At 71.8% G+C, this 109,773-nt stretch carries 117 protein-coding genes, 2 tRNA genes and 1 riboswitch (2 of these 120 running past the window's edge); of the genes, 55 read left to right on the top strand and 64 right to left on the bottom strand.

Annotation, left to right across the window (positions count from 1 at the left end; translation table 11 throughout):
- From M8C11_RS19005 to M8C11_RS18955, 11 genes are all read right to left on the bottom strand, one after another.
- A protein-coding gene (locus M8C11_RS19005; RefSeq protein WP_252451632.1) for a hypothetical protein crosses the window boundary here: on the bottom strand, window positions 1-745 show its 5' portion. 254 nt of this gene lie to the left of the window's left edge; 745 of the gene's 999 nt are visible here — the first part of the coding sequence; the start codon lies at window positions 743-745; its stop codon lies off the left edge, out of view.
- 64 nt (window positions 746-809) lie between these two features.
- Complete coding sequence (locus M8C11_RS19000; protein WP_252451562.1) at window positions 810-2,378, bottom strand: polyamine aminopropyltransferase; 1,569 nt, start codon at window positions 2,376-2,378, stop codon at window positions 810-812.
- Window positions 2,375-3,148: a hypothetical protein gene (locus tag M8C11_RS18995; RefSeq protein WP_252451560.1), complete on the bottom strand. Its 774-nt coding sequence runs from the start codon at window positions 3,146-3,148 to the stop codon at window positions 2,375-2,377. Before M8C11_RS18995 ends, M8C11_RS19000 begins: the two co-directional genes overlap by 4 nt.
- Entirely contained in the window at window positions 3,148-3,570 is a 423-nt protein-coding gene (locus M8C11_RS18990; RefSeq protein WP_030269725.1) for a DUF350 domain-containing protein, read from the bottom strand. Before M8C11_RS18990 ends, M8C11_RS18995 begins: the two co-directional genes overlap by 1 nt.
- A 31-nt stretch (window positions 3,571-3,601) precedes the next feature.
- A complete protein-coding gene (locus tag M8C11_RS18985; protein WP_120572372.1) occupies window positions 3,602-4,027 on the bottom strand; it encodes a DUF4247 domain-containing protein in 426 nt (141 codons plus the stop codon).
- A complete protein-coding gene (locus M8C11_RS18980) occupies window positions 4,024-4,518 on the bottom strand; it encodes a DUF2617 family protein (RefSeq protein ID WP_135242707.1) in 495 nt (164 codons plus the stop codon). The genes M8C11_RS18985 and M8C11_RS18980 overlap by 4 nt, the downstream gene beginning before the upstream one ends.
- Window position 4,519: 1 nt before the next feature.
- Window positions 4,520-5,158 (bottom strand): DUF4178 domain-containing protein, encoded by a 639-nt coding sequence (locus M8C11_RS18975; protein WP_252451558.1) that lies wholly within the window; start codon window positions 5,156-5,158, stop codon window positions 4,520-4,522.
- A gap of 85 nt (window positions 5,159-5,243) precedes the next feature.
- The gene (locus M8C11_RS18970; RefSeq protein ID WP_252451557.1) at window positions 5,244-5,621 is read right to left on the bottom strand and encodes a hypothetical protein; all 378 of its coding nucleotides are present in this window, start codon (window positions 5,619-5,621) and stop codon (window positions 5,244-5,246) included.
- Window positions 5,622-5,859: 238 nt separating this feature from the next.
- Window positions 5,860-8,451, bottom strand: a complete 2,592-nt coding sequence (gene clpB, locus M8C11_RS18965; protein ID WP_252451555.1) for an ATP-dependent chaperone ClpB — start codon at window positions 8,449-8,451, stop codon at window positions 5,860-5,862.
- 108 nt (window positions 8,452-8,559) lie between these two features.
- The gene (locus M8C11_RS18960; protein WP_120572377.1) at window positions 8,560-8,814 is read right to left on the bottom strand and encodes a hypothetical protein; all 255 of its coding nucleotides are present in this window, start codon (window positions 8,812-8,814) and stop codon (window positions 8,560-8,562) included.
- Window positions 8,811-9,128 (bottom strand): DivIVA domain-containing protein, encoded by a 318-nt coding sequence (locus tag M8C11_RS18955; RefSeq protein WP_374668688.1) that lies wholly within the window; start codon window positions 9,126-9,128, stop codon window positions 8,811-8,813. The genes M8C11_RS18960 and M8C11_RS18955 overlap by 4 nt, the downstream gene beginning before the upstream one ends.
- Window positions 9,129-9,333: 205 nt before the next feature.
- Here M8C11_RS18955 and M8C11_RS18950 point away from each other — a divergent pair, with 205 nt between their 5' ends.
- The 4 genes from M8C11_RS18950 (at window position 9,334) to M8C11_RS18935 (ending at window position 11,952) form a co-directional block, all read left to right on the top strand.
- Window positions 9,334-9,552, top strand: a complete 219-nt coding sequence (locus M8C11_RS18950) for a winged helix-turn-helix domain-containing protein (RefSeq protein WP_121685715.1) — start codon at window positions 9,334-9,336, stop codon at window positions 9,550-9,552.
- Between the two features lie 81 nt (window positions 9,553-9,633).
- A complete protein-coding gene (locus M8C11_RS18945) occupies window positions 9,634-10,134 on the top strand; it encodes a cation:proton antiporter regulatory subunit (RefSeq protein ID WP_091416018.1) in 501 nt (166 codons plus the stop codon).
- 5 nt (window positions 10,135-10,139) lie between these two features.
- On the top strand, window positions 10,140-11,357 hold the full coding sequence (locus M8C11_RS18940) for a cation:proton antiporter (RefSeq protein WP_252451541.1): 1,218 nt from the start codon (window positions 10,140-10,142) through the stop codon (window positions 11,355-11,357).
- A gap of 166 nt (window positions 11,358-11,523) precedes the next feature.
- Window positions 11,524-11,952, top strand: coding sequence for a hypothetical protein (locus tag M8C11_RS18935; RefSeq protein ID WP_013473407.1), 429 nt, complete (start codon window positions 11,524-11,526; stop codon window positions 11,950-11,952).
- A 77-nt stretch (window positions 11,953-12,029) separates the two neighbouring features.
- On the opposite strand, the gene M8C11_RS18930 is transcribed toward M8C11_RS18935, so the two are convergent.
- From M8C11_RS18930 to dnaK, 5 genes are all read right to left on the bottom strand, one after another.
- A complete protein-coding gene (locus tag M8C11_RS18930) occupies window positions 12,030-12,236 on the bottom strand; it encodes a hypothetical protein (RefSeq protein ID WP_013283368.1) in 207 nt (68 codons plus the stop codon).
- A gap of 177 nt (window positions 12,237-12,413) precedes the next feature.
- Window positions 12,414-12,854 carry a heat shock protein transcriptional repressor HspR gene (locus M8C11_RS18925; protein ID WP_091413778.1) on the bottom strand — a complete coding sequence of 147 codons (441 nt, stop codon included), beginning with the start codon at window positions 12,852-12,854 and terminating at the stop codon, window positions 12,414-12,416.
- A gap of 24 nt (window positions 12,855-12,878) precedes the next feature.
- Entirely contained in the window at window positions 12,879-14,066 is a 1,188-nt protein-coding gene (dnaJ, locus tag M8C11_RS18920; protein ID WP_120572382.1) for a molecular chaperone DnaJ, read from the bottom strand.
- 79 nt (window positions 14,067-14,145) lie between these two features.
- Window positions 14,146-14,883, bottom strand: a complete 738-nt coding sequence (gene grpE, locus M8C11_RS18915) for a nucleotide exchange factor GrpE (protein ID WP_120572383.1) — start codon at window positions 14,881-14,883, stop codon at window positions 14,146-14,148.
- Window positions 14,884-14,931: 48 nt separating this feature from the next.
- A complete protein-coding gene (gene dnaK / locus M8C11_RS18910; protein WP_071097240.1) occupies window positions 14,932-16,794 on the bottom strand; it encodes a molecular chaperone DnaK in 1,863 nt (620 codons plus the stop codon).
- 210 nt (window positions 16,795-17,004) lie between these two features.
- Between dnaK and M8C11_RS18905 the strand changes: the two genes are divergently transcribed.
- From M8C11_RS18905 to M8C11_RS18895, 3 genes are all read left to right on the top strand, one after another.
- On the top strand, window positions 17,005-18,822 hold the full coding sequence (locus M8C11_RS18905; protein WP_145755014.1) for an ABC transporter: 1,818 nt from the start codon (window positions 17,005-17,007) through the stop codon (window positions 18,820-18,822).
- A 136-nt stretch (window positions 18,823-18,958) separates the two neighbouring features.
- The gene (locus tag M8C11_RS18900) at window positions 18,959-20,617 is read left to right on the top strand and encodes a GTPase (RefSeq protein WP_120572385.1); all 1,659 of its coding nucleotides are present in this window, start codon (window positions 18,959-18,961) and stop codon (window positions 20,615-20,617) included.
- Window positions 20,618-20,669: 52 nt separating this feature from the next.
- Entirely contained in the window at window positions 20,670-21,896 is a 1,227-nt protein-coding gene (locus tag M8C11_RS18895; protein ID WP_120572386.1) for a hypothetical protein, read from the top strand.
- Between the two features lie 69 nt (window positions 21,897-21,965).
- On the opposite strand, the gene M8C11_RS30275 is transcribed toward M8C11_RS18895, so the two are convergent.
- Window positions 21,966-22,100, bottom strand: a complete 135-nt coding sequence (locus M8C11_RS30275; RefSeq protein ID WP_256487032.1) for a hypothetical protein — start codon at window positions 22,098-22,100, stop codon at window positions 21,966-21,968.
- A gap of 224 nt (window positions 22,101-22,324) precedes the next feature.
- On the opposite strand from M8C11_RS30275, the gene M8C11_RS18890 reads away from it, so the two are divergent.
- The 11 genes from M8C11_RS18890 (at window position 22,325) to M8C11_RS18845 (ending at window position 33,269) form a co-directional block, all read left to right on the top strand.
- Window positions 22,325-22,774, top strand: coding sequence for a hypothetical protein (locus M8C11_RS18890; RefSeq protein ID WP_252451538.1), 450 nt, complete (start codon window positions 22,325-22,327; stop codon window positions 22,772-22,774).
- Between the two features lie 610 nt (window positions 22,775-23,384).
- A complete protein-coding gene (gene pdhA / locus M8C11_RS18885; protein ID WP_013283359.1) occupies window positions 23,385-24,563 on the top strand; it encodes a pyruvate dehydrogenase (acetyl-transferring) E1 component subunit alpha in 1,179 nt (392 codons plus the stop codon).
- Window positions 24,563-25,552: an alpha-ketoacid dehydrogenase subunit beta gene (locus tag M8C11_RS18880; protein ID WP_128138856.1), complete on the top strand. Its 990-nt coding sequence runs from the start codon at window positions 24,563-24,565 to the stop codon at window positions 25,550-25,552. Before pdhA ends, M8C11_RS18880 begins: the two co-directional genes overlap by 1 nt.
- Before the next feature lie 5 nt (window positions 25,553-25,557).
- Window positions 25,558-27,021 (top strand): dihydrolipoamide acetyltransferase family protein, encoded by a 1,464-nt coding sequence (locus tag M8C11_RS18875; protein WP_252451619.1) that lies wholly within the window; start codon window positions 25,558-25,560, stop codon window positions 27,019-27,021.
- Between the two features lie 222 nt (window positions 27,022-27,243).
- The gene (locus M8C11_RS18870; protein ID WP_013283356.1) at window positions 27,244-27,381 is read left to right on the top strand and encodes a hypothetical protein; all 138 of its coding nucleotides are present in this window, start codon (window positions 27,244-27,246) and stop codon (window positions 27,379-27,381) included.
- A 337-nt stretch (window positions 27,382-27,718) separates the two neighbouring features.
- A complete protein-coding gene (locus M8C11_RS18865) occupies window positions 27,719-30,499 on the top strand; it encodes a hypothetical protein (protein ID WP_252451535.1) in 2,781 nt (926 codons plus the stop codon).
- 118 nt (window positions 30,500-30,617) lie between these two features.
- The gene (locus M8C11_RS30270) at window positions 30,618-30,740 is read left to right on the top strand and encodes a hypothetical protein (protein ID WP_256487029.1); all 123 of its coding nucleotides are present in this window, start codon (window positions 30,618-30,620) and stop codon (window positions 30,738-30,740) included.
- A 43-nt stretch (window positions 30,741-30,783) separates the two neighbouring features.
- The gene (locus tag M8C11_RS18860; protein WP_252451532.1) at window positions 30,784-32,337 is read left to right on the top strand and encodes a recombinase family protein; all 1,554 of its coding nucleotides are present in this window, start codon (window positions 30,784-30,786) and stop codon (window positions 32,335-32,337) included.
- 87 nt (window positions 32,338-32,424) lie between these two features.
- Complete coding sequence (locus M8C11_RS18855) at window positions 32,425-32,574, top strand: hypothetical protein (protein WP_252451530.1); 150 nt, start codon at window positions 32,425-32,427, stop codon at window positions 32,572-32,574.
- Window positions 32,571-32,855: a hypothetical protein gene (locus tag M8C11_RS18850; protein WP_252451528.1), complete on the top strand. Its 285-nt coding sequence runs from the start codon at window positions 32,571-32,573 to the stop codon at window positions 32,853-32,855. The genes M8C11_RS18855 and M8C11_RS18850 overlap by 4 nt, the downstream gene beginning before the upstream one ends.
- A 66-nt stretch (window positions 32,856-32,921) precedes the next feature.
- Window positions 32,922-33,269: a hypothetical protein gene (locus tag M8C11_RS18845; protein ID WP_252451526.1), complete on the top strand. Its 348-nt coding sequence runs from the start codon at window positions 32,922-32,924 to the stop codon at window positions 33,267-33,269.
- 21 nt (window positions 33,270-33,290) lie between these two features.
- On the opposite strand, the gene M8C11_RS18840 is transcribed toward M8C11_RS18845, so the two are convergent.
- Window positions 33,291-34,574: a hypothetical protein gene (locus M8C11_RS18840; protein ID WP_252451524.1), complete on the bottom strand. Its 1,284-nt coding sequence runs from the start codon at window positions 34,572-34,574 to the stop codon at window positions 33,291-33,293.
- 702 nt (window positions 34,575-35,276) lie between these two features.
- Between M8C11_RS18840 and M8C11_RS18835 the strand changes: the two genes are divergently transcribed.
- The 4 genes from M8C11_RS18835 to M8C11_RS18820 all read left to right on the top strand — a co-directional run bounded on the left by M8C11_RS18835 (window position 35,277) and on the right by M8C11_RS18820 (window position 38,161).
- A complete protein-coding gene (locus M8C11_RS18835; RefSeq protein WP_252451522.1) occupies window positions 35,277-36,161 on the top strand; it encodes a hypothetical protein in 885 nt (294 codons plus the stop codon).
- A gap of 648 nt (window positions 36,162-36,809) precedes the next feature.
- Entirely contained in the window at window positions 36,810-37,076 is a 267-nt protein-coding gene (locus M8C11_RS18830) for a hypothetical protein (protein WP_252451520.1), read from the top strand.
- 27 nt (window positions 37,077-37,103) lie between these two features.
- Entirely contained in the window at window positions 37,104-37,880 is a 777-nt protein-coding gene (locus M8C11_RS18825) for a hypothetical protein (RefSeq protein WP_252451518.1), read from the top strand.
- 2 nt (window positions 37,881-37,882) lie between these two features.
- The gene (locus M8C11_RS18820) at window positions 37,883-38,161 is read left to right on the top strand and encodes a hypothetical protein (RefSeq protein ID WP_252451516.1); all 279 of its coding nucleotides are present in this window, start codon (window positions 37,883-37,885) and stop codon (window positions 38,159-38,161) included.
- A 219-nt stretch (window positions 38,162-38,380) separates the two neighbouring features.
- Here the strand turns inward: M8C11_RS18820 and M8C11_RS18815 are convergent, their stop codons facing one another.
- Complete coding sequence (locus tag M8C11_RS18815; RefSeq protein ID WP_252451514.1) at window positions 38,381-38,629, bottom strand: hypothetical protein; 249 nt, start codon at window positions 38,627-38,629, stop codon at window positions 38,381-38,383.
- Between the two features lie 103 nt (window positions 38,630-38,732).
- On the opposite strand from M8C11_RS18815, the gene M8C11_RS18810 reads away from it, so the two are divergent.
- Window positions 38,733-39,104, top strand: coding sequence for a hypothetical protein (locus tag M8C11_RS18810; RefSeq protein ID WP_252451511.1), 372 nt, complete (start codon window positions 38,733-38,735; stop codon window positions 39,102-39,104).
- Window positions 39,105-39,154: 50 nt separating this feature from the next.
- Here M8C11_RS18810 and M8C11_RS18805 read toward each other — a convergent pair whose 3' ends face one another.
- The gene (locus tag M8C11_RS18805; RefSeq protein WP_252451508.1) at window positions 39,155-39,763 is read right to left on the bottom strand and encodes a hypothetical protein; all 609 of its coding nucleotides are present in this window, start codon (window positions 39,761-39,763) and stop codon (window positions 39,155-39,157) included.
- A 47-nt stretch (window positions 39,764-39,810) separates the two neighbouring features.
- Here M8C11_RS18805 and M8C11_RS18800 point away from each other — a divergent pair, with 47 nt between their 5' ends.
- Window positions 39,811-40,089 (top strand): hypothetical protein, encoded by a 279-nt coding sequence (locus tag M8C11_RS18800; RefSeq protein WP_252451506.1) that lies wholly within the window; start codon window positions 39,811-39,813, stop codon window positions 40,087-40,089.
- A 281-nt stretch (window positions 40,090-40,370) separates the two neighbouring features.
- Window positions 40,371-42,209, top strand: a complete 1,839-nt coding sequence (locus M8C11_RS18795; RefSeq protein WP_252451504.1) for an NHL domain-containing thioredoxin family protein — start codon at window positions 40,371-40,373, stop codon at window positions 42,207-42,209.
- A gap of 9 nt (window positions 42,210-42,218) precedes the next feature.
- On the opposite strand, the gene M8C11_RS18790 is transcribed toward M8C11_RS18795, so the two are convergent.
- Genes M8C11_RS18790 through M8C11_RS18780 form a run of 3 tightly spaced genes read right to left on the bottom strand, consistent with a single transcriptional unit; the run spans window position 42,219 to window position 44,432 of the window.
- Window positions 42,219-42,968, bottom strand: coding sequence for a LamB/YcsF family protein (locus M8C11_RS18790; RefSeq protein WP_252451501.1), 750 nt, complete (start codon window positions 42,966-42,968; stop codon window positions 42,219-42,221).
- A complete protein-coding gene (locus M8C11_RS18785; RefSeq protein WP_252451498.1) occupies window positions 42,952-43,821 on the bottom strand; it encodes a biotin-dependent carboxyltransferase family protein in 870 nt (289 codons plus the stop codon). Before M8C11_RS18785 ends, M8C11_RS18790 begins: the two co-directional genes overlap by 17 nt.
- Window positions 43,818-44,432, bottom strand: a complete 615-nt coding sequence (locus M8C11_RS18780) for an allophanate hydrolase subunit 1 (protein ID WP_252451495.1) — start codon at window positions 44,430-44,432, stop codon at window positions 43,818-43,820. Before M8C11_RS18780 ends, M8C11_RS18785 begins: the two co-directional genes overlap by 4 nt.
- A 75-nt stretch (window positions 44,433-44,507) precedes the next feature.
- Here M8C11_RS18780 and M8C11_RS18775 point away from each other — a divergent pair, with 75 nt between their 5' ends.
- A complete protein-coding gene (locus M8C11_RS18775) occupies window positions 44,508-45,185 on the top strand; it encodes a hemolysin III family protein (RefSeq protein ID WP_120572395.1) in 678 nt (225 codons plus the stop codon).
- A gap of 109 nt (window positions 45,186-45,294) precedes the next feature.
- Here M8C11_RS18775 and M8C11_RS18770 read toward each other — a convergent pair whose 3' ends face one another.
- Window positions 45,295-45,585, bottom strand: coding sequence for a DUF6458 family protein (locus tag M8C11_RS18770; protein WP_120572396.1), 291 nt, complete (start codon window positions 45,583-45,585; stop codon window positions 45,295-45,297).
- 117 nt (window positions 45,586-45,702) lie between these two features.
- Here M8C11_RS18770 and M8C11_RS18765 point away from each other — a divergent pair, with 117 nt between their 5' ends.
- Window positions 45,703-46,239, top strand: a complete 537-nt coding sequence (locus M8C11_RS18765) for a histidine phosphatase family protein (RefSeq protein ID WP_252451492.1) — start codon at window positions 45,703-45,705, stop codon at window positions 46,237-46,239.
- A gap of 9 nt (window positions 46,240-46,248) precedes the next feature.
- On the opposite strand, the gene M8C11_RS18760 is transcribed toward M8C11_RS18765, so the two are convergent.
- Window positions 46,249-46,656: a helix-turn-helix domain-containing protein gene (locus M8C11_RS18760; protein ID WP_252451489.1), complete on the bottom strand. Its 408-nt coding sequence runs from the start codon at window positions 46,654-46,656 to the stop codon at window positions 46,249-46,251.
- A gap of 139 nt (window positions 46,657-46,795) precedes the next feature.
- Here M8C11_RS18760 and M8C11_RS18755 point away from each other — a divergent pair, with 139 nt between their 5' ends.
- On the top strand, window positions 46,796-47,662 hold the full coding sequence (locus M8C11_RS18755) for an aldo/keto reductase family oxidoreductase (protein WP_252451486.1): 867 nt from the start codon (window positions 46,796-46,798) through the stop codon (window positions 47,660-47,662).
- A gap of 9 nt (window positions 47,663-47,671) precedes the next feature.
- On the opposite strand, the gene M8C11_RS18750 is transcribed toward M8C11_RS18755, so the two are convergent.
- From M8C11_RS18750 to M8C11_RS30580, 4 genes are all read right to left on the bottom strand, one after another.
- Window positions 47,672-47,941, bottom strand: coding sequence for a DUF6458 family protein (locus M8C11_RS18750; protein WP_013283345.1), 270 nt, complete (start codon window positions 47,939-47,941; stop codon window positions 47,672-47,674).
- A gap of 184 nt (window positions 47,942-48,125) precedes the next feature.
- Window positions 48,126-49,982, bottom strand: coding sequence for an acyl-CoA dehydrogenase (locus M8C11_RS18745; protein WP_120572400.1), 1,857 nt, complete (start codon window positions 49,980-49,982; stop codon window positions 48,126-48,128).
- Between the two features lie 116 nt (window positions 49,983-50,098).
- Window positions 50,099-51,226, bottom strand: a complete 1,128-nt coding sequence (locus M8C11_RS18740; RefSeq protein WP_120572401.1) for a PP2C family protein-serine/threonine phosphatase — start codon at window positions 51,224-51,226, stop codon at window positions 50,099-50,101.
- A 68-nt stretch (window positions 51,227-51,294) separates the two neighbouring features.
- Entirely contained in the window at window positions 51,295-51,927 is a 633-nt protein-coding gene (locus M8C11_RS30580) for a septal ring lytic transglycosylase RlpA family protein (RefSeq protein ID WP_252451483.1), read from the bottom strand.
- A 160-nt stretch (window positions 51,928-52,087) separates the two neighbouring features.
- On the opposite strand from M8C11_RS30580, the gene M8C11_RS18730 reads away from it, so the two are divergent.
- Both M8C11_RS18730 and M8C11_RS18725 read left to right on the top strand, forming a co-directional pair.
- The gene (locus M8C11_RS18730; RefSeq protein WP_252451480.1) at window positions 52,088-52,636 is read left to right on the top strand and encodes a phosphoribosyltransferase family protein; all 549 of its coding nucleotides are present in this window, start codon (window positions 52,088-52,090) and stop codon (window positions 52,634-52,636) included.
- Between the two features lie 53 nt (window positions 52,637-52,689).
- Window positions 52,690-53,103 carry an ASCH domain-containing protein gene (locus M8C11_RS18725; RefSeq protein ID WP_252451477.1) on the top strand — a complete coding sequence of 138 codons (414 nt, stop codon included), beginning with the start codon at window positions 52,690-52,692 and terminating at the stop codon, window positions 53,101-53,103.
- On the opposite strand, the gene M8C11_RS18720 is transcribed toward M8C11_RS18725, so the two are convergent.
- The 4 genes from M8C11_RS18720 to M8C11_RS18705 all read right to left on the bottom strand — a co-directional run bounded on the left by M8C11_RS18720 (window position 53,100) and on the right by M8C11_RS18705 (window position 56,653).
- Window positions 53,100-54,011, bottom strand: a complete 912-nt coding sequence (locus tag M8C11_RS18720) for an LLM class flavin-dependent oxidoreductase (RefSeq protein ID WP_252451474.1) — start codon at window positions 54,009-54,011, stop codon at window positions 53,100-53,102. The two genes, M8C11_RS18725 and M8C11_RS18720, sit on opposite strands and share 4 nt — an antisense overlap.
- A gap of 21 nt (window positions 54,012-54,032) precedes the next feature.
- The gene (locus M8C11_RS18715; protein ID WP_252451471.1) at window positions 54,033-55,085 is read right to left on the bottom strand and encodes a MerR family transcriptional regulator; all 1,053 of its coding nucleotides are present in this window, start codon (window positions 55,083-55,085) and stop codon (window positions 54,033-54,035) included.
- Between the two features lie 76 nt (window positions 55,086-55,161).
- Window positions 55,162-55,728: an NUDIX hydrolase gene (locus tag M8C11_RS18710; RefSeq protein WP_252451462.1), complete on the bottom strand. Its 567-nt coding sequence runs from the start codon at window positions 55,726-55,728 to the stop codon at window positions 55,162-55,164.
- A 31-nt stretch (window positions 55,729-55,759) separates the two neighbouring features.
- Entirely contained in the window at window positions 55,760-56,653 is an 894-nt protein-coding gene (locus tag M8C11_RS18705) for a LysR family transcriptional regulator (protein ID WP_252451460.1), read from the bottom strand.
- Window positions 56,654-56,741: 88 nt separating this feature from the next.
- On the opposite strand from M8C11_RS18705, the gene M8C11_RS18700 reads away from it, so the two are divergent.
- Window positions 56,742-57,137, top strand: coding sequence for a VOC family protein (locus tag M8C11_RS18700; protein ID WP_120572406.1), 396 nt, complete (start codon window positions 56,742-56,744; stop codon window positions 57,135-57,137).
- A 9-nt stretch (window positions 57,138-57,146) separates the two neighbouring features.
- Window positions 57,147-57,668, top strand: coding sequence for a GNAT family N-acetyltransferase (locus tag M8C11_RS18695; RefSeq protein WP_252451457.1), 522 nt, complete (start codon window positions 57,147-57,149; stop codon window positions 57,666-57,668).
- On the opposite strand, the gene M8C11_RS18690 is transcribed toward M8C11_RS18695, so the two are convergent.
- A complete protein-coding gene (locus M8C11_RS18690; RefSeq protein WP_252451454.1) occupies window positions 57,647-58,258 on the bottom strand; it encodes a dihydrofolate reductase family protein in 612 nt (203 codons plus the stop codon). The two genes, M8C11_RS18695 and M8C11_RS18690, sit on opposite strands and share 22 nt — an antisense overlap.
- A 160-nt stretch (window positions 58,259-58,418) precedes the next feature.
- Between M8C11_RS18690 and M8C11_RS18685 the strand changes: the two genes are divergently transcribed.
- Window positions 58,419-59,195 carry a hypothetical protein gene (locus M8C11_RS18685; protein ID WP_252451451.1) on the top strand — a complete coding sequence of 259 codons (777 nt, stop codon included), beginning with the start codon at window positions 58,419-58,421 and terminating at the stop codon, window positions 59,193-59,195.
- Window positions 59,196-59,247: 52 nt separating this feature from the next.
- Here M8C11_RS18685 and M8C11_RS18680 read toward each other — a convergent pair whose 3' ends face one another.
- From M8C11_RS18680 to M8C11_RS18660, 5 genes are all read right to left on the bottom strand, one after another.
- A complete protein-coding gene (locus M8C11_RS18680) occupies window positions 59,248-59,697 on the bottom strand; it encodes a CPCC family cysteine-rich protein (RefSeq protein ID WP_308212755.1) in 450 nt (149 codons plus the stop codon).
- Between the two features lie 129 nt (window positions 59,698-59,826).
- A complete protein-coding gene (locus M8C11_RS18675) occupies window positions 59,827-60,729 on the bottom strand; it encodes an alpha/beta hydrolase (RefSeq protein ID WP_308212754.1) in 903 nt (300 codons plus the stop codon).
- 158 nt (window positions 60,730-60,887) lie between these two features.
- Window positions 60,888-61,733 (bottom strand): helix-turn-helix domain-containing protein, encoded by an 846-nt coding sequence (locus tag M8C11_RS18670; RefSeq protein WP_252451442.1) that lies wholly within the window; start codon window positions 61,731-61,733, stop codon window positions 60,888-60,890.
- 209 nt (window positions 61,734-61,942) lie between these two features.
- Entirely contained in the window at window positions 61,943-62,335 is a 393-nt protein-coding gene (locus M8C11_RS18665; protein ID WP_252451440.1) for a hypothetical protein, read from the bottom strand.
- 321 nt (window positions 62,336-62,656) lie between these two features.
- Entirely contained in the window at window positions 62,657-62,896 is a 240-nt protein-coding gene (locus tag M8C11_RS18660; protein WP_252451438.1) for a hypothetical protein, read from the bottom strand.
- 814 nt (window positions 62,897-63,710) lie between these two features.
- On the opposite strand from M8C11_RS18660, the gene M8C11_RS18655 reads away from it, so the two are divergent.
- Window positions 63,711-64,553 carry a hypothetical protein gene (locus M8C11_RS18655; protein WP_252451436.1) on the top strand — a complete coding sequence of 281 codons (843 nt, stop codon included), beginning with the start codon at window positions 63,711-63,713 and terminating at the stop codon, window positions 64,551-64,553.
- 114 nt (window positions 64,554-64,667) lie between these two features.
- Here the strand turns inward: M8C11_RS18655 and M8C11_RS18650 are convergent, their stop codons facing one another.
- From M8C11_RS18650 to M8C11_RS18640, 3 genes are all read right to left on the bottom strand, one after another.
- Window positions 64,668-65,384, bottom strand: coding sequence for a hypothetical protein (locus M8C11_RS18650; RefSeq protein ID WP_252451434.1), 717 nt, complete (start codon window positions 65,382-65,384; stop codon window positions 64,668-64,670).
- A 646-nt stretch (window positions 65,385-66,030) separates the two neighbouring features.
- Window positions 66,031-66,615 (bottom strand): GNAT family N-acetyltransferase, encoded by a 585-nt coding sequence (locus M8C11_RS18645; protein WP_252451432.1) that lies wholly within the window; start codon window positions 66,613-66,615, stop codon window positions 66,031-66,033.
- Window positions 66,612-67,385 carry a GntR family transcriptional regulator gene (locus tag M8C11_RS18640; protein ID WP_252451430.1) on the bottom strand — a complete coding sequence of 258 codons (774 nt, stop codon included), beginning with the start codon at window positions 67,383-67,385 and terminating at the stop codon, window positions 66,612-66,614. The genes M8C11_RS18645 and M8C11_RS18640 overlap by 4 nt, the downstream gene beginning before the upstream one ends.
- Window positions 67,386-67,555: 170 nt before the next feature.
- On the opposite strand from M8C11_RS18640, the gene M8C11_RS18635 reads away from it, so the two are divergent.
- The 6 genes from M8C11_RS18635 to M8C11_RS18610 all read left to right on the top strand — a co-directional run bounded on the left by M8C11_RS18635 (window position 67,556) and on the right by M8C11_RS18610 (window position 71,702).
- Window positions 67,556-68,026, top strand: a complete 471-nt coding sequence (locus M8C11_RS18635) for an XRE family transcriptional regulator (RefSeq protein ID WP_252451427.1) — start codon at window positions 67,556-67,558, stop codon at window positions 68,024-68,026.
- A 7-nt stretch (window positions 68,027-68,033) separates the two neighbouring features.
- Window positions 68,034-68,435 carry a hypothetical protein gene (locus tag M8C11_RS18630; protein ID WP_252451424.1) on the top strand — a complete coding sequence of 134 codons (402 nt, stop codon included), beginning with the start codon at window positions 68,034-68,036 and terminating at the stop codon, window positions 68,433-68,435.
- The gene (locus tag M8C11_RS18625; RefSeq protein WP_151013681.1) at window positions 68,432-68,728 is read left to right on the top strand and encodes a hypothetical protein; all 297 of its coding nucleotides are present in this window, start codon (window positions 68,432-68,434) and stop codon (window positions 68,726-68,728) included. The genes M8C11_RS18630 and M8C11_RS18625 overlap by 4 nt, the downstream gene beginning before the upstream one ends.
- Entirely contained in the window at window positions 68,718-70,289 is a 1,572-nt protein-coding gene (locus M8C11_RS18620) for a replication initiator (RefSeq protein WP_252451422.1), read from the top strand. Before M8C11_RS18625 ends, M8C11_RS18620 begins: the two co-directional genes overlap by 11 nt.
- 65 nt (window positions 70,290-70,354) lie before the next feature.
- Entirely contained in the window at window positions 70,355-70,564 is a 210-nt protein-coding gene (locus M8C11_RS18615; RefSeq protein WP_151013685.1) for an excisionase family DNA-binding protein, read from the top strand.
- Window positions 70,557-71,702, top strand: a complete 1,146-nt coding sequence (locus M8C11_RS18610; protein WP_252451420.1) for a site-specific integrase — start codon at window positions 70,557-70,559, stop codon at window positions 71,700-71,702. Before M8C11_RS18615 ends, M8C11_RS18610 begins: the two co-directional genes overlap by 8 nt.
- A 51-nt stretch (window positions 71,703-71,753) precedes the next feature.
- Here M8C11_RS18610 and M8C11_RS18605 read toward each other — a convergent pair.
- A tRNA-Gly gene (locus M8C11_RS18605) sits at window positions 71,754-71,827 on the bottom strand.
- 271 nt (window positions 71,828-72,098) lie between these two features.
- Here M8C11_RS18605 and M8C11_RS18600 point away from each other — a divergent pair.
- Window positions 72,099-73,091, top strand: coding sequence for a zinc metalloprotease (locus M8C11_RS18600; RefSeq protein ID WP_252451417.1), 993 nt, complete (start codon window positions 72,099-72,101; stop codon window positions 73,089-73,091).
- 69 nt (window positions 73,092-73,160) lie between these two features.
- Here M8C11_RS18600 and M8C11_RS18595 read toward each other — a convergent pair whose 3' ends face one another.
- Window positions 73,161-73,706, bottom strand: a complete 546-nt coding sequence (locus tag M8C11_RS18595) for a pyridoxamine 5'-phosphate oxidase family protein (protein ID WP_121686610.1) — start codon at window positions 73,704-73,706, stop codon at window positions 73,161-73,163.
- Between the two features lie 78 nt (window positions 73,707-73,784).
- On the opposite strand from M8C11_RS18595, the gene dcd reads away from it, so the two are divergent.
- Entirely contained in the window at window positions 73,785-74,363 is a 579-nt protein-coding gene (dcd, locus tag M8C11_RS18590; RefSeq protein ID WP_013283324.1) for a dCTP deaminase, read from the top strand.
- A gap of 77 nt (window positions 74,364-74,440) precedes the next feature.
- Here the strand turns inward: dcd and M8C11_RS18585 are convergent, their stop codons facing one another.
- Window positions 74,441-75,475: an NlpC/P60 family protein gene (locus M8C11_RS18585; RefSeq protein WP_252451415.1), complete on the bottom strand. Its 1,035-nt coding sequence runs from the start codon at window positions 75,473-75,475 to the stop codon at window positions 74,441-74,443.
- Window positions 75,476-75,488: 13 nt separating this feature from the next.
- A riboswitch (cyclic di-AMP (ydaO/yuaA leader) is annotated at window positions 75,489-75,623 on the bottom strand.
- Between the two features lie 238 nt (window positions 75,624-75,861).
- Between M8C11_RS18585 and M8C11_RS18580 the strand changes: the two genes are divergently transcribed.
- Window positions 75,862-77,895, top strand: a complete 2,034-nt coding sequence (locus tag M8C11_RS18580; RefSeq protein WP_252451405.1) for an N-acetylmuramoyl-L-alanine amidase — start codon at window positions 75,862-75,864, stop codon at window positions 77,893-77,895.
- 71 nt (window positions 77,896-77,966) lie between these two features.
- On the opposite strand, the gene M8C11_RS18575 is transcribed toward M8C11_RS18580, so the two are convergent.
- The 3 genes from M8C11_RS18575 to M8C11_RS18565 form a co-directional block, all read right to left on the bottom strand.
- Window positions 77,967-78,977, bottom strand: coding sequence for a C40 family peptidase (locus M8C11_RS18575; protein ID WP_120574067.1), 1,011 nt, complete (start codon window positions 78,975-78,977; stop codon window positions 77,967-77,969).
- A gap of 170 nt (window positions 78,978-79,147) precedes the next feature.
- Window positions 79,148-80,152 (bottom strand): hemolysin family protein, encoded by a 1,005-nt coding sequence (locus tag M8C11_RS18570; protein ID WP_120572417.1) that lies wholly within the window; start codon window positions 80,150-80,152, stop codon window positions 79,148-79,150.
- Window positions 80,145-81,452 carry a hemolysin family protein gene (locus M8C11_RS18565; RefSeq protein ID WP_120572418.1) on the bottom strand — a complete coding sequence of 436 codons (1,308 nt, stop codon included), beginning with the start codon at window positions 81,450-81,452 and terminating at the stop codon, window positions 80,145-80,147. The genes M8C11_RS18570 and M8C11_RS18565 overlap by 8 nt, the downstream gene beginning before the upstream one ends.
- Window positions 81,453-81,533: 81 nt before the next feature.
- Between M8C11_RS18565 and M8C11_RS18560 the strand changes: the two genes are divergently transcribed.
- Entirely contained in the window at window positions 81,534-82,211 is a 678-nt protein-coding gene (locus tag M8C11_RS18560) for a GPP34 family phosphoprotein (protein WP_252451402.1), read from the top strand.
- Between the two features lie 66 nt (window positions 82,212-82,277).
- On the opposite strand, the gene M8C11_RS18555 is transcribed toward M8C11_RS18560, so the two are convergent.
- Both M8C11_RS18555 and M8C11_RS18550 read right to left on the bottom strand, forming a co-directional pair.
- Window positions 82,278-84,476 (bottom strand): (Fe-S)-binding protein, encoded by a 2,199-nt coding sequence (locus tag M8C11_RS18555; RefSeq protein ID WP_120572420.1) that lies wholly within the window; start codon window positions 84,474-84,476, stop codon window positions 82,278-82,280.
- A gap of 179 nt (window positions 84,477-84,655) precedes the next feature.
- Window positions 84,656-84,919 carry a cell division protein CrgA gene (locus M8C11_RS18550; RefSeq protein ID WP_018785565.1) on the bottom strand — a complete coding sequence of 88 codons (264 nt, stop codon included), beginning with the start codon at window positions 84,917-84,919 and terminating at the stop codon, window positions 84,656-84,658.
- A 230-nt stretch (window positions 84,920-85,149) separates the two neighbouring features.
- Between M8C11_RS18550 and M8C11_RS18545 the strand changes: the two genes are divergently transcribed.
- The 4 genes from M8C11_RS18545 to M8C11_RS18530 all read left to right on the top strand — a co-directional run bounded on the left by M8C11_RS18545 (window position 85,150) and on the right by M8C11_RS18530 (window position 88,603).
- The gene (locus M8C11_RS18545; RefSeq protein WP_252451399.1) at window positions 85,150-85,956 is read left to right on the top strand and encodes a DUF881 domain-containing protein; all 807 of its coding nucleotides are present in this window, start codon (window positions 85,150-85,152) and stop codon (window positions 85,954-85,956) included.
- Between the two features lie 821 nt (window positions 85,957-86,777).
- Window positions 86,778-87,671, top strand: coding sequence for a class E sortase (locus tag M8C11_RS30575; protein WP_308212753.1), 894 nt, complete (start codon window positions 86,778-86,780; stop codon window positions 87,669-87,671).
- A gap of 3 nt (window positions 87,672-87,674) precedes the next feature.
- Window positions 87,675-87,947: a hypothetical protein gene (locus M8C11_RS18535; RefSeq protein ID WP_091413694.1), complete on the top strand. Its 273-nt coding sequence runs from the start codon at window positions 87,675-87,677 to the stop codon at window positions 87,945-87,947.
- Between the two features lie 5 nt (window positions 87,948-87,952).
- The gene (locus tag M8C11_RS18530) at window positions 87,953-88,603 is read left to right on the top strand and encodes an aminodeoxychorismate/anthranilate synthase component II (protein ID WP_114919202.1); all 651 of its coding nucleotides are present in this window, start codon (window positions 87,953-87,955) and stop codon (window positions 88,601-88,603) included.
- A 178-nt stretch (window positions 88,604-88,781) separates the two neighbouring features.
- On the opposite strand, the gene pknB is transcribed toward M8C11_RS18530, so the two are convergent.
- From pknB to M8C11_RS18495, 7 genes are read right to left on the bottom strand one after another with little or no spacing between them, the layout of a single operon-like run.
- Window positions 88,782-90,623 carry a Stk1 family PASTA domain-containing Ser/Thr kinase gene (gene pknB, locus M8C11_RS18525; RefSeq protein ID WP_252451382.1) on the bottom strand — a complete coding sequence of 614 codons (1,842 nt, stop codon included), beginning with the start codon at window positions 90,621-90,623 and terminating at the stop codon, window positions 88,782-88,784.
- The gene (locus M8C11_RS18520) at window positions 90,620-92,005 is read right to left on the bottom strand and encodes a serine/threonine-protein kinase (RefSeq protein ID WP_120572425.1); all 1,386 of its coding nucleotides are present in this window, start codon (window positions 92,003-92,005) and stop codon (window positions 90,620-90,622) included. The genes pknB and M8C11_RS18520 overlap by 4 nt, the downstream gene beginning before the upstream one ends.
- Window position 92,006: 1 nt before the next feature.
- On the bottom strand, window positions 92,007-93,515 hold the full coding sequence (locus tag M8C11_RS18515; protein ID WP_252451370.1) for a penicillin-binding protein 2: 1,509 nt from the start codon (window positions 93,513-93,515) through the stop codon (window positions 92,007-92,009).
- Window positions 93,512-95,005 carry an FtsW/RodA/SpoVE family cell cycle protein gene (locus M8C11_RS18510; protein WP_120572427.1) on the bottom strand — a complete coding sequence of 498 codons (1,494 nt, stop codon included), beginning with the start codon at window positions 95,003-95,005 and terminating at the stop codon, window positions 93,512-93,514. The genes M8C11_RS18515 and M8C11_RS18510 overlap by 4 nt, the downstream gene beginning before the upstream one ends.
- A gap of 28 nt (window positions 95,006-95,033) precedes the next feature.
- Window positions 95,034-96,476: a PP2C family serine/threonine-protein phosphatase gene (locus tag M8C11_RS18505; RefSeq protein ID WP_252451340.1), complete on the bottom strand. Its 1,443-nt coding sequence runs from the start codon at window positions 96,474-96,476 to the stop codon at window positions 95,034-95,036.
- Window positions 96,473-96,958, bottom strand: coding sequence for an FHA domain-containing protein (locus M8C11_RS18500; protein WP_013283305.1), 486 nt, complete (start codon window positions 96,956-96,958; stop codon window positions 96,473-96,475). Before M8C11_RS18500 ends, M8C11_RS18505 begins: the two co-directional genes overlap by 4 nt.
- Before the next feature lie 6 nt (window positions 96,959-96,964).
- Entirely contained in the window at window positions 96,965-97,753 is a 789-nt protein-coding gene (locus M8C11_RS18495) for a DUF3662 and FHA domain-containing protein (RefSeq protein WP_026267912.1), read from the bottom strand.
- 209 nt (window positions 97,754-97,962) lie between these two features.
- On the opposite strand from M8C11_RS18495, the gene M8C11_RS18490 reads away from it, so the two are divergent.
- The 4 genes from M8C11_RS18490 to M8C11_RS18475 all read left to right on the top strand — a co-directional run bounded on the left by M8C11_RS18490 (window position 97,963) and on the right by M8C11_RS18475 (window position 100,721).
- Window positions 97,963-98,048, top strand: a tRNA-Leu gene (locus M8C11_RS18490).
- Between the two features lie 71 nt (window positions 98,049-98,119).
- Window positions 98,120-99,229: an NAD-dependent epimerase/dehydratase family protein gene (locus tag M8C11_RS18485; protein WP_252451336.1), complete on the top strand. Its 1,110-nt coding sequence runs from the start codon at window positions 98,120-98,122 to the stop codon at window positions 99,227-99,229.
- Entirely contained in the window at window positions 99,226-100,032 is an 807-nt protein-coding gene (locus M8C11_RS18480) for a WecB/TagA/CpsF family glycosyltransferase (protein WP_091413677.1), read from the top strand. Before M8C11_RS18485 ends, M8C11_RS18480 begins: the two co-directional genes overlap by 4 nt.
- 86 nt (window positions 100,033-100,118) lie before the next feature.
- The gene (locus tag M8C11_RS18475) at window positions 100,119-100,721 is read left to right on the top strand and encodes a hypothetical protein (RefSeq protein WP_252451330.1); all 603 of its coding nucleotides are present in this window, start codon (window positions 100,119-100,121) and stop codon (window positions 100,719-100,721) included.
- On the opposite strand, the gene M8C11_RS18470 is transcribed toward M8C11_RS18475, so the two are convergent.
- The 3 genes from M8C11_RS18470 to M8C11_RS18460 all read right to left on the bottom strand — a co-directional run bounded on the left by M8C11_RS18470 (window position 100,689) and on the right by M8C11_RS18460 (window position 102,309).
- On the bottom strand, window positions 100,689-101,087 hold the full coding sequence (locus M8C11_RS18470; protein ID WP_091413673.1) for a hypothetical protein: 399 nt from the start codon (window positions 101,085-101,087) through the stop codon (window positions 100,689-100,691). The two genes, M8C11_RS18475 and M8C11_RS18470, sit on opposite strands and share 33 nt — an antisense overlap.
- Before the next feature lie 149 nt (window positions 101,088-101,236).
- Entirely contained in the window at window positions 101,237-101,458 is a 222-nt protein-coding gene (locus tag M8C11_RS18465; protein ID WP_013283299.1) for a DUF397 domain-containing protein, read from the bottom strand.
- The gene (locus M8C11_RS18460; protein WP_091415989.1) at window positions 101,428-102,309 is read right to left on the bottom strand and encodes a helix-turn-helix transcriptional regulator; all 882 of its coding nucleotides are present in this window, start codon (window positions 102,307-102,309) and stop codon (window positions 101,428-101,430) included. Before M8C11_RS18460 ends, M8C11_RS18465 begins: the two co-directional genes overlap by 31 nt.
- A gap of 791 nt (window positions 102,310-103,100) precedes the next feature.
- Between M8C11_RS18460 and M8C11_RS18455 the strand changes: the two genes are divergently transcribed.
- Together M8C11_RS18455 and M8C11_RS18450 are read left to right on the top strand one after the other, a co-directional pair.
- On the top strand, window positions 103,101-103,388 hold the full coding sequence (locus M8C11_RS18455; RefSeq protein WP_120572432.1) for a hypothetical protein: 288 nt from the start codon (window positions 103,101-103,103) through the stop codon (window positions 103,386-103,388).
- A gap of 98 nt (window positions 103,389-103,486) precedes the next feature.
- Window positions 103,487-103,984, top strand: a complete 498-nt coding sequence (locus M8C11_RS18450) for a hypothetical protein (protein WP_252451616.1) — start codon at window positions 103,487-103,489, stop codon at window positions 103,982-103,984.
- Between the two features lie 12 nt (window positions 103,985-103,996).
- Here M8C11_RS18450 and M8C11_RS18445 read toward each other — a convergent pair whose 3' ends face one another.
- Both M8C11_RS18445 and M8C11_RS18440 read right to left on the bottom strand, forming a co-directional pair.
- Window positions 103,997-105,016 carry a PASTA domain-containing protein gene (locus M8C11_RS18445; protein WP_252451316.1) on the bottom strand — a complete coding sequence of 340 codons (1,020 nt, stop codon included), beginning with the start codon at window positions 105,014-105,016 and terminating at the stop codon, window positions 103,997-103,999.
- A 98-nt stretch (window positions 105,017-105,114) separates the two neighbouring features.
- Window positions 105,115-105,786, bottom strand: a complete 672-nt coding sequence (locus tag M8C11_RS18440; RefSeq protein WP_252451305.1) for a PASTA domain-containing protein — start codon at window positions 105,784-105,786, stop codon at window positions 105,115-105,117.
- A 103-nt stretch (window positions 105,787-105,889) separates the two neighbouring features.
- Here M8C11_RS18440 and M8C11_RS30730 point away from each other — a divergent pair, with 103 nt between their 5' ends.
- Window positions 105,890-107,386 (top strand): hypothetical protein, encoded by a 1,497-nt coding sequence (locus M8C11_RS30730; protein ID WP_374668658.1) that lies wholly within the window; start codon window positions 105,890-105,892, stop codon window positions 107,384-107,386.
- 134 nt (window positions 107,387-107,520) lie between these two features.
- Here the strand turns inward: M8C11_RS30730 and M8C11_RS18430 are convergent, their stop codons facing one another.
- A complete protein-coding gene (locus tag M8C11_RS18430) occupies window positions 107,521-108,999 on the bottom strand; it encodes a glutamate--cysteine ligase (RefSeq protein ID WP_120572437.1) in 1,479 nt (492 codons plus the stop codon).
- Between the two features lie 255 nt (window positions 109,000-109,254).
- Window positions 109,255-109,773: the 3' portion of a YceI family protein gene (locus M8C11_RS18425; RefSeq protein WP_252451289.1), read on the bottom strand. 63 nt of this gene lie beyond the right edge of the window; the window shows 519 of its 582 coding nt (coding positions 64-582); its start codon lies beyond the right edge, outside the window; its stop codon occupies window positions 109,255-109,257.

The following is a 109,773-nucleotide window of genomic DNA, read 5'->3' as shown; positions in this document are numbered from 1 at the left end:
CGCCCCACTCCCGTTCCTGGTCCAGCTTCCCGGTCACGCCGTCGACGAACACCGCCACCACCGTGAGCACCGGCTCCACCACCAGGTAGACCACCACCGGCCAGACCAGCCAGCGGCGTCCGGCCGCCCAGACGGCGAGACGCCGGGCCCGGTCCGCCGCCCGCTGCCAGAGCGGCACCGGCGGCGGCTCCCGATGGGGTACGGCGTCCAGCAGTTGCGCCATCGCCGTCTCGGTGGCCGGTCCGGTGCCCTGTACGAGCCGCAGCACGGCGATGCGGCGGCGATCGGTCAGCCCGCCCGGCAGGCCGCTGAGCACCATGTCCAGCGCGTTCGCGGTGCGCTCGGCCGGGGTCAGCCGGGACCGGCCGGTGCGTCCGCGTACCGCCTGGGTGAGCAGGACCAGCAGCGCGAACGCGACGTAGATGATGGCGGCGGCGGGGGCGTAGAAGTAGTCGGTGCCGGTGGTGACGAACTTGCCCACCTCGTCGATGAACAGCCCGAACCCGATGCCGCCGATCACCGCGCCGCCGGTGCGGGCGCCGCCGCCGAGGAAGACGAGCGGGACGCCCAGGCCGACGGCGAGCAGCAGGCCGCCCCAGAGGACGTGTGCGATGTGCAGCCCGCCGCCACCGAGCTGCGGATAGTCGGTGGCCTTCAGGTACGCCCGCACGGCCAGCACGGTGACCACGCCGGAGAGCACGAACGCCTGGAGGTAGGACGCCGCCTCGACCGCCCGGGTCGGCAGCCGGCGGACCAGCCAGCCGATGCCCGGTCGGTGGCGCGGCGATTCGGGTGGCATGTCCCGAAACCTAGTAGCCCCGCCACTCCTCGCGGGCGTAGTCCAGCACCCTCGGCCGCAACAGCGTGGAGGCCGGCACGTCGAGCCGGGCCCGGTCGGCGGGGAACGTGCCGGCGGCGGCCAGCACCTCCGGGGTGAGGAACCGCAGCGGCGGCGGATCGGCCGGCAGCGCCAGCTCCGGCGCGACGTCACCCGGCGCGGCGAGCACGAACCCCCAGTCGCCGAAGCTCGGCACGTCGACGTGGTACGGCACGGTGGCGAAGCCCGCCTCGCGCACCGACCGCTCGATCGACCAGTACGACCGGGGCGCGAAGTAGGGCGACCCGGACTGCACGACGAGCCGCCCGCCGGGGGCCAGCACCGGCCGGACCAGCGTGTAGAACTCGATCGTGTAGAGCTTCGCGGTGGCCGTCTCGTCCGGGTCGGGCAGGTCGGCGATCACCACGTCGAAGCGGTCGGTGGCGGTACGCAGCCAGGCGAACGCGTCCAGGTTGAGCACGCGTACCCGGGGGTCGGTGAGCGACTCCCGGTTCAGCTCACGCAGCTGCGGCTCGCGGCGGGCCAGCTCGACCACAGCCGGGTCGAGGTCGACGAGCGTCACCGAGCGCACGTCCGGGTACTTGAGGATCTCCCGCGCGGCCAGCCCGTCCCCGGCGCCGAGCACCAGCACGTCGCCGTGCGCCCCGCGCATCGCCGGGTGCACGAGCGCCTCGTGGTAGCGGTACTCGTCGATCGAGCTGAACTGCAGGTCGCCGTTGAGGAACAGCCGCAGGTCGGTGTCGGAGTGGCCGGGCTCGCGCACCGAGCGGGTCAGCACGATCTCCTGGTATCGGCTGCGCTCGGCGTGCACCACCGGATCGCGGTAGAGCTGCTGGCGGGTGGTCACCTCGAAGTCGTGGGCGGTCACCCACGCGTACCCGAGAAGCAGGCCGACCACGATGGTGGCCGCGCCCAGCGCGGCCCGCGCCCGCCGGCTGAGGTCGGCGCGGAACACGGTGAAGACGAGCACCACCCCGGCGACGGCGTTCACCGCGCCCACCACGAGCGCGCCCTTGAGCTGGCCGAAGACCGGGATCAGCAGGAAGGGGAAGGCCAGCCCGCCGAGCAGCGCGCCCACGTAGTCGGCGGCGAACAGGTCGGCCACCGCGCTGCCCGCCGACTGCTCCCGAATGCGTTGCAGCATCACCATGAGCAGCGGGATCTCCGCGCCGATCAGCAGGCCGAGCACGAACGCGGTGCCGACGAGCGCCGGGCCGTACAGGTCGAGCCAGGCGAACGCGGCGTAGAGCCCGAGCACGGACAGACCGCCGAGCAGTGCCAGCGTCAGCTCGATCACCGCGAACGACACCACCGCCCGGGACTGCAACGGCTTCGCCACCAGCGCGCCGACGCCCATCGCGAAGACCATCACGCCGAGCACGATCGACGCCTGACCGACCGTGTCGCCGATCAGGTAGCTGCCGAGCGCGACCAGCGCCAGCTCGTACACCAGGCCGCAGGCCGCGCACACGAAGACCGCGAGCAGGACCGCCGCGCGGGCCAGGCGCCACCGCGGCCGTGCGGCCACGTCGGCGGTCACCGTCTGCTCCGGGTACGTCCGGCGGCTCCCGCCCCGGCGCGCTGCGCGGGCACCCGTACCCGGTGGTTGCGGCGCTGCCGCACGCCCACCGCGAGGAACAGCGCGGCGAGCAGGAACAGGCCGATCGAGCTGAGGACGTAGATCCAGCGGTCCCGCCAGAAGTCGTTTCCGGCGTCCGGCAGCGGGGCGGCGGCTGTCGACGGCGCGGCGGTGGGCGTCGCGGCCGGCTCGGCGAGCCCGCGCTCGGCGGCGAGCAGCGGCAGGATCGTGGCGGCCCGGGTGACGGCCCAGCCCGGATCGTCGACGAACGCGTCCTCGTCCAGCCCGAAGCGGCCCAGCCGGGTCTCGATCGCGGCGAGGTCGGCGAACTCGATGTCGTCCGAGCCCTTGATCCGGATCGTGGCGGAGTCCTCCGACTCGCTGCTCGACGAGGTGTACCTGACGTTGGCGGAGACCGCGAGCCAGCGCGTACAGCCGGGCGCGTCGACGACTGTGGTGCCGTCGCCGAGGTTGGAGCCGACGCTCACCTCGTCGTACACGTCGAGCAGTTCCCAGCCGTAGCAGATGCCCTGGCTGTCGGCGGCGGCGCGGAGGATCGGCACGGTGCCGGAGCGCTCGTCGGCCGCCGGTGCGGGGACGGAGGTGTCCGAGTCGCCGCTGAACGCGCCGATGGCGCAGACGACCACCACGACCCCCACCACCACGGACCAGATCACCGTCTGGGTGCGCTTGTCCTTCCCCACCTGGTGCTTGGCGGGCTTGCCGCTCATCAGATGATCGCGGCCGCGATGATCGCGCCGGTGGCGAGGTGCACGGTGGCGGAGACCCACACCGCCGGGTGCGGCTCCGGGTCCACGAGCAACTCACCGAGCTTGCCCGGGGTGGCCACGTCGAGCAGCACGAACGCCGCCGCCATGATCACCAGACCGAGGATGCCGTACGCGGCGGCGCCGACCAGCCCCAGCGTGAAGTCGTCGTCGCTGGCCACGATCGCGGCGACCACGATCGTGCCCACCCCGAGCAGGTTGGACGAGAGCAGCAGCGCCGCGTTGCGGTTGCGCTCGGTCCAGATCAGCTCGTGGAGCTTGCCGGGGGTGGCCAGGTCGACCAGGACGTAGCCGATCGCCATCAGGACGACGCCGACCGCGCCGTAGGCCAGGGTGACCAGCAGGTCGGTGACGAGATGCTGCACAGAAGACTCCAGGGTGAGGGGGTCGGAGGGGCTACTTGCCGGAACCGGGGCCGCCGCCCCGGACCGTGCTGCCTCGGCCCCAGCCCCAGCTGTTGCCGACGACGCTGTGGTACCGGGGGTAGGCGGTGGTCATCTTCTCCAGCAGGATCACCGAGCCGACGGCGAGCGGGAGGATGACCACCGAGTCGTCGTCGTAGCGCAGGTAGACGCCGCTGCCGTCGACGTACTGGTCGGCCGGCTTCCAGGCGTCGGTGATCTGCTTGGACACGTCGCTCGGCGCCTTGTTCGAGGTGTACGCGATCGCGTTCGAGCCGATGTCCCGCCCGGTGGCGCGGGAGAAGTTGTCCTCCACGTAGCCCCGGGGCGAGAAGTTGCCGTAGAAGATCGTGAAGGCGGCGATGAGCGCGCCGATGACGGCGACCGCCACGCCCACCACGAACCACCGTCGGTACGTCACAGCTCCTCCACCACGGTCTCGGTCAGGACCAGCTCGTTTGTCTGCGGGTAGGCGTGCCAGGTGCGCCAGGCGAGCGCGCCGTCCGGCGGGCGGGGCCGGACTGAGAGCGCGGTGACCGCGTCCTCGTCGCCGGGGAAGACGCCGATCAGCGCGTACGGGTCCTCGGCCAGCTCGGCGCGCAGCGCCGCGACCCGGGTGCGCAGGCCGTCGCCCTCCGGCCGGAGCACTGTGGCGAGGAACCGGTAGCCGGCCGTCTCGTCGTGCAGCGTGCCGGGCAGGTGCGGCGGGCGGCCGGGCAGGCAGGCGACCGTCTCGGTGAGCGTGCCGAGCACGACCTGGTGGGAGGCGCCGAGCAGGCGCAGCCGCAGTCGGGGCAGGCCGGGCAGGTCGATGTCGCGTACGGCGAGCGCCGGCAGTTCCGGGCCGCCCAGGGCCAGGCTCAGGTCGGCGGCGCTGGTGTCGACGTAGGGCGCGTCCAGACAGACGAGCACGTCAGCGCACCGTGTCCGGGCCGCCCTGCGGGTAGATCATCACCTCGGCGCGGCGCAGCTCCTCGCCGAGGTTGACCTCCCAGCCGGCCTCCCCGTACGCCTCGAACGACAGCCGTGCGCCGCCGGGTGCCTGGTAGTCGTAGTAGCGCATGGTGCCGTGCGGGTCGAGGCCGGTGCCCTCGGTAGCGGTGTACCGGGCCTGGCCCGACTCGTCCCAGTTGTAGCGGCGGCCGGCGATCTCCAGCGTCGGGGCGCCCGGCGTGACGGTGGCTCCCGGCTCGCTGGTCCAGAGCACCATCTCCACGTCCGGGTCGGTCTCCACGGAGAGCCAGCGCTTCACGCCGCCCGCGTCGTCGAGCAGGTGCTCCGCCCAGCTCCACCCGCCCTCGACCAGGTGCACCGAGCCGCGCACGGTGTACGGCACCGTGCGGATCTCGACGATGTCGCCGGGCTTGAGCGCGCGCGGGTCACCCCGCAGCGCGTCGGCGTCCCGGTCCCGGAACGGGTCACCCGGCGCCGCCTTCGTCTTCGGGCGCGACGCCGATCGGGACTTCCGTACCGCGATGACGGCGATCACCACACCGGCCACCCCGACGAGGCACCCCAGCGTGGTCACCACGTACGCCAACGAACCGTTCACGACCGCCTCCCCCAACGTGCTCGGCGGGAACGGTAACAACCGCACGCACGCCTGATGAAGTCCTGTTCGCTGAGTGTGCGCTCAGTTACCGTGCGCCGCCGGTGAGCCGCTCGGCGGCGTATTCGCCCAGCGTGGCGCGACCCATGAGGCAACCGGAGAACGTGGTGAATTCACCGTCGTCGCCGCGCAGCCGCGCCCAGGCGTCCCGCCCGGCGGCCGGGTCGACCGCTTCCAGCAGCGTCGCCGCGTACGCCCGGCCGGCCGGTGAGCCCTTGCGGAGCAACCTGTCGATCCGCTTACGGGCCGCCTCCGGGTGCTCCCGCAACCCCTGTTCCAGCGTCCGGTACGCCTCGGTCGCGGGCAGGATCTGCCCCGCCAGCCCCACCCCGCCGAAGGCGAGGGTGTCCGCACCGTCGAGTTCCCGCACGGCCGCGTCCAGTTCCCGTTCCCAGCTCCCGCTCATGCCCCACTATGTGCCCACCCCACCAACCCCTCACCCCTGCCGCCCACCCTGGTTCTCCCCTCGCCCTCCCCGTTGATCAAGGAGTTTGTGTCCCCGCCGGCGCCTCCACAGGGCACAAACTCCTTGATCAACGCAGGTGGAGGTTGAGGCGAGCCCCGGCGGGTGGGGCAGCAGGGCGGAGTGCGGCGGGACGGCGAAGGCCCGGCCGGAGGCCGGGCCTTCGCAAGGGTGGTGCGGGTCAGGCGGCGGTGACCGCCAGGGACTCCTTGGAGTCGGACAGGTCGACGCGAACCGTGTCGCCGTCGCGGATCTCGCCGGCCAGCAGCGCCTTCGCGAGCTGGTCGCCGATCGCCGACTGCACCAGCCGGCGCAGCGGGCGGGCGCCGTAGATCGGGTCGTACCCGTGCTCGGCCAGCCAGGTGCGTGCGGAGTCGCTGACGTCCAGTGCCAACCGGCGGTCCGCAAGACGGGTTCGCATCCGGTCGAGCTGGATGTCCACGATCGACCGCAGGTCCTCGCCCTGGAGCGCGGCGAACACCACGATGTCGTCGAGCCGGTTGAGGAACTCCGGCTTGAAGTGCGACCGGACCACCGCGAGCACACCCTCCCGGCGCTCGTTCTCGGTGAGCGTCAGGTCGCTGATCACCGACGAGCCCAGGTTCGAGGTGAGGATCAGGATCGCGTTGCGGAAGTCCACGGTGCGGCCCTGACCGTCGGTGAGCCGGCCGTCGTCGAGCACCTGGAGCAGCACGTCGAAGACGTCCGGGTGGGCCTTCTCCACCTCGTCCAGCAGGATCACCGAGTACGGCCGGCGGCGTACCGCCTCGGTGAGCTGGCCGCCCTCCTCGTAGCCGACGTACCCGGGCGGGGCACCGACCAGGCGGGCCACGGAGTGCTTCTCGCCGTACTCGCTCATGTCGATGCGGACCATGGCCCGCTCGTCGTCGAAGAGGAACTCGGCGAGCGCCTTGGCCAGCTCGGTCTTGCCGACGCCGGTCGGGCCGAGGAACAGGAAGCTGCCGGTCGGGCGGTCCGGGTCGGCGACGCCGGCCCGGGCACGGCGGACCGCGTCGGAGACCGCGCCGACCGCCTCGGCCTGACCGACGACGCGGCCGCGCAGCGACTCCTCCATCCGGAGCAGCTTGGCGGTCTCGCCTTCGAGCAGCCGTCCGGCGGGGATGCCGGTCCAGGAGGCGACCACGGCGGCGATGTCGTCCGCGCCGACCTCCTCCTTGAGCATCGCGCCGTCGGCCTGGAGCCGGGCCAGCTCCTCCTCGGCCTGCTTCAGCTCGGTCCGCAGCGCGGGGATCCGGCCGTACCGCAGCTCGGCGGCACGTTCCAGCTCGCCGTCGCGCTCGGCCCGCTCGGCCTCGCCGCCGAGGCGCTCCAGCTCCTCCTTGGCGGTGGAGAGCTTGGTGATGTGGCTCTTCTCGGTCTGCCAGCGTTCGGAGAGCGCGGTGAGCTGCTCCCGCTTGTCGGCCAGCTCCTTGCGCAGTCGCTCCAGACGCTCGGCGGACGCGGCGTCCGGCTCCTTGGCCAGCGCCATCTCCTCGATCTCCAGCCGGCGTACCGCCCGCTCGATCTCGTCCACCTCGACCGGGCGCGAGTCGATCTCCATGCGCAGCCGGGACGCGGACTCGTCGACCAGGTCGATCGCCTTGTCCGGCAGGAACCGGTCGGTGATGTAGCGGTCGGAGAGCGCGGCGGCGGCGACCAGCGCAGCGTCGGTGATCCGTACGCCGTGGTGCACCTCGTAGCGCTCCTTGAGCCCGCGCAGGATGCCGATGGTGTCCTCGATGGTCGGCTCGCCGACCAGCACCGGCTGGAAGCGGCGCTCCAGCGCGGGGTCCTTCTCGATGTGCTCGCGGTACTCGTCGAGCGTCGTCGCGCCGACCATCCGCAGCTCGCCGCGCGCCAGCATCGGCTTGAGCATGTTGCCGGCGTCCATCGAGCCCTCGCCCTTGCCCGCGCCGACCACGGTGTGCAGCTCGTCGAGGAAGGTGATGACCTGGCCGTCGGAGTTCTTGATCTCCTCCAGCACGGACTTCAGCCGCTCCTCGAACTGGCCGCGGTAGGACGCGCCGGCGACCATCGCGCCGAGGTCGAGCGAGACCAGCTTCTTGTCCCGCAGCGACTCCGGCACGTCGCCGGCCACGATCCGCTGGGCCAGGCCCTCCACGATCGCGGTCTTGCCGACGCCCGGCTCGCCGATCAGCACCGGGTTGTTCTTGGTACGCCGGGAGAGCACCTGGATCACCCGGCGGATCTCCGAGTCCCGGCCGATCACCGGGTCGATCTTGCCGTCGCGGGCGCTGGCGGTGAGGTCCACGCCGTACTTGGCCAGGGCCTGGTAGGTCTGCTCCGGGTCGGCGGTGGTGACCCGGCGGTCCCCGCCCCGGACGGTCGGGAACGCCGCGACCAGGTTCTCCTCGGTGGCACCGGAGTTCTTCAGCGCGACCGAGACGGCGCCGCCGACCCGGGCGAGCCCGGCCAGCAGGTGCTCGGTGGAGGTGTACTCGTCGCCCAGCGGCCGCGCGATCTGCTCGGCGGCGCCGATGGCGTTGACGAACTCGCGGGCCAGCGTCGGCTCGGCGATGCTCGACCCGCGCGCGGCGGGCAGCGCGTCGACGGAGCGCTGGGCGACGCGGCGCAGCTCGGCGGGGTCGGCCCCGACGGCGCGCAGCAGGCCCGCGGCGGTCGAGCCCTCGGTGTCCAGCAGTGACAGCAGCAGGTGCCAGGGCTCCACGGTGGCGTGACCGCGCTGGTTCGCCAGCGCGACGGCACCGGTGATGGCCTCGCGGCTCTTGGTGGTGAGACGTTCCGTGTTCATGGGCTCCCCCGGATCGGCGTGTCCACTGGACATGACACAACCAGAGTTGAGTCTATTCCGCTCAACTCCACCCGTGTGACCTGAGTCACTGTCCTCCGGCCCGGCCGGTCAGCGACGTGGAAGGCGGGCCAGGCAGGGGGTCTCGTGGTCGGCGCGCAGCACGCAACGCCGGCCGCCGTCCAGCTTGCGGTCGCAGAACACCCAATGGCGTACGGCCTGGTCGTCCTCCGCCGAGACGGTGATCCCGCCCAGCTCCACCACCGCGAGGAAGGCCAACGACCGGCCGGCCGTGCGACCGAGCATCTTCGCCCGGGCCAGGTCCGCCGCGCGCACCGGCAGATGGATCACGTACCGCCCGGTCACGGCCGCCCGGCCAGATCGCGCATCGACGGGGCCTGCCGGGACTGCCACTCGCGCAACGCGCTCTTGATCCGGGCCGTCTCCTCACGGCTCCGGGCGACTTCGGCGTACGCGGCGGCGAGGTCCCCGGCGACGCGATCGAGGAACGCCGCGACCTCGGCCGGGTCCAGCCCTCGACGGCACGTCGCGAAGCGGTGGCCCCGCACCTGCCAGGGCCGGAGCGGAAGGTACGACGCGGAGCGGTAGGCGCCGACCGGCGCGGAGTTGGGCGGGCCCGCCTTCCGCCGCTTCGGACGTATTCGCAGGAGATTGCGCACGACACTGTCCCTTCTCGCGGAGGACGGGGGTCGGGACGAGCCACGGGGGATGCCCGCCCCGACCCGGGAAAGCTCCAGGTGCCATCCGGGAGCGTTCGTCAGCAACCTACAATCGGTACCAGTCGTAGGTCAACGACCGACCCACAATTGCTTGAGGTTGGAGGTGGTTGCATGGTCGAATGGGCGTGCCATCCGGGGAGTGTGTATGCCCAAGCAGCAGTACCAAGTGCTCGCAGACGAACTGAAGAGCAAGATCGATTCGGGAGAGTGGCCACCCGGCACCAAGCTGCCGAGCCGCGCCCAACTGTGCAAGGAATACGGCGTCTCCGACACCGTCGTCGGCAAGGCGATGATGATCCTGCGCGCGACCGGCCTCACCGAAACGCTCGAAGGCGTCGGCGTGTTCGTAGCCGAACGGGACTAGACCAGCCGCCCGAGCCGCATCGACCAGTCTGTGGTTCGGCCCCGGAAACAGCACGTGCGCGCCCGGAGTAGCCTCACCCGCGTGCGAGTACGTGTCGAACAGACCGCCCTGCCCGGGATCGGCGTACGTCATGACCTGATGACGGAGTCCGGCCGCCGGCTCGGCGTGGTCTCCCACCGCAATGGCCGTCGCGACCTGGTCCTCTACGACCCGGACGATCCCGACTCCTGCCAACACGACATACCCCTGACCGACGACGAGGCGGAGGCGCTGGCCGACATCCTCGGCGCGTCGCTGATGCTGGGTCAGCTCTCCGGGCTGCGCGAGCAGGCCGCCGGGCTGCTGACCGAGCAGATCGCCATCCCGGCGGGGTCGAAGTACGTCGGCAAGCGGCTCGCGGACACCAAGGCGCGCACCCGGACCAGCGCGTCAATCGTGGCCGTGCTGCGTCAGGGCGCCGTGAACGTCTCGCCCGATCCCACCTTCCGGTTCGAGGCCGGCGATGTGGTCGTCGTGGTCGGTACCCGTCAGGGGCTCGACGGCGTGACCGCGATCCTCGCCGAGACCGATCCGGACGGCTGACGCGTATGCACGAAACCACAATCCTGCTCATCGAGGTCGGTGCGCTGCTGCTCCTGCTCGGCCTGCTCGGCCGGCTGAGCCGTCGCTTCGGCGTGTCGCCCATCCCGCTGTACCTGCTCGCCGGCCTGGCGTTCGGGCACGGTGGTCTGCTGCCGCTCAACGCCAGCGAGGAGTTCTTCGCCGTCGGCGCGGAGATCGGCGTGATCCTGCTGCTGGTCATGCTCGGCCTGGAGTACAGCGCCAACGAGCTGGTGGGCAACCTCCGGTCCGCCGCGCCGGCCGGCCTGATCGACGCGGTGTTCAACGCGCTGCCCGGGTTCGCCTTCGCGCTCCTGCTCGGCTGGGGCTGGGTGGCGGCGGTGGTGCTCGCGGGCGTCACGTGGGTGTCGTCGTCCGGCGTGATCGCCAAGGTGCTCGGTGACCTGGGCCGGGTCGGTAACCGGGAGACCCCGGTGATCCTCTCCGTCCTGGTGATCGAGGATCTGGCGATGGCCCTCTACCTGCCGCTGGTCACCGCGCTGCTCGCCGGGGTCGGCCTGGTCAAGGGCGGCATCGCGCTCGCCGTCGCGGTGTTCACCGTGGTCGTCGTGCTGGCCGTGGCCATCCGGTACGGCCACCTGATCTCCGCCGCGCTCTCCGCCAAGGATCCGGAGGCACTCCTGCTCGGGGTGCTCGGCCTGACCCTGCTGGTCGCCGGTGTCGCGGCCAAGCTCCAGGTGTCCGCGGCGGTCGGCGCGTTCCTGGTGGGCATCGCGCTGTCCGGGCCGGTGGCGCACCACGCCACCGAGCTGCTCTCCCCGCTGCGTGACCTGTTCGCCGCGGTCTTCTTCGTGTTCTTCGGGCTGGTGACCAACCCGCTGGACATGCCGCCGGTACTGCTGCCCGCGCTGCTGCTCGCAGTGGTGACCATGGCGACGAAGGTGGCCACCGGCTACCTGGCCGCCCGCCGGGCCGGGATCGCCGAGCCCGGCCGCTGGCGGGCCGGCCTGGCGCTGACTCCGCGCGGCGAGTTCTCCATCGTCATCGCCGGGCTGGCCGTCGCGGCCATCTACCCGGTGGAGCCGAAGCTCGCCGCGCTCGCCACCGCGTACGTGTTGATCACGGTGGTGACCGGGCCGCTGCTCGCCCGGCTGCCCGACACCCCATGGTTCAAGCAGTGGCTGCGCAGCCGCGCCGCCGCCGCACGGCCGCCCGCGCCGCTACCCCTGGCCTCCGGCGACTGACACGGTGCCGGGCCGGATCAGCCGTGGGGCAGATCCGGCCCGGCGTTGTCAAATTGATCCCGGGAAGGTCTACCCCTGCTCCGTCCAACCGCGTTAACGTTTCGGCCCAGCAGCCAGGGTCCGCGGGTGGCCTGCGCCCCCGCCAGCGCAAGCGGAAGGTCGGCCGGTGAGCGTGCAGGAAGAGACGTTCCGCGGCTTCGCCAATCCGGTCGATCCCTCGCCCGCCGAGCTTCGGGCGTGGGCCTATCAACCGGATTCGGTGCCGCTGACCTCGATGCCGCCCGACTGGGACCTGCTGGTCGCCGGTGACCACCTGGTGCAGACGCTGTTCGATCTGGCGATGGACCAGGGCTGCCCGGCGCGGCGGTTCACGCTGCACTGCCTCTACATCTACGCCGCCGACGGCATCCGGACGAACTTCCGCGCCCACCCCAAGCGCCGGTTCCGCAAGCTGGTCGAGCAGGCCGAGAAGTCCGGCGACGACCTGATGCGCAACTGGGCGCACAACAGCCGGGTGCTGCTCGCCCGGCCGGATCTCTTCGTCTACCGGGACTGGTGCGAGGGCGGCCTGGTCCGCGAGAACCGCCGCCTCTGACGGCCGCCCTGAACAGCCTCGGCACGGCGAACGGGCCGGGATCCCCCGTGGATCCCGGCCCGCACGTCGGCGGATCGTCAGGTCGACCCGCCCTGCTTCTTGCGCCGCTCGTCGTCCCGTGCCCGGTCCACGCCGTGGTCCGTCTGGTCGGCGAAGCGCCCTTCCTTGACCTTGTCGCTGAAGCGTCCCTCGGTGACCCGGTCGAACCGCTCGCGGACGTTCTCGGCCACCTTCTCCAGCCGTTCCTCCGCGCGCTCGGCCACCTTCTTCGCCGGTTCCGTCATGACTCCCCCCGCCAGCCCGGAATCCGCTTTGGGGCTTTTGCCCCCTGCGGAAAAGCGTAGTTGACCCCACCCTGCCGTACGCCGCTTTCCCCTGACCCGGCCCGCGAACCGCCCGGGGGACGACGAAGGCCGGCGCGGCCCCGGGGGAGCGGGGCGCGCCGGCCTTCAGGTACGAGGTCAGCGGTCGGGAGCGCGGCGCGGACGCCAGACGACGAGCGCGGTGGACGTGCGGTTGGTGGGCACGAGGTCGCCACGGGGGAAGCCGCCGAGCGACTCCAGCTCGGCGATCCGCCGGTACGCGGCGTCGAGTTCCGCCTCCAGCCGGGCCACCCGCTGCTGCGCCTCTTCGAGCAGCCGCTCCAGCGCGATGATCCGCTTGACCCCGGCCAGGTTGATCCCGTCGTCCTGGCTGAGCCGCTGCACCTCGCGGAGCAGCACCACGTCCCGGACGCTGTACCGGCGACCGCCACCGGACGCCCGGCCGGCCTGCACCAGGCCCAGCCGGTCGTACTGGCGCAGCGTCTGGGGGTGCATCCCCGCCATCCGCGCGGCCACCGAGATCATCAAGACCTTGGCCTCGTAGGCCGGGTCACCCGAGCCGACGTACTCCTCCGACATGCCCGCTCACCTCCGCTGCCGACCTCAACTGAATCGACGTACCCGCGCGTCCAGATGTTCCCGCGCGGCGGGCGGAGTCTGCGCCGCGAAGGTCTCCAGCGCCGCCCGCGCCTCGTCCGACACCTTCGCCGGGACCACCACGTCGAGTGTGACCAGCAGGTCACCGGCGCGGCCGTCCTTGCGTACGACGCCCTTGCCGCGGGCGCGCAGCACCCGCCCGCTGGGCGTACCCGGTGGCACCCGCAGGGTCACCGTCCCGTCCAGGGTCGGTACGCGCAGGTCCGTGCCGAGAACCGCCTCGGCGTATGTGATCGGGACGGTCAGGGTCAGGTCGTCCCCGGTACGCCCGAACAGCTCGTCCGGGCGGACCTTCACCTGTACGAACAGGTCACCCGCCGCACCGCCCCGCTCGCCGGGCTCACCCCGGCCGGCCAGGCGGATCCGCTGCCCGTCGGCCACACCGGCCGGGAAGCGCACGTTCAGCGTGCGGGTCTTGGTGACCCCGCCGGTGCCGTGGCACTCCGGGCACTTCTCCTCGACGATCGTGCCGACGCCCTGGCAGTTGCGGCACGGCTCGGAGAAGCTGAACGACCCCTGGTTGCGGGTGGTCACCCCGGCGCCGTGGCAGACCGGGCAGGCCACCGGCTGGGTGCCGGGCTTCGCGCCGTTGCCGTGGCAGGTGTCGCAGACCCCGGGAGCGCGCAGCGTCAGTGGCAGCGTGACGCCGCGTACCGCGTCCTCGAAGTCGAGCGCCACCTCGGTCTCCACGTCCCGGCCACGGGCCGGGCCGCGCGGACGCGCCGGACCACCGCCGCCTCCGCCGCCGGAGAAGATCGAGCTGAACAGGTCGGTGAAGCCGCCGCCGCTGAACCGGTTGTCGCCGGCGCCCGCGCCGCCGCCGAACAGGTCGGAGACGTCGAACGGCATCCCGCCCGGCTGGCCCGCGCCGCGGGCGTTGCGCCGGAAGGCGCCGGAGCCGAACAGCGAGCGCATCTCGTCGTACTCGCGGCGCTTCTTCTCGTCACCGAGCACCGCGTACGCCTCGGAGACGGTCTTGAACCGCTCCTCCGCGCCGGTGTCGCCGGGGTTGTGGTCCGGGTGCGACTCCCGGGCCAACTTGCGGTACGCCTTCTTGATCTCGTCCGAGGAGGCGGACTTGTCCACGCCCAACGCGGCGTAGTAGTCCTTCTCGATCCAGTCCTTGGAACTCACCGGTCCACCCCCTTCCACGGGTCGAATCCCGGTCGTCCCGCCCGCCCGGTGCGGGCGGGCGGGACGTCACGGGTCGGCACTACTCCGGGTCCGCGACCGCGACCATGGCGGGCCGCAGCAGCCGCTCGCCGAGCTGGTAGCCGCGCCGCATGACCTGTACGCAGGTCGGCTCCGTCACGTCGGCGGAGGTCTGGTGCGCCACCGCCTCGTGCCGGGTCGGGTCGAACGGGTCACCCTTCTCGCCGAACGCGGTCAGGCCGAACTTCGTGAGCGCGCCGGTGAGCTGCTCGGCCACGCTGCCGAACGGGCCCACCAGGTCGCCGTGCTCGCGGGCCCGGTCCAGGTCGTCGAGGATCGGCAGCAGTGCGGTGAGCACAGCCCCGGTGGCCTGCTCCTGGACCAGGTTGCGGTCCCGGTCGACCCGCTTGCGGTAGTTGGCGTACTCCGCGGTCACCCGCTGGAGGTCGCGGGTGCGCTCCTCCAGGTCGGTGCGGAGCGACTCCAGCTCGGCGCCGAGCGGCGCGTCCGTGCCGGTCCCGCCCTTCGGCTCGGCGGGCGAGTCGACCACGGTCGGACCGCCGACCTCGGCCTCGCCGCCGATCTCGTCGACCACGACCTCGGCCTCCTCGACCAGCCCTTCGGCGGGCGCGTCGGCGGCCGCGTCGGCCGCCGAGGCGTCGTTCGCCGGCTGCTCGGTCACCTTGCCGAGCTTGCGCTTGTCGCGGATGACGACCCGGGGTTCGTCGCCGGTGTCCTTGCCGGCGCCCGGCGCCGACCCGGTGGCACCCGGGTCGGCCGCTCGTGGCTTGTCCGTCATGCGGTTACCTCATCCCTCTGCCGTGCGAATCGTGTCCGGGACCGGAAGTCACTTCTTGTCCTCGTCCACGATCTCCGCGTCGACCACGTCGTCGTCGCCACCGGCCTTCGGGCCACCGGCCGCACCCGCGCCGGCACCCGGCCCGGCCGCGCCCGGGGCGGTCTGCTCGCCCTCCTGCTGCTGGGCGTAGAGCAGCGAGCCCGCCTGCTGGGAGACCTGCGCCAGCTTCTCGTGGGCGGACTTGATCTTCTCGATGTCCTGCCCGCCGAGGGCGCTGCGCAGCTCGCCGAGCGCCTCGTTGAGCTGGTCACGGTTCTCGCTGGGCAGCTTGTCACCGCTCTCGGCGAGGAACTTCTCGGTCTGCCACTGGAGCGCCTCGGCCACGTTGCGGGTCTCGGCCTCCTCACGGCGACGCTTGTCCTCGTCGGCGTGCTCCTCGGCGTCCCGGCGCATCCGCTCGATGTCGTCCTTCGGCAGCGAGGAGCCGCCGGTGATCGTCATCTTCTGCTCCTTGCCGGTGCCCAGGTCCTTGGCGTGCACGTTCACGATGCCGTTGGCGTCGATGTCGAACGTGACCTCGATCTGGGGCACGCCGCGCGGGGCCGGCGGGAGACCGGTCAGCTCGAAGGTGCCGAGCTTCTTGTTGTAGGCGGCGATGTCCCGCTCGCCCTGGAACACCTGGATCAGCACCGACGGCTGGTTGTCGTCGGCGGTGGTGAACACCTCGGAGCGCTTGGTCGGGATGGTGGTGTTGCGCTCGATGAGCTTGGTGAAGATGCCGCCCTTGGTCTCGATGCCCAGGCTCAGCGGGGTCACGTCGAGCAGCAGGACGTCCTTGACCTCGCCCTTGAGCACACCGGCCTGGAGGGCGGCGCCGACGGCGACGACCTCGTCCGGGTTGACGCCCTTGTTCGGGTCGCGGCCGGTGAGCTGCTTGACCAGGTCGGTCACGGCCGGCATACGGGTCGAGCCGCCGACCAGGATGACGTGGTCGACGTCCGAGATCTTGATGCCGGCGTCCTTGACGGCCTGCTCGAACGGGCCCTTGCAGCGGTCCAGCAGGTCCTGCGTCATGCGCTGGAACTCGGCGCGGCTGAGCGTCACGTCCAGGTGCAGCGGGCCGGCCGAGCCGGCGGTGATGTACGGCAGGTTGATGTTGCTGGTGGTGGCGGCGGACAGCTCGATCTTGGCCTTCTCGGCCGCCTCCTTGAGCCGCTGCATGGCCATCTTGTCCTGCGAGAGGTCGATGCCGTGCTCGCCGCGGAACGTCTTCACCAAGTGGTCGATGATGCGCTGGTCCCAGTCGTCACCACCGAGCTGGTTGTCACCGCTGGTGGACTTGACCTCCACCACGCCCTCGGCCAGCTCCAGCAGCGACACGTCGAAGGTGCCGCCACCGAGGTCGAAGACCAGGACGGTCTGCTCCTTGGAGCCCTTGTCCAGGCCGTACGCCAGGGCCGCCGCGGTCGGCTCGTTCACGATCCGCAGCACGTTGAAGCCGGCGATCTCACCGGCCTCCTTGGTGGCCTGGCGCTGCCCGTCGTTGAAGTAGGCCGGGACGGTGATCACCGCGTCGGTGATCTGCTCGCCCAGGTACGCCTCGGCGTCCCGCTTGAGCTTCATCAGCGTGCGCGCCGAGATCTCCTGCGGGGTGTACTTCTTGCCGTCGATGTCGACGGTCCAGTTGGTGCCGATCTCACGCTTGACCGACCGGATGGTCCGGTCGGGGTTGGTCACCGCCTGGCGCTTGGCGACCTCACCGACGAGCACCTCGCCGTTGCGGGCGAACGCGACGATCGAGGGAGTCGTACGCGAGCCCTCGGCGTTGGCGATGACGGTGGGCTCACCGCCCTCGAGAACGCTGACGCAGGAGTTCGTCGTGCCGAGGTCGATGCCGACCGCACGTGCCATGTTCGCTTCCTCGCTTCGTAACGGGTGAGCAGGTCAGACGGCCTGCTCGGCGGGTCGCCCGGAAGCGACCGCACCATAAGTTGAGTGAACTTGACTCAATAGTGCCACGCGATCGCCAATCCGCAAGTCGAGGTTGAGCCGACCCGGCGCAACCCGACCGTTACTACTGTCTGGTTGTCTTACCTTGCGTCGGTCGGGCACGCTTTAGCGGTGACGACGCATGGCGATTCCGCCACCCGTGCCGGCGCGCCCGCCGTCGCAGCCCGCACCGGAGCCACCACGGGCGACGACCAGCCTGCTCACGCCGCCGACGGCCTGCCCGCCGCGCTCACCGGCCTGCGCGCGGCGATCAGTGCGGCCCGCTTCCCGCTGACCCTGCCCTCCGCCGAGCCGGCCCGGCACGCCGCCGCGAGCCTCACCGACCAGCTCGACGACTACCTGCTGCCCCGGCTGGCCCGGCTCGACGCGCCGCTCCTGGTGGTCGTCGGCGGCTCCACCGGCGCCGGCAAGTCGACGCTCGTCAACAGCCTGGTCAAGGCGCGGGTCAGCGCGGCGGGCGTGCTCCGCCCCACCACCCGCTCCCCGGTGCTGGTGTGCAGCCCGACCGACGCGGCCTGGTTCCGGCAGGGCGAGCTGCTGCCCGGCCTGACCCGGACCACCGAGCCCAGCGAGCAGCCGGGCACCCTGCACCTGGTCACCGCACCGGCGCTGCCGCCCGGCCTGGCGTTCCTCGACGCGCCCGACATCGACTCGGTGGTCGACGCCAACCGGGCGCTCGCCGGTCAACTGCTCGCCGCCGCCGACCTCTGGCTGTTCGTCACCACCGCCGCCCGGTACGCCGACGCCGTCCCCTGGGAGCTGCTCCGCAGCGCCCGCGCCCGGGGCACCGCCGTGGCGATGGTGCTGGACCGGGTTCCCCCGGAGGCCGCCGACGAGGTCGCCACCCACCTGTCCGAGATGCTCGCCGAGCAGGAGCTGGGCGCCTCGCCGCTGTTCGTGCTCCCGGAGACCTGGGTGGACGGGCAGGGGCTGCTGCCGGACCGGATCACCGCGCCGCTGAGCGACTGGTTCGCCCGGCTCGCCGGCGACGCCGAGGCCCGCGCCGTGGTGGTCCGGCAGACGCTCGACGGCGCGCTGGCCGCGCTGCACCCGGTGGTGGAGGCGTTGGCCGAGGCCGCCGACGAGCAGGTCACCGCCGCCGACGCGCTGGACGAGCGGGTCCAGGCCGCGTACCGGAGCGCGGAGCGGAGCGTCGACCAGGGGCTCAAGGACGGCCGGCTGCTGCGCGGCGAGGTACTGGCCCGGTGGCAGGAGTTCATCGGCACCGGCGACTTCTTCCGTGGGCTGGAGGCCCGCATCGGGCGGCTGCGCGACCGGGTGGTCGCGGCGGTCACCGGGCGGCCCGCTCCCGCCTCGGAACTGCGTACCGCGATCGAGTCCCAGCTCGTCACGCTGCTGCGCGGGGTGGCCGCCGAGGCGGCGGAGAACGCGTACACCGGCTGGAAGGCGCACCCGGCGGGCGCGGCGCTGCTGGAGCCGGACCTGGCCCATCCCTCGGCCGACCTGCCGCAGCGGGCCGAGCAGCTGGTCCGCGACTGGCAGCGCGGCGTGCTGGAGCTGGTCCGGGTCGAGGGCGGCGACCGGCGGTTCGTGGCCCGCACGGCCGCGTACGCGGTCAACGCCACCGGCCTCGCCGTCATGATCGGCGTGTTCGCCTCCACCGCGTTCATCCCGACCGGGCTGGAGGTCGCCGCGGGCACCGGCACGGCGGTGGCCGGGCAGACCGTGCTCCAGGCGATCTTCGGCGACCAGGCGGTCCGCAACCTGTCCCGCAAGGCCCGCGTCGACCTGCTCGACCGGGTCGGCAAGCTGCTGGCCGAGGAGGCCGCGCGCTACCTGAGCCGCACCGAGGCCGAGCGCCCGGCCGCCAACGCCGGTGCGGCGCTGCGCTGGGCCGCCGTAGAGGTCGAGCGGGCCCGGCACCGCAGCGGTCTGTTCCCGGCCCCCGAGCAGGACGGTCGCCCGTGAGCGCGAGGAGTGAGCCGGTTTTGCGAGCCCCGCAGTCGCGAACAGAGACCGGCCCCGTGAGCGCGAGGAGTGAGCCGGTTTTGCGAGCCCCGCAGTCGCGAGCAAGGAAGGCACCGTGAGCAACATCGTGGGACGGATGCGCGAGGCGATGCGGGGTGAGCAGCGGGTCGACCCGGACACCCTGATCGAACGGCTGACCGCGATCCAGCGGTTCCTCGCGGCGGTGGACGGCGACGTGCCCGACGCCCAGCTCGTCGCCGCGCACACGGTGGTCGAGCGCGCCGGTGACCGGCTCGCGCTCTCCGGCCGGCACACGGTGGTAGCGCTGGCCGGTGCGACCGGCAGCGGCAAGTCGAGCCTGTTCAACTCGCTGGCGCGGCTCGACCTCTCGCCGGTGGGCGTACGCCGGCCGACGACAGGTGTCGCGCACGCCTGCGTGTGGGGCCCGCTCGACGGCGCGGTCCGGCTGCTCGACTGGGTCGGGGTGCTGCCCCGGCACCGGTTCGTCCGGGAGAGCCCGCTGGACGCCGACGACGAGTCGAACCTGCACGGCCTCGTCCTGCTCGACCTGCCCGACTTCGACTCGGTGCAGCACGGCCACCGGCTGGAGGTCGACCGCCTGCTCGGCCTGGTCGACCTCGTGGTCTGGGTGGTCGACCCGCAGAAGTACGCCGACCGCGTGATCCACACCAGCTACCTGCGCGAGTTCCACAGGCACAAGGACGTCACGGTCGTGGTGCTCAACCAGGCCGACCGGCTGCACCCGACCGAGCTGCCGAAGGTCCTCGACGACCTGCGCCGGCTGCTCGACGCCGACGGGCTGGGCGGGGTGCCGCTGCTGCCGACGGTCGCGGTGGACCCGAACGGGCTGGACGGGCTGCGGGCCGAGCTGGAGCGTACGGTCGCCGAACGGCAGGCCGCGCTGCGCCGGCTCTCCGGCGACGTGGACGCCGTGGTGGCCGATCTCGAACCGCTCGTGGGGCCGGAGCCGCCGCGCACCCGGCCCGGTGACGCGTCGGCACAGGAGCTGACCCGGGCCCTCGCCGGGGCGGCCGGGGTGCCGACGGTGGCGGCGGCGGTCGAGGGCGCGTACCGGCACCGGGCGGTCGGCAACACCGGCTGGCCGATGCTGCGGAGCTGGCGCAAGCTGCGGCCGGATCCGCTGCGCCGGTTGCACCTCTCCGGGCGGGACCCGGACGCGCCGGCGGAGAGCCTGGTCGCGGCGACCTCCGTACCCGATCCGACAGCCGCGCAGCGCTCGGCGCTGACGCTGGCGATCCGCGCGGTGGCCGACCGGTCCGGTGCCGGTCTGCCGGCGCCGTGGCCGGCCGCGGTGACCGCCGCGGCCCGGGCCCGGCAGGCCGACCTGCCGGGCGCGCTCGACCACGCGGTCGCCGCGACCGACCTGGGCATGGACCGGCGGCCCGCCTGGTGGCGGGTGGTGGGCGTGATCCAGTGGGTGGTCACCCTTGCCGCGCTGGCCGGCCTGGCCTGGCTGGTCCTGGGGTACGCGCTGCGCCTGCTCGGCCTGCCGGAGCTGGAACACCCGACGCTCGGCGTGGTGCCCTGGCCCACCGTCCTGCTGCTCGGTGGCCTGCTGGCCGGGCTGCTCGTCGCGGCGGTCACCCGGCCGGTGGTGGGGTGGGCCGCGCGGCGGGCCCGGCGGCGGGCCGAGGAGCGCCTGCTCACCTCGGTGGGCAGCGTCGGGGAGAAGTACGTGCTGGACCCGGTCTGGGCGGTGCTGGCGCGCTACGGCACGGCCCGGGAGGCGCTGCGCGAGGCGGGACCGCGCTGAACCCGGCGTGCTGACCGGTGTGGGGGCGGCCGGTGCGGCGTAGGGTCGATGCATGGCCACGCCACAGACCCCCTACGACGCGGTGCTGCACGCCGCGCGCGACGTGACGAGGCTCGACTCGGCCCTGGACGCGGAGATGCTCGGCGCCGCGTTGCTGGGCAGCGTCTACGCCGTCGCGGAGCACGACCGGGAGCAGGCCGTCCGCGAGTTCGTCACCGGCTTCCTCGCCGCCACGTCCCGGCGCCGCAGCGCCGCCGCGACCACACTGCGGGCCGTCTTCGCCGCCCTGGTGCCCGACGCCGAGGGCGCCGCCCGGGTCCGGCCCGGCGCGTACGCCCCGTCGTGGGCCGGCCAGCTCGGCCGGGTGCGCGTCACCGGCGCCTGGGCCTACGGCGACGTGTACGGCGACCAGACCTCCTACCTCGCCACGTTCGCGTACGACGACGAGGAGGAGGGCGGCCCGGAGCACGCCCTGGTGGCCCTCGTCGACCACAACATCGGCATCACCAAGGACGTCTTCGTCGGCGGCCCGGCCGGACGGATCGTCGAGCAGGCCCGGGAGATCTGCACCGAGGACGAGTTCACCTGGTTCCGCACCGAGGACCCGGCCCGGATGCACGCCGAGGTGAGCCGCCACCTGGCGGTCACCGACGACCTCGCCGAGCTGCCCGCGCAGGGCTCGCTCGCCACCGACCGGGCGCTCGTGGGCGCCCGGCTCGCCGCACTGCCCGGGCCGACCCCGCCGGCCGGTCCGGCGGTCGTGCCGCCGCCCACCGACGAGGAGCGCACCCGCCTGGTCCGCGCCTTCCTCGACTCGCCCGAGGCGACCCGGTTCGGCCTGCCCGAGGTGGCCGACGGCGAGCTGGCCTCGCTGCACTTCTGCCTCGGCCTGCTGCTCGACCACGCGGCCAGCTTCCCGGACGCCGACCCGATGCGGTGGAGCCCGATGGTCGCCGAGCTGTTCCTGCTCGACTGGGTGCACCGCCGGGCCGTGCTGGACATGGACGACGCGGCGATGCTGCCCCGGGTGCTGCGCGCCTGGGCGGCGTACGCGGCCCGGCAGCGCGGGCTGTCGCAGTCGGCGGCCGCCCGGACGGACGAGGCGATCACCGAGATGGTCCCGGAGTTCGCGCGGCTCTACAGCACCGGCGAGCGGCGCAGCCCGGCCACCGCGGCGGTGGCCCAGCTCATGGCGGACGGGGTGGACCCGGACGACCCGGAGGCGCTGAACGCCTGGATCGAGGCGAACCGCCACCGCCTCACCGACGACCCGGCCTAGGCATTCGCGCCCGCATGATCGGCACCACCTCGGCGAGGTGGCGGCATCAGTCCGACCGGAACCACACCATCACGCCGTGGTGGTGTCGATCACGCGCTGCCACGTTCCGACCAGCCCGACCCGCCACGAGTGGGCGTGCCCCCGACCCTCGTTGATCCACACCAGCTCGGCGAAGTGGCTGCATCGGGCGCGTCGGGACTGCACCACTACGCCGGAGTGGTGTCGATCATCAGGTGTGGGAAACCGACCGGCTGGCCGGGCCGGACGGATCGGCGGAACTCGACGGACCGGCGGAACCTGACGGATCGGCGGGACCGGACGGGTCCGGTGGACCGGACGGATCCGGTGGACCGGACGTACCCGATGGGCCGGAGGGCTCGGACGTCGGTTCCGACGAGGGCTCGGAGGTGGCCGTCGGCTCGGCGGTCGTGACGGACGGCTCGGGGCTCGGGCTCGGCTCGGGCGTACTCGGATCCGACGGCGACGGCGACGGCGTCGGCGAGGGCACCGGCGACGGGCGCGGCGGGCGGACCGGGGTGGGCCGGACCGGCGTGGACGGCGGCGGTGGCGCGGCGACCGGGCGGGACCGGTGCCGGGAGCCGAGGTCGCTGTCGTCCGGCAGGGCCGGCGCCGCCGGGAGCACCGGCCGGGCCGGGGGCACCGAGGTCACGTCGACGGCGGGCGTGGGCGTGGACGGCGCCGGCGCCTGGGTGCCCCGGGGCATCGGGATGACCACCGGGCCGACCGAGGGGGTCGGCAGGAACGGGGTGCTGGTGTCGGGGAGGGCGCTGTTGCCGACGCTGGCCGATCCGGTGCTGATCGCGGCGAGGATCGGCATCGACGCGGTGCCGGCGAGCAACGCCACGGTGAGCAGGTAGCCGCGGCTGGGGCCGCCTGTTCCGGGGGCGCGGTGCGCGCCCACGACCCGGCGGTACGGGGAGGCGGGCAGCGCCCGGTGCCGGCCGAGGAAGGGCGTACCGGGCGGACCCTCTGGTTCGGACACCGGCACACTCCTCACGACGGACGGGACGGGAGAGCCCGCGCGGATATTAGGACAAATGCCGCGCGGAGGCTCATCGCCAGCTTGACCCAGTGACGCTCAGTTCACCAGCCGCAACCGCGTGTCGACACACATTTTGTACGTCGGCCGCACCGCCACTGCGGACAAAAGCGCTTATCCGTCATGAACCCGATGGAACCTCACCGGCGAGGGAGGCCATACTGTGGGCCCGCTCACCTCCTCTGCAATCATTCAGACACGACGGCAACGCAGCCGCCACCTCCGCGTACCCCGCGGCTGGTGCGGAACGGCGCCGGCGCTCCCGGGCCTGGGTCTGTCACCGACCGACTCCGGCTCACGCCGCGCGGCAACCCCTACCGGGGTCAGGCGCGGTCGCCAGGGACCGACCCGGCACCAGCCGGGCGGGCGCACGAGGTGCTCGGCTCGGGTAACCCCCGGCGCCGGCGCAGACAGACAGGGAGAGACGGATGGCAAAGGGCGACCCCGGGGCCGCCACCCGCAGCAAGCGGGCCGCACCCCGCACCAGACGCGCCGCCGCGACCGGTGAACCGGAACTCGTACAGCTGCTGACCCCCGAGGGTGAGCGGATCGAGAGCGCGCTCGGCCCGGACGGGACCGAGTACCGCGTCGACTTCACCGACGAGGAGTACCGCGGGCTCTACCGCGACCTCGTGCTGGTCCGCAAGCTGGACGCCGAGGCCACCGCCCTGCAGCGCCAGGGCGAGCTGGGCCTGTGGGCCAGCCTGCTGGGCCAGGAGGCCGCGCAGGTCGGCTCCGGCCGGGCGCTGCGCACCCAGGACATGGCCTTCCCGACCTACCGCGAGCACGGCGTGCTCTACTGCCGCGGCATCGACCCGATCATGCCGCTGGGCCTGTTCCGCGGCGTCGACCAGGGCGGCTGGGACCCGAACGAGTTCAAGTTCAACATGTACACGATCGTCATCGGGGCGCAGACCCTGCACGCGACCGGATACGCCATGGGTGTCGCCATGGACGGCAAGACCGGCGGCGAGGACGGCGAGGCGGTCATCGCCTACTTCGGCGACGGCGCCACCAGCCAGGGCGACGTCAACGAGTCGTTCGTCTGGGCCAGCGTCTTCAACGCCCCGCTGGTGTTCTTCTGCCAGAACAACCAGTACGCCATCTCCGAGCCGCTGGAGCGGCAGACCCGCGTGCCGCTGTACCGGCGGGCCGGCGGGTTCGGCTTCCCCGGCGTCCGGGTGGACGGCAACGACGTGCTCGCGTCGTACGCGGTGACCCGGCACGCGCTGGACAACGCGCGCAACGGCCAGGGCCCGAGCCTGATCGAGGCGTACACCTACCGGATGGGCGCGCACACCACCTCCGACGACCCGACCCGCTACCGCATCGCCAGCGAGGTCGAGGCGTGGCAGGCCAAGGACCCGATCGCCCGGATGAAGGCGTTCCTGACCAAGCAGAAGATCGCCGACGAGTCGTTCTTCACCGAGGTCGACGAGCAGGCCCGCACCGAGTCGGTGCACCTGCGCGAGCGCGTGCTCGCCATGCCCGACCCGCAGCCGGTGACCATGTTCGACCACGTCTACCCCAACGGCTCTCCCGAGCTGGACGAGCAGCGGGCCCGGTTCACGCAGTACATGGAGTCCTTCGAGGGGAGCGCGCACTGATGGCCACGGAGACGCTCACCCTCGGCAAGGCGCTCAACACCGGCCTGCGGCGGGCCCTGGAGAACGACCCCAAGGTCGTCATCATGGGCGAGGACGTCGGCAAGCTCGGCGGCGTGTTCCGGATCACCGACGGCCTCCAGAAGGACTTCGGCGACCAGCGCGTGATCGACACTCCGCTGGCCGAGTCCGGCATCATCGGCACCGCCGTCGGCCTGGCCATCCGCGGCTTCCGGCCGGTCTGCGAGATCCAGTTCGACGGCTTCGTCTACCCCGCGTACGACCAGATCGTGTCGCAGGTGGCGAAGATGCACTACCGCTCGCAGGGCAAGGTGCGGATCCCGATGGTCATCCGCATCCCGTTCGGCGGCGGCATCGGCGCGGTCGAGCACCACTCCGAGTCGCCCGAGGCGTACTTCGCGCACACCGCCGGTCTCAAGGTGGTGAGCTGCGCGAACCCGCAGGACGCGTACGTGATGATCCAGCAGGCGATCGCGTCGGACGACCCGATCGTGTTCCTGGAGCCGAAGCGGCGCTACTGGGAGAAGGGTCCGGTGGACCTGGAGGCGCCGATCGCCGACGCGTACCCGCTGCACTCGGCCCGGGTCGCGCGGCCCGGCACCGACGCGACGGTGCTGGCGTACGGCCCGATGGTGCGTACCGCGCTCGACGCGGCCACCGCCGCCGCCGAGGACGGCCGTGAGCTGGAGGTCATCGACCTGCGCACGATCTCGCCGCTGGACCTGACCGCCGCGTACGAGTCGGTGCGGCGTACCGGCCGCTGCGTGGTCGTGCACGAGGCCCCGGGCAACCTGGGTCTCGGGTCGGAGATCGCGGCCCGGATCACCGAGGAGTGCTTCTACTCCCTGGAGTCCCCGGTGCTGCGGGTGACCGGCTTCGACACCCCCTACCCGGCCGCCCGGGTGGAGGAGGAGTACCTGCCCGACCTGGACCGGGTGCTCGACGCCGTCGACCGCACGTTCGGCTGGTGAGCGGCATGTCCCGGATCAAGGAGTTCAACCTTCCCGACCTGGGCGAGGGCCTGACCGAGGGCGAGATCCTCGCGTGGCTGGTCAAGGTCGGCGACGACATCGAGCTGAACCAGCCGATCGTCGAGGTGGAGACCGCCAAGGCGGCGGTCGAGATCCCGGCGAAGTGGGCCGGCCGGGTGCAGGCGATCTTCCACCCGGAGGGGTCGACGGTCGAGGTCGGCGTGCCGATCATCGCGATCGACACCGACCCGAACGCCGGGCCGATCGAGGAGTCGACCACCGCGACCCCGGCGTCGGAGCTGCCCACCCCGTCGGCCGCGTCGCTGGCCGCGGTCCAGGTCGCACCCGCCGAGGGCATGGTCGAGCCGGGTCTGATCGGCGGTGTCGCCCCGGGTGGGCGTACCGCGGTGCTGGTCGGCTACGGCCCGCGCAACGCCCCGGCCAAGCGCCGCCCGCGCAAGGGTGACGCGCCGGCACCGGCTCAGGCCGCCGCCCCGGTGGCACCCGCGCCTGTGGCTCCCGCCCCGGTGGCGCCCGCTCCCGCGCCGGCGGTCAACGGCAACGGCCGGGTCTCCGGCCCGGTGCTGGCCAAGCCGCCGGTCCGCAAGCTGGCGAAGGATCTCGGCATCGACCTGGCCACGCTCACCGGCTCGGGTCCGCTCGGCTCGATCACCCGTGAGGACGTACAGCGTGCGGCGACCGCGGCCCCGGCGGCGGCCGAGCCGCTGACGGTCGCGGCACCGGCCGCGTCGGCCGCGAGCTTCGGCGCGGACCGCGAGCAGCGCATCCCGGTCAAGGGGGTACGCAAGCTCACCGCGGAGAACATGGCCCGCTCGGCGTTCACCGCCCCGCACGTGACGGAGTTCCTGACCGTCGACGTGACCCGGGCGATGAAGGCGCTGGACCGGCTCCGCGACCGGCGCGAGTGGCGCGACGTGCGGGTCTCGCCGCTGCTGCTGGTCGCCAAGGCGGTGCTGCTGGCGGTCAAGCGGCACCCGATGGTCAACTCGACCTGGGCCGGTGACGAGATCGTGGTGAAGGAGTACGTCAACCTCGGCATCGCGGCGGCCACCGAGCGTGGCCTGATCGTGCCGAACATCAAGGACGCCGGGCGGCTCTCGCTGCGCGAGCTGGCGGACGCGATGACGGATCTGGTGCAGACCGCGAAGTCGGGGAAGACGTCCCCGGCGGACATGTCCGGCGGCACGCTCACCATCACCAACGTCGGCGTCTTCGGCGTGGACACCGGTACGCCGATCCTGCCCCCGGGCGAGTCGGCGATCCTCGCCTTCGGCGCGGTACGGGAGCAGCCGTGGGTGCACAAGGGCAAGGTGAAGCCGCGCCTGGTGACCACGCTGGGCCTGTCCTTCGACCACCGGATCATCGACGGTGAGCTGGGCTCGAAGTTCCTCCGCGACATCGGCGACTTCCTGGCCGACCCGGAGGCGGCGCTGCTCGCCTGGACCTGACGCACCACGCTCCGGTCACGGCCGGTGTGCCAAGGGTGAACGCCCGGCACACCGGCCGTGACTTTTTGGGAACCGATTCGTCGGATCTGAGGGTGTGAACACCTACGATCCGTAGGTGCGTGGTTCAGCTCACCTAATAATCGATGGCGGCGGGCGGTCCGGTGCGCTTAAATAGAGACATCAAGGGGCTGACAACCGAATAGCCAGGAGGAGAGACCCAAGATGAGCATGATCGAGCGAATCCGCACCCGCCGCGACGCCAACCGCCGCGCCCGCGCCATCGAGCACGCGCTGCGCTCCGCCAACTCGCCCGCGGTCCGCGAGGAGCTTCTCGCCATCGCCCAGCGTCACATGAGCTGACGCCACAGACCTTTCTCACCTCCTCCAGTCCGAAGACCCGCCCGGCACCGGGCGGGTCTTCGGCGTATCGGCACCGGGATTCCACCTCGCTCCACCGCCCGGTACGGTTGGCACGGTCGCCAACCGGTTGGTGCCGGGCCGACGCGGGCAAGTGAAACCCATCGACGTCGTCCGGTGACCGACGGTGACCGCTGATGCTCCCCCGGGCGGCTCCGGGCGACCACCGGATACGGTGCGGGGAGCCCGCACGGCCGGTACCCGCCGGCGACGCCGGTAGCCATGCCGACGGTTCCCCGACCGGCATCGGCGGCCGACCTGTGATGGAGGAGGCGCACCCATGACGTCCGAGGCTCCGCACCGCCCCGGCCAGGAGCCGGGCGAGGTGTCGCCGGGCACCGGCGGACCGGTGCCGTACGGCGATCAGCCGGCGCAGCAGGACAACGGGTACAACGGCGCGCCCGACCTCGGCTGGGCACCGCCCCCGCCGGCCGGTCGGCCCGCGCAGCCGGCCCCGGCCTGGGCCGCGAACGACGACCAGCCGCCCGCGTGGGCCTCGCCCGCGGGCCAGCCGGTGACCGGGCGGGCGACCGCCCAGGTCCCGCAGCCCGCCTGGGGCGGCACCGACCAGGGCAGTCCCGCCTGGGCCGGTTCCGGTGGCCCCGCCTGGGGCAACCAGGAGCAGTCCGGCCCGGACCGCGGCGCCGAGCAGGCTCCGCCCGCCTGGGCCGCCACGCCGCCGGGCAGCCCGGCCGAGCCGTCGCAGGCCCCCTGGGCCGCCGAGCAGAACCGTCCCGGATGGAACTCCGGCGAACAGCAGCAGGGCTGGTCTCCGTCCGGTGACCCGGCCGCCCGCGGCACCGGTTACGTGCCCGCCCCGGCCACCGTGCCGAACGAGACCTGGGTCACGCCCGCCCCCGCGGACGACCCGCACCGCTCCGGCGGCTTCGCGTCCACCGGCGGGCAGCACGAGGACGCCTCCGGTCGCGCCGGTGGCTGGGCCGCCGCCCCGCCGCCGGACGACCCGAACCGCTCCGGTGGCTGGACCCCGCGCGACGAGCAGCCCGCCGCGTCCGACGACCCGAACCGCTCGGGCGGCTGGACCCCGCGCGAGAGCCAGCCGGCCTGGTCGCCGGGTCAGCAGACCGGCGCCACCTGGCCGCCGGCCGACCCGCCCGCCCGTGCCGCCGCCGCGGTCTCGGTGCCCGGCACCGCCCGGCCGGACAACGCCTGGTCCACTCCGGAGCAGTCCGATCAGGACAACCGCTCCGCCGAGGACAGCGGTGGCTGGCGGGCGACCGGCGGGCCGCAGCACGACGAGGGACAGCGTTCCGGCGGCTGGCCCGCACCGCAGGCCGAGAACCGGTCCGGCGGCTGGGACGAGCCGGCCCGCACCGAGGACCCGGACCGCTCCGGCGGCTGGGCCGCCGGGCGCGCCGCGAACCCCGCCGAGCCGGCACAGCCGGGCGGCTGGGAGCCGAACCGGCAGTCCGGCGGCTGGGGCGACGGCGCCGCCGTACCGCAGCAGCGTGACTCCGGCGAGCAGGCCGGCGCCTGGAGCGGCGCGGCCTCCGTACCGCAGCAGCACGAGCCCGGGCGGCCGTCGGACGAGCCGGCGCAGCCCGCCTGGGGCGCCGCCGCGCCGGCCGAGGCCCGCGCGAGCGTGTCCGTGCCGTCGCCCGACGCACCCGCCGGCTGGGGCGGCAACCAGGACGAGCGTGCCCCCGAGCCGTGGTCGCCGGCCGAGGCGTGGGGCCGGTCCGAGGACTCCGCCCCGGCCTACCAGCCCGCCCCCGCGCCGGGCATCTCTCCCGGCAACGCCGTGCCGCTTCCGGCGCAGCAGCAGCGGGTGCCGGGCGCCGCGCTCGCCGCGTCGCCGCCCACCGACCACCCGGGCACCGAACCCCAGGGGTACGAGCCGGAGCGCGGCGACGGCGCCTGGGGCGCGTCCCGTGCCGAGGAGCCGCAGTCGCCCGCCGTTCCCGGACCGCGTACCTCCCCGGAGGGCGGCCCGGTCTCGGCGAGCGCGTCGGTCCCGGTGGCCAGCCGGGTCACCCCGCCGTCCGACCAGCCGCTGCCGACCAGCGGCCCCACGCCGCAGCCCCGGGTGTACGGCCGGCCCGCCCGTCCGGAGCCCGAGGACGCCCCCGAGCAGGACGAGCCCGGGTTCCCCGGCCAGGACGGGGCGCCCGGCAACGGCTTCCCCGGTCCGCAGTCGCGCTCCGAGGACGCCGACGGCCCGCACGGGTACGCCGGCGCGTCCTCCTCGCCCGCCGCGCCGCCGTCGTTCCCGGTCGGTGTGCCGTCCTTCGTGGACCCGCCCGGCAACACCCGTCCCGCCAACGGCGTGCACCCGGGCGGCGAGCAGCCCGACGCCGGCCGTGACCCGTTCGGCGGCCAGCAGAGCCCGTACGGCGCTCCCGGCGGCCAGGATCCGTTCGGCGGCCCGGGTGGCCGGCCGGACCCGTTCGGCGCGCCGGGCGGCCAGCCCGAGCCGTTCGGCGGCCCCGGCGGCCAGCAGGACGCGTTCGGCGGCCCGGGCGGGCAGCAGGCGCAGTTCGGCAGCCCGGCCGGCCGGCCGGAGCCGTTCGGCGAGCCGGACCGGTTCGGCCCGTCGGCCGGTGGACGTGCCTCGGTCGCGGTGCCCGGCCAGGGCCCGGCGGGTGGCGCGAACGCCTTCCCGCCGCCGCCCCAGCAGGCGCCGCCGGCCTGGTCGCAGGACGGGCCCGGCGCCGAGCCGGAGCAGGGCCGCTTCGACGCGTTCAAGCCGGATGCCACCGAGTCGCAGACCGAGGCGCCCCCGCCGAAGGTGCGCAACGGCCGGGTGCTCGCCGCCGTGCTGGTGGCGGCGGTTCTCATCCTCGCCGTGCCGCTCGGTCTGCTGACGCTGCTCGGCAAGGTCGGCGACGACAAGCCGGCCGGTTTCGACCCGGCGGTCGGCTCCTGCGTGAAGCAGTCCGGCACGAGCGCGGTGGCCGCCGACTGCGGTGAGCCGGGCGCGTTCAGCGTGGTGTCGAAGGTGGACAACAAGGACAAGTGCGCCGATCTGTCGCAGCCCTCGGTGTCGGTCGAGGGCGGCGGGACCACCCGGGTGCTCTGCCTGAAGCCCGCCGGCCAGTAACCGCACGGACGCGGAGCGCCCATCCCTCACGGGGTGGGCGCTCCGCGCCGTTCCGGTGTGCGTCTGTTCACCCCGGGATCGCCGGGAGCGCGCCCGGCCGGTGCGGCACGATGGGGGCATGAGCGCACGCGTACGGGCACCGGAACTGCGGGGTCGGGCCTGGCTGAACACCGGCGGCAAGGCCGTCACACTGGCCGACCTGCGGGGCAAGATCGTTCTGCTCGACTTCTGGAAGTCCTAGAAGGCTCTTGCAACTACTCGCCAAGGACCCTAACGTCCTCGGCATGTCCCACCACGAACACCTCGCCGACCTGTACCTACGTCTATCCCTCGACCGCGACGGAAAGACCGCCATCGAACGTCAGGAGGCCGACTGTCGAGCCTGGTGCGCCCGCAACGGGCTGGAGGTCCGCACGGTTCATATCGACCGGGGCCGGTCCGGTTACAAGTCGGTAGACCGCGCCGGGTTTGACGCCGCCGTGTCCGCCCTCACGACCGGCACCGTCGGGACCCTGGTCGTCTGGAAGGTCGACCGCCTGTCCCGGCGCGGCATGGGCCAGGTCGGACAAGTCCTGGACCAGGTCGAGAAAGTCGGCGGGCGAATCGTCTTCGTACAGGACGGCCTCGACACGTCGCACCAGCAATCCCGCCTGGTCCTGGCCCTCCTGTCCGAGGTCGCCCGCAGCGAATCCGCGAACATCGGCCTTCGCGTCGCCTCGGCGAAGGCCCACCTACGCAACCTCGGCCGATGGATCGGCGGACAGCCGCCGTACGGCCTCGCCGTCACCGACGACGGACGCCTAGACCACGACCCGCGTACCGCGCCGATTGCCCGGGAGATCGCCGACCGCGCCCTGGCCGGCGAGCCGCTCGTTCACATCGCCCGCGACCTGAACGCCCGGGAGATCCCTGCTGCGCGCGGCGGGAGGTGGGGCGTCGGGTCCCTGTCGATTCTGCTCAAGTCCCCCGCGTTCGCCGGGCTACTGCCTGAGACCGTCAAGCGAGACGGTAAGTACACGGGGAAGGTCGTCCCTTGGCGGGACCCCGAGACGGGCGAGACTGTCGAGATTGGCCGGGGGATCATCACGCCCGCCGAGCAACTACAGGTTGTCCGCCTCCTGGAAGCCCGCACCGTCGCCGACCCGACGGGCCGCGCCCGGGGCGTCCGCGCCCAAACGTCGCACCTCCTGACCGGCTTTCTCCGCTGCGGAGGCTGCGGGCGTCGCATGTCTGCCGCCGGTCAGTCCTACGTCTGCCAGGCCCGCCGCCTCGGCCACCCGTGCCCGGCGCACACGACCGCGATGATCCCCGCCGTAGACCGCGCCGTGGTCGATGCCTTCATTAACCGCCTGGCCGCGACCGAACCCGGCGACCCGTTACTAGACACCGTCGCCGAACGCTGGGTAGCCCAGCACGACCCGGACGTGATCCGGGAGCGGGCGACCATCACGGCCGCGCTGGACGACGCTAACGCCGCCCTGGTCGACCTGGAAGACGCCCGGTACCTGCGCGGGGAGTTCGTCGGCACCGAGGCCGTCCAGCGCTGGACTCGCCTACACGAACGCCTGACCGCCCGCGTCGCCGGACTGCGGCGCAACTTGGCTGACTTCCCGTTGCCCGAGGCCGATATCAGTCCGCTCCTCGACCCGGTACAGGCCCGGGAGGCGTGGGACGCCGCGACCGTGGCCGACCGGCGCGACCTCCTCGCCCTGGCCCTGAACGCCGTAACCGTCGCCCCCGCGAACGGACGCCGGGGCGTGCGGTTCGACCCTCACGCCCGCCTCCGCTTTACATGGGCCCACGAGTCCGACCCCGCGCCGGCCGACGTCGACGCCTGAGGCCTCACCCACAACCAAATACGGCAGGCCCCGGGCCAGCGATTGCAGCGCCGCCCGAGGCCCTAACGGAAGAGGAGACCTTCCGCTGTGAGTCACCCTACCTACCCGCGCCCTGGGCGCCTGGTCGCCGCCTACGCCGGCCCCGCCCGGGGCTCGCCCGCGTACCTGTCCGCGCTCGCCGCCCTCGCCACCCTCGGCGGTGTCGCCGACCGGCGGAACGGGGGCGAGGCCCCATGATCGCCGCACAGTACGCCGACCTTATCCGCGCCACCCTCGCCCGCCTGACCCTCCTGGACGGCGACCGGGCCGCCGACGTCCGGGCGGAACTGTGCCTCGGGGCGTGCCTCGCCGAGGCCGTCAGCCGGGGCCTGGTCCGGGGCGTGACCCACGCCGGACGGGCCGCCCTGGTCTTCACGGTCGCCGCCGAGATTGGCCGTGCGCCGATGACCGCCCGGCGTTATTTGTCGGCCGCCCGCGCCAGAATGGCCGCGACCGGCCCTGCCGTGGCCGCCGCCTAACGTCCCGTCCAGCGGGGCCGGTAGCCCCGGCCGCCGGCCCCGCCCCGCCAACCCGAGGAGTCCCCGATGCCCTGGCGAGACCAACCCGCCGACCTTGTCTACGCCCCGCCCGCCTACCCCTCGCACGACTACCGGGGCGAGGGCGAAATCATCACGATCCGCTGCGTCGGCCAGGTCGTCGGCCACATGACCCGGAAGGACGGCGACTGGACGGCGATCGGCTGGCTTCCCCAGCCGGGGCTCAGCGAAGAGGCCGAGATCGTGCGCGAGATCGTGGAGGACATCCTCCGCCGGTTCGCTCGCGACGGCCGCCCGATGGTCGACGCCCTGGCCGAGGTTCTCAACAAGACCCAGCACGACCGGCCCGTAACCGGCCCGCTGGACGGCTTCCGGCACCCGCTTGCCGACGATTAGCCCCGTGGGGCACGAACCGAGTCAGGAGGACATCAATTCAGCGAGACGCTCTCGAAGCCACTCAACCGACGCGCACTTCTCGATACTGGCGAAGACCTCTTCTGGGTAGTTGCACCGTCGCAAGAGGCAGAACACAAAGAGCCAGTAGGCGCTATCGGCGAGGTAGTACCTGGAAGCGCCGGTTGCCCCGAGAGCGCTGCTCAGGTGGTGGGCGTGGTCGTCGCGCTCGTCGCGGACGAGATCGCGCCACGCGCTCACGTCCCCTACCAATCGCTCGAAGGGCGGCCCGGCCCAGGCGCTCAGTTCGTCGAGCCTGCGCCCGAACTTGGTGTTCTTCGTGCCCTTTACTAGGCGGTGCAAGCCCTCCAGAGCGGCGCACCTGTTGAAGAAGCGGTCGTCCGCGTACATTCTTTTTGGATAGCGCGTGCCCATCACGCGATTCAACAACGGCCGGAGGTCTGCGGTTTGGTTGAGCCATTCGACGACCCCGGCCAGACCACCGATCGCATCAAAGCTGAATGGCATGCGGTGAGGGTTTAGATCCTTCGTGGAGAAGGACCGTGCGCGCCATTCGACGTAGAAGTCCACGTACTGGCGGTAGGTAGTGCCGCTCGGGAGCGAGTCCTCGAAGTCCGGGTGTGAGAGCTGGAACTCGTCGAACTCCGCTACCTCGTCGGTCGCGATGCTAACGAGGTCTTGGACGGCGGTAGCGTAGGCCCCCACTTCCTCCAGTGAGCGGGGTGACCCAAAGTCGAAGGCGACCCTGGCCCCCTGAGTAAGGGACCGCGCCTTCTTCTTTCCCGTGTAGCCAATGCCGTGCGCTATGGTCACCTCGACGCCGTCCGCGAGTTGCGCTTTCAGCGGTTCGAGCTTCGTTACTGAAATCGTCGACTTTGGTAGCGATGTCGACTCATCTTGGCCGTGCTCTTCCTGAAGTCCGCTCCACCCGATCCACTCGAAGAGATAGCGGAGGTCGACGCTCAACCGGTCGAAGACGGTTTCCTCGTCTTTGGCGTACAAGGCGCCGTGGAAGATCTTCCCTACGCGGAACTCCTCTAGTCCGAGTCCACTCCCCATTTGGTGGTAGGTCTGAAAGCAGTTATCGAGCGTCAGGTACTTACTTCCAGACTGGCCAACTATCCGCCCAGAAGTACGAGATTCCGCGCGAGACGACCAAGGCTCTGATAGCTCCCCAATTAGCGAGAGCTTGCCGCCCTCCCCAGGGTGAAACTCCAGGACACCGCCGACTTTCCGGTCCGGCGTCTCAGGGAGCCAAAAATTCCCCCTGGCCGTCAGCTCGCGCATATGTCACACCCTCCTACCGTGTCGACGGTCGGCACGACGCTCTGGCTCGAATTGCACCCACCGTACGTGGAGGAAGCGACGGCGGTCGACCCGATTCTGCCCGTCGCACGGCGCGATTCCGTTGAGCGGGCAGAAAACCAGGGTTAGGCAGGCAAGCGCCTAGGTGGCGATGTTTGCCGCCGTCCTGTCCCTGGCTTGTGGTCGTCCACTTGCCGACGCGTAGGCCCTCGCCGCGTGGGCAAATGGCTGCCTGGACCACGCCGAGGAGGGCGGGGCGCCCCGAGGCCACGCCGAGGACGACGCCGAGTACGAGGCCGAGGAGGGGGCACTTTCGCTCCCGTGACGCTTCAACCTCCCTCCTGATTGTTTGCATGGGAGAGGGAGCAAGCCGCAGAGAGCGAGAGATATAGGGAGAGGTTGGAGCGTCACCGCTCCCCAAAGTGCCCCCTGGCCGCCGCCGAGGCCGCCCGCCGGCCCGCCTCCGCGCGCCCTCCTAGATGTTGCCCGGCTCACGATCACCTCTGCGCCCTGGTGTCCGATCCGTCAAACGGTCGCGGCCGACTTGTCTGGTGAGGGGGTAGGACCGCCCGCCGGCCGAACACACCGCGCCCGCCTGGCCGACTTGCAGGACGTGCCCCCGTCACGAGCCTCACCGGCGCCCCCCGCCCCCGTCGCCCCGCCCGCCGTCGGAAGGAATGAGCCGTGTCATCAGACGCCGGCCCCTCATCAGCCAGCGAGCGCCTCGCCGCGCTCGCCCTGGCCTACTACGCCACCGACCCCCGCGTAGAGGGCGGCTATAGCCGCCTCCTCGGCCGCGAGACTTACGAGCTGGACCGCATCGCCGTCGCGCGTGTCCTGGCGCCTCTCTTCTTCGGCCGCTACTACGTCGAGGAGGACCCAACCACCTACGCGGAAACCGTCGTCCGCCTCCGGCGTGGTGATCTGACCACGGCCGAGCCGGTGCGCGCCCCGGAAGTGCGCGCCCTCATCTGCACGGTCCTCGCCAACCTCCCCGATCCTCCGGCCGACGCCTCGCGCCTCCTCCGGCACGCCGTCGAGGACACCCGCGCCCTCGCTCGCCTGGGCTTCGGCAAGCGCCCGCGTCTGGCGTTCTGGGTACGCGACGTCCTAGACGAAATCGTCGCGTGCATCGACGACGAGCCCCGGCCGGAGACGCCCTACGTTGTCGAGTGGCGCAAGCCGCGGAAGCCGGCGACGCCCCCTCCCGACAAGGTCGACGAGGCCGCCCGCAAGGCCGCCGAGCGCGACGCCCAGGCCGACGCCAGCGCCCGGCGTTTCCTCGGCGCCCTCGCCCCTGGACGGCATGAGGTCCCCGCCGTCTGGACCGCCTACGCCGCAGCGACGCCCGAGGGCGACCGCCTCGGCAAGCACGCCTTTATGGCCCTCGCCCGCCACCTCCTCGGCGAGCCTCGGAAGATCCGAGGCGCCCGGCTCTGGGTAGTGCCCGAGCCTGCCGTCCTCGCCGAGGTCACCGAGCGCGTCGCGCGCCTCGCGTGGGCCGATCAACGCGTGATCCTCGCGCGCTTCCTCGTCCAGCAACGCACCGCGAGAAAGGCCGCAACATGAACGAAGAGGAATCCACGGCGTTTGCCGAGGCCGTCCTAGACCGCGTCGCCGAGCTGGCATATGAAGAGTTGAGGCCCCACCTCAATCGTTGGGCCGTCGCGCTCCAGTCGGACCGCTCGACGACGACGGCGCCCAGGCCCTCGGCGACCCCCTCGGGCGTTGCCTCGCTCGACGCCCGGCGCCGCCGACGCACCGCCTAACACCGCACACCCCACGCACGGCCCGCCTACCGGCGCCCCCCGGTACGCGGGCCGTACGTGTAAACGCCCTCCTCGGCCCTGGGCGGGACCGAGGAGGTAGAGCGCACACCGTCTCCTTTCCGGCCGACGCGCTCCCCGAGGGAACGCCCTACGCCGGGGGTCCCGCGTACGGCGTCCCCTCGGGTCGCCCGCCCCCTCACCGCCACTCTCACGCCGCCCCGATTGCCGAGCCGTACCCGTGACTACCCCCGAGCCGTACGCCGCCGTGTGGCAGGCCCTACGGCATTACCGCTATTGGTGCCGAGGCACCCGCCCCGGCGGCCGGCGTTGCCGCAAGCCAACCCGCAATGTCGCCCGGGACGAGGCCGGCCGCCTCGTTCCGTTCTGCCTCCGGCACGTTCCCAGGAAGGCCGCCTAGATGTCTCGCCCACTCCCGCCCGTCCCTGCCATGACCGACGACGAGCGCGTCGCCCTGGCCGTCGTCCTCGCGCGCCTCTGCGCCGAGGCTGTCGGCGACTGGAGACACAAGCGCGCCGGCCTCCTGGCCGAGCTTTCCGACCGCCTCCCCGCGTCTCACTCCGCGACCACCGGCACCGAGGACGAGGCCGCCGTCGCCGCCCGTTCCGTGAGCGACCTCCTGGAGCCGCACGGCATCCACGTCCTCACCGGCCAGCACGACCGCCGCGTCCGTATCCGCCTCATCCCGACCGACTGACCGACCCCATAAGGAGCCCGCCCAACCATGAGAACGTATGGCGATTTCGTCGACCTGGACGCCACCCTGCCCGCCGCCGTCCTGGCCGATCCCCGATGCCCGTCGCCCGTCCGTGACGCGGTCCGCGCTTTCGACGACGCCCAGGACGCCACCCGCGCAGCGCTCGCCAAGGTCGACGAGATCAACGACGCCGCCGCCGGCAACCGCTCCGCGATCGCCGCTGCGATCCGTGAGGGCAAGAAGCCGCCGGCCCCGATCCCGGCCGAGCACACCGAGGCGCGTATCGCCCACGCGCGCCAGGAGGTCAAGGCGTGCCACCGTCGCGCCCTGGCCGCCGCCCAGGTCGCCGAGCAGAGCATCCCCGCCCACCGCGCCGAGTTGCGCCCCCTCATCCTCGCGCCGCTCACCGAGCTGGCCGCCAAGGCCGAGCGGGCCGCCCAGGAGGCCGCCGACGCCTACGGCCAGGCACGGCGCCTCATGTCGACGGCCGCCGACCTGGACGTCGCCGCCGCGTACGGGGAGCCGGACGAGGATCGGCGCCGCGCCCTGGCCGCGATCGTGAGTGACCACTACTCCAAGATTGCCCGGCGGGACGCGATCACCCACGACGGCCTGAACACGAGGATTGACAAGGCTTTCGCCGACGTCCGCACCGCGACCGCCGGTATCCCGGTAGGCGCCTACACCGTCGACCCCCTCGCCGCGCCGGACAACGAGCACGCCGGCCGCCTCGTCGCCGAGGCCGAGGCCCGCGCGGCCCGATTCGCCATGCCCGGCGACGAGCCCATCAAGGTCGGTCGGTAGCCGTGCCCGAGGTCAACCACCGCACCGAGCGCGTCGGCCAGGCCGTCGCCGAGGCCGCCGAGGTCGCCCGCCGTCGCGAGGCCGAGGAGCGCCTCACGCGTGACGACGTCGTCGCCGAGGCCCTCGCGCACTACGGCCTATCCCCGGCGCTCGCCCAGTACGTCGAGGCCCAGACGCCAACGGCGATCCGCCGCGAGGTCGCACACCTCGTCCTCGCCCAGTCGACCATGGCCGCCGCGGAGGCCGGCGCCGCCCGCGACGCCCAGGCCGCCGACGACTGACGCCCGACCCGACCCCGACGCCGGCCCGGCCCCGCCACCCCTCGGCGAGGTCGGGCCGGTTGCCGTGGTGGGCCGCGACGTCGAGTGAGGCAACGCAACCGCGCGGCCGTCACTCACAGTGCGTGAGGGGTGGGGAGGGACCCCCCTCCCGACCCCCTCCTCACCGAAGCGGCATAGCACCTCGCCCTCCGTACGGGCATAGAGGTCGCGGCCGAAGACCTACGCCACCGGCTCGAACAACTCCCGGAACTGGTCGTCGTTCATGACCGTCAAGGACTTGCCGATCTTGACGAGCCACTGTCCAAGCTCGACGGAAAAGTCCGCGCCACCGTTGTAGGCGCGGAAGTACCCCTTCTTGTAGTTGTCGTAGCTGGCATTCGGATGCGCGCTCTTCACGAGAGCCACGAGAGCCTCGTACGCATCCTCGGTGTACTGCACGGCCTCGGCCGGCTTCCGCAACTGATACATGCCTGCCTCTCGACGCGCCGCCACTTGGGCAGCGCCGGTTGATCAACTAGTGATCGACAACGATAACGGTCGGGGGAGACAATTCACCCTGAATGAGAGCCCCATGATCTCCAGCAGCACCCACCGAACGGCGCCGCCGGCCGCCGTCGCCGGCTCGCCGACCCGCCGCCGATGCCACTCCACCCGCTCCCTGGGCCTCCGCGTCGTCCCGCTCTGGCCGGCGCTCCTCCCCACCGACGACGCCCAGCGCGTCGGCGCCCTGGCCGAGCGTCTACGCCTGGCCTGCGAGGACGCCGGCCGCGAGGCCCTCCTCTGGGAACTACGCCAGGCCATCTACGGCGCCGTCCGCAACCGCGCGAGGGCGCCGGAGGAGCGCCGCGCCCTTATCGCCTGGACGCGCTACACCCTCGCGGACGCCGAGCCCGCCTGGCTCGCGCACGCCGCCGCGCACGGTTGGTCCCGCCCCGGCGCCTAACCACCCTCACGCCCCCGACTGGCACCCCGCCGGTCAGGGGCTTTCGGTGTTTACACGCCCGCCCCGTCGGGCTCATCCGGAGCCGCCGTCCGAGCCTTGACTGGATCGCCGCTAACGCGGCCATCCTGGGCCTGCCGCCGTTGACGCCGAACGTTGACGATCGCGGATACCCCCACGGTGATCGCCCCAACACCACCGAGCGGTGACAACCACCGTTCGACGGGATCTGCGATTAGGAGGTCGCCGAAGAATGGGAAGGTTAGCGCGCCTACTCCCATCGCGATTAGGGCGATACCCAGGAAGTAGAGGCCCACATGGTTTCGCACTACGAGGCCAAGCGCCCCAAGTGCCATACCGATCGAGACGAGGACGACGACGGCTGAGGCGACAATCAGGTAAGGCGACCTGGGAAGAAGACCGCCGACCACAGCCGCGATGTACACCACCGCCGCCGCTACTAGGTTCGCGATCACGTTGACCCCAACGTCCCTGGCGAATTTCGCGACGGCCGAAGGCGGCTGATCATGCCCGGCCGAGGGAGGCTTCCGCCTCACCGGCGTGCCCCGGTGCTGCCGCTCGTACAGAAACAAGACCACGCCGAGGGCCACGACCGACACACTTCCGGCCAACGTGACCCCGGCCAGTTCCCAACCGCCCACGCCGCGACAGTAGCGAGCCAGAGCACCCGTACCGCTACGGTGGCGGCATGGCGCTATCGGAACGCCCCCGGTGCGGACGCTCGCTCACCGTGGACGGGCGCGTTGTGAAGGACGCCGTCCTCGTCAAAGGTCGCGTGGTCGTGGTCGCGCGAGAGCCCGTGCCGCTGGACCGCGACACGCTGCAAGGCTGGGATCGCGCCTGCCTGAACGCCGAGACCGCGCGCGTCAACGACGACCTACGAGAGGCCGCCAGGGCCGCGCGTGAGGCCGTCGTGGCCGAGGCCGAGGCGCTCGTCGCGGAGGACAAGGACAGCCAGGAGCCGTAGCCCCAGCGTCGGTCCCTCGGCGTAATCTCAGGCCCCATGAGCGCCCACGAAGGAGATGACCCGACGCCGCCCCGCTGGCCCGCCGACCTTATCGACGCCCTCGCCGCCTGGGTCGCCGACGAACTGGGCGAGCCGCACCCCGTACGCCGCCCGGCCTGTCGGCCCTTCCCCGGCCGGCGTCGCCGACCCTGACCGCCCCGGCGACCCGCAGCCGTCGTCCGGCTCACCCGCTGCCCCGGTCCCCGGGCCACCCTCAGCGAGGCCATGGCAGGCTGGACGGCATGACCGCATCCCGCGTCCGCGCGCCCGAACTACGGGGCCGCGCCTGGCTGAACACTGGCGGACGAAACCTGACATTGCGGGACCTAGGAGGTCGCTGCGTCATCCTAGATTTCTGGACGTTCTGCTGCATCAACTGCCTGCACGTGCTCGACGAGCTGCGCCCGCTCGAAGAGAAGTACGGCGACGTCCTGGTCGTGATCGGCGTGCACTCGCCGAAGTTCGAGCACGAGAAGGACCCGGCGGCGCTGGCCGCGGCCGTCGAGCGGTACGGCGTGCACCACCCGGTGCTCGACGACGCCGAGATGGACATGTGGCAGCAGTACGCGGCCAAGGCGTGGCCGACGCTCGCCGTGGTGGACCCCGAGGGGTACGTGGTCGCCACCATGGCCGGCGAGGGGCACGCCGAAGGGCTCGCCCGGCTGATCGACGAGCTGATCGCCGGCCACGAGGCGAAGGGCACGCTGCACCGGGGCGAGGGCCCGTACGTGCCGCCGGCCGAGCCGGACACCGTCCTGCGGTTCCCCGGCAAGGCGCTGCCGCTCGACGGCGGGAACCTGCTGGTCAGCGACTCGGCCCGGCACTCTCTGGTCGAGCTGGCCGCCGACGGCGAGACGGTGGTCCGCCGCATCGGCGCCGGTTCCCGGGGCCGGACGGACGGCCCGGCCTCCGCCGCCACGTTCGCCGAGCCGCAGGGGCTCTGCCTGCTGCCGCCGCACGTGGCCGAGGTGGCCGGTTACGACGTGGTCGTCGCGGACACGGTCAACCACCTGCTGCGCGGCGTGCGGCTGTCCTCCGGCGAGGTGGTCACCGTGGCCGGCACCGGGCGGCAGTGGCGTTCGACGGTCGACGACCACGCGCACGACGCCCGCGCGGTCGACCTGTCCTCCCCCTGGGACGTGGCCTGGTACGACGACCGGGTGGTCGTGGCGATGGCCGGCATCCACCAGCTCTGGTGGTTCGACCCGATCAAGCGGACCACCGGCATGTACGCCGGGACGACTGTCGAGGCGCTGCGCGACGGCCCGCTGCCGGACGTGTGGATGGCCCAGCCGTCCGGGTTGTCCGTCTCGGCCGACGGCGCCCGCCTCTGGGTCGCCGACAGCGAGACCAGCGCGGTCCGCTGGGTCGAGAGCGATGAGATGCACACCGCCGTCGGTCAGGGCCTGTTCGACTTCGGGCACGTCGACGGCCCGGCCGACCAGGCGTTGCTCCAGCACCCGCTGGGCGTGTGCGCGCTGCCCGACGGCTCGGTGCTGATCGCCGACACGTACAACGGTGCGGTGCGCCGCTTCGACCCGGAGACCGGGCAGGTGGGCACCGTGGCGGACGGGCTGGCCGAGCCGAGCGACCTGGTGCTCACCGGTGAGGGCGACGTCCTGGTGGTCGAGTCGGCCGCGCACCGGCTGACCCGGCTGGCGCCGGGCGCGCTGACGTCGGCCGGGGCGAACACGGTGGACGGCCCCCGGCACCGGCTGGAGCGCAAGCCCACCGACGTGGCGGCCGGTGAGCTGACGCTCGACGTGATCTTCACGCCGGCGCCGGGGCAGAAGCTCGACGAGACATACGGGCCGTCGACCCGGCTCGTAGTCTCGGCGTCCCCGCCGGAGCTGCTGGTCGAGGGCGCGGGCACGACCACCGACCTGTCCCGCAAGCTGGTGGTCAGCGGCGACGTGGCGCAGGGGGTGCTCCAGGTGACCGCCCAGGCGGCGACCTGCGACGCCGACGTGGAGCACGCGGCCTGCCACCTGACCCGGCAGGACTGGGGCGTCCCGGTGCGGGTGGTCAGCGGCGGCACGACCCGCGTGCCGCTGGTCCTGCGCGGCATGGACGAGTCCTGACCGTCCCGTTCAGGCGAACGGGGTGGGGGTCACCCCGGCGTCGATGAGCGCGGCGCGGACCAGTTCCGCGCAGCGCACCGCGCCGGGGCTGTCGCCGTGCAGGCAGATCGACTCGACCGGGGCGGGGACGACCGTCCCGTCCACGGCGACCAGCGTGCGCTCGACGGCCATCCGTACCGCCCGGACGGCCACCTGCTCCGGGTCGGTCACCAGCGCGTCCGGTGAGCTGCGCGGCACCAGCGTGCCGTTGGGCAGGTAGTTGCGGTCGGCGAAGCCCTCGGCCACCACCCGCAGGCCGGCACCGGCCGCGAGCTGGGCCAGCACGGTGCCGGGCTGGCAGAGCACCGGCAGCTCGTGGTCGTACCCGCTGATCGCCGCCACCAGCGCGGCGGCCTGCGATTCGTCGCGGGCCGCCGCGTGGTAGAGCGCGCCGTGGGGTTTGAGGTAGCGGACCCGGGTGCGGTACAGGCGGCAGAAGGCGTCGAGCGCCCCGAGCTGGTAGATCGTCTCGTCGCGCAGCTCGGCGAAGTCGTACGCGATGTGCCGCCGGCCGAAGCCGGCGAGGTCGCGGTAGCCGACCTGCGCGCCCACCGCGACGCCGCGTTCGGCGGCGCCGGCGCAGACCCGGTGCATGGTGGTCGCGTCACCGGCGTGGAAGCCGCAGGCGACGTTCGCGGAGCTGATCAGGTCGAGCAGCGCGTGGTCGTCGCCCAGCCGCCAGCTTCCGAATCCCTCGCCCAGGTCAGCGTTGAGGTCCATGAAACGTCACCGTAGTGCCTGGCCGGGCCTGGGCGAGCGGGGTCACGTCGTCCACCACCCCGATGACCGGGTACCCGCCGGTGGTCGGGTGGTCGGCCAGGAAGACGAGCGGTTGGCCTGACGGCGGCACCTGCACCGCGCCGAGCACCAGGCCCTCGCTGGGCAGTTCGCCGGCGACCGCGCGGGGCAGGGCGGCGCCGGCCAGCCGCGCGCCGACCCGGTTGCTGTCCGGGCTCACCGTGTACGCGTCGCGGCACAGCAGCTCCAGCGCCTCGGGGGTGAACCAGTCCTGCCGAGGGCCGGGGCGCACGGTGAGCCGCAGTTCGTCCGGGAGCGGCCCGGTGACGGCGAGGTCGACGGGTGCGGGTGGACCGGCCGGGGTGCCGAGGGGCAGCCGGTCCCCGTCGCGCAGCGGCGGCGGCCCCAGGCCGGAGAGCGTGTCGGTGGCGCGGCTGCCGAGCACCGGCTCGACCGCGATCCCGCCGCTGACGGCCAGCCAGGTGCGCACCCCGGCGCTGGCCGGTCCGACGCGCAGCACCGCCCCGGCGGGCAGCGCGAGCGGCCGTCCCATGTCCCCCGGGCGCCGCCGTGCGGCTCCGGCCGGCCACTCGACGACCACGTCGGCCGGGGCCCCGGTGAGGGCGACAGCCACCGCCCGGGTGACGCGCAGCGTGCAGCCGGTCAGGGTGATCTCCAGCCCGGCGGCGTGCTCGTCGTTGCCGACGAGCCGGTTGGCCAGGCGCAGGGCGGCCGGGTCGAGCGCGCCGGAGCGGGGTACGCCGAGGTGCGCCCACCCGGGCCGGCCCTGGTCCTGGACGGTGGTGAGCGCGCCGGCCCGCAGCACCTCGATCACGGTGCGTCGGCCAGCCGGACGCGGGTGCCCGGGGTGAGCCGGGCCGGCGGGTCGGCGTGCACGTCGAACAGCGGCAGGTCGGTGCGGCCGACGAGCAGCCAGCCGCCCGGTGACGCGGCGGGGTAGATGCCCGCGTACGGGCCGGCGAGCGCGACCGAGCCGGCCGGCACCCGGGTACGCGGCGTGGCGAGCCGGGGCACGGCCAGGTCGGGCGGCAGCCCGGTCAGGTACGCGAACCCGGGCGCGAACCCGCAGAACGCGACCCGGAACTCGGTGCGCCGCAGCCGGTCGACGACTGCGGGCACGTCCACCTGCCAGTGGTCAGCGACGCGTGGGAGGTCCTCGCCGTCGTACACGACCGGCACCCGGACCTCGGCGGTGGCCGCGCCGGAGGCGGCGGTCCGGGGCCGCCAGCCGGTGATCCGGGCGGCGGCCGCCTCGGGGTCCGGTACGCCGTCGAGCAGCACGGTGACCGCGCCGGGGACGATCTCGGTGGCGGTCAGCTCGCCGGCCTCGCGGCGGTGCCACAGCTCGGCCTGCCACGCCTGCGCCTGCTCCGCGTCGTCGCAGTCGAGGAGCAGGGCGTACGCCCCGGCCGGCCGGATCCGCATCCGGTCATCCTCCCGTCGGCTGACGTGACGGTCCACACTACTTGCAAGTAACCTACGCCGTCGTAACCTATTGAGGTGACGACCTCCGCACCGTTCCGGCTCCGGCCGGCCGACATCGGGAAGCCGCGCATGCGCGGCTGGCTGCACGCGTACGCGTTCTTCGCCGCTCTCGTCTGCGGCATCGTGCTGTGTTCGATCGCCGCCGGCCGCCCCGGCTGGGCGCCACTGGTGAGCTGCCTGATCTACAGCTTCACCGTGTGCGGGCTGTTCGGCACCAGCGCGCTCTACCACCGGCGGGTCTGGTCCGAACGCGGCTACCAGATCATGCGCCGGATGGACCACTCGATGATCTTCGTGTTCATCGCCGGCACCTACACACCGTTCTGCGCGCTGCTGCTGGACAACCGGCAGGCCACGATCATGCTGAGCCTGGTCTGGGGCGGCGCGATCGCGGGCGTGGCGGTGAAGCTGATCTGGCCGCACGCGCCGCGCTGGGTCTCCGCCCCGCTCTACCTGGCGCTCGGCTGGGTGGCGGTGGCCATGCTGCCGCAGATCCTGCACGCCGGTGGCGTCACCGCGCTGGTGCTGCTGGCCGTGGGCGGCGCGATCTACAGCGTGGGCGCGGTGTTCTACGCGCTGCGCCGGCCGAACCCGTGGCCCACCGTCTTCGGGCACCACGAGTTCTTCCACGCCTGCACGCTCGTCGCCGCGATCTGCCACCACATCGCGATCTACTTCGCGTTGTTCGCCTGAGCCGGACCGCGCCGCGCCGGCACCGCACCTCGGGCCGGACCGGGCCGCGCCGGACTCCGGACATGCGCGAGGGCCCCGCGCCGTTGCGGGGCCCTCGGGTTCTCAGGGGTCAGGCCGGGTAGCCCGAGCCCGGGCGGCGCACCTCGCGGTACTCCTCGCGCACGACGCGGTCGTCACGCACCGGCACCACCGGCTCGGCGACAACCTGCTCGCGTACCGGGGCGGCCACGACCCGGCGGCGGCTGTTCCAGAAGTACAGCGTGGTGAGCAGGCCGGCGACGCCGGCGAGCATGAGCACCCAGCCCACCACGTTGAGGTTCAGCCATCCCAGATTGGCGTCGATGGCGAACGCGAAGATCGCGCCGAGCGCGATGAGGAAGATGCTGGCACCGATGCCCATGACGTCGCCTCCTTGGCGTCCTGCTGGCGTTTCCTGCCCGCCGCGGCCATGGATGAGGTAGCGGCACACATCGACATACCCAGGCGCTTTGATCGTCAATCAGGCAAGCTGGGCGGTATGACGGACGGCAGGAACGGGCAGCGGACGCTGGTGCTGCTGCGGCACGCCAAGGCCGAGCAGTCCGGTGACCTCCCGGACGCGGAACGGTCGCTCACCGCGCGGGGGCACGCCGACGCCGCCACCGCGGGCGCCTGGCTGGCCCGGCACGCGCTGCTCCCCGACGTGGTCCTCTGCTCGCCCGCCCGGCGCACCCGGCAGACCTGGCACGACGTGGCGATGGGCATGAGCGGTTCCCCGCCGGAGGGCGGCCCGGCGGGCTCGGCTCCCGCGGTGCGATACGAGCCGACCGCGTACGACGCGCTTCCGGATCAGCTGCTGGAGCTGCTGTGGACGGTCGAGCCGACCGCCGGGACGGTGCTGCTCGTCGCGCACAACCCGGGGATCTCTCTGCTGTCGGCGTTGCTCGATCCGCAGCGGGCCGACCCGGACGGGCTACGGACCACCGATCTGGTGGTGCACCGGCCGACGACCCGCTGGGCCGACCTCGCGCCGGGAAACGCGCCGATCACCGGCCGCCACACCGCCCGCGCCTGAGCGGACCGCTCAGGCCCGGCTGTCGTAGGTCGCCCGGTTGGCGAGCACGTCGTCCATGTGCGTCTCGGCCCAGGTCTTCAGGCCCCGGATCATCTCGTGCAGGGAGAACCCGAGGTCGGTCAGCTCGTAGGTGACAGTCACCGGCACCGTCGGCTCCACGGTGCGGGTGATCATTCCGTCGCGCTCCAGGGCGCGCAGCGTCTGGGTGAGCATCTTCTGGCTGACCCCGGGCAGCGTGCGGAACAGCTCGGAGTATCGCCTCGGTCGCGGCTCGCCGGCGCAGTCCGCTCCGAACCGGTGCGAGCCGTCGCTGCGCAACGCGGCCAGCACCAACGTGACCCACTTGTCGGTGATCCGGTCGAGCAGTTGCCGGCTGGGGCACTGCGCCAGGAACGCGTCGTACTCGGCCTTGCTCATGCTCTGCTCCTGCCACGCCGGTGAGCTACGCACTTTGAGGTGCCTACTTCCCCCCGGAAAGTTACACGCCGATAGTGGAGGCCGGGCGCTGTGATCCGGCGGCGCCCGTGACGGACGACGAGAGCCAAGAGGTACACGCATGGCCCGCACCACCCTTCCCGGCGGCAACTGGACGCTGGGCGACCTGACCGTCACCCGGTTCGGCTACGGCGCGATGCAGCTCGCCGGCCCCTGGGTCATGGGACCGCCCGCCGACCACGACGGCGCCCTGGCGGTGCTGCGCGAGGCGGTCGCGCTCGGCATCACCCACATCGACACCAGTGCGGCGTACGGGCCGTTCGTCACCAACCGGCTGATCCGGGAGGCGCTGCACCCGTACCCGGATTCGCTGCACGTCGTCACCAAGGTCGGCGCGGACCGGGACGAGCAGGGCGGCTGGCCCACCGCACGGGATCCGGAGAGCCTGCGCCGGCAGGTCCGGGAGAACCTGGAGACGCTCGGCGTGGACGCGCTCGGCCTGGTGAACCTGCGGCTGGGCGACGCCACGGGCCCGCAGCCCGGATCGCTCGCCGAGGCGCTGGACACGCTCGCCACGCTCCAGCAGGAGGGTCTGATCCGCCACCTGGGCCTGAGCAACGTGACGCCGGAACAGGTGGCCGAGGCGCGGTCGATCGCGCCGATCGTCTGCGTGCAGAACCTGTACAACCTGGCCCACCGCCAGGACGACGACCTGATCGACGAGCTGGCCCGGCAGGGCGTCGCCTACGTGCCGTTCTTCCCGCTCGGCGGGTTCACCCCGTTGCAGTCCTCGGCGTTGTCGGCGGTGGCCGAACGCCTGGGGGCGACGCCGATGGGCGTCGCCCTGGCCTGGCTGCTGCGGCGCTCGCCGAACATCCTGCTGATCCCCGGCACCAAGTCCGTCGCGCACCTGCGCGAGAACGTCGCCGGAGCCGGGCTGGCCCTCTCCGGCGACGACCTCGCCGAGCTGGACCGGATCGGCCGTTGAGACGCGGCGTCAGGACGGCGGGGCTGTCGGCGGCGGCGGGTCGGGCGGCGGCGGCATCATCGCGGTCGGATGCGAGAGCCGGTTCTCCTCCACGATGAGCGTGCGGGCCCGCTTGCGGCGGTCCTGCCAGAACCACAGCGTGGTCAGCAGGACGCCCAGCCCGGCCAGGATGAACACCCAGCCGACCGCGCGCAGGTCGATCCACCAGACGTTGGCCCGGATGGCGAAGGTCATGATCGCGCCGAGCGCGATGAGAAAGATGGCGCTACCAATGCCCATGTGCGCTGCACTCCCCCGTGCGATGGCCTTGGGCGTACTCCGGTCGTGGTCCGCGACGGTTACCCGCCACCGGGCCGCCTATCCACCCGGGCACACGCACGACGACGGCCGGCGGGCTGCTGCCCGCCGGCCGTCGTCATGAGGGGGAGAGTGACGTTTCAGGGGTGAAAGCCCCCGGAAGGGCTCAGAAAACCTCCTCCGGGAGGTCCATGATCTCCAGGTCGGTGCCCTCGATGATCCGGCGGTCGGCGCCGATGCGGGGCAGCACCTCGCGGGCGAAGAACCGGGCCGCGGCGACCTTGCCGGTGTAGAAGGACTTGTCGGCCGCCGAGACCTCGCCGGCCAGCGCCTTCAGCGCCACGTCCGCCTGCTTCTGCAGCAGCCAGCCGACCACCAGGTCGCCGATCGCCAGCAGGAACCGGCGGCTGCTCAGGCCCACCTTGTAGAGCGCGCGGGTGTCGCCGCCCTGGGCCTCGCCCAGCCAGCCGGTCATCACGCCGAGGATGTTCTGGATCTCGGCGAGCGCCTTGCCGAGCGCCTGACGCTCCTCCTTGAGCTGGCCGTTGCCGGCCTCGGAGGCGATGTGCTCCTGGATCTCGGCGGCGACCGCCATCAGGGCCTTGCCGTTGTCCCGGACGATCTTCCGGAAGATCAGGTCGAGGCTCTGGATCGCGGTGGTGCCCTCGTACAGGGTGTCGATCTTGGCGTCCCGGACGTACTGCTCCAGCGGGTAGTCCTGGAGGAAGCCGGAACCGCCGTAGGTCTGGAGCGCCTCGTGACCGAGCAGCTCGTACGCCCGCTCCGAGCCGACGCCCTTGACCAGCGGCAGGAGCAGGTCGTTGACCCGCTTCGCCAGCTTGGTGGCCTTCTCGTCACCGGCCGCCTCGGCGATCGTGACCTTGTCCTGCCAGGTCGCGGTGTAGCAGACCAGCGCGCGCAGGCCCTCGGCGTACGACTTCTGCAGCAGCAGCGAGCGGCGCACGTCCGGGTGGTTGGTGATGGTCACCCGCGGGGCGGTCTTGTCGGCCATCTGGGTCAGGTCCGCGCCCTGCACCCGGTTCTTGGCGTACTCCAGCGCGTTCAGGTAGCCGGTGGAGAGCGTGGCGATCGCCTTGGTGCCGACGAGCATCCGGGCGTACTCGATGATCATGAACATCTGGCGGATGCCGTCGTGCTTCTCGCCCAGCAGCCAGCCCTTGGCCGGTACGCCGTGCTCGCCGAAGGTCACCTCGCAGGTGTTCGAGACCTTCAGGCCCATCTTGTGCTCGACGTTCGTCGCGTAGACGCCGTTGCGCTCGCCCAGCTCGCCGGTCTCGGCGTCGAAGTGGTACTTCGGCACGACGAACAGCGACAGGCCCTTGGTGCCCGGGCCGCCGACGCCCTCGACGCCGACCGGACGGGCCAGCACGTAGTGGACGATGTTGTCGCTCAGGTCGTGCTCACCGGAGGTGATGAAGCGCTTCACGCCCTCGATGTGCCACGAGCCGTCCGGCTGCTGGATCGCGCGGGTACGGCCGGCGCCCACGTCCGAGCCGGCGTCCGGCTCGGTGAGGACCATGGTCGAGCCCCACTGCTTGTCGATGAACAGCCGGGCCCACTTCTTCTGCTCCTCGGTGCCCTCGACGTGCAGCACGTGGGCGAAGGACGGGCCGGAGGCGTACATCCAGATCGGAGCGTTGGCGCCGAGCACCAGCTCGGCGAGCGACCACCAGAGGGCGCGCGGGGCGTTGGTGCCGCCCAGGGACTCCGGCAGGTCCAGGCGCCAGAACTCGGAGTCCATGAACGCCTTGTACGACTTCTTGAACGACTCCGGCAGCGGCGCGGTGAACGTCGCCGGGTCGAAGACCGGCGGATTACGGTCGCTGTCCGAGTAGCTGGCGGCCAGATCCTCGCGGGCGAGGCGGTCGACCTCGCCGAGGAAGCTGCGGGCGGTGTCGACGTCCAGGTCCGTGAACGGCGCCTGGCCGAGCGTCCGGTCCGCCCCGAATACCTCGAACAGGTTGAACTCGAGGTCCCGCACATTGCTCTTGTAGTGGGTCATGCTCGCTGGCCCCGCTTCCGGACAGGTGTTACCGATCAGTAACTCCAGACTGTATTACTCGCCGGTAGGCAACGACAAGCGGATCTCGGAAGTGACAGCGATTACACACTTCCCGTTCATCCGTCGGCGGCCCCGACCTCCCAGCTCGGGACCGGGGATGCGGTGGTGCTGCGCGGGCCGACGTACTCCATCAGGACCAGCGCGATGTCGTCGTCGAGCCGGCCGTGCACCCACTCGACCAGGGCGGTCTCCAGCGAGGCCAGCCCGTCCGCGACGGTGCCGTGGCCGAGCAGCCGCCAGGCGCGGTCGGCGGTGGGGAAGAACTCGCCGTCCCGGCGCGCCTCGCCCAGCCCGTCGGTGAACAGCAGCAGCCGGTCACCCGGTTCCAGCCGCTCCACCCGAGGGCGGACCACTGGCATGAAGCCGAGCGGCGGCGCGGGCGCGGGCGGCTCCAGCGGGATCACCGCGCCCCGGCGCAGCAGCAGCGGCGGCGGGTGCCCGCAGTTGACGATGGTGAGCGTGCCGCCGCGCTCCTCGACCAGGGCCGCGGTGACGAAGTCCTCGTCGCCGACGTTGCGGGCCACCGCGCGGTCCAGGTCGGTCACCACCGCGCGCAGGTCGGCCCGCTCGTACGCGACGTGCCGGTAGGAGCCGAGCACGATGCTGGCCAGGCGGACCGCGTCCAGCCCCTTGCCCCGTACGTCGCCGATGATCATGCGCACGCCGTACGGGGTGTCCATCACCTCGTACAGGTCGCCGCCGATCTCCGCCGTGGCGGTGGACGAGATGTACCGGGCGGCCACCGCGAGCGTGCCGACCTGCGGGCCGAGCGGCCGCAGCACCGCCTGCTGGGCGACCGAGGCGAGCCGGGACAGCTCCGCGATCCGGTCCGCCTGGCGCTGGCGTATCGCCGCCGTGGCGGCCGCGATCGCGGTGGCCGCCCCGACAGCCGTCACGTTGACGACGGTCACCAGCGGGCTACCCCGTTCGGCGACGGCGAAGCCGACACCGATGGCGGTGGCCAGGCCGCCGACCACGAGCACCACCCGCCAGGACGCCAGCGCCGCCGCGAGGAACGGCGCGACGACCATCAGCGCGAGGTAGTGCGCCGGACGGCCGTCCGCCAGCTCCACGGCGACCACGATCGCGAGCAGCGCGAGGGCCGCGCCGAGGCCGGCGCGGGATCCGGGACTCAGCGGGCCTCGGCCCGGCTGGAAGGGTTGCGTGCGTACATCGGACAGCATGCCTGATGGACGTGAACGGGAGAATGAACCTGGCCCGTCGGTCGTGGAAGTTCTGCCCGAGTGGCCGGTCAGCCGAGCACCTCGTACCGGACGTTCACGTGGCCGAGGCCGGTGGCGGCGATGGTCGCGAACGCGGCGCGGGACAGGTCCAGGCACCGGCCCTCGATGAACGGGCCGCGGTCGTTGATCCGCACCACCACCGACTTGCCGTTGGCCGGGTTGGTGACCCGGACCTTGGTGTTGAACGGCAGCGTCTTGTGCGCCGCGGTGAGCGCGTTCGGGTTGAACGTCTCGCCGTTCGCCGTCATCTGGCCCTCGGCGTAGAAGGAGGCGCCGCAGGAGCCGCTGTCCACGACCTTCGGGCTGCTCGTCTTCTTCGCCGTCGGGGACGGGGAGGCGGTCCGCGCCTTGCTCCGGGAAGCCGCCTGGGTGCGGCTCGCCTTCGGGCTCGGAGTGGCCTTCGGCGACGGGCTGAGGCTCGCGCTCGGCGAGGCCGACGCGCTCGGCGAGGGGGCGGCCGACGTGGGGGCGGGCGTGCTGGGCAGCGTCTCGACCGCGACCGGTGCGGCGGGCGGCTCGGCGGAGGTGAGCCGCACGGCGCCGACGGTACCGCCGACCGCGAGCGCCACACCGACCGCCGCGGTCGCGGCGATGGCGGCGGGCGAGGAGAACTTGCGGGTACGAAGGTGCCTAGCAGCCACCGGCCCGGTCCTTTCGTCAACTGAACAAACCGGCCCGGACCGTAACGAGAGAAGCACTTCCGAAGTCAACGTGATCATGGTGCTATGGCCGCATTTACCCTGGTACGTGTAGCCGATCACGCCACCGTCGATCGGCCGAACGGCCCACCGATCCGCCAGGATGGAAACCGTGCTGAGTCGTCGCCTGGTCGAGCTGTTCGGATGGATCGACCCCGGCCCGGGCAGCACCCACCTGGTCAGCGACATCTCCGGCTGGTGGCGCGACCCCGACGTGCTCGCCCAGGTCGGTCCGGCACTGGCCGGGCTGTTCCCCGAGGACCGCCCGACCGTCGTGATCGCCCCCGAGGTGACCGGGCTGCTGCTCGGCCCGCTGGTCGCGGTCGCCGCCGGAGCCGGTTTCCTGCCCGCGTACAAGGACGGCGGCGAGCGGCGCCGGGTCGGACCGACGCGCTGGGCGCAGACACCCCCTGACTACCGGGGACGGCAGCTGCGGGTCGGCGTGGACGGCCGGCGGCTGGGCCTCGGCGACCGGGTGCTGCTGGTCGACGACTGGGTCGACACCGGCGCGCAACTGGACGCGCTGGGCCGGGTCGTCCGGGACGCCGGGGCCGACCTGATCGGTGCCGCCGCACTGGTCGCGACCTGCCCGCCCGAGGTCGGCGAGCGGCTGGGTCTGCGCGCCCTGGTCACCGGCGACGAGTTGCCGTGAGACGCCGGCAAACCGGATGAACGACGGCGGTACGGTGCCGTAGCGTCGGCAGCATGTGGCCCCGCATCGGTGGATTGCGCGCACTCGCCCTCGGCACGCCCGGCGAGCTGCGCACCCGGCTCAACACCCTCGTGCTCTCCGGCGTGAAGACCGCCACCGCCGGGCTGGTCCAGGAGTACGACGACGAGAACGAGGAACTGGAGTACGTCGGCGAGCGACTGGCCCTGGTCGACGACAACGACGCGTTCGTCGGCGTCGTGGAGGTCACCGGCGTCGAGGTGGTGCGCTTCGCCGACGTGCCGTGGGACTTCGCCCGCGCCGAGGGCGAGGGCGACCGGTCGATCGAGGAGTGGCGCGAGGGCCACGGCGCCTACTGGGCCCGGCAGGGCACCCCGGTCACCGACGACACCCGGATCGTCTGCCTCCGGTTCCGGCTGGTCTCCACCGAGGGCAGCGTCGGCACCTAGCCGGCCCGGCGCAGCTCCGGCAGCAGCGCCGCCGCCTCCACCAGCACCGCCTCGTCGCCGGCGTACCAGCTGCTGGCCCGGGGCCAGTGCGTCACCACGTCGGTGAAGCCCAGCCGGGCCGCCCGGGCCACCTGCTCGGCGAGGAAGCCGGCGCTGGTCAGCGAGAACACCGGTGCCGAGTCGAGCGACAGGTAGCGGTCCAGCGTCGCCGGGTCGCGGCCGGCCTGCTCCAGCGTGCGGTCCATCCGCTCGGACAGCTCCGCCACCGTGCCCCACCAGGTCTCGACGTCGTCGCCGCCGAGCCCGGTGGTGACCCAGCCCTGCCCGAACCGGGCGACCAGCCGCATCGAGCGGGGACCGTTCGCGGCCAGCACGAACGGCACCCGGGGCTGCTGGACGCACCCGGGGTTGTTGCGCGCGTCCACAGCGGTGAACCACTCCCCGCGCCAGGTCGTGCCGTCCTCCCGCAGGATCGCGTCGAGCAGCTCGGTGAACTCGGCGAACCGGTCCACGCGCTGCCGCGGCGGCAGCGTCTCGCCGCCGAGCACGGCCGAGTCGAAGCCGATGCCGCCCGCACCGAGGCCGAGCAGCACCCGGCCGCCGGACACGTCGTCGAGCGCCGTCACCTGCCGGGCGAACGCCGCCGGGTGCCGGAAGTTCGGCGAGGCCACGAGCGTCCCCAGCTTCACCCGGGACGTCACGCCGGCCGCCGCGGTGAGCGTCGTCCACGAGTCGAACCACGGGCCGTCGACCAGGTCACGCCAGCCCAGGTGGTCGTAGGTCCAGGCGTGGTCGAAGCCCCACTCGTCCACCTGGGCCCACCGCCGGCGGGCTTCCGACCAGCGCTGGTCGGGCAGGATCACGATGCCGATTCGCATGATCGCCAGGGTACGACCCGGGCCGGACATGCCGGCCCGGGTCGCGGGGGATCACGCCGCCAGGTCGGCGACCACGCAGGCGATGTTGTCCGGCGCGCCCGCCGCGTACGCCAGCTCGACCAGGCGCTCGACGGCGGCCTCCGGGTCGTCCGCCTCCGCCAGCGCGGCGTGCAGCGCGCCCGGGTCCACCACTGCGGAGAGGCCGTCGGAGCAGAGCAGGTAGCGGTCGCCGGGCAGCGCGGTCCGCAGCGCCAGATCCGCCTCCACCTCCGCGCCCGCGCCGAGCGCCCGGGCCAGCAGCGCCCGCTGCGGATGCGCCCCTGCCTCGGCCGGCGTGAGCCGCCCCTGGTCGACGAGCGTCTGCACGTACGTGTGGTCCTGGGTGAGCCGGGACAGCTCACCGCCGCGCAGCAGGTACGCCCGGCTGTCCCCGACGTGCACCAGCGCGAGCCGGGTGCCGCGCCGTACGAGCGCGGTGAGCGTGGTGGCGGGCTGGTCGGCGTCGGTGGCGTGCCCGCGTACCGCCCGGTCGGCCCGGGTCACCGCGTCGGCCAGCGCGGCGAGCAGATCGGCCTGCGGCGTGTCCGCCTGCTCCAACGGCCGCAGCGCGTCCACCGCCTCCGCACTGGCGGTGGACCCGGCCGGGCCGCGTACGCCGTCGGCGACCGCGAGCAGCGTGGCACTCGCGTACGCGGTGTCCTCGTTGGAATCGCGGACCGTGCCGGTCTCGCAGCGCGCCGCGTACCGGAAGGTCGTCTCGGACATGGTGGTGCCCCTCTCGCTGAGCCTGTCGACGAGGAGCGCGACGGCCCGGCCGCGCGCCGCGGTGTCCGCGCTGACCCGCCGCCACCAGGCGTCGAGCGCCTCGGCGGCGGCAACGGGCGGCAGGCCGCAGACGGTACGGATCTCCGCCAGCGGCATCCCGGCCCGGCGCAGCCCGGCAATCAGCCGCGCCCGGTCCGCCTGCTCCGGCGCGTAGTAGCGGTAGCCCGAGTGCGGGTCCACAGCAGCAGGGGGCAGCAGCCCGCAGTCGTCGTAGATGCGCAACGCCTTGGCGGTCAGGCCGGTCGCGCGGGCGAACGCGCCGATGGTCAGCAGTCGCACCGTGCCTCCCTCGCGCTCCTCGTGCCGGTCACCGCGACCGGCACTGACCACGCTGGGCCTTGCCGCAGGGGACGGGTCAAGGCGTCGCTGCCGCCAGTTTGGTCAGCATCCGGCCCAGATGCGGCTCGATCGTGCCGGCCGGCGCCCCGGCCACCTCGGCCGTCGTCCACCAGCGGATGCCGGCGAACTCCACCGGATCGGGCGTGAACCGCTGGCCGCGGTGGGCGGACAGCACGTACCAGAGGCTGACGTCGGTGTGCCGCTGCTCGGGCGGGCCGACCGTCTCGGTGACGGTGAGGAACGCCGGGCGCTCACCGAACGGCGGCGCGAAGACCGCCGCCACGCCCAGTTCCTCCCGCAGCTCGCGGCGCACCGTGTCGGCCGGGTGCTCGCCGGGCTCGACGTGCCCGCCGCTGGGCAGCCACATGCCCGCGAGGCGGTGGTCGACCAGCAGCACCGCGCCGTCGGCGGCGTCGCGGAGCAGGAAGTACGCGACCAGGTGCGGCGACGGCGTACGCGGCTTGGCCCGGCGGAAGATGTCCTCCGTGCCGGCCAGCCAGGCCAGTGCGGCCTCCCGGTGCCGCGCCTCCAGATCGTCCCCCGGTGGTAGCTCCTCGACCAGTGCCCGGATCTCGTCCCGCATCCCGCCGATGCTGCCATCCGGGTACGACGGATCAGTCCTCCGGCAGCGGGTTGGCGTCGGCAGCCGCGCGGACGAACTCGCGTACCCGGGACGTGGTGTTCCCGGCCGGCCACACCGGACCGCGACAGATCGGCGGCGCGTCGTGGATCGGCACGTAGGCCACGTCGGGGCGGGCGTAGAACTGGCGGGTCTGCTCGCCCACCGGCAGCACGCCGCGCCCCAGCGCGACGAGCGCCAGCATCTCGGAGAAGCTGCCGCCCACCGGGCCCTTCGGCACCGGGCGGCCCGCCGGGGTGCGGTCCGGCGTGCGGTCCTGCTTGAACGCGGTCGAGGTCACCGCCGGGTACTGCACCACCGGATGGTCGCCCAGCACCTCCAGCGACACCGACTCCTCGGCCGCGAGCGGGTGGCCCGCGGCCACCGCGAGCACCCGGCGCTCGCGCATCAGCACCGGGCCGTTCGCCATGCCGTCGAAGGGGTACGAGGCGATCAGCACGTCGATCGTGCCGTCCAGCAGGCTCGACCGGGTGCTGGCCAGCGGCGCCTCGTGCACGTGCACCTCGCAGTCCGGGTGACGCTCGGTGAACCGGGCCACCGCGCGCAGCAGCACCGGGGCTGTCGACTCACCGACGTACGCCACCCGCAGCTCGCCGGTGAGCCCGCGCCCGGCGTCCACGGCCCGCTGCACCGCCGCCTCGATGCCGGCCACCAGCGGGCGCATCTCCTCGGCCAGGCGGGCACCGATCGGGGTGAGCCGGACGACCCGGCTGGTGCGCTCGAACAACGGCGCGCCGATACGGCGTTCCAGCTTGCGCACCACGTGGCTGACCCGGCCGGTGCTCACCCGCAGCCGCTCGGCGGTCCGCCCGAAGTGCAGTTCCTCGGCCAGGGTCAGGAACGTCTCGATCTCGTACCGCTCCAGCACCGGACCACCTCCGTCGTTGCCTGCGGGTCAACGATCGTAGTCCGGATCGGGCTTGGTCCCGGTGGCGTGCCCGACCAGGGTTGACGGCATGCACAACGATCTCGTGACGGTGACCGGTTTCGACCACCTCGTCCTCGCGGTGAGCGACGTCGAACGCTCACTCGACTTCTACTGCGGCACGCTCGGCCTGGCCCCGGTGCGGGTCGACAGGTGGCGGGCCGGCGAGGTGCCCTTCCCCTCCGTACGCGTCGACGCCGGCACCATCATCGACCTGATCAAGGGCGACCCGTCCGGGTCCAACGTGGACCACTTCTGCCTCGTGGTCGAACCGGTCGACTGGCAGCGGGTGGTCGACTCCGGCGTGTTCACCGTGCTGACCGGCCCGGTCCCGCGCTTCGGCGCGCGCGGCACCGCCACCTCGATCTACGTCAGCGACCCGGACGGCAACACAATCGAACTGCGCTGCTATCCGGCCGACGCCTAACCTGGTTCGATGCCGGAGCTGGAACGACTCGCCGCCCACCACGCACCCGCCGTGCTGCGGTTCGAGCGGGAGAACCGGGCGTACTTCGCCCGGTACGTACCCGACCGGGGCGACGACTTCTTCACCGGGTACGCCGCCCGGCACGCGGCCCTGCTGGACGAGCAGGAACGCGGCACCTGCCACTTCCACGTGCTGGTCGGCGACCACGGCACCGTGCTCGGGCGGTTCAACCTGGTCGACGTCGCAGGCGGCAGCGCCGAGCTGGGCTACCGGGTGGCCGAGCGCGCCGCCGGGCGCGGGCTCGCGAGTGAAGGCGTGCGGCGCGTCTGCGAACTGGCCCGCACCGAGTACGGGCTACGCCGGCTGGTCGCCTCGGCGGCGCTGGCGAACCCGGCCTCGCTGGCGGTGCTCCGGCGTGCCGGTTTCGTGCCGGACGGCTCGGTGCCCGGCTGCGCGGTGGATCTGGACGGGGAGCCCGGCCTGCGGCACACGCTCGACCTCCGCGCACCCTACGCGGCCGCGTCCCCGTAGGCGGGCGCGCCGGCCGGCTCGTACGTCAGTTGCAGCGTGCCGTGGGCGTGGGTGACCGACTCGGTGAGCCGCAGCGCGCTCGGCACCGTTCCCTCGCCGAACAGCCGCTTCCCGGTACCGAGCACCACCGGGTACATCCACAGGTTGAGCCGGTCGACCAGGCCGAGGCGCAGCAGTGACTGCACCAGGTCCAGGCTGCCGATCACGTGGACCTCGGCGTGGCGGGCCTTCATCTCGGTGACGCGCTCGGCCAGGTCACCCTTCACCAGCGACGAGTTCGCCCAGGCCAGCGGTACGGTGAGAGTTCGGCTGGCCACGTACTTGGGCACGCCGTTGAGCAGCCCGGTGAAGGGGATGTCCGCTGGTGCCGTCGGCCAGTAGCCGGCGAAGATGTCGTACGTCTTGCGGCCCAGCAGCAGCGCGTCCATGCTGCTCGCCTGCTGGAACATCACCGCGCCGGACTTCTCGTCGAGCAGCGGCATCTGCCAGCCGCCGTGGCCGAAGCCGCCCTCGCGGTCCTCGTCGGGTTCGCCGGGAGCCTGCGCCACGCCGTCGAGGGTCAGGAACTCTGTCACGATCAGCTTGCCCATGGGTCCGCTCCTCCGGTTTCTGCTCCGTCAACCGGCAGACCCGGCCACGACCCGCAACTCATCGCCGCCGGAATTACCTGTGCCCCGTGTCGCCTCCAGCGTAAGATCATTCTCTTCGGCAGGCGTACGCCTTCCGGAGTCCTCGAAGGCGGATTTCGCCATGATCCCCAATCGGACTGAGACAAGCGTCCTCCTGGACGAGGCACTGGCGGGTGTGGCCGTCGCGTTCCAGGGCATGACGGCCCACGAGCAGGAGTCCAACTGCGAGTGCCACTGGGGCAGCGCGGAGGAACTGGCACTGCTGAAGACGCCGGACGTGCCGCTCGACGATGACCTGTTTCGTCGCACGTACTGGACCATGGACTGGCACTACCCCGGTCTGCTGCTGCGCCGGATCCTGCCCCAGGTGACTGAGCGCCTCGTGGACGGCCGAATAGTGGCGATGGACGGGCTGGACAGTCTGGCGAACTTCTTCGCCGTCTCCCCCTGGCACGAGTGGCCGAGAGAGCAACAGGCTGCCCTGCGGAAGTTCCTGAACGTGTGGTGGGTGCACGTCCTGGTCGAGCCCGACGCGAAGGTGCCCGCCCATGCGGCCCTGTCGTTCCTCGCCGAGGCCACCACAGAGCTCACCCCGTGGCTGGCCGACTGGGCGGAGGCGCTGGCCCACGAGCCGGCCCGGCGACACCTGGTCCAGGCCATGGACGAGTGGATGTACGACCTGCGGGGCGATGCGCTCCCGTGGCCGAGTTGGCACGACATCGACGCGTGGGCCCCCGCGCTGCAACTGTGGGTGATCCGACACGCGCCCACCGTCCTGCGCGAGTACGACGCGTCGGCCGAGCTGCTCGAGGACATCCGCCGGTTCAGCCTTCCCGACTCCGAGCGGTACGACAAACCGCTCTCGCGGTGGCGCTCCAGGCGCCCGTGGCCTGAGTGACGTACGGAAGGCCCTGGCGGGACTCACGTCCTGGCCAGGGCCTTCACTGCGGTCACGCCCCTTGTCGCCCGCGCCGGTCAGCTCTCGAACGGCGATCAGCCCAAGTAGCGCTGCCCTCGATCAGCAGCCTCACCGCGCGAACATCCGGCACCACCAGGTGCCACAGAAGTTTCTTCGACTCCAGCCAGCCCAGGCCGCGCTCGCGCATCAGAGCAACGGCTGCATCGACCGGCATCCCATCAGCGAGCCGGCTCCGCATTTCTTCGAACTGCTCAGGCCAGTCCGGTCGCAGCTCGGCACAGGCACCGAATCGCTCGAAGTTCTCCCGCGCCTCGGTCAGGGTCAGCCCGTTCGGCCCACTCAACTCGTCGGCGCTGAGGTCGTCTGTCCCGTCATCCTGCCAGAAACACACCAGGCAGATCCCGTGCATGCCACGCTCGTCGAGCGTGAGGCACTGGCAGCACGGACACGCATACGGCCCACCCTCCGGCCCACGACGCACGTATCTCGACGCTCGATCAGCCACGCCTTGAATCCTGTCAGACCGGAGACAACCCGTCTGGGGGAGCGGGCCGCAGTGACGTCGAAGACCCTGGTTCCTGACCAGGGCCTTCGTGTCTGTCCTACCGTCTCAGCTTCGCGGCACCGGATGAAGACGGCTGCGCAGGAAGGCGACCATCTCGCGGCGCGCCGGCCGGGCGGCCGGCACCAGACCGGGAGTGCTCAGGAAGGTGTGGGTGGCTCTCGGGTAGCAGGTCAGGTGGGCGTCGGTGCCGTCCTCGCGAAGTCGCTCGACGTAGCGGCTTCCGTGGTCGGCCAGCGGATCCAGTGCGGCGGTGATCACCAGTGTCGGCGGCAGTCCGCTGAGGTCGTCGAACATGAGGGGTGACACGCTGCGCGGGTCGAGCGTGGGCGGCAGGCTCACCTTGCGGGCCGCGCGCAGCCGGGACACCGACAGCGTGGGGTTGTCGGCGTTCTCCGTGATCGAGGGGTACTCGGTCATGCTCTCCGTCCAGTCCGTGCCCGGGTAGAGCAGCGCCTGGGCGCGCAGCGGCGGGCCGTCCTTGCGGGCGCGCAGGGCGATGAGTCCGGCGATCGTGCCACCCGCGCTCTCGCCCATGACCGCGACGGCGGCGGGATCGACGCCCCACTGGGCGGCATCTTCGACGAGCCGGACGACGGTGTCGTAGCCGTCGTCGATCGGCTGGGGCAGCGGGTGCTCCGGGGCGAGGCGGTACTCCACCGAGACGACCACCGCCGGGCACCGGGCCGCGAGGTGGCTGTTGAGCCAGTCGTTCTGGGCAGCCGTCCCCGCGAAGAAGCCTCCGCCGTGGAACGAGACGACCAGGGGCAGCTTCCGGCCGGTGTCATTCGGTCGGTGTACCCGCAGGCCCAGGCGTCGACCTGGAAGATCGATGGAGGCTGCCTCGATGCGTGCGCGGCGGTCCGGGAAGCCGGTGATGATCCGTGCGGCACGAGACGATGCCACACGGTTGGCCTTCTCGCGCGCGGCGATCACCTGATCGTCGGTCAGAGCCTCCCAGTCCAGGGTGTCCCTCAGGAGCCGGGTGCCCAGTGGAGCCTTGCCTCTCATGGTGTCCTCCGGGATGCAGACGCTGTGGACTCACTCTCACAGCCGGTGCATGCCGGTGGATTGAACGAATGTCAGGACGGACTCCCCACCCTCCGGCGTCAGGGCCGGGCGGGCCAGGCGACGTCGTCGACGGCGAGGAACGGTGCGTTCGCCACGGTCGTGGGCGTCGCTCCGGTGAAGGTCATGACGTCTCGGTGGAGGTGCGACTGGTCGGCGTAACCGCTGTCTGCCGCCGCCGCTGCGGCGCTGTGACCCGCGGCGAGGCGATGGGCCGCACGATCGAACCGGATGAGTTGGGCGGCGCGCTTGGGGGTGAGTCCGATCTGGGACCGGAATCGGGCCCACAGCCGTTTGCGGCTCCATCCGACCTCGGCCGCCAACCGCTCGACCCGCACCTGTCCCCCGCCGGCCACCATCCGCCTCCAGCAGTGAGCGACTTCCGCATCGACCGCGCGGCCCACGTCCTGTCGCCGGGCCAGCGCCACCTCGGCCATCGCGAACCGGTCGTCCCAGGATCGGGCGGCGCGCAGTCGCTCCTGGATTCGCGCGGCGTCGCGCCCCCAGAGGTCGCCGAGGGCTGTCACGGTCCCGCTCAGCTCCGATGCGGCACCCAGGACCGCGTGCGCGATCACAGGCGACAGCCGCACCTGAAGGCACGCGAAGCTTCCGGCCTGTCCTCGTCCTTGCGCGCCAGGCGGTGACGCGAGTCCGGCGGTGACGCAGCCTCGCTGTTGCCGGCCAGCACCGTCGTCGACGACGAGCGGCTGATCGCCGAGGTCGAAGATCACCATGAACGCGGGGTGCGGCACGACCTCGACCTCTACCGGGGCGTCAGCCCGATCGCTGAAACCCGCCATGGTGACCCCCGCCAACCGGCCCGGTCGTTGCGGAACCGCGATATCCCAGGCGGGCGAACCGGAGCGCACCGGCTCGGTAGGTCGCACACCACGATGGTACGTGTCACCTCAACCGACTCCGGAGATCCGCCTTGGCCCAGGCGGCGTCCCGGGACACGTGAGCGGCCCAGGCGGCGAGCTGATCAGCCCTCCCTAGCGGGCTCCGCCCGGTGCGAACACCGCGTAGAAGTACCGGAGGCTGTCCTCCGGACCGTTCTCCAGTCGCTTGAAGGCCTTCGCCCTACCTCGTCCGCACGTCAGGTGCGAACCGGCGGCTCGCCGAATCTGCCACCACGGACGACGGAATCGGTCTCGACTTCGTGGGTCGTCCAGACGTGACCGACGAAGTCGTCCACCGCGACACCACCGCGTCCGAGCAGCGTCCGGATCGCTGCCACTGCCTCCTGCCGCCGCGACAACCGGTAGTTCACCTGGACCGCCCACGCCGGCCGCTCGCCGACAGCGCGCTCCAACTCCGCCACCATCTCGGGCTCCCAGTCCAGGTACAGGTCACGGTGTTCCTCCACCAGCCAGAGGAAGACCGAGCCCGGCGCTACCCACTGATCCGGCTGGGTCTCACCGAGGGAACCCAGGAGTCGCAACACGTCCGCCCTGGGCACGGCCGGGAAGACGAACGCATTCTCACTCACGCGCAGAACCATAGGCGCCGGCAAGAAGCCGCGGCCATCGGCCCGTGCAGGCTGGTGAACCGTGGAACATCGAAGGCCCTGACCGGGACTGTCGTCCTGATCAGGGCCTTCACGCTGGAGCGGGTGACGGGAATCGAACCCGCACTGTCAGCTTGGGAATTGGGTTTGATCTACGCAAGGATGACCATCTTGCCTGGGCTAGGAGGGAACTGGGTGGTCAGCGTGTACTGGCCGGTGAACTCCTGAGAGCCAATGTTGACCGCTGGATCGGGCACGTATCGGGCATGGCGAAGGCTGCGGTCCAGGACCGTCAGGGCCCGCTCAACCAGGTGCAAGAACACTTGCCACGGTGGCACAAGGCCAAGGGTCTCTACACGCAGCACACGCCTGGCGGCCGTCGCGCGTCATGTGGTGTTCCTTCACGATCTTCTCGTTGAACCGCGCCAGAACGGCGTAATCCCCACCACGCCTCTTGTCGTCATCGATCCGCGCGTAGAGCTGAAGGACCACCCAGTCCTTCGGCTTGTCCTGCAACGAGGCGTGAAGCCAGTTGGTTCCCATGTCACTCCTGAGGGTCAAATCGACCGGCCATCCTGGACGCTCGCCCACACTATCCGGCGTATCGGTCGGCTCGTCCGTCGCCTCTCAGGTCAGCCCTCGTCATGTGGTGGCTGACCTGCTGCTTCTTCGGGTGCTACTGGTCGTTCACGGTCATCGGCGCTTGACGGCCCAGCGACGGCCCAGAGGCGGCCCAGGTCGATCCCTCGTTTGTAAGTTCTGGGCGCTCTGTCCGGCGAGGTTCGTGCTCGTCTCTGACGTCGGACGGTAGTTCGCAGCCCGCCGTACACGACCTTGAAGGTCCGAGCCCGTTGCTGTCACCGTAGCTGTCTGACTGCGCGATATTCGGCTACGTCGGCCGGTTTCGATTGCGGTGCTCCTGCAGCCATGCAACGGCGCTCCCTGTAGCGACCACCGTGCAGGCACCAAAGGTCACCGGCACCCACCATGCGCCACCTGGGTCTAGCGCTGTGGCCACCGTCAGCCAGAGGCAGACCAGCGCAAGCAGGGACCACGCGATCGGGAACCACGGCACACCTCGTCGAGCTGCCAACGCACGCCCCCCTCATCCGGCCATCCGCCTTGCATCAATCCGCGTAAGTCTATAGAACCAGCCAGCCTGTCCGGCTGGCCGCCTCTCTGCTTCCTCGTGGTCGAGTAGCAGTTGCAGGCATCGGAGTAGCGGCCGCCACCACCGTTGGGTTCTACTTTCGGGGCCGCTGACCCCGCTGTGCCGGGCGCGTCGACCGGCGCGCCCGGCAGTGGGCGGGTGAGCTGAGCGGCCGCCGTAGAACAAACGAGATGGAACGAGGCTCACATGACGGACAAAAGGCTTGAGTTGCGGAAAGCGATAGATGACCTCGTTGAGCGCGGGAATATGATAATGCTTATCGAGCTCACGGAAAAGCATCCGACAGGATTCAAGGAGGCCGCAGCAAGCCCTAAGAAAGCAGCCAAAGCGAAGGCAAGTGAGACGCCGCCGCCGTCAACCGATAGCATCGAAGCGCTGATTAAGCAACTCAAAGACGTACCCCGATCCTACCAGGAATGGTATTCGGAAGCACTTCCCGTAATTCGACAGACATTGCCCGACCGTTACGATGAGTTTCGCTCGCTCTACAAAGTAGAACGACGCAAGGAGCTAAACGTTGAGAACTACGGAATTGCCGACTACTTCGCAGGTCTCTCAATCACGCATCTAGGGCAACCGACCTTCGATATCCTGACAGTGTTCGCCACCAAGTTTCGACGGCAGGTAGCTATACTAGGCTCCGCGCTAGTGCGACTCGACTCCATCTTAAGCGATATCACAGGCGTCCTTGAGGCGGATCTATTTGATACAGAACTTGATGCGGCCGCGAACCTCCTCAAAGCTAAGCATGTTCGCTCGGCAGGAATTGTAGGCGGAGTAATTTTAGAGCGACACCTAAAGCGCCTCATCGCGAATCATGAAATCACCTTTAGGAAGACCGCCACGCTTACTAATCTGAACGACGCCTTGAAGGTGAACGCCGTTTATGATGTACCGCAATGGCGTCGGATACAGTTGCTTGCGGACATTAGAAATCTTTGCGGCCACAGCGGCGACCGAGAGCCCACGGTCGATGAAGTCGAAGACATGCTTCGAGGGGTTACTCACGTCGTTCGCAGCGTCTTCTGACTACTCCTCCGAGCCCTCATGCCCCTTGGAGGTCTAGCTCCGTCGTCATCCCGCCGGGGAGCTGGACTCGTCTCGGAGGAACCACTACTGACGGCTTAGCTGGCGGAGCTGCAATCACTTAAGAAAGAGCCCTTCCCAGAAGCCCAGAATTCCAGCAAGCAGAGCGCCAGCCAAGCCAGCGATTAGTGCCACGACTAGCATCCGTTTTGTTTCGCGGCTGAATCCGCGATTGTCGTGGCTGTAATGTCCTATCACTCGCACCGATCCAAGTCGTCGAACCTGCAAAGGGCCGATGAATGCATTTGACGCAACGACGACGAAGCCGAGCAGCATGAATATAGACATTGCGACAGGCTGAGGCAAGGACATGAGAGTCAGGATCAACATGGCGAGGCTTCCAATCACGCCCAACCAGGTGTAGTGAGGGTGGGCAATGAAGCTCACCGCCGCACTTCTTCGCTTGTCTATGTAACTCTTGATATCTTCGGCAAGCTTTACGCCTTCAGCGTCTGTTGAATCCACCGAAACGTAGGCCTGGCGGCGACTTAGGCGAACGGTTACAGGCTTTCCTGACTTAAAGTTGAGCAAGGAAACGTCGTCGAGCTCACTGCGGCTAGCCTTCGATAAGTCATCGATGCTGTCGGCCTCCGCATCACCGGCTCGAATGGTCAAATTTCCCTGCCAGTCGCGTAGCGGGTCATTCTCGGGAGCTTTCAATGCGCTGACTTCCCGCCATATCTCTTCCAGATCATCGAGATACAGACGAGCAGGGCCAAGTATCAGCGTGTGCTCGGTCCTGCCGCGACGGACGTTCCTTCTGAGGGGACTCATCGCTACCGAACAACCTCTCCGTTGGGAAGTCGACAGGTATCAGCGGCACAGTAGTCGAACACCCCGACACCACACACATCCCACGCTGAGCGCCATCCCGTCTGCCGTCGACCCGCACTCCTGTGGAGCGGGCCGCCGCCCGGCCCGCCACGTCAAGACGGCCTTGACGCACGTTCGGACGCTGGCGGGCCGGGCGGTGGTCTGCTCGGCTTGCCCGGGTCGTCGGCTGGCGGGATGGCCCGCGCAACCACCGATGATCCGCAACGCGCCGACGGGGTTGCAACCATCTCGGAGCCCGAGCGCCCCCGCCGGAGGCGCAGTAACCGCAACCCCGCGACCGTCACCAGCTCGCCGACGCGGCCGGCGTGCGCTCCCCTACGCCCGCGCGGGCTCGTGGCCGCGCGGCCCGGCCGGCTGCCGGCCCACCACCACCCGGTCAACGGCCTGTCGTTCTGCGGCGGCCCCTTGGGCTTCCCGCTTCCGCGCCAGCCGCCGGGCGTGTTGCGTGGCCGGAGTCGGAGCGCCAGCGGAGCGACGGACGCGCGCCCAGGCGGCGGCGCGTGCGGCCCGTTGCGGGCCGCCTTGAAGACGTACAGAAAGTTCTCACCGCCTGGTCGGCAGTCGGCGCTGACCTGGTCTTTTTGGGCTACTGGACTGCTGGTGCAAGCCTGTCGCGGACGGTGGGCCATTCGGAGTCGATGACGCTGTAGTAGACGCTGTCGCGGTATCGGCCGGTGCTGAGTAGACGGTGGTTGCGCCACACGCCTTCCCGGTGTGCTCCGAGCCGTTCGATGGCGCGCTGTGATCTTGTGTTCCGTAGGTCGGTCTTGATCGCTACTCGTCCGACGCCGAGCACCTCGAACGCGTGCCGCATCAGGAGGAACTTGGCCTCGGTGTTGGCACCGGTTCCCCAGGAGATGGGCGTGAGCCAGGTCCAGCCGATCTCTAGCGTGCGATCGTTCGGGCGGATGTCGATGTAGCTCGTGCTTCCGATCGCCTTCTCGTCGTGCAGGTCCACCACGGCGAATGGGAGTCGTTGCCCGCTTTCCTGATCCCGTAGCGCGTCGCTGATGAAGGCGTTGATCGCCTCGCTGGTGCGAGGCGTGGGCTCGTCGAGGTACGTCCAGATTTCGTCGTGCGCTGCGGCTGCCAGCAGATCGGCGGCGTGCTGCGGTCCGAGCGGTTCGAGTCGGATCAGGCGGCCCGTCAATGTCACCGGTGTTGGCTTCATTCGGCGTCAACCTCGTAGAGCAGAACGTGACGGTCTCCGGGCAGGATCACTTGATACACCTCGATCGGTCGGTCCTCCTGGTCGAAGCTGGTTCGCAGGAGTCGGCCGACTGGCGTTGCCGGACCGAGGTGAAGCTTCGTGGCTTCGTCCGCGCTCGGCATCCGCCAGGTGATCTCGTCCTCATAGCGCGTCGGGATGTGGCCCAAGTCTTCGAGCACTTGATCCGTGCCTTCGACGATGTCGGCCGGGTTCATGATTTTGCTGTCTCGCACGATGTTCAGCGGGTAGTAGCTGTCGCCGAGTTGTAGCGGCTGATCGTCGGCGTACATAACCCTGCGCCGCACACCTACGGGATCGCCGGGCCGGAGCTGCAAGTGTGAGGCGATCTCGTCGCTCGCGGGCACAACCTCGACGGTGCTGACTTGTCGAGGCGTCTTGCCCTGGGCTTCGATCTGCTGGCTGAAGGTGTCTCGTCGCCGGTCGGCCTCCAACCGTTTGCGACGGGAGCCAGTGAGTGAGGCGTAGTAGCGCATAGGCGGCTCGGAGCGTACGAAGCTGCCGCGTCCGCGTCGGGACACGATCAGTCCTTCATTGCGGAGGACGTCCAGGGCGAGACGCACGGTGTTCCGGCTGATGCCGTAGTGGTCGGAAAGCTCGCCTTCGGTGGGGAACCGGTCACCCGGTGCAAGCTCGCCGCTCTGGATCTGCTGCCTGAGCATCGATGCGAGTTGCTGATAGAGCGGCCGAGAGTCGGCCGGATTGAGGGTCATGGCACTTCCTAACAGGAGTTGTACCTACACGCTAACAACCCCTTGACCCGTTCACCATCGGACTGATAGACAGGCATTGTTGTTGGTACAACCTGACAACAAGAGGCCCCAGCGGGCGGCTACCCGCTGAGGCCAGGTGCATCGGTTCCCTCTGCGAAAGGACCAACACGATGCCTGTCCAGCCTACCGTTCATCCTGCTGTCTGCGCCTCGGGTCATTCTTCGGCGTTGTCTGATGCTCGCCTGCTGTCTGCGTTGGCGACGCTTCGGGACGCGCTGGCCCCTGGAGAGGCGCTGAACCTGCCTGCGGTGCTTGATCGCACCGCGTTGCTGGATGCCTTGTCCGTGCTCACCACGAACGCCACTACCCCTGCTTCTGCTACCCGTCAGTTCACCTGGCCGTGGAAGAAGCTGCGTCAGTCTCGGGGCTGGTCGCAGCAGGAGGTGTTCCGCCGTCTGTGCACGGTCGCCGCCAAGGAGGGCGTGCGGCTGCCGGAGTGGCCCACCTTCAAGCGCAACCTGTGCCGCTGGGAGAGCGGCACCGTCACGGCGTCTGCGTTCTACGAGGAGCTGCTGGGCCGGCTGTTCGGCCTGCCCGGCTGGGCCGTGGTCGAGGCCGACTCCACCGCTGAGTTGTGGTGAGGCCGCGATGACCATCACGCCGGTCCGTCCGCTGCTGTCCCCGCAGCTTCGCCGAGCGTCGGCTGCTGTCGTCCGTTTGGACGGCTTGACCAACGGTGAACTCGCCGTGGCTATCCACGCCGCCGGTATCCCGGCCAAGGCACACGCCCTGACCGCCGACCAGCTCAAGGCTCTCGCGGTTGCCGGTATCGCCCGGCTCGGCCTGGCCGGTGTGTACCGGCTCGACGCCGAATCGCGGGCGGCCAACGTCGCCTACTGCGACAAGACCCGCTACGACCGTTCGGCCGACGTCCGCGCCGAACTCGCCACCACCCGCCGGATCTGGGGCTCCGACAGAAACGAACAAACGGCGGTCAACCTCGCCTGCCGACTCCTGGCGGCCATCCGCCGAGGCGAGGTGACGCCATGACCACCACCCCCGCCGCCCCGGCCTCGTATCGCTGGCGTCAACCCCGGCTTGCCCGGGGCTGGGAACCTGTCCAGCTCATCGGCCGCATGAAGATCCTCGCCGCCCGCGACGGGATCGAGCTGCCGAAGACCTACCAACTCGTCCGCGACATCTACCTGTGGGAACACCACCGGGCCGACCTGCCCGCTGCTGTGGCGTCCCTGCTCGGCCGGATCTTCGACGGACCCAACCCGTTCGCCACCGGCCACATCACCCACCTCCCGATGAAGGCGGCCCGCACCCGTGGCCGCTGACCTGATCGCCGTTGTCCCGGACCAGGCACACCCGCCTGGTCCGGGGCTCCGGCCCACCCCCACCACCGGCTCGGCGGGCTCGTTCACCGGCCGCGACGAGTCCGCCTTCCACCGGGCCACCACCCCCGACTACTTCGGCTGGCTCGACCACGTGAAAGCCGCCGCGGGCTGCTCCCACCCCATCCGCCTGGCCGGTGAGGTCGCCACCATCGACCGGGCCACCGGCCAACTCCTGGGCTCGATGTCGACCGCTGACTTGCCGGATGGGGAGATCTACAAGCCGTGCGGCAACCGCCGCCACGCGGTCTGCCCGTCCTGCGCCCGCACCTACCAACGCGACGCCTACCAACTCCTGCGCGCCGGGCTCACGGGCGGCAAAGGCATCCCCCACTCGGTGGCCTCGCACCCGGCGGTGTTCGTCACCCTGACGGCCCCGTCGTTCGGCACCGTGCACACCCGGGTCGTGAAGCGCCACACCTGCGCCGGCCGCCGCCGCTGCGACTGCCGCGCCGAACCCTGCCACCCCCGCCGCGCCACCGACCCCACCGCCCGGCCCTGCCAACACGGGCAGCCCACGGCGTGTTGGGCACGACACGAGGACAGCGATCCCCGGCTCGGGCAGCCGTTGTGCCTGGACTGCTACGACTACGACGCCCAAGTGGTGTGGAACCACTCCGCGCCGGAGTTGTGGCGCCGCACCACCATCGCCATCACCCGCCACCTCAACGGCCGCGCCCGCCAGCTCGGCCTGCCCCCGGTCGTCCAGACCACCGCCAGCGGGAAGGTCCGCCGGGTGCCGCCGGTCAAACCGTCGTTCGGGAAGGTCGCGGAGATGCAACGCCGCGCCGTCGTCCACTACCACGCCATCGTCCGCCTCGACGGCGTCGACCACGACCCCGACGCCATCGTCGCCCCGGTCGGCCTCAGCGTTGACGACCTGGTCGCCGCCATCAAGCACGCTGCCGCCACCGTCGCCTTCACCACCCGCCCTCATCCCGCCCGGCCCGAGGGCTGGCGCATCACCTGGGGCGACCCGGACAAAGGCATCGACGTGCGCGTGATCACCGCCGACGGCGCGGTCACCGACGGCAAAGCAGCCGGTTACCTCGCCAAGTACGCCACCAAGAGCACCGAGGCCACCGGCCACGTCTCCCGACGCCTCGACGGCGACGTCATCGACCTCTACGCCGACGAGCACGGCACCCACCCGGAACGGCTCATCGACGCCTGCTGGACCCTCGGCAGCCACGGCGACTGGCAGCAGCTCCGACGGTGGGCGCACATGCTCGGCTTCGGCGGCCACTTCCTCACCAAAAGCCGCCGCTACTCCGTCACCTTCCGCATCCTCCGCGACGCCCGCACCATCTGGCGACGCACCGAACACGGCCACGAACACGCCGACCAACCCGACGACGAGGACACCACGCTGGTCGTCGGGCTGCTCACCTACGCCGGTTCCGGCTGGCGCACCACCGGAGACGCCCTCCTGGCCAACACCGCCGCCGCCATGGCCAGAGAGCGACACGAGATCGCACGAGAGGAGATCACCGCTGCCGCCTGAAACCGCACGACCCTGACCACCTTCACGAAAGGAGTACCGCGCTGAACGAACCCCGCAACGTCGACATGCTCACCGTCGAACAAGCCGCCCAGCGTCTCGGCACCGGAGTCCGTTTCGTACGCCGCATCGTCGCTGAACGCCGCATCCGCTTCTACAAGGTCGGCAAGTACGTCCGGTTCCACCCCGACGACATCACCGACTACATCCGTCAAGGCCGCATTGACGCCATCCGGCCCGTCCTGCACTACCGGAAGGGAGAACACGTCTATGGCTAGCAAGCGCCGCTTCGGCCGTATCCGCAAGCTCCCGTCCGGCCGGTACCAGGCCCGCTACCCCGGCCCGGACGGCATCGACCGGCCAGCACCACACACCTTCGCTAGCAAGACCGACGCCGACCGGTGGCTCACCGCCATTGAGGCGGACATGATCCGGGGAACCTGGCGTAACCCGGACCTCGGCCGAGTCGCTCTCGGCTCGTACCTGGCCGAGTGGATCGATCACCGTTCCGGGCTGCGCCCGAGGACTCTCGATCTGTACCGGTGGCTGCACCGGAAGTACATCGAACCGACGTTGCGTGATCGCCTGTTGAGCGACATCACGCCCGGCATCGTCCGCGCATGGCGGGCCGACCTCCTGACGCAAGGCGTCAGCCCGACGATGGTCGCCAAGGCGTACCGTCTGCTGCGCGCTGCCCTCAACACCGCCGTTGATGACGAACTCATCCGGCGCAACCCCTGCCGGATCAAGGGCGCTGGCCTTGAGCGCGCGGCTGAGCGACCTACTGCCACTGTGGCCCAGGTCTTCCAGCTCGCCGATATCGTGCCCGGCCGCTTCCGCGCCCTGGTCCTGCTCGCCGCCTTCGCGAGCCTCCGCTACGGAGAGCTGGCAGCCCTTCGCCGCCGCGACCTCGACTTCCGCTGTCGGACCCTCACGGTCCGCGCGACCCTGGTCGAGCGCTCAGACGGAAACCTCACCTTCGGACCGCCCAAGACCGATGCCGGCATTCGGACCGTCACCATTCCCGACGCGATCCGCCGTGACATCCGCGCACACCTGGACGACTTCGTCGACGAGGACCAGGACGCGCTCGTCTTCACCGGCGCGAAGGGTGCTGTCCTGCGTCGCTCCAACTTCCAGACCGCCTGCAAGTGGCGTGACTGCGTGGCTGCGGCTGGCCTGCCCGGCTTCCACTTCCACGACCTGCGGCACACCGGCAATACCCTGGCGTCCCGGACCGGGGCGAGCCTTGCCGACCTGATGGCCCGGATGGGTCACGCCTCGACGCGGGCCGCAATGATCTATCAGCACACCGCCCGCGAGCGTGACGAGCACATCGCTGACGCGCTCAGCTCGCAGATCAAGCAGAGCAGGCAGCGGGCACGTAACGGGCACGGCCAGCGCAAGAAGCGGTAGCAACGAACGAGGCCCCAGCCAGGAAACCTGTCCTGAGCTGGGGCCTCACGTTGGAGCGGGTGACGGGAATCGAACCCGCACTGTCAGCTTGGGAAGCTGATGTTCTGCCATTGAACTACACCCGCAGGCGGCACCACTCTACCTGAAGGCCCTCACCCCCGTGCATCCAGGTGCCCGCGCGCCACCTCGGCGAGGTGGCTGCATCGACGAGCGGTTGACCCCGCCACCTCCCCGAGCTGGAGTGGATCAAGCACTCAAGCGAGGCCGGCCGGCGCGAAGTTGCACGTCGGCAACATATGGGCGTTCTCAAATCTGTCGATGAGATGTAACGTCTGCCCCACGTTTCCGAACCGGCGTGACACACCCCCTGGCACGCCGTCAGAAAGAGGTGGGCCCATGGGACTCCGTCCCAACCTGCTGACCCGGCGTACCGCCGGTGTCGCGACGTCGACCCTCGCGCTGCTGCTCAGCACCGCCGCCGTCGGCGTCGTCCCCGCTGCTTCGGCCTTCTCGGCCGCCCCGGCCGGCGTCTGCGCCGAGCCGGCCGACGCCCACGCCGACGAGCACGCGAACGCTCGCGTCGCGAAGGGTGGCAACGCCAAGCTGGACCCCAACCACCTGACCGCCAAGCAGGTCCGTGACCGTGAGGCCGACCTCGCCGCGGCGCAGCGCGAGCGGGCCAACTTCCGGACCGGCGCCGTCGCGCCGCTGGCCACCGTGACGATCCCGGTCGTCGTGCACGTCATCCAGGAGAACAGCACCCGGGCCGGTGGCAACATCACCGACTCGATGATCAACCAGCAGATCAGCGTGCTGAACCAGTCGTACGCGGGCTCGACCGGCGGTGCCGCCACCGCGTTCGGGTTCCAGCTCACGAAGATCAACCGGGTGACCAACCCGTCGTGGTACCCGATCGTGCAGGGCTCCTCCGCCGAGCGCTCGATGAAGACCTCGCTGCGTGAGGGCGGCAAGAACACGCTGAACATCTACCTCGGCGAGCTGAGCGACAGCCTGCTGGGCTGGGCCACGTTCCCGAAGCGGACGCTGGACAAGATGGACGGCGTGGTCGTGCTCAACGAGTCGCTGCCCGGCGGCACCGCGACCAACTACAACCAGGGTGACACCGGCACCCACGAGGTCGGCCACTGGCTGAACCTGTACCACACCTTCCAGGGCGGCTGCTCCGGCTCGGGCGACAGCGTCTCCGACACCCCGGCCGAGGCGTCCCCGGCGTACCAGTGCCCGACCGGGCGGGACACCTGCTCGACCGCGGGCAAGGACCCGATCACCAACTTCATGGACTACACGTACGACTCCTGCATGTACCAGTTCACCGCCGGCCAGGCGAGCCGCATGCTCACCGCGTGGAACGCCTACCGCGCGGCCTGACCCTCGCACCACGTACCGGTGCCGGCCCTGTCCTCGGACGGGGCCGGCACCGTTTCGTTCCGGGTCGGTTCAGGCGGCCGGGCGGCGGGTGTCGAAGCCGTGCCGGCCGCGCCGGGCCTCCGCGCCCACCGGCTCCCGCCGGGCGGGTTCGGCTCCACGCGGGTCGAGCCAGACCCGCACCTGCGGCGGGGCAGCGCCGGGCTGGGCCACCGGGTCGCGCCGGGTCAGCATCGCCGCCTCGACCGTGAACTCGAACAGCCGCCAGTCGCCCTGCGGCGACGCGCGGGCGATCCGGGCCAGCCGGGCCACGGTGGCCGGGTCGGTCACCGGCCGGGCGCGGCCCGCGACGTACGCCTCGTCGTCGCTCTCCTCCGGCGGGAACGAGTGCAGCGCGTAGCGGCCGTCGCGTTCGAGGTCGCGGCGCTTCGGCGAGTCGATGACGAAGCACCAGAGGCCGTCGTCGGTGATCACCGGTGAGACGGGATGGACCCGGGGGCCGCCGTCGGCGCGGACCGTGGCGAGGTAGCCGAAGCCCGGCCCGTACTGCTGCATCAGGAGGCGGATCTCGTCGGCGAGGCGGGGCTCGTCGGCGGCGAATTCGGACCAGGAAGCCATGTGGACACTCTATCGAACACGTGTACGAAGATGTAGTGCGACACGCTGGTCACCCGTACCGGTCGCTATGGTGTTCCGATGCTGCTCTCCGACCGCGACCTGGTCTCCGAGATCAAGGCCGGCACGCTCGCGCTGGAGCCCTTCGAGCCCACGCTGGTGCAGCCGTCGAGCATCGACGTACGCCTGGACCGGCTGTTCCGGGTCTTCAACAACCACCTCTACACGCACATCGACCCGTCGATCCAGCAGGACGACCTGACCTCGATGGTGGAGGTGCCGGAGGGGCAGCCGTTCGTGCTGCACCCGGGCGAGTTCGTGCTCGCGTCCACGCTTGAGGTGATCTCGCTGGGTGACCAACTCGCCGGGCGGCTGGAGGGCAAGTCGAGCCTGGGGCGGCTGGGGTTGCTGACCCACTCGACGGCCGGCTTCATCGACCCGGGGTTCTCCGGCCACGTCACGCTGGAGCTGTCGAACGTGGCGAACCTGCCGATCACGCTCTGGCCGGGCATGAAGATCGGCCAGCTCTGCATCTTCCGGCTCTCCTCGCCGGCCGAGCACCCGTACGGCTCGGCCGTCTACGGTTCGCGCTACCAGGGGCAGCGCGGCCCGACGCCGAGCCGGTCCTGGCAGAGCTGGCGCACCTGGCCGACCCGCTGACGCCGCGCCCGGGGCGCCGCGCCCGGGGCCCCGCGCCCGGGGCCCCGCCGTCACCGGCGGAGCTCCGGAGCACGACCTCAGCCGGGACGGCCGTAGCTGTTGATGTCGCCGTCGTCGACCCGCTTCATGGTGATGGGCTTGCCGGACTGGGAGGCGTGCACCACCCAGCCGTCGCCCACGTACATCGCCACGTGGTGCAGGTCGCTGTAGTAGAAGACGAGGTCACCGGCGCGCAGTTCGGCCCGGCTGATCCGCTTCGTCACGCCGTGCTGCTGGCGTGCGCTGTGCGGCAGTGAGACGCCGCCCTTGGCCCAGGCCGCCATGGTGAGGCCCGAGCAGTCGAAGTGGTCCGGTCCGGCCGCGCCCCAGACGTAGATCTTGCCGATCTGGGCGCAGGCGAACTTGACCGCCGCACCGGCCGGGCCGCCGGGGTAGCCGGCCGGGCACGGCGCCGGGCGCAGCGGGCCGCCGCCACCCTTGCCGTACACCTTGAGCCGCAGCTTCTCCAGCTTGGCGATCTCGGCGTCGATCTGCTTCTTCTTCGCCGCGAGCTGGGCCTCGGTACGCGCCAGGCCGGCGATCATCTCGTCCAGCGGCTTCTTCTTCGCCGCCAGTTCGTCGCGCAGCGCGGCGACGGAGCGCACCTGTTCGTGCTGGCGGTGCGCGAAGCGGTCGAGCAGTTCCAGGCCGTTCACCAGGTCACCGGGCGAACGGCTGCCCAGCAGCGCGTTCACGGTGGAGAGGTTGTCGCCCTTGTAGGCGTCGGCGGCGAGCCCGCCGACCTGGCCGAGTGCGGCGTCCACCCGGGCCTGGAGGGGTGCGATCTGCCGGCCGAGCGCGTCGGCCTGCTTGCGCCGCGCGGCGAGCTGCCCGCGTACGACGTTGACCTGTTCGATGACCGGTTCGAGCTTGTTCCAGTCGCGGTCGATCTGGGCCTCGATCTCGGCGACCGAGGGTTCGGCGTGTGCCGCCGTGGCGCCGCCGGTCAGGACGACGGCGGTGCCGACCAGTGCGGCGAGGGCGGTGGTGAAGCGGGACCAGCGGGAACGCGGCGCGACGAAGGACCGGTCGACCGACCGGTTCGACGACGGCCGCGGGGCATGGAGTGCCACCGGGCGTCCGTACTCCTTCTTCCGTACCGCCTACCGGGTTAGCTGACGGATTCGGGCGGGAAGGGAGCCGCCCTACCGCATCGCTGCGGATTCACCCCAGGTACCTGGTTCCCCGGCTCGCCCGGAGGCGACTCGGCGGTGTCGGACCGTCACCGACCGGGTTGGACGGTGAGACGTGCGGCCGACGATTCACCAGAGTAGGGACCACCGTTATCGATCCGCAACTTCCAGCGCCGTGACACTCCGTACGCGATCCGGTGCCGCACCCCGCGCGGAGGTGAAATTTTCTTTCAAGGCTGATTACCCACTGGAAAGGTATTGACCCTCACGGGTGTGCGGAGTGAGGGTGGAAACGCAGTGACCCCCATCCCTGTCCAGGAGGTTCGATGCACCTCTCCGCCCCGCCGTCGGGCAGACGGATACTGCTCGCCGCCGCAGTGGCGACAGCCACCGCGCTGGCGACGACCGGCCCGGTGACCGCCGCGCCGGACACGTCCGCGCCCGCGAGCGACCGGCAACAACAATACGCCGCCGCCGCGGCCGAGTACGGCGTGCCGCAGAACGTGCTGCTCGGCGTCTCCTATCTGGAGTCCCGCTGGGACACGCACACCGGGCAGCCCAGCACCAGCGGCGGCTACGGCCCGATGCACCTGACCGACGCCACGCACATCCTCGCCATGCCGGGCAGCGCCCACGTCGACGAGGACGAGGACCCGCGCGGCGACGACGCCCGCCCGCTCAAGCTCGACCCGGCCACGGCCGCCACGCCGAAGCGGGAGACCCCGCTGCCGCCCGCCTCGCTCCAGACGCTCGATGCGGCCGCCGCGCTGACCGGGCTCGACGCGGGGACGCTGCGGACCGACCCGGCCGCGAACATCCGCGGTGGCGCGGCGCTGCTGGCGTCGTACCAGAAGGCCCTGGGTGGGCCGGTCGGTGCCGGCACCGACCCGGCGGCCTGGTACGCCGCGGTGGCCCGGTACTCCGGCGCGGACACCTCCGACGCCGCGGCGGCCTTCGCCGACGAGGTGTACGACCAGCTCGGCCAGGGCGCCAGCCGGACGACCGACGACGGCCACCGAGTCACGCTCGCCGCCACCGCCGCGCAGCCGGACCGTTCCCGCCTGGCCCGGCTCGGCCTGCGCAACGCCGAACGGCCGGACGGGCTGGAGTGCCCGGTCCGGCTTGCGTGCGAGTGGATCCCCGCGCCGTACGAGCAGCTCAGCGACGACCCGGGCGACTACGGCAACCACGACCTGGGCGACCGGCCGAAGCAGCAGAAGATCGAGTACATCGTCATCCACGACACCGAGGGCTACTTCGTCCCGAGCGTCGACCTGGTGAAACGGGCCGACTACCTGGGCTGGCACTACACGCTGCGCTCGGTGGACGGCTACATCGCCCAGCACATCAAGACCAAGGACGTGGGCTGGCACGCCGGCAACTGGTACGTCAACGCGAAGTCCATCGGCCTGGAGCACGAGGGCTTCGCCGGTCAGGGCACCTGGTACACCGAGGCGATGTACCGCACCTCCGCCAAGCTGGTGCGACACCTGGCGCTGAAGCTCGGCATCCCGATGGACCGCCAGCACATCATCGGCCACGACAACGTGCCCGGCATCACCGCCGCCAACGTGGGCGGCATGCACTGGGACCCGGGACCGTACTGGGACTGGTCGCACTACTTCGACCTGATGAAGGCGCCGTTCCGCGGCACCGGCACGCCCCGGACCGGCCTGGTCACCATCGACCCGGACTTCGCCACCAACCGGCCCGCGTTCACCGGCTGCAACCAGCAGCCGCCCGGCGTCCCGACGCCCCGGCCGCCGGCCGAGCCGTGCCCGTCGCGCGGTTCCTCGGCCGTGATCCTGCGGACCGCGCCGAGCCCGGACGCCCCGCTCGTCAACGACCTCGGGCTGCGCCCGGACGGCACGCCGGACACCATGTACATCTCCGACCACGGCGCCCGCGCCTCGGCCGGCCAGACGTACGCCCTCGCCGGCCGCCAGGGGGACTGGACGGCGATCTGGTACCTCGGCCAGAAGGCGTGGTTCCTCAACCCGGCCTCCGCGCCGACGGCCAAGTGGGCCACCGGCTTCGTGGTGACGCCGCGGCCCGGCAAGGCCACCATCCCTGTGTACGGGCGGGCCTACCCGGAGCAGGCCGCCTACCCGGACACCATCCCGTACCAGGCCATCTCGCCGCTGCAGTACACGTTCGCCGCCGGCCAACGGTACGCGGTCGGCGGGGTGCTGCCCGGCGAGTACTACCGGGCGGTCTCGTTCGACGGTTCCGCACCGGGTGACCGGACCGTGGTCCGCGGCGAGAACCGCTACGTGCAGGTCCAGTTCGGTCACCGGATCATGTTCGTGAACCTGGACGACGTGCTGATCCTGCCGTCCCCGGTCGGCGCGCCGCGCTGACCCGTCACCGCACACGAGAAGGCCCCCGGTCCGTGCGGACCGGGGGCCTTCCCGCTGTCAGGGGTTGCGGGTCAGCTGACCCGGACGAAGCCGGCGAGCGGCTGGGTGTTGATGCTCGACACCTGGACCGGTTTGCCGGTACGTGGCGCGTGCACCATCACCCCGTTGCCGAGATAGAGCCCGACGTGATGCAGGTCGGAGCCGAAGAACACCAGGTCACCGGGGCGGGCCTCGGAGCGGGAGACCCTGCGGCCCTCGTTCCACTGGGCACCGGTGAAGTGGGTCAACGAGATGCCGGCCGCCTTGTACGCGTACTGGGTGAGACCGGAGCAGTCGAACGAGTTCGGGCCGGTGGCGCCCCACACGTACGGGTCACCGACCTGGGCGCACGCCGTCTTGATGGCGGTCCGCGCGGCGCTGCTCACCACGCCGTCGATCTTGGGGCAGCCCGCCGGGCGGATCGAGGTCACCGGGAGCATGGCGGTCAGCCGCTTGATCTCCGAGTCGATCTGCTTCTTCTTCGCCGCGAGGTCGTTCTGCTGCTTGATCTCCAGCGCGATCAGCGCGTCGAGCTTCTCCTTCTGCCTGTTGTACTCGTCGCGCACCTTGAGCACACCGGCGATCTGGCGGCGCTGGTCGTCGGCGATCCGGTCCAGCATGACCAGCTGCTCGGCCAGCGCGCCCGGCTTGCTGTTCACCAGCAGCGCGCCCAGCTCCTGCGACGGGCCCTGGATGTAGTACCGGGCCGCGATGTCGCCGACCTTGTTCATGGCGAGCGTGGAGGCCAGCTCCAGCGGCACCATCTTGTCCTTCAGCGCCTTGGACTTCTTCTGGTTGGTCCGGAGCTGCGAGCGGACCTTGTTGAACTGCTCGATGGTGGGTTCGAGCTGCTCCCACTGCTTGTCGATCTGCGCGTCGATCTCGTCGACCGACGGTGCCGCGTGCGCCGGGGCGGTCAGCATCCCGGCGCCGACCGCGGCGGCTGCGACCAGGGTGACCAGACGGCGTACCACCCGTTGGAACCCGGCCCGCCGGCCGGGTGGAGCGCTCGGGGCGTGACGTTGAGGGGGCGTGGTTGCCACCGGCACGGACTCCTTTGCAACCGACCGCCGGGCGCCTCGCGAGAGGGAAGTTCGAGGCAGACGACCCACAGCGGTCGGTGCCCCACATTAGGGAAGGCGTCCGATGGAATCAAGGCGACCGTTTGTTCAATCACGTATCCGCAATCGATTGCACACCAAGGGTATTCATTTCATCTCCCGACGATGGCTGTCAATACGTCGTCGAGCGTCACCACACCCATCGGCCGGCGTCCGTCGCTGACCAGCACCATGTGGCGGCGTTCGCGGCGCATCGCGAGCAGCAGATCGGCGAGCGTACGGTCCGGCGGCACCACAGCCAGCGGCCGGTAGACGGCGGCCGGCACCGGCGCCCGGCGGCTCGCCCCGGCGTACCCGAGCACGTCCTTGACGTGCACGAAACCGAGCACCCGGCGGGTGGACCGCTGCACCACCGGGAAGCGGGAGCGGCCGGTACGGGTCGCCAGCACCTCCAGCGACGCCGGTGAGACGTCCTCGGCCACGGTAGTCACGGTGGACCAGGGTTGCAGCGCGTCCGCGGCGGTACGGCTGTGCAGGGCCAGCGCGCCGGTGATCCGGGCGTGCTCCTCGGCGTCCAGCAGTCCCTCGGTACGCGCCTGGGAGACCAGCCCGGCCAGTTCCTCCGCCGTGAACACGGTCTTCACCGCGTCGGTGGCCTCCACCCGCCACCACCGCAGCACCTGCCGGGACGCCCACTTCATCGCCAGCAGCAGCGGCTTGGTGGCCAGGCAGAACGCCAGCATCGCCGGGCCGAGCCAGAGCGCCGACGGCTCCGGGCCGGCCAGCGTGATGTTCTTCGGCACCATCTCGCCGACCACCGTGTGCAGGAACACCACCACCGCCAGCGCGATGACGAACGACACCGGGTGCACCGCCGAGGCGGGCAGCCCCAGCGCGGCGAACGGCGGCTCCAGCAGGTGCGCCAGCGCCGGCTCGGCGATCGCGCCGAGACCGAGCGAGCAGACCGTGATGCCGAGCTGCGCCCCGGCGATCATCAGCGGGATCTGGTTCATCGCCGCCAGCGCCAGCCGGGCCCGCTTCGACGTCGCCGCCAGCGGTTCGATCACCGTACGGCGGGAGGCGATCAGCGCGAACTCGCTGCCCACGAAGAACGCGTTGCCGAGCAGCAACGCCACCGCCACGAGTAGTTCAGGCACCGTCGTCGGGCTCCTCGGGGCGCACCACCCGCACCTGCTCGATCCGGTGCCGGTCGACCTCCACCACAGTGAACTCGTACCCGGCCTCGTCGACCGTCTCGCCCGGCACCGGGATGTGGCCGAGCCGCGCCATGAGGAACCCGCCGAGCGTCTCGTACGGCCCGTCGGGCAACCGGAACCCGGTCTGCTCGACCAGCTCGTCGGCGCGCAGCACACCGTCGGTCAGGACGGTCCGCTCGCCGCCGGGCACTGTCAGCTCCACCGGACCGAAGCCGTCCACCGCGTCCGGGTCGAACTCGTCGGCGATCTCCCCGACCAGCTCCTCGACGAGATCCTCCACTGTCACCACGCCGTCGGTGCCCCCGTACTCGTCCACCACGATCGCCAGGTCCGCCCCGGCGGCCTTGAGCGCGGCCAGCACCCCGTTCAGGTTGAGGCTCTCCGGGACGTACACCGGTTCCCGGGCGACGGCGGCGACAGTGGTGGCGGCCCGGCGGGCCAGCGGCACACCCAGCGCGTCGGGCACCCCGGCGACGCCGGTGACCAGGTCGAGCGTCTCCTCGTACACCGGGAACCGGGTCCGGCCGGTGCGCCGGGACGCCTCCAGCAACTCGGCCACCGTCGTGGTGGCGTGCAACGCGGTCACGTCCACCCGGGGCGTCATCGCCTCGGCGGCCCGCTTGTCGCCGAAGCGGATGGTGCGGCGCAGCAGCATCGCGGTGTCCGGCGGCAGCGCGCCGGCCCGGGCCGAGATGGCGGCGAGCAGACCCAGCTCCTCCGGGGAGCGGGCGCTCGCCAGTTCCTCCTGCGGCTCCACGCCGAGGCGGCGCACCAGCCGGTTCGCGGACTCGTTGAGCAGCCGGATCAGCCAGCCGAAGGTGCGGGAGAAGGCCCGCATCGGCGCGGCGGTGGCGAGCGCCGCCGGCATCGGGCGGGCCAGCGCCAGGTTCTTCGGCACCAGCTCGCCGAACAGCATCGAGATGAGCGTGGCCAGGGCCAGCGCGAGCAGGCCGGAGAAGCGTTCCGCACCGCCGAGCGGGTGCAGCAGCGGCGTGAAGAGCCGGGCCAGCGCGGGCTCGGCCAGGTAGCCGGTGAGCAACGCGGTGAGCGTGATGCCGAGCTGCGCGCCGGAGAGCTGGAACGACAGCTCGCGCAGCGCGCGGCGTACCGTGACGGCCCGGCCGTCCCCCTCGCCGGCCCGCCTGTCGATCTCCGCCCGGTCGACCGTGACCAGGGCGAACTCGGCCGCGACGAAGAACGCGTTGCCGGCGGTCAGCAGCACGAAACCGACCAGGGGCAACAGCGTCAGAAGCAGAAGGCCGTCGATGCGCGTGATTGTGGCACGCGCGCGCCGATGGCGGGCCCCCCGTAGCGTGGACGCATGGACGGCCTGCTGCTCACCGACGGACTGGTCCTGCTCGCGTACGACGACGACGGTGCGAACCGGCTCGGCAGTCCGCACCTCGGCTACGGCCTCGCCGGTGCGGTGCTGCTGGAACTGGCCCTGGCCGGCCGGGTGGAGGTGGCGGACAAGCGTCTCGTGGTCACCGATCCCACGCCGACCGGCGTACCGCTGCTGGACGAGGCACTGGCGACTGTGGGGTCCGGCCGCCCGCGCAAGCCGAAGGACTGGATCGGCAAGCTCGCCAAGGGCCTGCCGGACCGGGTGCTCGGCGGGCTCGTCGACGCCGGGGTGCTGCGCCGGGAGTCCGACCGGGTGCTGCTGGTCTTCCCGCGTACCCGCTATCCCTCGCCGACCGGCGCGGAGCCGGCGGTGGAGACCGCGGCCCGGCAACGGATGACGACGGCGCTCACCACCGACGGCCCGGTCGACGCCCGGACCGCCGCGCTGCTCACGCTGACCCGCGCGGTCGGCCTGGACCGCAAGATCTTCCGCGAGCTGCCGAAGGAGCGGGTCAAGGCGCGCATCGACGAGATCGCGGCCGGTGACTGGGCGTCGGCCGCCACCAAGAAGGCGATCGAGGAGATGCAGGCCGCGCTGATGGTCGCGATGACGGCCGGGACGAGCGCCGCCATCATGACCACCACGACCAGCTGAACGCGACGGCGGCGGCACCGCTCGGGTGCCGCCGCCGTCGTGGTCCGGCTCCTGCCGGTGTACGCCTCAGCTCGCGGCCGGCGCGACCTCCGGCTCACCGGCCGGGGCCTCCGGCTTGACCGAGCGCAGCAGCACGCTGGCCACGTCGACCACCTCGACGTCCTCGCCCGCGCCCTTGCCGTTCACGCCGTCGTTGAGCATCGTCGAGCAGAACGGGCAGCCGACCGCGATGGTCTTCGCGCCGGTGGACATGGCCTCCTCGACCCGGTCCACGTTGATCCGCTTGCCGATCTTCTCCTCCATCCACATCCGGGCGCCGCCGGCGCCGCAGCAGAAGGAGCGCTCGCTGTTGCGCGGCATCTCGGTCAGCTCGCCCTGGATCGAATCGCCGAGCACCTCACGCGGCGCCGCGAAGATCCGGTTGTGGCGGCCCAGGTAGCACGGGTCGTGGTAGGTCACGCCGCCGTCGACCGGCTGCACCGGGGTGAGCTTGCCGGCGCTGACCAGGTGGGCCAGCAGCTGGGTGTGGTGCACCACCTCGAACTCGCCACCGAGCTGGCCGTACTCGTTGCCCAGGGTGTTGAAGCAGTGCGGGCAGGTGGCGACGATCTTGCGCTTGCTCTTCTCCCGGCCCTCGAACGCCTCGTTCAGCGTCTCGACGTTCTGCTGGGCCAGCATCTGGAAGACGAACTCGTTGCCGATACGGCGGGCCGGGTCACCGGAGCAGGTCTCGCCCTCGCCCAGGATGGCGAACTTGACGCCCGCCTCGTTGAGCAGCGTGGCGACCGCGCGGGTGGTCTTCTTGGCCCGGTCCTCGAACGCGCCGGCGCAGCCGACCCAGAACAGGTACTCGAAGTCGTCGACCTCGCCGACCCGCGGCACCTCGAACCCGAGGCCCTTGGTCCAGTCCTCGCGGGTGTTCTGCGGGGCGCCCCACGGGTTGCCCTTGTTCTCCAGGTTGCGCAGCATGACGCCGGCCTCGGAGGGGAAGCTCGACTCGATCAGCACCTGGTAGCGGCGCATGTCGACGATGTGGTCCACGTGCTCGATGTCCACCGGGCACTGCTCGACGCAGGCGCCGCAGGTGGTGCAGGACCAGAGCACGTCCGGGTCGATGACGCCGCCCTCCTCGGCGGTGCCGATCAGCGGCCGGTCGGCCTCGGCCAGGGCCAGCACGTCCATGTGGGCGAGCTGCGCCTGCGTGGCCTTCTCCTCGCCGGTCAGGTCCTTGCCGCCACCGGCCAGCAGGTACGGCGCCTTGGCGTACGCGTGGTCGCGCAGGCTCAGCACCAGCAGCTTCGGCGACAGCGGCTTGCCGGTGTTCCAGGCGGGGCACTGCGACTGGCAGCGACCGCACTCGGTGCAGGTGCTGAAGTCGAGCAGGCCCTTCCAGGTGAACTGCTCGACGTGGGCGACACCGAACTGGTCCTTCTCCGGGTCGGCCTCCTCGAAGTCCAGCGGCTTGCCCTCGCTGGTCATCGGGCGCAGCGGGCCGAGGCCGGAGCCGGCCGGCTTCTCCGGGTCGCGCTTGAAGAAGATGTTCGGGAACGCCAGGAAGCGGTGCCAGGCCACGCCCATGGTGACGTTCAGCGAGATCACGATGAGCCAGGTCATCGAGATGGCGATCTTGATGAGCGCGGCGACGCTGACGCCCGCCTCCCAGTTGGGGAGGACCGAGCCGACGGCGTGGCTGAGCGGGGCGGCCCAGACCGGGTACTCGAAGTGGTCGGTGGCGACCTTGAAGCCCCGGATCACGAAACCGAAGATCAGGACCAGCAGGACGACCCACTCGACGAAGTAGCCCTGCCACATGGTCGAGCCGGTGAACCGGGAGCGGTTCTCCGCGCGGCCGGGCCGGTTGCGCAGCCGGATCGCCATCAGCACCAGGATGCCGACCAGGCCGAGGATGCCGATCCACTCGGTGACCAGACCGAAGATCGTCCAGTGCCCGATGATCGGCAGCCCGCCGCCGGTCGAGACCACCTCGAAGTAGGCCTCCAGCACCAGCAGCGACAGCACGATGAAGCCGACCATCACGAACCAGTGGGCGGCGCCGACCACGCTCCACTTCAGCATGCGGGTGTGACCGGCGGTCTCCACCAGCATCTTCTTGGTGCGCGCGCCCTTGTCGCCGAACCGCTCCGGCGCGGGCTGGCCGAGCCGGATGACGGCTGTCATCTTCATGACCGCGCGCACCGCAAGCCACACCGCCACGGCGGTGATGGCGGCCGCGAGGATCGTGGTGACGATCTGGACGCTGCCCATCGAGTTGGCCTCCCGGTCTGCTGCTTGTCCGTGCAGCCTACGCGCAAGGTTACCCAGCAGTAACGTGAGTCTTCTCGCACCAGGCCACGCCGCCCTGCGCACACCTTAGGTGGAGCGGCGTCGAAGCGCCGGGCAGGGGCGGCGTGGCGTGACCTACGCCGGGGTGGGGCAGCGCCGGATCAGCGCCAGCGGGAGAGCAGGATCAGCGACGAGACCATCGCGCCGAAGCCGACGGCGAGGTTCCAGTAGCCCCAGCTGGCGACCGGGTACGCCTGCTCGGACAGGTAGTAGAGGACCAGCCAGCCGATGCCCACCACGATCAGCGTGACCGCCGTGACCGGCAGCCAGATGGGGCTAGGCTTGCGCGTCGACGCCGTCGCCGTCGGACGCACGTCCGTCGGCGGGGTGTACACCTTCTTCTTGCGGACCTGAGACTTGGGCACGACGCTCTCCAGAGGGGGGTACGACCTCGTCCGGCCTGACAACCGGGCGCGAGGGCGACGGTCCATGGCCAATAATGTTCGACAGCTAGCGTAGTCCCGACGGACCGTCCAGGCCACGAATGGGGCCAGGCCGGTGCACTCAGTAACCGGAAAGAGCGGACTTTCCGGGTCGAGCAGGTCGGCTCGCACCGGCGCGGGCCGGAACGAGACGACGGGAAAGGGAACGCCCGGTGGAGTACACGTCCGGCGCCGCCTCCTGGCAGAAGGTCCTCCGCCGCGCGGCAGCCGCCCTGCTGCCCCGGCGCGCCCGCCAGCGCCGCCCCGGCTGGTCCATCGGCGTACCCCTGATCGCCGCCGCGGCCGGCCTGCTCTTCACCACCACCGCCACCACCGCGGGCGGCACGTCCCTGCGCGAGGACCGCCGGCCCCAGCTCACCCAGCTCATCGAGGACCGCCGCGAGGAGGTCGCCGCCAGCGAGGCGAAGGCCGCCCGGCTCCGCGCCGAGGTGGAGGAGCAGACCGAGGCGCTTGCCGGCGCCGACGGGCCGATCAAGACCGAGCGGGACCGGGCCGCCGCCAGCCGCCAGGCCGCCGGATTCACCGCGCTCACCGGCAGCGGCGTGACGGTCGAGCTGAACGACGCCGACCGCCGGCCGGACCAGCCGCTGCCCAAGGGCGCCAGCAACGACGACCTGGTGGTGCACCAGGGCGACGTCCAGGCGGTCGTCAACGCGCTCTGGGCCGGCGGCGCGGAGGCCATGTCAATCATGAACGTCCGCGTGCTGAGCACCAGCGCGGTACGCTGCGTCGGTAACACCCTGCTGCTGCACGGCCGGGTGTACTCCCCTCCTTTCAAGATCGTGGCAATCGGCGATCCCGCGGAACTCCAGCGGGCGCTCGCCGCCTCTGAGGGAGTGCGGGTGTTCAAGGAAGTGGCCGACCACTACCAACTCGGTTACGTCGAGCGCGTCTCCACGGTCACCGTGCCGGCGTTCGAGGACTCCACCGCGTTGCAATCGGCGACGGTGCCCCGGTGACCGGCGGCGACCCCCGGGAACGCGCCGGCCACGACCGCCGGGAGGAGCCGACATCGTTCCTCCCCCGGGTCGAGCGCCCGGCCCCGGCGTCGCCACCCCCGCTCGACCTGCCCTGGCCCGACGCCGGCCCGGCCCACACCGCCCCGGCCCGGCGCGGCCCGGACCCCCGGCCGCCCGTCCCACCGCCTCCCGCCCCGCCCCGGACGGTCCCGCCGCCGTCCGCTTCGCCCCGGACCGCCCCGCCGACCGCTCCGCCGCCGCCGTGGCCGGGCGCTCAGGCGCACCAGCCGCCGGGCTCCTCCCGCGCCGAGGCCGGCCCCCGGTTCCGCCCCCCGGCGAGCGAGCTTCCCCCCAGAGGTACGCCCCACCCGGCCGGCCCCACGCACCACAGCCCCGGACACCACGGCCCCGCGCACCACAGCCCTGCGCAGAACGGCCCCGCACACCACGGGCCGGCGCAGAACGGCCCTCCCCAGAACGGCCCGGCGCCCCGGGGTGGTCCCGCCCCCGGGATGCGCCCCGCCGCGCCCGGCGACGTCGCACACCAGCCGGGCGAGCGCCCCTCACGACCGGAGGGGTACGGACCGGCAGGGCAGCAGAACGCCGTCCGCCATTCCACCGGCGGGGCGGTCCCGCCCGAGCGCGGTGGCCGCGGCGGACAGCCACCGCAGGCGGGCACCCGCCCGTGGGAGGCCGGCGGACGCCCGCCGGAGGACGCTCGCCGACCGCCGGGGGGTGGTGAACGGCCGCCCGGCGTACCCCCTCTCGGCGGGCCGACCGGCGCGGACCGGAACCCTCCGGCCGACCCCGGGGCGACGACGGTGCTGCCCGCCGTCACCCGCCCACCCGCGAACCCCCACCTGGACGCCACCGGGCTGATGGGCGCGGTGCCCCCGGCGCCGGACACCGGCGACGGCGGCGGCGAGCCGCCCGCCGAGCCACCCCGCCCCCGGCGCGGCGAGCGGGTGGTGCAGCTGCGGCCCGAGCAGACCGGCGACGGATACCGCAGCGTCTACTCCGAGCTGACCCGCCCCACAGTCGGCTCCCGGCTGCGCACCGTCGTCCGGGGCACCGGCGAGCTGCTGATCACGTTCGGGCTGGTGGTGCTCCTCTTCGCCGGGTACGAGATCTGGGGCAAGGCGGTCATCGTCGAGGCCCACCAGAGCGACCTGAACAGCCAACTCGCCCAGGAGTGGGGTGCCACCGCGGACCCGACCGTCGGCCCGACCACCGGTCCCACGGTGAAGCCGAAGCCGCCGGCCAAGGGGAAGCCGGTCGCCGGCCTCTACATCCCCAGGTTCGACAAGCACTGGGTCGTGGTCGAGGGGGTCAGCCCGGAGGACATCCGGTACGCCCCGGGCCACTACCCGGACAGCGCCATGCCCGGCGAGGTGGGCAACTTCTCCGTCGCCGGTCACCGCATCCGCTCCACGTTCTGGCGGCTGGACGAGCTGAGGACCGGCGACGCCATAGTGGTCGAGACCAGGACCGACTGGCTCGTCTACCGGGTCTACCAGCAGCGGATCGTCAAGCCGTCCCAGGTGGAGGTGGTCGCGCCGGTGCCGGGCAAGCCGGACGCGAAGGCCAGCGAGAAGCTGCTCACGCTCACGACCTGCAACCCGAAGTTCGACAACTACCAGCGGTTGATCATCCATGCCCGGCTGGACCACACGCAGGCCAAGTCGGCGGGCCGCCCGGCCGAGTTGGAGGCGTGAGCCGTGTACTCGTGGATCTGGCGCAAACTGCCGTTCGGGCTGCCCGGCAAGCTGATCGGCTCGCTGGTGCTGGCCACCGCCACCGTCGCGCTGCTCTGGTTCGTGGTCTTCCCGTGGGCCGAACCGCTGCTGCCCTTCGACGACGTGCAGGTCACCCAGGACTCCGGCGTACCGGGTGACGGCGGGATCACCGAACCCACCGGGCTGCCCGGCGAGGAGGAGCTGCCGTACAGCACCGAGACGAACAACGCCCCACCCTCCACCCCGAACAGGTGACCCCGATGCGCGTACTGGTGATCGACAACTACGACTCGTTCGTCTTCAACCTCGTGCAGTACCTCGGCCAGCTCGGCGCCGACTGCGAGGTGCGGCGCAACGACGAGATCGACGTCGCCGAGGTGGGCCGCGCCGGCGCCGCCGGTGTCCTGCTGTCACCCGGTCCGGGCAGCCCGGACCGGGCCGGCATCTGCCTGGACGTGATCCGCGAGTACGCCGGCAAGCTCCCGATCTTCGGCGTCTGCCTCGGTCACCAGGCGATCGGCGAGGCGTTCGGCGCGACGGTCGCCCGCGCGCCGGAACTGCTGCACGGCAAGACCTCGGAGGTACGCCACGACGGCGTGGGCGTGCTCGCCGGGCTGCCCGATCCGTTCACCGCCACCCGCTACCACTCGCTGGCCGTACTGCCCGAGACGCTTCCCGACGAGCTGGAGGTCACCGGCCGGACCGCTTCCGGCGTGGTGATGGCGATGCGGCACCGCACGCTGCCGATCGAGGGCGTGCAGTTCCACCCGGAGTCGGTGCTGACCGAGGGCGGTCACCTGATGCTGGCGAACTGGCTTGCCGCCTGCGGCTTCCCGGCGGCGCTGGAGCGCGCCCCGGAGCTGGCCGCCGAGGTCGACGCCCGCCGCCGGGCAGCCTTCTCCCCAGCCTGACGCCCCGCGTCCCGCCCCACCCCCGCGCGTCCCCGCCCGCCTCCCTCTCCGTCGATCATGAAGTTGGCGGGGACAAATCGGGCGCTCAGTGCCGCTAACTTCATGATCGACGCGGAAACGGGGGCGGCGGCGGCCCCGGGGATCGGGGACGCCGCCGCGGCGGTCGGTCAGGTGGTGGTCAGCGGTCGGTACGTGTCGGCGCGATGGGCGGGAACGGGAAGCCGCTGCCGCCGCCGTTACCGCCGCCACCGTTGCCCGGTGTGCTCGGGGAGGTGCTGGGCGAGCCGCTCGGCGTCGGGGTCGTCGGCTCCTCCTCCTCGCGCGGCACGTCGACCCGGATGGTCACCCGCTCGCCCTTGGCCAGGCTGGTCCCGGCGCGGGGCGACTGGCTGCTGACCTTGCCCGCCTCGGCCGGGTCGACCTCGTCGCCCTCCTCGACCCGGACCTCGTAGCCGGCCTCCTTGAGCCGCTGCTTCGCCTGGTCCTCGGTGTAACCGCGGACGTTCGGCACCTCGCTGACGTTGCCCCGGGAGACCTTGAGTGTCACCTTGCTGCCCTCGGCGACCGGGCTGCCCTCGTTGGGCGAGACGGCGATGACCTGGTCCTTCGGCGCGCTGTTGTTCACTTCCTCCACCACGGGAACAAGATTCTGCTCACGCAGACGCGACTCGGCGGCGCCGACGGTGCTGCCCTTCAGGCCGGTGGGGACGTTGACCTGGCCCGGGCCGGTGCAGACGTTGACGGTGACCTCGGTGTCCTTCTCCACCCGCTGGCCGAACGACGGGCTCTGGTCGACCACCGAGCCCTTCTCGCAGGTGGTGTTCTGCACCGGGTCGCCCGCGGTGAACCGCAGCCCCGCCTGGGTGAGCGCCGCCTGCGCCTCGGCCTGTGAACGGCCCACCAACTGCGGCACCGAGACCTTCTCGTTGCCGGCCTGGTTGAGCCAGAGCGCGGTGCCGAGCGCGATCACCGCGAGCACGCCGAGCGCGGCGAACGCGGCGATCACCCAGGACGAGCTCTTGCGCTTGCCCGGGTCGCCGACCCGCGCCACCGGCTGCTGGCGGGTCTGCGGGCCCATCATCTGGGTCTGCTGCGCCTGGTGGTATCCGCCGCCCGCGGCGGCGCCCATCGGCATGGTCTCGTCGGCCGGCATCACCGGGGTGGCGAGCACCGGCCGGCCGGCGGCGGCGCGGAGCAGGTCCGCCCGCATCTCGCCGGCGCTCTGGTAGCGGTTGAGCGGGTTCTTCGACAGCGCCTTGAGCACGATGGCGTCGACAGCGGGGTTGACGTCCGGGTTGATCGTGCTCGGCGTCGGCGGCTGCTCCCGTACGTGCTGGTAAGCGACGCTGACCGGGCTGTCCCCGACGAACGGCGGGTGGCCGCAGAGCAGCTCGAACAGCACGCAGCCGGCCGCGTAGACGTCGGAGCGGGCGTCGACCGCCTCGCCGCGCGCCTGCTCCGGAGAGAGGTATTGCGCGGTGCCGATGACCGCGCTGGTCTGCGTCATCGTGGTGGCGCCGCTGGCCAGCGCCCGGGCGATGCCGAAGTCCATCACCTTGACCTGGCCGGTCTGGGTGAGCATCACGTTCCCGGGCTTGATGTCCCGGTGGATGATCCCGTGCCGGTGGCTGAACTCCAGCGCGGCGCACATGTCGGCGCAGATCTCCAGCGCCCGGCGCGGCTGGAGCCGCCCCTCGACGCCGAGGACCTCCTTGAGGGTCCGGCCGTTGACGAACTCCATCACGATGAACGGCAGGGTCTCGCCCGTGGGAGCGGTCTCCTCGCCGGTGTCGTAGACGGCGACGATGGCCGGGTGGTTGAGCGAGGCCGCGTTCTGCGCTTCGCGGCGGAACCGCATCTGGAAGGTGGCATCCCGGGCCAGGTCGGCACGGAGCATCTTGATCGCGACATCCCGCCCGAGCCGGAGGTCCCGGCCGCGGTGCACCTCGGCCATGCCGCCGTAGCCCAGCAGCTCGCCGACCTGATACCTGCCACCGAGCAGGCGGGCCTGCGCTGTCATCGCGTCTCTCGTCCTTCGCTCGTCGTCGTACCGCCGCCGGCCGGCAGGAGGCGTACCTCACGACGGTACGACGTGCGGACCGGATAGTCGCCTCCGTACGGCTGCACCGCGCCGGAGGTCACGCTCACACTCGCCGGAGCGGATGCGGTAGCACCGTATTTCCGGTACAGGAACGAAATCACGCCCGAGCAGAGGATGACCAGTACGGCCACCACGATCGCGGTCGTCCACAACCCGGACCGGGAGCGCCGGGGCGGAGCGGCGGCGGGCGGTCGCGCGTACCCCAGGGGGTTGTGCTGGGGCACGGGGCGTGGCTGCGGCACGGGGGCCGCGCCGCGCGGCGCCACCGGCGGGCGGGGCTGCGGAGCGGGGTGCGCGACCACTGCCGGGCGCGGCGCGGCGAGCGGCGGGTGGGCCGGGGACACGGGCGGCCGGGGTTGCGGACGGGGGGCGGCGGCCGGCGGCTGCGGACGCGGCATGGCGGTCGGCACCTGCGCCCGCGCGACGGGCGCGGCCGGCGAGGCGGGTACGCCGGAGATCGGGTGCCCGGCGCGTGCCGCCTGGGAGAGCGCGAGCTTGGCCTGCCGGGCGATGCTCGCCAGCGCGGCGGCGCTCGGCCAGCGCGCGGCCGGGTCCTTCGCCATGGCCCGCTCCACGATCGCGCGGACCTGCGGTGGGATGTCGGGCGGAAGCGCCCGCGGAGCGTCCCGCACGTGCTTCATGGCGATTTCGAGGGGGTTGTCCCCCTCGAACGGGCGGCGGCCGGCCAGGCACTGGTACGCGACCACGCCCAGCGCGTAGACGTCCGAGGCGGGGGTGGCGACAGCGCCGGTGGCCTGCTCCGGCGAGATGTACGAGGCGGTGCCGAGCACCGAGCCGGCGGCGGTGAGCTGGCCGACCAGGTCCGAGCGGGCGATGCCGAAGTCGGTGAGCACGAGCGTGCCGTTCGGCCGGACCAGCAGGTTGCCGGGCTTCACGTCGCGGTGCACGATGCCCTTCTCGTGCGCCGCGTGCAACGCGTCGGCGGCCTGCGCCAGCAGCGCCATCGTGCGCGCCGGGGTCAGCCGGCCGACGCGGCTGAGCGTGGCGGAGAGCGCGTCGCCCTCGACGTACTCCATCACCAGGAACGCGATGTGCTGGTCGCTGCCGAAGTCGTAGACGTCGACCACGCCGGGGTGGTTGATGGTGGCCATCGTCCGGGCCTCGCCGCGGAACCGCTCGGCGAAGCCCGGTTCGTCCAGCAGCGCCGGGAGCAGGCTCTTGACCGCGACGGTACGGCCCAGCACCTGGTCGGTGCCGCGCCACACGTCGCCCATGCCACCGCTGGCGATCCGCTCGTCGAGGCGGTAGCGGTTGCCGAGCTTGACTCCCGGACCGAGCACGTCAGCGCCTCCCGGAGTCGGCGATCGCCGCCGCCATGATCCGGCCGGCGATGCGGGCCGCCTCGGCGCTGCCGCCGCTGCCCGCCTGCTCCAGCTCGACGCAGACCGCGGAGAGCGGCGTGCCGTCCTTGTCCAGGGCGAAGCCGATGAACCAGCCGTGGTCCGGGGTGTTCGGGCCGGACTGGGCGGTGCCGGTCTTGCCGCCGACCACGAAGCCGTCGATGGCGGCTCGGCGGCCGGTGCCCTCCTTCACCACGTTCTGCATCATGTCGCGCAGGTCGGCGGCGACCTGGCCGCTGATCGGGCGGCGCAGCTCGCGCGGCTGGGCGGCGTCGTAGACGGTGGTGCGGTCCGGCCCGAGCAGCTGCTTGACGAGGTAGGGACGCATCTGCTTGCCGTCCTTGTTGGCCACCGCGGCGGCGATCATCGCGCCCTGCAACGGGGTCATCCGCACGTTGTTCTGGCCGATCGACGACTGCGCCAGCGCGGCCTGGTCGGTGCTGCCGTCCGGGTTCTGCATGTCGCCGGTGCGGCTGGCCGCCACCGGCAGGCCGCCCTCACCGAGCTGGCCGACGGTGAGGTCCTCCTGCTCGAAGCCGAACTGCTTCGCCTTCTCCTTGACCTTGTCGGAGCCGAGGCGGACGCCGAGCTGGGCGAAGCCGGTGTTGCAGGACTCGGTCACCGCCTCGCGCAGCGTCACCTGCGACTCGGGGCAGATCGACGGCGCGGCGTTGCGGATCGGCTGACCGGCGCCGGGCGCGGTGTAGCTGGAACCGGCCGGGATGCGGGTCTGCTGCCCGACGCCGTTCTCCAGCGCCGCCGCCGCCATGACGATCTTGAAGGTGGAGCCCGGCGGCAGCGTCTCGGACAGCGCCCGGTTCGCCAGCGGCCGGTCCTTGTCCTTCTCCAGCGCGTTGTACGCCCGGTCCGCCTCGGTGCTGTCGTGACTCGCCAGCGGGTTCGGGTCGAAGCTCGGCATGGAGACCAGCGCCTGCACCGCGCCGGTACGCGGGTCGATCGCGATGGCCGCGCCCTTGGTCGCGCCGACCTGGTTGTCGTTGAGCTGCTTGTACGCCGTCTGCTGGGCACCCTTGGACAGCGTCAGCAGCACGTTGCCGCCGCCGGTCTCGTCACCGGTGAACATGTCCTTGATCCGGCTGGCGATGAGCGCGTCGCTGGTGCCGGCCAGGAAGTCGTTCTCCACCCGCTCGATGCCGCTCGCGCCGCCGTTGACCGGCTTCCAGCCGAGCACGTGCGCGTACATCGCCCCGCCCGGGTAGGTGCGCTGGTACTTCAGCTCACCGCCGGTCTCCTTGCTGACCGCGTACGCGGTGCCGCCGACCTCGATGTTGCCGCGCTTGCGGTCGTACTCGGCGACCTGGACCCGGCCGTTGTAGTCGCTGTTGCGGTACTCGTCGGCCTTGTAGGCCTGGATCCAGTTCAGGTTCGCGAACAGCAGCCCGAACAGGACGATCACGACAACGCCGACGCGGCGCAGGGGGGCGTTCACGGCCGGATCACCTCCGTCGGGGCGCCGTGCAACTGCTCGGGCGGACCACCGGCCGGCCGGGCGGCCGGGCCACCACCGCCGGTCACCGGGCGACGGGCGCCGTCGGAGACCCGCAGCAGCAGGGCGATCAGCAGCCAGTTCGCCATCAGCGAGGAGCCACCGGCGGACAGGAACGGGGTGGTCTGACCGGTCAGCGGGATGAGCTTGCTGATGCCGCCGACGATGACGAAGACCTGGAGGCCCAGCGTGAACGCCAGACCACCGGCGAGCAGCTTGCCGAACGAGTCCCGTACCGCCAACGCGGCGCGCAGGCCCCGCTCCACGATCAGCAGGTAGATCACCAGCAGCGCGGAGAGACCGAACAGGCCGATCTCCTCACCGATGCCGGCGAAGATGAAGTCGGTCTGCACCTCGGGCAGCAGCGCCGGCTGGCCGCCGCCCGGCCCGGCACCGAACAGGCCGCCGGTGCCGAGCGTGAGCAGGCCCTGCACCAGCTGGTAACCCCTGTCGTACGGCTCGGCGAACGGGTCCAGCCAGATCTGCGCCCGGTCGTAGAAGTTCGCGAACGGGCCGCCGACGGTGCTGCCCAGCAGGTACGCCAGGTAGGCGCCGCCGAAGAACAGGATCAGACCGATGAGCAGCCAGCTCACCCGCTCGGTGGCGATGTAGAGCGTCACCACGAACATGCCGAAGTAGAGCAGCGAGGTGCCCAGGTCCTTCTCGAAGATCAGGACCAGGAGGCTGATCAGCCAGACCACGAGCACCGGGCCGAGGTCGCGCCCGCGCGGGAAGTCGATGCCGAGCACCCGCCGGCTGGCGAGCGAGAGCACCTCGCGCTTGCGCACCAGGTAGTAGGCGAAGAACGTGAGCAGGGCCAGCTTGGCGAACTCACCCGGCTGGATGGAGAAGAACGAGCCGAACTTGATCCACAGCTTGGCGCCGTTGATCTCGGAGAACCGGCTCGGCAGCACCGCCGGGATCATCACCAGCACGATGCCGGCCAGGCCCAGCGTGTACGCGTACCGGGACAGCGAGCGGTGGTCGCGCAGGATCGCCAGCAGCCCGGCGGCCAGCATCACCGCGAGCAGCGTCCAGGCGAGCTGCCGGCCGCCGGTGCCGGCGAAGACGGCCAGGTCCTCCCGCTCGGCGGGCGTGGCCTTGGCCAGGTCGTACCGCCGCAGGAAGCCGACCCCGATGCCGTTGAGCAGCGCCACCGCGGGCAGCAGCGCCGGATCGGCGTACGGCGCCAGCCAGCGGATCACCAGGTGCAGGCCGAGGAAGACCAGCCCCAGCGCGGCGGCCGGGATCCAGAAGTCGGGCGTGATCGTGTCCAGCGCCTTCGCCTCGACCATCGCCGCGTACGCCGCCACGAGCACCATGGCGAGCAGGAGCAGGGACAGCTCGGCGTTACGCCGAGACCGGGCCAGGCGTACGCCGGACTGCTCGCCCGTCGAAGCGGGCGAGGCGGCCGGTACGGCGGCTGCGGTCACGGATACGTCCTCGGGATCGAGCCGGCACTCACTCCGGCGACCGGCAACCCGCCGGGTCGGCCGGCGGAACGGTGTCGGAGGGTACGGCGTCGGGCGTGATGGTCGACGTCGGCGACGGCGCGCCGGGGGTCGGTGAGCCGGCAGGCGGCGCGGACGGTGTGGGGCTGCCGCTGGCCTGCGGGTTCAGCGCGCCCGTCGTCGTCACCGGGGTCGGGCCGGTCACACCGGGCGACGGGTCGGGCGGGCAGAGCGGCTTGAGGTTCGGGTTCGCCGGGTCCTCGCTCGTCAGCTCCGCCAGCCGGCGCTCCGCGTCCGGCTCGTTGCGGGCCTGGATACCCTGCTTCACCCGTTCCTGGGCGGCCAGGGTGAGGTCGTCGAGCCGGGCCTCGCTGCGCTCGTGCACGTTCGACAGGTCCAGCCCGGCGACCTGGCCGGGCACCCCACGGAAGACCGCGAGCTGGCCGTCGTCGGTGGCGCCGACGTAGTACTGCCGCTGGGTGTACGTCCACCCGCCGAACGCGCCACCGCCGACGATCACCGCGAGCGCCAGCACCATGGCGGCGGTACGCAGCGGCCGGCGGCGACGCCGCTCGGGCTCGTCGTCGCGGTTGTCCACCGGCTCCTCGGGCGCGGGCGGCCGGGGGGCGGACAGCGCCGAGGCGCGGGCCGCCGGGGTGGAGTCGTCGGCCGAGGTCGCCATGCCCCGGTCGCGGGCGGCGGCGCCGCCGACGATCGGGGACGCCTCGACGATGTCCTGGTCGGTGGCGTCAGCGATGATCACGGTGATGTTGTCCGGGCCGCCGCCGCGCAGCGCGAGCTGCACCAGGCGTTCCACGCACCGCTGCGGGTCGGGGTACTCCCGCATGGTGTCCGCGATGGTCTCCGCGCTGACCACGCCGGAGAGCCCGTCGGAGCAGATCAGGTAGCGGTCACCGGGCAGCACCTGGCGGACGCTGTACTCCGGGTCGATGTCGCGGCCGTCGAGCGCCCGGGTGAGCAGCGAGCGCTGGGGGTGGCTGCTCGCCTCCTCCGCGCTGATCCGGCCCTCGTCGACGAGCATCTGGACGTACGTGTCGTCCTTGGTGATCTGCGCGAACTCGCCGTTGCGCAGGAGATAGGCCCGCGAGTCACCGATGTGGACCATGCCGAGCTTGCTGCCGGAGAAGAGGGTCGCGGTGAGCGTCGTGCCCATCCCCTCCAGCTGCGGGTTGGCGTCCACGGTGTCGCGGAGCTGCTGGTTGGCGGTGCCCACGGCGGAGCGGAGCGCGTCGACCAGGGCGTCACCGGGGACGTCCTCGTCGAGTGGCGCCATGGCACCGATGACGATGTTGCTGGCGACGTCACCGGCGGCCATGCCGCCCATGCCGTCGGCCACGGCGAGCAGCCGCGGTCCGGCGTAGACGGAATCCTGGTTGCCGTCTCGGATCAGACCGCGGTCGCTGTGGGCCGCGTAGCGCAGGGTCAGAGTCATGGCCGTAATTCGAGGGAAGTGCGGCCGATCCGGATCGGCACGCCGAGGGGGACGGGGGTTGGTCCGGTGACCTTAGCGCGATCGAGATAGGTGCCGTTAGTCGATCCGAGGTCCTCGACGTACCACTGCCCGTCGCGGGGCACCAGCCGGGCGTGTCGCGCCGAGGCGTAGTCGTCGGTGATCACCAGGGTCGAGTCCTCCGCGCGGCCGATGGTGATCTGGGCCTCCCCGAGCGTGATCCGGGTGCCGGCGAGCTGACCGGCGGTGACCACCAGCTGGTGGGCGGCCCGGCCGCGCTTGGCCTTCGCCGGCTTCCCCGGCTGCCCGGTCGACGCGCCGATCCCCCGCGGCGCGGCCACGAGCCGGCCCGACCGGGCGCCGGCGAAGAGGTCCCGGCGGATCACGCCGACCACCGTGAACACGAAGATCCACAGCAGGATCAGGAACCCGAACCGGGCGACGGTGATGACGAGTTCCGGCAACGCGGATCAGCCGTCCACGCGGAAGGTCAGCGTCGTGGTGCCGAGCTGGATCATGTCGCCGGGGTTGAGGGCTACCGCCGAGACCCGCTGGCCGTTGACCATCGTGCCGTTGGTGGAGCCCAGGTCGGTCAGCACCACCTGGCCGCCGTCGAAGTCCAGCCGGGCGTGGCGCCGGGAGATGCCGACGTCGGGCAGGCGCAGGTTGGCCTGGTCGCCGCGGCCGATCACGGTCGAGCCCATCTGGAGCGGGTAGGTGCGGCCGTCGCCGGAGACCAGGCGGACGTTGCGGCCGCCGCCGTGACCGGGCGGAGGGCCGTAGCCGCCACCCTGGTCGTACGCCGGGTACGCCGGGCCGGCGTCGTAGCCGCCGGGCGCGGAGACCGGGGCGACGTCCCCACCGGTGTAGACCTCGGCGGTGACCCGGAACATGCCGGTGTCCAGGCCCTCACCACGTTCGACCTCGACGATCACGTCGCCGTAGACCGTCCACGCCTGCTCGCCGATGAACTCGGCCTGCGACTGGGCCAGCTCCTGGGCCAGCGCCGCAGCGTACGGCGCCAGCCGACTGTGGTCGTAGGGCGAGAGATCGATCACGTAGCGGTTGGGCACAAGGGTGCGCCCACCGGCCAGGATCGCCTTGTGCGCCTCGGCCTCCCGCTGCATGGCGTTGAGGATCTCCACGGGGTGGACCACCCCTTTGAAGACCTTGGCGAAGGCCCCCTCGACCAGGCCTTCCAGACGCTTCTCGAAGCGTTGCAGCACGCTCACCGGCTCCTCCTCGGGTCCCGAGGCAATGATGGTATCCGGACACCGCCTCCGCAGCTCACACGCCGCTCGGCCGGCTGCCGTCGGCCCGTTCGTGACCAGGCCCGCGGACGTGCTAAAGTTTCGCCCGCCACGAGCGGTGATCGTTCGTGGCGTGGCCAGTGGACAGCGTAATATGTCCCGGCACCCGCCGCAGATGGCGGGCGCGGGATGCGATATGGTGTTCCGGGTCGTGCCACGGGGATGTGGCGGAATGGCAGACGCGCACGGTTCAGGTCCGTGTGTCCGAAAGGACGTGGGGGTTCAACTCCCCCCATCCCCACCAGAGCAAGGGCTCCGCACATCGCGGGGCCCTTGCTTCGTATCGGGGCGTTCCGGACGTCACGCTATGCTCCGATGGTTTCCCTGCCTCCCACGGACCAGGAGTGGCGTGTGACTGTCGCGTTGGTGACCGGTTCCGGCGGTCTGATCGGCTCCGAGGCGGCCCGGCACTTCGCCGGACTGGGTCTCGACGTGGTCGGCATCGACAACGACATGCGGCGGTACTTCTTCGGCGAGGACGGCTCCACAGCCTGGAGCCTGGACCGGCTCGCCGCCGACCTCGGCTCCGCGTACACCCACCACGCCGTCGACATCCGCGACCGCGACGGGCTGGAGCAGGTCTTCAAGCGGTACGGCAAGGACATCGCCGTGGTGATCCACAGCGCCGCCCAGCCGAGCCACGACTGGGCCGCCAAGGAGCCGTTCACCGACTTCGACGTGAACGCCGGCGGCACGCTCAACGTGCTGGAGAACACCCGGCGGCACGCGATCGACGCGCCGTTCATCCACTGTTCCACCAACAAGGTGTACGGCGACCGGCCGAACTCGCTCCCGCTGATCGAGCTGGAGACCCGCTACGAGCTGCCCGAGGACCACCGCTGGTACGACGGCATCACCGAGGACATGTCGATCGACGAGTCGCTGCACTCGATCTTCGGCGCCTCGAAGGTCGCCTCCGACGTGATGGTCCAGGAGTACGGCCGCTACTTCGACATGAGGACCGCCTGCTTCCGGGGCGGCACGCTCACCGGGCCGGCGCACTCCGCCGCCGAGCTGCACGGCTTCCTGGCGTACCTGATGCGGTGCGTGATGGAGAGCCGGACGTACAACCTCTTCGGCTACAAGGGGAAGATGGTCCGGGACGCGATCCACTCGCACGACGTGCTGACCGCGTTCGAGGCGTTCTTCCGCGAGCCGCGCTCCGCCCAGGTCTACAACCTCGGCGGCGGCCGGCACTCGAACACCTCGCACATCGAGGCGTTCCGGATCGCCCAGGAGATCACCGGCCGCGAGGCCCGGATCAACTACGTCGAGCAGGCCCGCACCGGCGACCACCAGTGGTACGTCAGCAGCATGGCCCGGTTCGAGGAGCACTACCCCTCCTGGAAGATCACGTACGACGTGCCGATGATCCTGCGCGAGATCTACGAGGCCAACGTCGACAAGTGGGTGCCGAAGGCATGACCACCGGGACCAAGCGCAACGTGCTCGGCGTCGGGGTCGACGCCACCGACTACACCCGGGCCACCGAGGCCGTGGTGGCGGCCGCGCACGAGCGCCGCCCGCTGGCGCTCACCGCGCTCGCCGTGCACGGCGTGATGACCGGCGTGCTCGACCCGGCGCACAACGCCCGGCTCAACTCGTTCGACGTGGTCACCCCGGACGGGCAGCCGGTGCGCTGGGCGCTCAACCTGCTGCACGGCGCCGGGCTCACCGACCGTGTCTACGGGCCGGAGCTGACCCTGCGGGTGCTCGCCCGGTTCGCCGAGGAGGGGCTGCCCGTCTACCTCTACGGCTCCACCGAGGAGACGCTGTCCCGGCTCGTCCCGGCGCTGGAGCGCAAGTTCCCCGCGCTGAAGATCGCCGGAGTCGAGCCGTCCAAGTTCCGTGCCGTCGCGCCGGGCGAGGACGCCGAGATCGCCGACCGGATCCGGGCCAGCGGCGCCCGCCTCGTCCTGGTCGGGCTGGGCTGCCCGCGCCAGGAGGTCTTCGCGTACGCCATGCGCCCGCTGCTGGACATGCCGCTGATGGCCGTCGGCGCGGCCTTCGACTACCACGCCGGCCTGCTGCGCAACCCGCCACCGTGGATGCAGCGCGCCGGGCTGGAGTGGTTCTGGCGGCTCGGCCTGGAGCCCAAGCGCCTGTGGCGCCGGTACGTCATCCTCAACCCGGCCTACCTGGCCCGGCTCGCGGCCCAGAAGACCGGCCTGTGGAAGGCCACGCCGCCCGCGCCGGCCACCGGGCGTCCCGCCACGTTCGACGTCTGACCCCCACCCCTACGGGCAGGGGTACGGGACGAACCGGGGTGCCGTCCCGGATTCGGCGGACGCCGGAACGGGCAAGGCTAGGGGGCATGGATGACCGTCTGGCCCTGCTGCTTCCCGTCGCCGCCGTCTGGCTCGCCGCCGGACTGGTCGCGGAGGCCCTGCCCGGCATCGACCGCGCCCGGGCGCTGCGCCGGCGTACCGGATGGTTGTCCGCCCTGGTCCTGACCGGCCTCGCGCTCACCGCGGCGGTCCTCGCCGCGGGCCTGCAGAGCGCCGGCGACACCACAGTGGACCGGGCCGCCGCCGCACTCGGCGTCGCCGCGGTGCCGGCGGCCGTGGTGGCGATCTGCACGGTACGGCGGGTCCGGCGGCTGCGGTCCGGCGCGGGCGCGTTCGCGACGGCGCCGGGAACGCCCGCCCCGCACGGGCTGCGCGCGGCGGCGGCGCACCCGCTGATCGCGCTGCCGCTCCAGGCGACGGCGATCGCGGTGCTGGTGGCGGTGCTGCCGGCGGTCGGCGTCGACCTCTTCGCCGCGCCGGGCGTCGCCGGACCGGTGATCACCGTCGGGGTGCTCGGCGTGTGCGCGATCGGAGTACGCCACGCGCTTCGGCACAACCGGCTCGCCGAGCGGGCGATGCCGGCCGCCGAGGCGGTGTCAGCGCGACCGGCTCGCGCCCTGCACGTATAGCAGTTCCAGGATCGCGCGGGTCGCCTCGAACCAGCGGTCCAGCCAGCCGGGCGGAGGCACGCTGCCCTTCGGCGGCAGCTCCATCAGCAGGCCGCGCAGCAGCGGGTGGTCCACCAGGGACTCCTGCTGCTCGACCGGCCAGCCGCTCGGCGGGAAGGACGGCTCGGTCAGCGGGTTGGGGTCCAGCGACGGCAGCGACAGCGGCGCCGCGGCCTGCTCGGGGACGCCACCCTCGCGGGTGTCCTCGCCGTCACCGGAGACCACCTCGGTGAGGACGGTGTCCCGGCGGGCACCCCGGTACTTGCCACCGAAACGCTCGGGCTTGCCCGGGCCGCTGGTGAGGTTCTCTGAACCGATCGTCGTCATCCGTCTCGCCTGCCTTGTTCGGTTGCCGATCCGTGCGGTTCAACGAGGCGGATCGGAACTGGCGACGGGTGCCCGGCGCCGCGCGGGCACCCGGACGCGAATGGTCCCGCCCGGCGGCGCTGCCGGGCGGGACCACATCTCGGTGCCGGTCAGCTCCGGCCGAACACGCCGTTCCGGGCGCGGGCGACGAAGGCGTGCCAGTCGCCCGGAGCGAAGACCAGAGCCGGGCCGGTCTTGTCCTTCGAGTCCCGCACTCCGACCGCCCCGGTCACGTACGCGACCTCGACGCAGTTGTCGCAGTTCGGCCCGCTCTTCGAGCTCTTGAACCACGTCGCCTGCGTCAGGTCCACGGGGAACTCCTTGGTCGCCATTTCCACAGTGGCTCCTCTGCCAGTTTCGCGATGTGTGCGATGGACTCCTCCGGGCGCATGGCTGCTGCTCGAATGTGATCGAAGATGAAGCTGTACTTCTGCAGTTCGTCACTCTTCTCCAGGAAGAGCCCACCCGTGGCGTTCTCCGCGTACACGACATCGGGATCACTCGGCTCGGGGAAGCTGAGGATCGTGAAGGTCCCGTCCATGCCGGCGTGCGCTCCCACCTCGAAGGGCAGGACCTGCACTGTCACGTTCGGCAGTTCGGCCACCTCCACCAACCGCTTGAGCTGGCCACGCATCACCACGTCGCCGCCAACCGGCCGGCTCAGCACCGCCTCATCGAGCACCACCCACAGATCGACCGGATCGTCCTGCGTCAACAACGACTGACGGCCCAGACGGACACGCACCCGAGTGTCGACCTGTTCGTCGGTGAAGTCCGGCCGGGCCGCCCGGATCATCGCGCCGGCGTACTCCTCGGTCTCCAGCAGACCCGGCACCACCTGCTGCTCGTACGCGCGGATGGAGCTGGCCGCGGCCTCCAGGCCGACGTACGCGCCGACGAGCACCGTGCTGTACGGATGCCACCAGCCCTTCTGCCGGGCCTCCCGGGCGATCTGCACCAGCTCGTCGCTCTCCGCGCCGACCACCCCGTAGATGCGGAGCATGTCGCGTACGTCGCGCGGGGTCGCCGTGGTGTGGCCGGTCTCGATCCGGGAGATCTTGGACGCCGAGCACTCCAGCTGCTCGGCGACGACTTCGATGGTGATGCCCGCCGCCTCCCGCTGCCGGCGGAGTTCCGCCCCCAGCCGGCGTCGCCGGATGGTGGGGCTGCGCCGTTCGCTCACGGAGTCTCCTCAGTTCGCGACTGCGGGGCTCGCAGGACCGGCTCACTCCTCGCACTCACGGAGTCTCCTCAGCTCGCGACTGCGGGGCTCGCAGGACCGGCTCACTCCTCGCACTCACGGTGCCACCTCAGCTCGCGACTGCGGGGCTCGCAGGACCGGCTCACTCCTCGCGCTCACGGTGCCGTCCATCGGCTTGCGGGAACACGCTTCACAGTCACCCGGCTACCTCCGGTCGGTCGCGCCCCGGTTCGGCTCCCACCGCGGGCGCGACCGGCGGGCGGCGGGTGTGCGTTCGCGGCAGGGGTGGTGCCGGTCGTCGACCGGCCGCGACGGGCGAAACCGGCGTCCAGTGTGCCGCTCCGATACCTGACGCTTCAAGTTTCGGTGTTTGCGTGTCCGACTCACCTATCAGCAAAACTCGACGTGCAACTTGCATGTCGCACGTCCCTGATGCAGTCTGTCCGTATGGCACGGGTTACTCACCGTCTTCGCTTGATCTCCGGGAGTGGTGACACCACGATCCGTGGGACGGCCGGAGGGGAGCCGTCCCGCGCCGTGAGACCTGCCCCGGAATGAAGACCCCGTCGCTGCACGTCAGCTTGGCTGCGGCGGCGGGAGCGGTAACCGGGAGCAGCCGGGTGATGGTCGGGTGGCGGTCCGCCACCGCGGGTACGGCCCGACCAGCACCGACCCACCGACCGCCGGTCCACGAGGCAGACCCCCCGTCACCGGACCGCACCGACCCCCGTTCGCCTCGCCGGTCCCGCCGGCCGAACTTCCCAGGAGCCCATGTGCTTCCCCGCTCCGGTGACGTACTGCACGTGACACGCGCGGCGAGTGTCCAGTTCCTCCGACCGATCATGTTCCGGGTGATCCGGGTGCTCGACTGGCCGACCTACGACGGTTGGCTCTGGCTCGACGGCTACGAGTTGAACGCGGCGGGGGACGCGGTCAACCGAAGGTCGATCTTCGTACACCAGGAGGGGTTGCGGCAGCTCCAGGCCGCGCCGGCTCCGCGTCAGCACACCGTGCGGACGGCCCGCCGCCCCGTGGTCCGGACCCCGGTCCGGGTCGGCTGACCTCACGATTCCCGGTCGGGAGGGCGTGCCGTCGCCATAGAATCGGTACGCCCACCCCGGCATGTTCCACCCCGCGCGCCATGGACCCTGAACCTGGGATGGTCATGGTCAACTTGCCCGCCGCGCGCCGGCACCACCGGTCCCGTATCGGCTATGCCCTCGGGCTCTTCCTCTTCCTCGTCACCGCGACCGCCCTCGCGCTCGCGGTACGTCATCCCGCCTTCTCCGCCACCCAGCAGCTCGCCGAGCCCGTACCGGCCCCGGAGATCACCGTGGCCGGCGAGGAAGGCCGGTCGGGGTCCGACGCGGCCGGGTCCGACAACGCCGGGTCCGGTCCGGCCGACTCCGATGCCGCCGGCTCCGATGCCGCCGACTCCGACGAGCCGGACGACGAGGGCGGCTGGGCCGGCGCCGACCCGGCGGAGGACGAGGACGAACCGGCCTCGGGTGCCGGGGGCGGCGAGGGCGCGCTCGCCGAACGGCCCACCGACACGACCGACAACCTTAGCCGGTCGCTGTTCTACTCCGGGCTGCTCGGGCTCGCCATCTCGCTGGCCGGGCTGGGTCTGGTCGGCACCCGCAGACGCCAGTGGTGAGTCAGGGGCGCATCAGGGCGTGGTGGTCGTCGCCGGAGCCGATCCGAAAGTGCTCGGCCCTCTCGTCGGCGGCGCGGGTACGGCCACCACGATGGTGACCCGGTCGTCCTCGCCCACCGGGTAACCGGCCTCCGGATCGGTGGAGATCACCGTGCCGGCGGGGCGGTCCGACGCCCGCCGCTGCACCCGGTAGTCCAGGTCCAGCCGGTCGAGCGCCGCCCGGGCAGCCGCCTCCGGCAGCCCCACCAGCGGCGGCATCGGCACCTCGACCGGTGCGGTCGTGGCCGGGGGCGTACTCGGCGGTGAGCTACTCGGCGCCGCACTGGTCGGCGCGGCGGTCGTCGGGGCGGCGCTCGTCTGCGCCGAGATGCTCGGCACCGCTGGGCCCGGATCGGAATTCCGGTCCGCGGCACGCAGCGCCAGCCACACCCCCACCCCGATCAACCCGAGCAGGAGCAGCGCCAGGATGCCGAGCAGGATCGGCATCCACCAGCGGCGCCCGGCCTGCTCGTCGCCGTACCACTCGGCCCCGGGCTCGGGATAGCCCGCCGGCCGTGGTGGCGGCACCCCGGCCCGGCCGGACCAGGCGCCCACCGGTTCCTGCGGGGCGGTGGCGTCGAGCGGACGGCGCGGACCGCCCTGCCCGGCGGGGCCGCCCGGTCCTGCCACCCCGCCCTGTCCTGCCGGTGCGCCGGGCAACGGGCGGGTGGCGTCGCCCGCGTTCCGTGGCATGGCGCGGGTCGCCTCCACGTCTTCCCCGGCTGCATTCCGCGGCATCGCCCGCGTGGCGTCCACGTCCTCGCCGGCTGCGCCCCGGGGCATGGCGCGGGTGGCGTCCGCATCCTCCCCGGCCGCGTTCCTCGGCATCGCCCGCGTGGCGTCCGCGTCCGGCTCGGGAGGCGACGCTCGGGACGGGTCGGCGTCTGCACCGGCCGCGTCGCGAGGCATCGCGCGGGTCGCGTCGGCGTCCGGGGGCAGCGCCCGGGTCGCGTCCGCGTCACCGGCGGGCGGTTCCTGACGGTCGTCGCTCATGGCACGTCCTTTCCCCCACCGGGACGGGGCGCACGGCCCTCGATCGTCCACCGTAACGGTCCCCGGCGACACCGGCTGGGATCAGCGCGCCGCGCCCGTCAGGGAGTCGGCGACGGGGAGACGGTCGGCGGCGTGGACGCCGTGTCGCCGCAGGTGAGCGTCACCTGGTCGTTCCACCGGGCGGTGCCACCGGCCACCGGCTCCTGCGCCGTGACCGGACCCTGGCGTCCGGTGGCGTACCGGGGATAGAGCCCCGCCTCCACCAGGTCGTCGGCCGCGTCGGAGCAGGACAGCGTGCTCACGTCGGGCACGGTGACGGCCGGCGCCGGCCCGGCGACCCACACGGTGACAGTGGTGCCGCGCTTCACCGGGGTGCCGGGAGCCGGTGAGGTGCGCTCCACGGTGCGTCCGGCGCCCGTACCGAACACCAGGCGCCAGCCGAGCCGGCGCTCGCGCAGGTCCCGGCGGGCCTGCTCGAAGTCCACGCCCACCACCTCGGGCACCGTGAGCCCGGCCGGGGCGCTGCTGCGCGTACCGGTCGGCCGGGCGGTGGCGGTCGGCGGCGCTGTGGTCGCGGAGGCCGATGTGGACGCGGCATCGACCGGTGCGGCGTCGCCGGGTGTGGCCGGGCGCTCCGGCTCACCGGCGAGGATCCACCCGACGCTGGCACCGATCACTGCCAGCAGGATCACGGCCACGCCACCGCCGAGGAGCATCCTGCCCCGCCCCGGTCCGCCGCCGTCGGCTACCGGTTCCCGCTCGTCCGTCATGCTCCCCGCCCCGATCATCGACGACCGTATCCGTTGCTGCGGAACGGTCACGGCCTGTCGTCACGACTCGCCGCGCCGACCTCGGGACGTTACGCTCCCCGGCATGGTCAGACGGGGCTGGGGAGGATCGACAGCCGCCGCGCTCGGCGTCGCCGCCGGCGCGGGCGCCGCGCAGCTCGGTTTCGGGTACGGGCTGGGCATCATCAACTGGGCGCCGGCCGGCGCGGTACGGGCCGAGGCGGCCTGGGTGGCGAGCCTCGCCTGGGCGACCTGGATCGCGGCGACATCGGTCATCGTCGGTGCGGTCTGCGCCCAGCGCCTGCGCGGGAGCGACGACGAGCCGCGGGGCACACTGCCCCGGCTCGGCCTGGCGCTCGCCGCGGGTGCCGGCGCGATCGTCACCGTGCTGCTGGTGGCGGTTCCGGCGCGGGCGGCACGGGTGCCGGACGTCTCCGCCCCGCAGGTCGTCGCCGCCGCGTACGCGGGTGCGGGGCTGCTGCTCGGTGTGCTGCTCGCCGTCTGGGCACTGCACACCCGGGCCGCCGCCACGAACCTGATCGCCACCACCGGCTGGCTCTGGCTGCTCGCCGTGGTGTCGGTGGTCGACGGGGTGGTCGCCGGTCGTGGCCTGACCACCGCCCAGCTCGGCATCTGGCAGATCAGCGCAGACCGTGGCGCGTTCTGGATCCGCGACTACTTCTACTGGCCCGGGGCGCTCCTGTCAGTGCTCTCCGCCCTGGTGATCGGCCTGGTGGCGGCCCGCCGAGCCGCCCGTGCACCCGAGATCCGGGTCGGTGCGGCGGCCTCCGGGGCGGCCGGGCCGCTGCTCGTCGCGCTGGCGTACCTGCTGGCCGTGCCGCGCCTCGCCGGGATCGCCGCGGAACAGTTGTCGGCCCATCTGATCGCCCCGTACGCGGTGATCGCCGGTGTCGGCGGTTCGATGGTGATGGCCGCGCTGGCCCAGCGCGGCGAGCGCCGGAGCGCCGAGCGGGTGACACTGCCACGGCAGCGCACCGGCGAGCCGGACGAGATCAGCGGGGATGCCGACCCGGCCCCCACAGACCCGACCGAGGCGGACCCGCAGTCGCCGCCGGGCACCTCGAAGTCGGACACGAAGGCTGCGGGCCGGTCAGGCACGTCGCCGTCGGGCACCTCGAAGTCGGGCACGCCGGCTGCGGGCCGGTCGGACAAGTCGGCGGCGAGCGGATCGGCTTCGGGCCTGTCAGACACCCCGGCGTCGGGCCGGTCCGTGCCGGACGGCTCCGCGTCGGGCCGGTCGGCGTCGGGCCTCGCCGACCAGGCGACCGCGCCGGACAAGGCACCGGACACGTCGGTCGGGCCGAGCCGGAACACCGGGGTGGAGGACGGACCGGGCACGGCATCCGGCCGGACGGACACCGAGCGGGGTCGTGCCACCCGGTCCGCCACCGGCCGCCGGGGCCGGGCCATACCACCGCAGCGGCAACCCGAGGCATCCGAGCAGGCCGTCCCCGCAGGACCACACGACGGAACGAACCCGCAGGACGACACCCCGTCCCCGGGCAAGCCTTCCCCAACCGACCCACCGACCACCGACACCACCCGCCGCCGAGGCCGCTGAGCCCTCCCCACACCCACCCAGCCGCGCCGATCTTGCAGTAGTGGCCCCTCGAATATCCCGAATGGGAGGTTTGTCAGGGCGACAAGTGCAAGATCGACGAGGCGGAGGGAGGGCGAGGGCGGGCGGGCCGGGGGTCAGTCGACGGGCCAGGTGTGGACGGGTTCGTTGCCGCGTTGCAGCTCGGCGTACCGCTGGACCATGTGGTGCAGCGCGGCTTCCCGGTCCAGGCCCCGGGTCCGCTCGGCCGTCCACACCGTCTCGGTCTGCCAGACCGCACCGTTGCGGCCGGTACGGCAGCGGCCCTCGATCACGCCGAGCAGGCGGTCCCGCTCGGCCGGGGCGACGCCGAACCGGTCCAGCCCCTGCGCGGCCACCGGCAGCAGCGTGTCGAGGACGAGCTTGGTGACCGGCACGTCGCCGAGCCGGGGCCAGTGCAGGACCGCCTCGATGCCGCGCCGGGCGGCGGCGTGGAAGTTCTCCTCAGCGGAGCTGAACGTCAGCTGGCTCCAGATGGGACGGTCCGCCTCGGCGAGGCCGCGGGCCAGCCCGAAGTAGAACGCCGCGTTGGCGAGCATGTCCACCACCGTCGGGCCGGCGGGCAGCACCCGGTTCTCCACCCGCAGGTGCGGGCGGTCGTTCATGATGTCGTAGACCGGCCGGTTCCAGCGGTAGACGGTGCCGTTGTGCAGTCGCAGCTCACCGAGCTGGGGCACGCCGCCGGCGTGCAGCACCTCGACCGGGTCCTCCTCCTCGCAGATGGGCAGCAGCGGCGGGAAGTAGCGGACGTTCTCCTCGAACAGGTCGAAGATCGAGGTGATCCAGCGCTCGCCGAACCACACCCGGGGGCGTACGCCCTGGGCCTTCAGCTCGTCGGGCCGGGTGTCGGTGGCCTGCTGGAACAGCGCGATCCGGGTCTCCGCCCAGAGCTGCCGGCCGTAGAGGAACGGCGAGTTGGCGCCGACGGCGACCTGTACGCCGGCGATCGCCTGGGAGGCGTTCCAGTAGTCGGCGAAGCTGTCCGGCGCGACCTGGAGGTGGAACTGGAGGCTGGTGCAGGCGGCCTCCGGCGCGATCGAGTCGGTGTGCGTACGCAGCCGCTCGACGCCGTTGATGTCCAGTTCGATGTCCTCGCCGCGGGCGCCGACGATCTGGTCGTTGAGGACGCGGTACCGCTCGTTCGTGGAGAGGTTGTCGGCGACCAGGTGGCGTTCGGTGAGCGTGGGCAGGATGCCGACCATCATGATCGTCGCGTCGGACTTGGCGGCCCGCTCGTCGGCGCGGCTGAGGCTGCTGCGCAGGTCCTGCTCGTAGTCGGCGAAGCCGCCGCCCTCGATCAGCCGGGGCGAGGCGTTCAGTTCGAGGTTGAACTGCCCCAGTTCGGTCTGGAACAGCGGGTCGGCGATGTCGGCCAGGATCTGGTCGTTGCGCATCGCCGGTTCGGCGGCGGCGTCGATCAGGTTCAGCTCGATCTCCAGCCCGGTCATCGGGCGGTCGGCGTCGAAGCCGAAGTCGTCGAGCATCAGCGCGAAGACGTCCAGACATCGCCGGACCTTCTGCCGGTAGCGGACCCGATCCTCCCGGGAGAAGGCGCCCTGCTCGACGTCTCTGCCCATGTGTCCTCCCGGCGCCGGTGCGACGGAACCGTACCGTTCCGCAACGCATTGTGAACCATTCGCGTGGTGGGCGTAAGTGCGCCCACCCCGCCGCCCGGCTGGACGGGCGACAGGTCTGCACCTGTACCCCGTCACCGCCGTCACCAGCGCGTCCGTGTCGGAGAACTTCACGTGACGATTCGCACCGCCGGGGCGTACGCGAGAAGGGCCCGCACCGTCGGCGGACGGTGCGGGCCCTGCGGGCCGGTGCCGGGCTCAGCCCTGGCGGATGGCCTCACCCTCGATCTCGATCTTGATCTTGCGGCCGACCAGGACGCCGCCGGTCTCCAGCGCCACGTTCCAGGTCAGGCCGAAGTCCTCGCGGTCGATCTCGGTGGAGGCGGAGAAGCCGAAGATGTCCTGCCCGAACGGGCTGCGGCCGACGCCCTCGAACTCCACCTCGAGCTCGACCTGACGGGTCACGCCCTTGATGGTCAGCTCGCCGACGAGCACGAACTCGTTGCCGTCGCGGGACTTCACCTCGGTGCTGCGGAACTCCAGCGTCGGGAACTGCTCCGCGTCGAGGAACTCCGGGCTGCGCAGGTGCGCGTCGCGGTCGGCCTGGGCGGTGTTGATGCTGGCCGCCTGGATGCTGGCGGTGACCGTGGACTGCATCGGGTCGTCGGTGACGGTGATGGTGGCGGTGGCGTCCGCGAACTCACCGCGTACCTTGCTGACCATCATGTGCCGCGCGACGAAGCCGACACGCTTGTGCGCGGCGTCCAGCACGTAGGT

The sequence above is a fragment of the Micromonospora sp. CPM1 genome (assembly GCF_023896895.1).
In the GTDB taxonomy this organism is placed as follows: domain Bacteria; phylum Actinomycetota; class Actinomycetes; order Mycobacteriales; family Micromonosporaceae; genus Micromonospora; species Micromonospora tulbaghiae.
Note: the sequence above shows the minus strand (reverse complement) of the source record. Positions and strands in the feature narration are given on the sequence as shown.

What these genes read in the sequence shown, in the direction of transcription:
- M8C11_RS18660 (WP_252451438.1), bottom strand. Translation starts at nt 62,896, where the DNA reads ATGGGAACCAACTGGCTTCACGCCTCGTTGCAGGACAAGCCGAAGGAC.
- M8C11_RS18465 (WP_013283299.1), bottom strand. Translation starts at nt 101,458, where the DNA reads ATGGCGACCAAGGAGTTCCCCGTGGACCTGACGCAGGCGACGTGGTTC.
- M8C11_RS18580 (WP_252451405.1), top strand. Translation starts at nt 75,862, where the DNA reads ATGCACCTCTCCGCCCCGCCGTCGGGCAGACGGATACTGCTCGCCGCC.
- M8C11_RS18685 (WP_252451451.1), top strand. Translation starts at nt 58,419, where the DNA reads ATGATCCCCAATCGGACTGAGACAAGCGTCCTCCTGGACGAGGCACTG.
- dcd (WP_013283324.1), top strand. Translation starts at nt 73,785, where the DNA reads ATGCTGCTCTCCGACCGCGACCTGGTCTCCGAGATCAAGGCCGGCACG.
- M8C11_RS18450 (WP_252451616.1), top strand. Translation starts at nt 103,487, where the DNA reads ATGGTCATGGTCAACTTGCCCGCCGCGCGCCGGCACCACCGGTCCCGT.
- M8C11_RS30270 (WP_256487029.1), top strand. Translation starts at nt 30,618, where the DNA reads ATGAGCGCACGCGTACGGGCACCGGAACTGCGGGGTCGGGCCTGGCTG.
- M8C11_RS18560 (WP_252451402.1), top strand. Translation starts at nt 81,534, where the DNA reads ATGGACGGCCTGCTGCTCACCGACGGACTGGTCCTGCTCGCGTACGAC.
- M8C11_RS18625 (WP_151013681.1), top strand. Translation starts at nt 68,432, where the DNA reads ATGACCACCACCCCCGCCGCCCCGGCCTCGTATCGCTGGCGTCAACCC.
- M8C11_RS18750 (WP_013283345.1), bottom strand. Translation starts at nt 47,941, where the DNA reads ATGGGCATTGGTAGCGCCATCTTTCTCATCGCGCTCGGCGCGATCATG.
- pdhA (WP_013283359.1), top strand. Translation starts at nt 23,385, where the DNA reads ATGGCAAAGGGCGACCCCGGGGCCGCCACCCGCAGCAAGCGGGCCGCA.
- M8C11_RS18600 (WP_252451417.1), top strand. Translation starts at nt 72,099, where the DNA reads ATGGGACTCCGTCCCAACCTGCTGACCCGGCGTACCGCCGGTGTCGCG.
- M8C11_RS18790 (WP_252451501.1), bottom strand. Translation starts at nt 42,968, where the DNA reads ATGGACCTCAACGCTGACCTGGGCGAGGGATTCGGAAGCTGGCGGCTG.
- M8C11_RS18615 (WP_151013685.1), top strand. Translation starts at nt 70,355, where the DNA reads ATGCTCACCGTCGAACAAGCCGCCCAGCGTCTCGGCACCGGAGTCCGT.
- M8C11_RS18700 (WP_120572406.1), top strand. Translation starts at nt 56,742, where the DNA reads ATGCACAACGATCTCGTGACGGTGACCGGTTTCGACCACCTCGTCCTC.
- M8C11_RS18440 (WP_252451305.1), bottom strand. Translation starts at nt 105,786, where the DNA reads ATGACGGACGAGCGGGAACCGGTAGCCGACGGCGGCGGACCGGGGCGG.
- M8C11_RS18850 (WP_252451528.1), top strand. Translation starts at nt 32,571, where the DNA reads ATGATCGCCGCACAGTACGCCGACCTTATCCGCGCCACCCTCGCCCGC.
- clpB (WP_252451555.1), bottom strand. Translation starts at nt 8,451, where the DNA reads ATGAACACGGAACGTCTCACCACCAAGAGCCGCGAGGCCATCACCGGT.
- M8C11_RS18770 (WP_120572396.1), bottom strand. Translation starts at nt 45,585, where the DNA reads ATGGGCATCGGTGCCAGCATCTTCCTCATCGCGCTCGGCGCGATCTTC.
- M8C11_RS18480 (WP_091413677.1), top strand. Translation starts at nt 99,226, where the DNA reads ATGACCACCGGGACCAAGCGCAACGTGCTCGGCGTCGGGGTCGACGCC.
- M8C11_RS18645 (WP_252451432.1), bottom strand. Translation starts at nt 66,615, where the DNA reads ATGAAGCCAACACCGGTGACATTGACGGGCCGCCTGATCCGACTCGAA.
- M8C11_RS18630 (WP_252451424.1), top strand. Translation starts at nt 68,034, where the DNA reads ATGACCATCACGCCGGTCCGTCCGCTGCTGTCCCCGCAGCTTCGCCGA.
- M8C11_RS18780 (WP_252451495.1), bottom strand. Translation starts at nt 44,432, where the DNA reads ATGCGGATCCGGCCGGCCGGGGCGTACGCCCTGCTCCTCGACTGCGAC.
- M8C11_RS18940 (WP_252451541.1), top strand. Translation starts at nt 10,140, where the DNA reads ATGCACGAAACCACAATCCTGCTCATCGAGGTCGGTGCGCTGCTGCTC.
- M8C11_RS18825 (WP_252451518.1), top strand. Translation starts at nt 37,104, where the DNA reads ATGAGAACGTATGGCGATTTCGTCGACCTGGACGCCACCCTGCCCGCC.
- M8C11_RS18900 (WP_120572385.1), top strand. Translation starts at nt 18,959, where the DNA reads ATGCGCGAGGCGATGCGGGGTGAGCAGCGGGTCGACCCGGACACCCTG.
- M8C11_RS18610 (WP_252451420.1), top strand. Translation starts at nt 70,557, where the DNA reads ATGGCTAGCAAGCGCCGCTTCGGCCGTATCCGCAAGCTCCCGTCCGGC.
- M8C11_RS18470 (WP_091413673.1), bottom strand. Translation starts at nt 101,087, where the DNA reads ATGACGACGATCGGTTCAGAGAACCTCACCAGCGGCCCGGGCAAGCCC.
- M8C11_RS18795 (WP_252451504.1), top strand. Translation starts at nt 40,371, where the DNA reads ATGACCGCATCCCGCGTCCGCGCGCCCGAACTACGGGGCCGCGCCTGG.
- M8C11_RS18895 (WP_120572386.1), top strand. Translation starts at nt 20,670, where the DNA reads ATGGCCACGCCACAGACCCCCTACGACGCGGTGCTGCACGCCGCGCGC.
- M8C11_RS18635 (WP_252451427.1), top strand. Translation starts at nt 67,556, where the DNA reads ATGCCTGTCCAGCCTACCGTTCATCCTGCTGTCTGCGCCTCGGGTCAT.
- M8C11_RS30730 (WP_374668658.1), top strand. Translation starts at nt 105,890, where the DNA reads ATGGTCAGACGGGGCTGGGGAGGATCGACAGCCGCCGCGCTCGGCGTC.
- M8C11_RS18445 (WP_252451316.1), bottom strand. Translation starts at nt 105,016, where the DNA reads ATGAGCGACGACCGTCAGGAACCGCCCGCCGGTGACGCGGACGCGACC.
- M8C11_RS18740 (WP_120572401.1), bottom strand. Translation starts at nt 51,226, where the DNA reads ATGCTGTCCGATGTACGCACGCAACCCTTCCAGCCGGGCCGAGGCCCG.
- M8C11_RS18760 (WP_252451489.1), bottom strand. Translation starts at nt 46,656, where the DNA reads ATGAGCAAGGCCGAGTACGACGCGTTCCTGGCGCAGTGCCCCAGCCGG.
- M8C11_RS18530 (WP_114919202.1), top strand. Translation starts at nt 87,953, where the DNA reads ATGCGCGTACTGGTGATCGACAACTACGACTCGTTCGTCTTCAACCTC.
- M8C11_RS18950 (WP_121685715.1), top strand. Translation starts at nt 9,334, where the DNA reads ATGCCCAAGCAGCAGTACCAAGTGCTCGCAGACGAACTGAAGAGCAAG.
- M8C11_RS18555 (WP_120572420.1), bottom strand. Translation starts at nt 84,476, where the DNA reads ATGGGCAGCGTCCAGATCGTCACCACGATCCTCGCGGCCGCCATCACC.
- M8C11_RS18475 (WP_252451330.1), top strand. Translation starts at nt 100,119, where the DNA reads ATGGATGACCGTCTGGCCCTGCTGCTTCCCGTCGCCGCCGTCTGGCTC.
- M8C11_RS18690 (WP_252451454.1), bottom strand. Translation starts at nt 58,258, where the DNA reads ATGGGCAAGCTGATCGTGACAGAGTTCCTGACCCTCGACGGCGTGGCG.
- M8C11_RS18845 (WP_252451526.1), top strand. Translation starts at nt 32,922, where the DNA reads ATGCCCTGGCGAGACCAACCCGCCGACCTTGTCTACGCCCCGCCCGCC.
- M8C11_RS18925 (WP_091413778.1), bottom strand. Translation starts at nt 12,854, where the DNA reads ATGTCGGAGGAGTACGTCGGCTCGGGTGACCCGGCCTACGAGGCCAAG.
- M8C11_RS18875 (WP_252451619.1), top strand. Translation starts at nt 25,558, where the DNA reads ATGTCCCGGATCAAGGAGTTCAACCTTCCCGACCTGGGCGAGGGCCTG.
- dnaK (WP_071097240.1), bottom strand. Translation starts at nt 16,794, where the DNA reads ATGGCACGTGCGGTCGGCATCGACCTCGGCACGACGAACTCCTGCGTC.
- M8C11_RS18995 (WP_252451560.1), bottom strand. Translation starts at nt 3,148, where the DNA reads ATGAGCGGCAAGCCCGCCAAGCACCAGGTGGGGAAGGACAAGCGCACC.
- M8C11_RS18870 (WP_013283356.1), top strand. Translation starts at nt 27,244, where the DNA reads ATGAGCATGATCGAGCGAATCCGCACCCGCCGCGACGCCAACCGCCGC.
- M8C11_RS18810 (WP_252451511.1), top strand. Translation starts at nt 38,733, where the DNA reads ATGATCTCCAGCAGCACCCACCGAACGGCGCCGCCGGCCGCCGTCGCC.
- M8C11_RS18710 (WP_252451462.1), bottom strand. Translation starts at nt 55,728, where the DNA reads ATGCGGGACGAGATCCGGGCACTGGTCGAGGAGCTACCACCGGGGGAC.
- grpE (WP_120572383.1), bottom strand. Translation starts at nt 14,883, where the DNA reads ATGACGGACAAGCCACGAGCGGCCGACCCGGGTGCCACCGGGTCGGCG.
- M8C11_RS18970 (WP_252451557.1), bottom strand. Translation starts at nt 5,621, where the DNA reads ATGAGCGGGAGCTGGGAACGGGAACTGGACGCGGCCGTGCGGGAACTC.
- M8C11_RS18655 (WP_252451436.1), top strand. Translation starts at nt 63,711, where the DNA reads ATGACGGACAAAAGGCTTGAGTTGCGGAAAGCGATAGATGACCTCGTT.
- M8C11_RS18830 (WP_252451520.1), top strand. Translation starts at nt 36,810, where the DNA reads ATGACCGACGACGAGCGCGTCGCCCTGGCCGTCGTCCTCGCGCGCCTC.
- M8C11_RS18840 (WP_252451524.1), bottom strand. Translation starts at nt 34,574, where the DNA reads ATGCGCGAGCTGACGGCCAGGGGGAATTTTTGGCTCCCTGAGACGCCG.
- pknB (WP_252451382.1), bottom strand. Translation starts at nt 90,623, where the DNA reads ATGACAGCGCAGGCCCGCCTGCTCGGTGGCAGGTATCAGGTCGGCGAG.
- M8C11_RS18755 (WP_252451486.1), top strand. Translation starts at nt 46,796, where the DNA reads ATGGCCCGCACCACCCTTCCCGGCGGCAACTGGACGCTGGGCGACCTG.
- M8C11_RS18725 (WP_252451477.1), top strand. Translation starts at nt 52,690, where the DNA reads ATGTGGCCCCGCATCGGTGGATTGCGCGCACTCGCCCTCGGCACGCCC.
- M8C11_RS18640 (WP_252451430.1), bottom strand. Translation starts at nt 67,385, where the DNA reads ATGACCCTCAATCCGGCCGACTCTCGGCCGCTCTATCAGCAACTCGCA.
- M8C11_RS18720 (WP_252451474.1), bottom strand. Translation starts at nt 54,011, where the DNA reads ATGTCCGGCCCGGGTCGTACCCTGGCGATCATGCGAATCGGCATCGTG.
- M8C11_RS18815 (WP_252451514.1), bottom strand. Translation starts at nt 38,629, where the DNA reads ATGTATCAGTTGCGGAAGCCGGCCGAGGCCGTGCAGTACACCGAGGAT.
- M8C11_RS18765 (WP_252451492.1), top strand. Translation starts at nt 45,703, where the DNA reads ATGACGGACGGCAGGAACGGGCAGCGGACGCTGGTGCTGCTGCGGCAC.
- M8C11_RS18800 (WP_252451506.1), top strand. Translation starts at nt 39,811, where the DNA reads ATGGCGCTATCGGAACGCCCCCGGTGCGGACGCTCGCTCACCGTGGAC.
- M8C11_RS18745 (WP_120572400.1), bottom strand. Translation starts at nt 49,982, where the DNA reads ATGACCCACTACAAGAGCAATGTGCGGGACCTCGAGTTCAACCTGTTC.
- M8C11_RS18865 (WP_252451535.1), top strand. Translation starts at nt 27,719, where the DNA reads ATGACGTCCGAGGCTCCGCACCGCCCCGGCCAGGAGCCGGGCGAGGTG.
- M8C11_RS18485 (WP_252451336.1), top strand. Translation starts at nt 98,120, where the DNA reads ATGGTTTCCCTGCCTCCCACGGACCAGGAGTGGCGTGTGACTGTCGCG.
- M8C11_RS18595 (WP_121686610.1), bottom strand. Translation starts at nt 73,706, where the DNA reads ATGGCTTCCTGGTCCGAATTCGCCGCCGACGAGCCCCGCCTCGCCGAC.
- M8C11_RS18650 (WP_252451434.1), bottom strand. Translation starts at nt 65,384, where the DNA reads ATGAGTCCCCTCAGAAGGAACGTCCGTCGCGGCAGGACCGAGCACACG.
- M8C11_RS18880 (WP_128138856.1), top strand. Translation starts at nt 24,563, where the DNA reads ATGGCCACGGAGACGCTCACCCTCGGCAAGGCGCTCAACACCGGCCTG.
- M8C11_RS18930 (WP_013283368.1), bottom strand. Translation starts at nt 12,236, where the DNA reads ATGACGGAACCGGCGAAGAAGGTGGCCGAGCGCGCGGAGGAACGGCTG.
- M8C11_RS18860 (WP_252451532.1), top strand. Translation starts at nt 30,784, where the DNA reads ATGTCCCACCACGAACACCTCGCCGACCTGTACCTACGTCTATCCCTC.
- M8C11_RS18430 (WP_120572437.1), bottom strand. Translation starts at nt 108,999, where the DNA reads ATGGGCAGAGACGTCGAGCAGGGCGCCTTCTCCCGGGAGGATCGGGTC.
- M8C11_RS18730 (WP_252451480.1), top strand. Translation starts at nt 52,088, where the DNA reads ATGGAAACCGTGCTGAGTCGTCGCCTGGTCGAGCTGTTCGGATGGATC.
- M8C11_RS18695 (WP_252451457.1), top strand. Translation starts at nt 57,147, where the DNA reads ATGCCGGAGCTGGAACGACTCGCCGCCCACCACGCACCCGCCGTGCTG.
- M8C11_RS18505 (WP_252451340.1), bottom strand. Translation starts at nt 96,476, where the DNA reads ATGACTCTGACCCTGCGCTACGCGGCCCACAGCGACCGCGGTCTGATC.